The sequence below is a fragment of the Fluviicola sp. genome, from assembly GCF_029266855.1.
GTDB lineage: Bacteria > Bacteroidota > Bacteroidia > Flavobacteriales_D > Crocinitomicaceae > Fluviicola.
On record NZ_JAQSWB010000009.1, the window covers coordinates 57,672 to 173,014 of the forward strand.

General features: G+C 41.1%; 106 protein-coding genes and 1 tRNA gene (2 of these 107 cut by a window edge). 68 read left to right on the forward strand and 39 right to left on the reverse strand.

Going from position 1 to position 115,343, the window contains the following annotated elements:
• From K0S23_RS16390 to K0S23_RS16405, 4 genes are all read left to right on the forward strand, one after another.
• A protein-coding gene (locus tag K0S23_RS16390; protein WP_300359714.1) for a PKD domain-containing protein crosses the window boundary here: on the forward strand, window positions 1-299 show its end. 1,741 nt of this gene lie to the left of the window's left edge; only the last 299 of its 2,040 coding nucleotides appear in the window; its start codon lies beyond the left edge, outside the window; it ends in the stop codon at window positions 297-299.
• 42 nt (window positions 300-341) lie between these two features.
• Window positions 342-860 (forward strand): ATP-binding protein, encoded by a 519-nt coding sequence (locus K0S23_RS16395; RefSeq protein WP_300359717.1) that lies wholly within the window; start codon window positions 342-344, stop codon window positions 858-860.
• Between the two features lie 90 nt (window positions 861-950).
• Window positions 951-2,528 (forward strand): FAD-dependent oxidoreductase, encoded by a 1,578-nt coding sequence (locus tag K0S23_RS16400; RefSeq protein ID WP_300359720.1) that lies wholly within the window; start codon window positions 951-953, stop codon window positions 2,526-2,528.
• A gap of 57 nt (window positions 2,529-2,585) precedes the next feature.
• A complete protein-coding gene (locus tag K0S23_RS16405; protein ID WP_300359723.1) occupies window positions 2,586-3,212 on the forward strand; it encodes a bifunctional 2-polyprenyl-6-hydroxyphenol methylase/3-demethylubiquinol 3-O-methyltransferase UbiG in 627 nt (208 codons plus the stop codon).
• Between the two features lie 2 nt (window positions 3,213-3,214).
• Here the strand turns inward: K0S23_RS16405 and K0S23_RS16410 are convergent, their stop codons facing one another.
• On the reverse strand, window positions 3,215-3,871 hold the full coding sequence (locus K0S23_RS16410) for a DUF6629 family protein (RefSeq protein ID WP_300359724.1): 657 nt from the start codon (window positions 3,869-3,871) through the stop codon (window positions 3,215-3,217).
• Window positions 3,872-4,068: 197 nt separating this feature from the next.
• Here K0S23_RS16410 and K0S23_RS16415 point away from each other — a divergent pair, with 197 nt between their 5' ends.
• On the forward strand, window positions 4,069-5,490 hold the full coding sequence (locus K0S23_RS16415) for a gliding motility-associated C-terminal domain-containing protein (RefSeq protein ID WP_300359725.1): 1,422 nt from the start codon (window positions 4,069-4,071) through the stop codon (window positions 5,488-5,490).
• 19 nt (window positions 5,491-5,509) lie between these two features.
• Here K0S23_RS16415 and K0S23_RS16420 read toward each other — a convergent pair whose 3' ends face one another.
• The gene (locus K0S23_RS16420) at window positions 5,510-6,346 is read right to left on the reverse strand and encodes an alpha/beta hydrolase (RefSeq protein WP_300359728.1); all 837 of its coding nucleotides are present in this window, start codon (window positions 6,344-6,346) and stop codon (window positions 5,510-5,512) included.
• Between the two features lie 198 nt (window positions 6,347-6,544).
• Between K0S23_RS16420 and K0S23_RS16425 the strand changes: the two genes are divergently transcribed.
• The 3 genes from K0S23_RS16425 to K0S23_RS16435 all read left to right on the forward strand — a co-directional run bounded on the left by K0S23_RS16425 (window position 6,545) and on the right by K0S23_RS16435 (window position 9,693).
• Complete coding sequence (locus K0S23_RS16425; protein ID WP_300359731.1) at window positions 6,545-7,924, forward strand: T9SS type A sorting domain-containing protein; 1,380 nt, start codon at window positions 6,545-6,547, stop codon at window positions 7,922-7,924.
• Window positions 7,925-8,421: 497 nt separating this feature from the next.
• Window positions 8,422-8,727: a hypothetical protein gene (locus K0S23_RS16430; protein ID WP_300359733.1), complete on the forward strand. Its 306-nt coding sequence runs from the start codon at window positions 8,422-8,424 to the stop codon at window positions 8,725-8,727.
• Between the two features lie 99 nt (window positions 8,728-8,826).
• Window positions 8,827-9,693: a hypothetical protein gene (locus tag K0S23_RS16435; RefSeq protein ID WP_300359736.1), complete on the forward strand. Its 867-nt coding sequence runs from the start codon at window positions 8,827-8,829 to the stop codon at window positions 9,691-9,693.
• 73 nt (window positions 9,694-9,766) lie between these two features.
• Here the strand turns inward: K0S23_RS16435 and K0S23_RS16440 are convergent, their stop codons facing one another.
• Entirely contained in the window at window positions 9,767-10,183 is a 417-nt protein-coding gene (locus K0S23_RS16440; RefSeq protein ID WP_300359739.1) for a hypothetical protein, read from the reverse strand.
• 452 nt (window positions 10,184-10,635) lie between these two features.
• On the opposite strand from K0S23_RS16440, the gene K0S23_RS16445 reads away from it, so the two are divergent.
• From K0S23_RS16445 to K0S23_RS16470, 6 genes are all read left to right on the forward strand, one after another.
• Window positions 10,636-12,501, forward strand: a complete 1,866-nt coding sequence (locus tag K0S23_RS16445) for a hypothetical protein (protein ID WP_300359742.1) — start codon at window positions 10,636-10,638, stop codon at window positions 12,499-12,501.
• A 182-nt stretch (window positions 12,502-12,683) separates the two neighbouring features.
• The gene (locus K0S23_RS16450) at window positions 12,684-13,967 is read left to right on the forward strand and encodes a C1 family peptidase (protein ID WP_300359745.1); all 1,284 of its coding nucleotides are present in this window, start codon (window positions 12,684-12,686) and stop codon (window positions 13,965-13,967) included.
• Between the two features lie 264 nt (window positions 13,968-14,231).
• The gene (locus tag K0S23_RS16455; protein ID WP_300359747.1) at window positions 14,232-15,341 is read left to right on the forward strand and encodes a VWA domain-containing protein; all 1,110 of its coding nucleotides are present in this window, start codon (window positions 14,232-14,234) and stop codon (window positions 15,339-15,341) included.
• Window positions 15,342-15,391: 50 nt separating this feature from the next.
• Window positions 15,392-16,855: a magnesium chelatase gene (locus K0S23_RS16460; protein ID WP_300359750.1), complete on the forward strand. Its 1,464-nt coding sequence runs from the start codon at window positions 15,392-15,394 to the stop codon at window positions 16,853-16,855.
• Between the two features lie 341 nt (window positions 16,856-17,196).
• Window positions 17,197-17,607 (forward strand): gliding motility-associated C-terminal domain-containing protein, encoded by a 411-nt coding sequence (locus tag K0S23_RS16465; protein ID WP_300359752.1) that lies wholly within the window; start codon window positions 17,197-17,199, stop codon window positions 17,605-17,607.
• Window positions 17,604-18,542 carry a PorP/SprF family type IX secretion system membrane protein gene (locus tag K0S23_RS16470; RefSeq protein ID WP_300359755.1) on the forward strand — a complete coding sequence of 313 codons (939 nt, stop codon included), beginning with the start codon at window positions 17,604-17,606 and terminating at the stop codon, window positions 18,540-18,542. The genes K0S23_RS16465 and K0S23_RS16470 overlap by 4 nt, the downstream gene beginning before the upstream one ends.
• A gap of 57 nt (window positions 18,543-18,599) precedes the next feature.
• On the opposite strand, the gene K0S23_RS16475 is transcribed toward K0S23_RS16470, so the two are convergent.
• The 3 genes from K0S23_RS16475 to K0S23_RS16485 form a co-directional block, all read right to left on the reverse strand.
• Entirely contained in the window at window positions 18,600-18,821 is a 222-nt protein-coding gene (locus K0S23_RS16475) for a GxxExxY protein (protein WP_300359758.1), read from the reverse strand.
• Window positions 18,799-19,008 (reverse strand): GxxExxY protein, encoded by a 210-nt coding sequence (locus K0S23_RS16480; protein ID WP_300359761.1) that lies wholly within the window; start codon window positions 19,006-19,008, stop codon window positions 18,799-18,801. The genes K0S23_RS16475 and K0S23_RS16480 overlap by 23 nt, the downstream gene beginning before the upstream one ends.
• Window positions 19,009-19,164: 156 nt before the next feature.
• Complete coding sequence (locus tag K0S23_RS16485; RefSeq protein WP_300359762.1) at window positions 19,165-19,923, reverse strand: DUF475 domain-containing protein; 759 nt, start codon at window positions 19,921-19,923, stop codon at window positions 19,165-19,167.
• A gap of 190 nt (window positions 19,924-20,113) precedes the next feature.
• Between K0S23_RS16485 and uvrB the strand changes: the two genes are divergently transcribed.
• From uvrB to K0S23_RS16545, 12 genes are all read left to right on the forward strand, one after another.
• Window positions 20,114-22,144 carry an excinuclease ABC subunit UvrB gene (uvrB, locus tag K0S23_RS16490; protein ID WP_300359763.1) on the forward strand — a complete coding sequence of 677 codons (2,031 nt, stop codon included), beginning with the start codon at window positions 20,114-20,116 and terminating at the stop codon, window positions 22,142-22,144.
• A gap of 124 nt (window positions 22,145-22,268) precedes the next feature.
• The gene (locus K0S23_RS16495; RefSeq protein ID WP_300359765.1) at window positions 22,269-22,649 is read left to right on the forward strand and encodes a hypothetical protein; all 381 of its coding nucleotides are present in this window, start codon (window positions 22,269-22,271) and stop codon (window positions 22,647-22,649) included.
• A gap of 119 nt (window positions 22,650-22,768) precedes the next feature.
• On the forward strand, window positions 22,769-23,080 hold the full coding sequence (locus K0S23_RS16500; RefSeq protein WP_300359767.1) for a DUF3817 domain-containing protein: 312 nt from the start codon (window positions 22,769-22,771) through the stop codon (window positions 23,078-23,080).
• Between the two features lie 22 nt (window positions 23,081-23,102).
• Window positions 23,103-23,831: a 2-phosphosulfolactate phosphatase gene (locus K0S23_RS16505; RefSeq protein ID WP_300359769.1), complete on the forward strand. Its 729-nt coding sequence runs from the start codon at window positions 23,103-23,105 to the stop codon at window positions 23,829-23,831.
• On the forward strand, window positions 23,800-24,831 hold the full coding sequence (locus K0S23_RS16510) for a zinc dependent phospholipase C family protein (RefSeq protein WP_300359770.1): 1,032 nt from the start codon (window positions 23,800-23,802) through the stop codon (window positions 24,829-24,831). The genes K0S23_RS16505 and K0S23_RS16510 overlap by 32 nt, the downstream gene beginning before the upstream one ends.
• 44 nt (window positions 24,832-24,875) lie before the next feature.
• Window positions 24,876-25,382, forward strand: coding sequence for an FKBP-type peptidyl-prolyl cis-trans isomerase (locus tag K0S23_RS16515; protein ID WP_300359772.1), 507 nt, complete (start codon window positions 24,876-24,878; stop codon window positions 25,380-25,382).
• A gap of 64 nt (window positions 25,383-25,446) precedes the next feature.
• Window positions 25,447-26,136, forward strand: coding sequence for a porin family protein (locus K0S23_RS16520; RefSeq protein ID WP_300359774.1), 690 nt, complete (start codon window positions 25,447-25,449; stop codon window positions 26,134-26,136).
• Window positions 26,137-26,149: 13 nt separating this feature from the next.
• A complete protein-coding gene (locus K0S23_RS16525; protein WP_300359776.1) occupies window positions 26,150-27,520 on the forward strand; it encodes a porin family protein in 1,371 nt (456 codons plus the stop codon).
• A gap of 21 nt (window positions 27,521-27,541) precedes the next feature.
• Window positions 27,542-28,225: an alpha/beta hydrolase gene (locus K0S23_RS16530; protein WP_300359777.1), complete on the forward strand. Its 684-nt coding sequence runs from the start codon at window positions 27,542-27,544 to the stop codon at window positions 28,223-28,225.
• A 195-nt stretch (window positions 28,226-28,420) separates the two neighbouring features.
• Window positions 28,421-29,197: an ATP-binding cassette domain-containing protein gene (locus tag K0S23_RS16535; protein WP_300359779.1), complete on the forward strand. Its 777-nt coding sequence runs from the start codon at window positions 28,421-28,423 to the stop codon at window positions 29,195-29,197.
• Complete coding sequence (locus K0S23_RS16540) at window positions 29,194-30,384, forward strand: ABC transporter permease (RefSeq protein ID WP_300359780.1); 1,191 nt, start codon at window positions 29,194-29,196, stop codon at window positions 30,382-30,384. Before K0S23_RS16535 ends, K0S23_RS16540 begins: the two co-directional genes overlap by 4 nt.
• Before the next feature lie 178 nt (window positions 30,385-30,562).
• Window positions 30,563-32,341 carry an AAA domain-containing protein gene (locus K0S23_RS16545; protein WP_300359782.1) on the forward strand — a complete coding sequence of 593 codons (1,779 nt, stop codon included), beginning with the start codon at window positions 30,563-30,565 and terminating at the stop codon, window positions 32,339-32,341.
• 141 nt (window positions 32,342-32,482) lie between these two features.
• Here K0S23_RS16545 and K0S23_RS16550 read toward each other — a convergent pair whose 3' ends face one another.
• On the reverse strand, window positions 32,483-33,700 hold the full coding sequence (locus K0S23_RS16550) for a sensor histidine kinase (protein WP_300359783.1): 1,218 nt from the start codon (window positions 33,698-33,700) through the stop codon (window positions 32,483-32,485).
• Between the two features lie 98 nt (window positions 33,701-33,798).
• On the opposite strand from K0S23_RS16550, the gene K0S23_RS16555 reads away from it, so the two are divergent.
• Complete coding sequence (locus tag K0S23_RS16555; RefSeq protein WP_300359784.1) at window positions 33,799-34,497, forward strand: hypothetical protein; 699 nt, start codon at window positions 33,799-33,801, stop codon at window positions 34,495-34,497.
• Window positions 34,498-34,585: 88 nt separating this feature from the next.
• Here the strand turns inward: K0S23_RS16555 and K0S23_RS16560 are convergent, their stop codons facing one another.
• The 3 genes from K0S23_RS16560 to K0S23_RS16570 form a co-directional block, all read right to left on the reverse strand.
• Window positions 34,586-35,812, reverse strand: coding sequence for an alanine dehydrogenase (locus K0S23_RS16560; protein ID WP_300359786.1), 1,227 nt, complete (start codon window positions 35,810-35,812; stop codon window positions 34,586-34,588).
• A gap of 170 nt (window positions 35,813-35,982) precedes the next feature.
• Window positions 35,983-36,399: a tRNA (adenosine(37)-N6)-threonylcarbamoyltransferase complex ATPase subunit type 1 TsaE gene (gene tsaE / locus K0S23_RS16565; RefSeq protein ID WP_300359787.1), complete on the reverse strand. Its 417-nt coding sequence runs from the start codon at window positions 36,397-36,399 to the stop codon at window positions 35,983-35,985.
• Window positions 36,396-37,937 carry a bifunctional response regulator/alkaline phosphatase family protein gene (locus K0S23_RS16570; protein ID WP_300359788.1) on the reverse strand — a complete coding sequence of 514 codons (1,542 nt, stop codon included), beginning with the start codon at window positions 37,935-37,937 and terminating at the stop codon, window positions 36,396-36,398. Before K0S23_RS16570 ends, tsaE begins: the two co-directional genes overlap by 4 nt.
• A 20-nt stretch (window positions 37,938-37,957) precedes the next feature.
• Between K0S23_RS16570 and K0S23_RS16575 the strand changes: the two genes are divergently transcribed.
• Both K0S23_RS16575 and K0S23_RS16580 read left to right on the forward strand, forming a co-directional pair.
• The gene (locus tag K0S23_RS16575) at window positions 37,958-39,244 is read left to right on the forward strand and encodes an HD domain-containing protein (RefSeq protein WP_300359790.1); all 1,287 of its coding nucleotides are present in this window, start codon (window positions 37,958-37,960) and stop codon (window positions 39,242-39,244) included.
• Between the two features lie 137 nt (window positions 39,245-39,381).
• Window positions 39,382-39,921: an SRPBCC family protein gene (locus K0S23_RS16580; protein WP_300359791.1), complete on the forward strand. Its 540-nt coding sequence runs from the start codon at window positions 39,382-39,384 to the stop codon at window positions 39,919-39,921.
• Between the two features lie 236 nt (window positions 39,922-40,157).
• On the opposite strand, the gene K0S23_RS16585 is transcribed toward K0S23_RS16580, so the two are convergent.
• Both K0S23_RS16585 and K0S23_RS16590 read right to left on the reverse strand, forming a co-directional pair.
• Window positions 40,158-40,421, reverse strand: coding sequence for a hypothetical protein (locus tag K0S23_RS16585; RefSeq protein WP_300359792.1), 264 nt, complete (start codon window positions 40,419-40,421; stop codon window positions 40,158-40,160).
• Window positions 40,422-40,919: 498 nt separating this feature from the next.
• The gene (locus K0S23_RS16590) at window positions 40,920-42,665 is read right to left on the reverse strand and encodes a T9SS type A sorting domain-containing protein (protein WP_300359794.1); all 1,746 of its coding nucleotides are present in this window, start codon (window positions 42,663-42,665) and stop codon (window positions 40,920-40,922) included.
• 956 nt (window positions 42,666-43,621) lie between these two features.
• Here K0S23_RS16590 and K0S23_RS16595 point away from each other — a divergent pair.
• The 4 genes from K0S23_RS16595 (at window position 43,622) to K0S23_RS16610 (ending at window position 46,540) form a co-directional block, all read left to right on the forward strand.
• A complete protein-coding gene (locus tag K0S23_RS16595) occupies window positions 43,622-43,813 on the forward strand; it encodes a cold-shock protein (RefSeq protein WP_300359795.1) in 192 nt (63 codons plus the stop codon).
• A 466-nt stretch (window positions 43,814-44,279) separates the two neighbouring features.
• Entirely contained in the window at window positions 44,280-45,203 is a 924-nt protein-coding gene (locus tag K0S23_RS16600) for a DUF2262 domain-containing protein (protein WP_300359796.1), read from the forward strand.
• Window positions 45,204-45,284: 81 nt separating this feature from the next.
• Window positions 45,285-45,914 (forward strand): hypothetical protein, encoded by a 630-nt coding sequence (locus K0S23_RS16605; RefSeq protein ID WP_300359797.1) that lies wholly within the window; start codon window positions 45,285-45,287, stop codon window positions 45,912-45,914.
• Between the two features lie 50 nt (window positions 45,915-45,964).
• Complete coding sequence (locus tag K0S23_RS16610) at window positions 45,965-46,540, forward strand: hypothetical protein (protein ID WP_300359798.1); 576 nt, start codon at window positions 45,965-45,967, stop codon at window positions 46,538-46,540.
• A 25-nt stretch (window positions 46,541-46,565) separates the two neighbouring features.
• On the opposite strand, the gene K0S23_RS16615 is transcribed toward K0S23_RS16610, so the two are convergent.
• Both K0S23_RS16615 and K0S23_RS16620 read right to left on the reverse strand, forming a co-directional pair.
• On the reverse strand, window positions 46,566-48,035 hold the full coding sequence (locus K0S23_RS16615; protein WP_300359799.1) for a T9SS type A sorting domain-containing protein: 1,470 nt from the start codon (window positions 48,033-48,035) through the stop codon (window positions 46,566-46,568).
• Between the two features lie 25 nt (window positions 48,036-48,060).
• Entirely contained in the window at window positions 48,061-48,516 is a 456-nt protein-coding gene (locus tag K0S23_RS16620; protein ID WP_300359801.1) for a hypothetical protein, read from the reverse strand.
• 327 nt (window positions 48,517-48,843) lie between these two features.
• On the opposite strand from K0S23_RS16620, the gene K0S23_RS16625 reads away from it, so the two are divergent.
• From K0S23_RS16625 to K0S23_RS16665, 9 genes are all read left to right on the forward strand, one after another.
• The gene (locus K0S23_RS16625; RefSeq protein WP_300359802.1) at window positions 48,844-49,440 is read left to right on the forward strand and encodes a hypothetical protein; all 597 of its coding nucleotides are present in this window, start codon (window positions 48,844-48,846) and stop codon (window positions 49,438-49,440) included.
• A gap of 45 nt (window positions 49,441-49,485) precedes the next feature.
• Window positions 49,486-50,019, forward strand: a complete 534-nt coding sequence (locus K0S23_RS16630) for a hypothetical protein (RefSeq protein ID WP_300359803.1) — start codon at window positions 49,486-49,488, stop codon at window positions 50,017-50,019.
• A 166-nt stretch (window positions 50,020-50,185) separates the two neighbouring features.
• Window positions 50,186-50,548 (forward strand): DUF4180 domain-containing protein, encoded by a 363-nt coding sequence (locus tag K0S23_RS16635; protein WP_300359804.1) that lies wholly within the window; start codon window positions 50,186-50,188, stop codon window positions 50,546-50,548.
• 44 nt (window positions 50,549-50,592) lie between these two features.
• A complete protein-coding gene (locus K0S23_RS16640) occupies window positions 50,593-51,135 on the forward strand; it encodes a hypothetical protein (protein WP_300359805.1) in 543 nt (180 codons plus the stop codon).
• 12 nt (window positions 51,136-51,147) lie between these two features.
• Window positions 51,148-51,741 (forward strand): hypothetical protein, encoded by a 594-nt coding sequence (locus K0S23_RS16645; RefSeq protein ID WP_300359806.1) that lies wholly within the window; start codon window positions 51,148-51,150, stop codon window positions 51,739-51,741.
• 276 nt (window positions 51,742-52,017) lie between these two features.
• Entirely contained in the window at window positions 52,018-52,266 is a 249-nt protein-coding gene (locus K0S23_RS16650; RefSeq protein WP_300359808.1) for a hypothetical protein, read from the forward strand.
• Window positions 52,267-52,490: 224 nt separating this feature from the next.
• Window positions 52,491-54,305, forward strand: coding sequence for a serine hydrolase (locus K0S23_RS16655; RefSeq protein WP_300359809.1), 1,815 nt, complete (start codon window positions 52,491-52,493; stop codon window positions 54,303-54,305).
• A gap of 3 nt (window positions 54,306-54,308) precedes the next feature.
• The gene (locus K0S23_RS16660) at window positions 54,309-55,088 is read left to right on the forward strand and encodes a hypothetical protein (RefSeq protein WP_300359810.1); all 780 of its coding nucleotides are present in this window, start codon (window positions 54,309-54,311) and stop codon (window positions 55,086-55,088) included.
• A 112-nt stretch (window positions 55,089-55,200) separates the two neighbouring features.
• Entirely contained in the window at window positions 55,201-56,004 is an 804-nt protein-coding gene (locus K0S23_RS16665) for a DUF3050 domain-containing protein (protein WP_300359811.1), read from the forward strand.
• Between the two features lie 57 nt (window positions 56,005-56,061).
• Here the strand turns inward: K0S23_RS16665 and K0S23_RS16670 are convergent, their stop codons facing one another.
• From K0S23_RS16670 to bioB, 9 genes are all read right to left on the reverse strand, one after another.
• Window positions 56,062-58,641 (reverse strand): WG repeat-containing protein, encoded by a 2,580-nt coding sequence (locus K0S23_RS16670; protein ID WP_300359812.1) that lies wholly within the window; start codon window positions 58,639-58,641, stop codon window positions 56,062-56,064.
• A 103-nt stretch (window positions 58,642-58,744) separates the two neighbouring features.
• Window positions 58,745-59,200 carry a hypothetical protein gene (locus K0S23_RS16675; RefSeq protein WP_300359813.1) on the reverse strand — a complete coding sequence of 152 codons (456 nt, stop codon included), beginning with the start codon at window positions 59,198-59,200 and terminating at the stop codon, window positions 58,745-58,747.
• A gap of 249 nt (window positions 59,201-59,449) precedes the next feature.
• On the reverse strand, window positions 59,450-62,503 hold the full coding sequence (locus tag K0S23_RS16680) for an efflux RND transporter permease subunit (protein WP_300359814.1): 3,054 nt from the start codon (window positions 62,501-62,503) through the stop codon (window positions 59,450-59,452).
• Between the two features lie 10 nt (window positions 62,504-62,513).
• On the reverse strand, window positions 62,514-63,557 hold the full coding sequence (locus tag K0S23_RS16685; protein ID WP_300359815.1) for an efflux RND transporter periplasmic adaptor subunit: 1,044 nt from the start codon (window positions 63,555-63,557) through the stop codon (window positions 62,514-62,516).
• Between the two features lie 11 nt (window positions 63,558-63,568).
• A complete protein-coding gene (locus K0S23_RS16690) occupies window positions 63,569-64,918 on the reverse strand; it encodes a TolC family protein (RefSeq protein WP_300359816.1) in 1,350 nt (449 codons plus the stop codon).
• A gap of 48 nt (window positions 64,919-64,966) precedes the next feature.
• Window positions 64,967-65,584, reverse strand: a complete 618-nt coding sequence (locus K0S23_RS16695; RefSeq protein WP_300359818.1) for a TetR/AcrR family transcriptional regulator — start codon at window positions 65,582-65,584, stop codon at window positions 64,967-64,969.
• 246 nt (window positions 65,585-65,830) lie between these two features.
• Window positions 65,831-66,475, reverse strand: coding sequence for a hypothetical protein (locus K0S23_RS16700; protein ID WP_300359819.1), 645 nt, complete (start codon window positions 66,473-66,475; stop codon window positions 65,831-65,833).
• Window positions 66,476-66,614: 139 nt separating this feature from the next.
• Window positions 66,615-67,676, reverse strand: coding sequence for an 8-amino-7-oxononanoate synthase (locus K0S23_RS16705; protein WP_300359821.1), 1,062 nt, complete (start codon window positions 67,674-67,676; stop codon window positions 66,615-66,617).
• Between the two features lie 3 nt (window positions 67,677-67,679).
• Window positions 67,680-68,774, reverse strand: coding sequence for a biotin synthase BioB (gene bioB, locus K0S23_RS16710; RefSeq protein WP_300359822.1), 1,095 nt, complete (start codon window positions 68,772-68,774; stop codon window positions 67,680-67,682).
• A 110-nt stretch (window positions 68,775-68,884) separates the two neighbouring features.
• Between bioB and K0S23_RS16715 the strand changes: the two genes are divergently transcribed.
• Window positions 68,885-69,379, forward strand: coding sequence for a GNAT family N-acetyltransferase (locus K0S23_RS16715; protein ID WP_300359824.1), 495 nt, complete (start codon window positions 68,885-68,887; stop codon window positions 69,377-69,379).
• A 75-nt stretch (window positions 69,380-69,454) separates the two neighbouring features.
• Here the strand turns inward: K0S23_RS16715 and ispF are convergent, their stop codons facing one another.
• Genes ispF through porU form a run of 3 tightly spaced genes read right to left on the reverse strand, consistent with a single transcriptional unit; the run spans window position 69,455 to window position 75,153 of the window.
• Window positions 69,455-69,937 (reverse strand): 2-C-methyl-D-erythritol 2,4-cyclodiphosphate synthase, encoded by a 483-nt coding sequence (gene ispF / locus K0S23_RS16720; RefSeq protein WP_300359826.1) that lies wholly within the window; start codon window positions 69,935-69,937, stop codon window positions 69,455-69,457.
• A complete protein-coding gene (porV, locus tag K0S23_RS16725; RefSeq protein WP_300359828.1) occupies window positions 69,937-71,205 on the reverse strand; it encodes a type IX secretion system outer membrane channel protein PorV in 1,269 nt (422 codons plus the stop codon). The genes ispF and porV overlap by 1 nt, the downstream gene beginning before the upstream one ends.
• A 60-nt stretch (window positions 71,206-71,265) precedes the next feature.
• Entirely contained in the window at window positions 71,266-75,153 is a 3,888-nt protein-coding gene (gene porU, locus K0S23_RS16730) for a type IX secretion system sortase PorU (protein WP_300359830.1), read from the reverse strand.
• A 155-nt stretch (window positions 75,154-75,308) separates the two neighbouring features.
• Between porU and K0S23_RS16735 the strand changes: the two genes are divergently transcribed.
• From K0S23_RS16735 to murF, 3 genes are all read left to right on the forward strand, one after another.
• Window positions 75,309-76,274 (forward strand): type IX secretion system membrane protein PorP/SprF, encoded by a 966-nt coding sequence (locus K0S23_RS16735; protein ID WP_300359832.1) that lies wholly within the window; start codon window positions 75,309-75,311, stop codon window positions 76,272-76,274.
• Between the two features lie 61 nt (window positions 76,275-76,335).
• Window positions 76,336-78,369, forward strand: a complete 2,034-nt coding sequence (locus K0S23_RS16740; RefSeq protein ID WP_300359834.1) for an SUMF1/EgtB/PvdO family nonheme iron enzyme — start codon at window positions 76,336-76,338, stop codon at window positions 78,367-78,369.
• Between the two features lie 65 nt (window positions 78,370-78,434).
• Entirely contained in the window at window positions 78,435-79,718 is a 1,284-nt protein-coding gene (gene murF / locus K0S23_RS16745; RefSeq protein WP_300359836.1) for a UDP-N-acetylmuramoyl-tripeptide--D-alanyl-D-alanine ligase, read from the forward strand.
• A 165-nt stretch (window positions 79,719-79,883) separates the two neighbouring features.
• Here murF and K0S23_RS16750 read toward each other — a convergent pair whose 3' ends face one another.
• Window positions 79,884-81,026 carry an acyl-CoA dehydrogenase gene (locus tag K0S23_RS16750; protein WP_300359837.1) on the reverse strand — a complete coding sequence of 381 codons (1,143 nt, stop codon included), beginning with the start codon at window positions 81,024-81,026 and terminating at the stop codon, window positions 79,884-79,886.
• Window positions 81,027-81,096: 70 nt separating this feature from the next.
• Between K0S23_RS16750 and K0S23_RS16755 the strand changes: the two genes are divergently transcribed.
• The 13 genes from K0S23_RS16755 to K0S23_RS16815 all read left to right on the forward strand — a co-directional run bounded on the left by K0S23_RS16755 (window position 81,097) and on the right by K0S23_RS16815 (window position 92,995).
• Window positions 81,097-82,167: an anhydro-N-acetylmuramic acid kinase gene (locus tag K0S23_RS16755; RefSeq protein WP_300359839.1), complete on the forward strand. Its 1,071-nt coding sequence runs from the start codon at window positions 81,097-81,099 to the stop codon at window positions 82,165-82,167.
• A 114-nt stretch (window positions 82,168-82,281) separates the two neighbouring features.
• Window positions 82,282-83,511 (forward strand): Glu/Leu/Phe/Val dehydrogenase dimerization domain-containing protein, encoded by a 1,230-nt coding sequence (locus tag K0S23_RS16760; RefSeq protein ID WP_300359841.1) that lies wholly within the window; start codon window positions 82,282-82,284, stop codon window positions 83,509-83,511.
• Window positions 83,512-83,812: 301 nt separating this feature from the next.
• A complete protein-coding gene (locus tag K0S23_RS16765; protein ID WP_300359843.1) occupies window positions 83,813-84,550 on the forward strand; it encodes a MotA/TolQ/ExbB proton channel family protein in 738 nt (245 codons plus the stop codon).
• A complete protein-coding gene (locus K0S23_RS16770) occupies window positions 84,541-84,936 on the forward strand; it encodes a biopolymer transporter ExbD (RefSeq protein WP_300359845.1) in 396 nt (131 codons plus the stop codon). The genes K0S23_RS16765 and K0S23_RS16770 overlap by 10 nt, the downstream gene beginning before the upstream one ends.
• A gap of 19 nt (window positions 84,937-84,955) precedes the next feature.
• Window positions 84,956-85,705 carry a hypothetical protein gene (locus K0S23_RS16775; protein ID WP_300359846.1) on the forward strand — a complete coding sequence of 250 codons (750 nt, stop codon included), beginning with the start codon at window positions 84,956-84,958 and terminating at the stop codon, window positions 85,703-85,705.
• A gap of 63 nt (window positions 85,706-85,768) precedes the next feature.
• The gene (locus K0S23_RS16780) at window positions 85,769-86,539 is read left to right on the forward strand and encodes a hypothetical protein (RefSeq protein WP_300359848.1); all 771 of its coding nucleotides are present in this window, start codon (window positions 85,769-85,771) and stop codon (window positions 86,537-86,539) included.
• Between the two features lie 75 nt (window positions 86,540-86,614).
• Window positions 86,615-87,553, forward strand: coding sequence for a hypothetical protein (locus K0S23_RS16785; protein WP_300359850.1), 939 nt, complete (start codon window positions 86,615-86,617; stop codon window positions 87,551-87,553).
• Between the two features lie 4 nt (window positions 87,554-87,557).
• Window positions 87,558-88,802, forward strand: coding sequence for a folylpolyglutamate synthase/dihydrofolate synthase family protein (locus K0S23_RS16790; RefSeq protein ID WP_300359852.1), 1,245 nt, complete (start codon window positions 87,558-87,560; stop codon window positions 88,800-88,802).
• Window positions 88,803-88,860: 58 nt separating this feature from the next.
• A tRNA-Val gene (locus K0S23_RS16795) sits at window positions 88,861-88,935 on the forward strand.
• Between the two features lie 54 nt (window positions 88,936-88,989).
• Window positions 88,990-89,148: a GIY-YIG nuclease family protein gene (locus K0S23_RS16800; RefSeq protein ID WP_300359854.1), complete on the forward strand. Its 159-nt coding sequence runs from the start codon at window positions 88,990-88,992 to the stop codon at window positions 89,146-89,148.
• A 220-nt stretch (window positions 89,149-89,368) separates the two neighbouring features.
• Window positions 89,369-91,609, forward strand: a complete 2,241-nt coding sequence (locus K0S23_RS16805) for a nitric-oxide reductase large subunit (protein WP_300359856.1) — start codon at window positions 89,369-89,371, stop codon at window positions 91,607-91,609.
• Window positions 91,610-91,804: 195 nt separating this feature from the next.
• A complete protein-coding gene (locus K0S23_RS16810) occupies window positions 91,805-92,230 on the forward strand; it encodes a hypothetical protein (protein ID WP_300359857.1) in 426 nt (141 codons plus the stop codon).
• A gap of 30 nt (window positions 92,231-92,260) precedes the next feature.
• Entirely contained in the window at window positions 92,261-92,995 is a 735-nt protein-coding gene (locus tag K0S23_RS16815) for an NAD(P)H-dependent oxidoreductase (protein ID WP_300359858.1), read from the forward strand.
• A gap of 409 nt (window positions 92,996-93,404) precedes the next feature.
• Here K0S23_RS16815 and K0S23_RS16820 read toward each other — a convergent pair whose 3' ends face one another.
• From K0S23_RS16820 to K0S23_RS16830, 3 genes are all read right to left on the reverse strand, one after another.
• Window positions 93,405-93,836 carry a MarR family transcriptional regulator gene (locus K0S23_RS16820; protein WP_300359859.1) on the reverse strand — a complete coding sequence of 144 codons (432 nt, stop codon included), beginning with the start codon at window positions 93,834-93,836 and terminating at the stop codon, window positions 93,405-93,407.
• 53 nt (window positions 93,837-93,889) lie between these two features.
• Window positions 93,890-94,231: an AraC family transcriptional regulator gene (locus K0S23_RS16825; RefSeq protein WP_300359861.1), complete on the reverse strand. Its 342-nt coding sequence runs from the start codon at window positions 94,229-94,231 to the stop codon at window positions 93,890-93,892.
• A gap of 469 nt (window positions 94,232-94,700) precedes the next feature.
• Window positions 94,701-95,969, reverse strand: a complete 1,269-nt coding sequence (locus K0S23_RS16830; protein ID WP_300359862.1) for a TCR/Tet family MFS transporter — start codon at window positions 95,967-95,969, stop codon at window positions 94,701-94,703.
• 192 nt (window positions 95,970-96,161) lie between these two features.
• Between K0S23_RS16830 and mnmD the strand changes: the two genes are divergently transcribed.
• Window positions 96,162-96,824, forward strand: coding sequence for a tRNA (5-methylaminomethyl-2-thiouridine)(34)-methyltransferase MnmD (mnmD, locus tag K0S23_RS16835; RefSeq protein ID WP_300359864.1), 663 nt, complete (start codon window positions 96,162-96,164; stop codon window positions 96,822-96,824).
• Between the two features lie 67 nt (window positions 96,825-96,891).
• A complete protein-coding gene (gene tpx, locus K0S23_RS16840) occupies window positions 96,892-97,389 on the forward strand; it encodes a thiol peroxidase (protein WP_300359865.1) in 498 nt (165 codons plus the stop codon).
• A 65-nt stretch (window positions 97,390-97,454) separates the two neighbouring features.
• On the opposite strand, the gene K0S23_RS16845 is transcribed toward tpx, so the two are convergent.
• Entirely contained in the window at window positions 97,455-99,902 is a 2,448-nt protein-coding gene (locus K0S23_RS16845) for a TonB-dependent receptor (RefSeq protein WP_300359867.1), read from the reverse strand.
• Between the two features lie 258 nt (window positions 99,903-100,160).
• On the opposite strand from K0S23_RS16845, the gene K0S23_RS16850 reads away from it, so the two are divergent.
• The 5 genes from K0S23_RS16850 to K0S23_RS16870 all read left to right on the forward strand — a co-directional run bounded on the left by K0S23_RS16850 (window position 100,161) and on the right by K0S23_RS16870 (window position 104,050).
• The gene (locus K0S23_RS16850; RefSeq protein ID WP_300359868.1) at window positions 100,161-100,493 is read left to right on the forward strand and encodes an ArsR family transcriptional regulator; all 333 of its coding nucleotides are present in this window, start codon (window positions 100,161-100,163) and stop codon (window positions 100,491-100,493) included.
• A gap of 65 nt (window positions 100,494-100,558) precedes the next feature.
• The gene (locus K0S23_RS16855; RefSeq protein ID WP_300359869.1) at window positions 100,559-102,094 is read left to right on the forward strand and encodes a YifB family Mg chelatase-like AAA ATPase; all 1,536 of its coding nucleotides are present in this window, start codon (window positions 100,559-100,561) and stop codon (window positions 102,092-102,094) included.
• A 152-nt stretch (window positions 102,095-102,246) separates the two neighbouring features.
• Entirely contained in the window at window positions 102,247-102,786 is a 540-nt protein-coding gene (locus tag K0S23_RS16860; protein WP_300359871.1) for a Crp/Fnr family transcriptional regulator, read from the forward strand.
• A 62-nt stretch (window positions 102,787-102,848) separates the two neighbouring features.
• A complete protein-coding gene (locus K0S23_RS16865; protein WP_300359872.1) occupies window positions 102,849-103,598 on the forward strand; it encodes an SDR family NAD(P)-dependent oxidoreductase in 750 nt (249 codons plus the stop codon).
• A gap of 53 nt (window positions 103,599-103,651) precedes the next feature.
• Window positions 103,652-104,050 carry an isoprenylcysteine carboxylmethyltransferase family protein gene (locus K0S23_RS16870; protein ID WP_300359911.1) on the forward strand — a complete coding sequence of 133 codons (399 nt, stop codon included), beginning with the start codon at window positions 103,652-103,654 and terminating at the stop codon, window positions 104,048-104,050.
• A gap of 34 nt (window positions 104,051-104,084) precedes the next feature.
• On the opposite strand, the gene K0S23_RS16875 is transcribed toward K0S23_RS16870, so the two are convergent.
• The 5 genes from K0S23_RS16875 to K0S23_RS16895 form a co-directional block, all read right to left on the reverse strand.
• A complete protein-coding gene (locus tag K0S23_RS16875; RefSeq protein WP_300359873.1) occupies window positions 104,085-106,262 on the reverse strand; it encodes a S8 family peptidase in 2,178 nt (725 codons plus the stop codon).
• Window positions 106,263-106,402: 140 nt separating this feature from the next.
• Window positions 106,403-107,107, reverse strand: a complete 705-nt coding sequence (locus K0S23_RS16880; RefSeq protein WP_300359875.1) for an ABC transporter ATP-binding protein — start codon at window positions 107,105-107,107, stop codon at window positions 106,403-106,405.
• Window positions 107,100-108,077, reverse strand: a complete 978-nt coding sequence (locus K0S23_RS16885; protein ID WP_300359877.1) for an iron ABC transporter permease — start codon at window positions 108,075-108,077, stop codon at window positions 107,100-107,102. Before K0S23_RS16885 ends, K0S23_RS16880 begins: the two co-directional genes overlap by 8 nt.
• 3 nt (window positions 108,078-108,080) lie before the next feature.
• Window positions 108,081-109,175 carry an ABC transporter substrate-binding protein gene (locus K0S23_RS16890; RefSeq protein ID WP_300359878.1) on the reverse strand — a complete coding sequence of 365 codons (1,095 nt, stop codon included), beginning with the start codon at window positions 109,173-109,175 and terminating at the stop codon, window positions 108,081-108,083.
• The gene (locus K0S23_RS16895; protein WP_300359879.1) at window positions 109,172-109,876 is read right to left on the reverse strand and encodes an FMN-binding negative transcriptional regulator; all 705 of its coding nucleotides are present in this window, start codon (window positions 109,874-109,876) and stop codon (window positions 109,172-109,174) included. The genes K0S23_RS16890 and K0S23_RS16895 overlap by 4 nt, the downstream gene beginning before the upstream one ends.
• Here K0S23_RS16895 and K0S23_RS16900 point away from each other — a divergent pair.
• The gene (locus tag K0S23_RS16900; RefSeq protein WP_300359880.1) at window positions 109,875-111,098 is read left to right on the forward strand and encodes a DEAD/DEAH box helicase; all 1,224 of its coding nucleotides are present in this window, start codon (window positions 109,875-109,877) and stop codon (window positions 111,096-111,098) included. The two genes, K0S23_RS16895 and K0S23_RS16900, sit on opposite strands and share 2 nt — an antisense overlap.
• Before the next feature lie 98 nt (window positions 111,099-111,196).
• On the opposite strand, the gene K0S23_RS16905 is transcribed toward K0S23_RS16900, so the two are convergent.
• The 3 genes from K0S23_RS16905 to sppA form a co-directional block, all read right to left on the reverse strand.
• Window positions 111,197-111,613 (reverse strand): hypothetical protein, encoded by a 417-nt coding sequence (locus tag K0S23_RS16905; RefSeq protein ID WP_300359882.1) that lies wholly within the window; start codon window positions 111,611-111,613, stop codon window positions 111,197-111,199.
• A 246-nt stretch (window positions 111,614-111,859) separates the two neighbouring features.
• A complete protein-coding gene (murB, locus tag K0S23_RS16910) occupies window positions 111,860-112,882 on the reverse strand; it encodes a UDP-N-acetylmuramate dehydrogenase (RefSeq protein ID WP_300359884.1) in 1,023 nt (340 codons plus the stop codon).
• An 80-nt stretch (window positions 112,883-112,962) separates the two neighbouring features.
• Window positions 112,963-114,684: a signal peptide peptidase SppA gene (gene sppA / locus K0S23_RS16915; RefSeq protein WP_300359885.1), complete on the reverse strand. Its 1,722-nt coding sequence runs from the start codon at window positions 114,682-114,684 to the stop codon at window positions 112,963-112,965.
• A 158-nt stretch (window positions 114,685-114,842) separates the two neighbouring features.
• Here sppA and folK point away from each other — a divergent pair, with 158 nt between their 5' ends.
• Window positions 114,843-115,343: the 5' portion of a 2-amino-4-hydroxy-6-hydroxymethyldihydropteridine diphosphokinase gene (gene folK, locus K0S23_RS16920; protein ID WP_300359886.1), read on the forward strand. 36 nt of this gene lie beyond the right edge of the window; the window shows 501 of its 537 coding nt (coding positions 1-501); its start codon is at window positions 114,843-114,845; the stop codon falls past the right edge of the window.

A 115,343-nucleotide genomic window follows, 5' to 3' on the forward strand; every position in this document is an offset into this window, starting at 1 on the left:
AAAAGATGACGGTATTTAAGCCAAGTGATCTTGTCTATGTTCCAAATACATTTACACCGGATGGGAACGAACTGAATGCTATTTTCAAACCGATCGATTACTTTGGAGTTGTCAATGGATTCAGCATTTACGACCGTTGGGGCGAACAGATTTGGTCAGGAAAATCAGCTATGGATGGATGGGACGGAACTATTCAGGGCAAACAAGCTCTTCCGGGAGTTTACACATGGGTGATTACAATAGCAAATACGGGTATTGCATCCAAAGAAATTCAAGGACATGTGACATTGGTGCGATAGGCTGGTGTGTTTCGTTTACTTCATTTTGGGTATCTTCACACTATGAAAATCGCATTTACAGGTGCTCATTGTGTCGGAAAGACAACGCTGGCAGAAAAACTGCAGACAACTTTACCGGACTATCTCTTTATCCCGGAACCTTATGTCGAACTTGAAGAAGAAGGGCATATCTTTTCTGAAACACCCGGAGCGGAAGATTTTTCAGTCCAGCTTGAGTATGCGATCGAACGAATTTGCATCGATGAGCCGGATGTTATTTTTGACAGAAGTCCGCTCGATCTGCTAGCCTATCTCTATGTGACAGGCGGTGCCAAAGCTTCACAAAACTTCTACATGAAAGTACGCGAAGCCATGACAGAAATCGATCTGCTGGTATTTGTCCCGGTTGAAAAACCAGATCTGATAGACTGCCCGCAAAGTGAGTTCCCGGAATTGAGACAACAGGTCAATGAATTACTCCACGAATGGATCAGCGATTTTGACCTGGAGACGGTGGATGTTCGCGGAACTCTGGCCGAACGCGAAGAACAAATCATCCGTAAAATCTTAGAACTGGAATAAGTGTACAGCCACTCTCTTAAATAATCCTAATTCATTTTATCCTCATTTTGATTTTCCTTAACTTCCTGTACAACTGTAAATAGGAAGTGTATGGAGCGCAAGGATCAAATTTTCGATGATGAACAGACTTCCGGGAGCAACACGTCTATCTGGATGCTGAAAACCCCGGTTAAATCATTCAACACACTTTCCCGCCCGATGGAAACGGATGTCCTGATCGTTGGCGGCGGAGTAGCAGGTTTAATGACAGCATACGAACTCCTTACGAATGGAAAACGTGTTATCCTGGTTGAAGACGGAGAGATCGGCAGCGGTGAAACTCATCGTACTTCTGCCCACCTCACCTACTCGCTTGACACACAATATTCCGACCTGGAATCGCGCTTCGGAGAAGAAGAGGCAAAACTGATCGGTGATGCACACAAAACCGCAATCGATTGGATAGAAGAACTTGTAAAACGCGAAAAGATCGCTTGTCATTTCAAACGGGTTGACGGCTTCCTCTTCCCGCATCCCACGGACAAGGAAGATGTGATCGAAAAGGAATTTGAGGTCACAAACCGTTTTGGTTTTGAAACAAGCATACATGAAATCATTCCGGGTTTTCTAAAAGGGAATAACAAGCGCTGCCTTCTGTTTCCCCAGCAGGCACAATTCAACATACTACTTTTTTTACTCGCTTTAGCAGATATCGTTGAACAGAAAGGCGGACAAATTTTCACCCGCTCGAAAGCAAAAAAATTCACGGAGAATAGCGTAGAAGTAAACGGGTTTACTGTGAATGCAAAACACATTGTGCTCGCAACAAACACTCCGATTGCGGGTCCCTTGATCACTCATACCAAACAATGGCCATACCGGACCTATGCTATTGCTGCGGAAATTCCGAAAGGAAGTGTCGAATATGCACTTTGGTGGGATACCGGCGACCAGGATGCTCCATGGGTTCAAAAACCCTATCATTACGTCCGGATCGAAGAAGGGGACGGAGATGTGGATTATTTAATTGTCGGTGGAGAGGACTACAAGACCGGCCAGGAAGACCGGGAAAATATTCCTGCGGAAATACGTTATAAAAATCTCGAAATGTGGGCAAAAGACCATTTTCCTAATATCTCAGGCATTGCTGCCAAATGGTCGGGACAAGTCATTAACACGGTAGACGGATGTGGTTTTATCGGGAAGAATCCGGGGAGCGAAACAACTTACATCATCACAGGTGATTCCGGTAACGGAATTACAAACGCAGCGATCGGGGCGCAGTTAATTACAGATCTGATTCTTGGAAAAGAAAATAAATGGGCGGAAGTTTTTGATCCTTCCCGCAGTGTATTTAAACATGCTCCAGGTGATTACCTGAAAGAAGTTGGGAACATGATCCGGCAGTATACGGATTGGCTCATGCCCGGAGACCAGAAAACAATCGAAGAGCTAAAACCCGGTGAGGGTGCAGTATTGCGTGAAGGATTAAAGAAAATAGCAGTTTTCAGGGATGAACAGGATAAACTTCACATCTGCAGTGCCGTTTGCCCGCATCTGGGCGCGATCGTTCAGTGGAATGCAGATGAAAAGACATTTGATTGTCCGGCACACGGCTCGCGTTTCAGTGCTTTGGGAAAAGTGATTAACGGTCCGTCGAATGGTGACTTGGGTGAAAAGGACGAATAATCATTGAATTCAGGTAGTAATTTAAACCATTTGGCATCCCGGATGTCTTAAAATACGATGAAAGATTCAGCAAACGAAAAAACGGAGTTCTGGGAAGCCAGTTTTATTGAAAAGCAGGAAATGTGGGGTCTCGACCCTGCCAATTCTACCGCAATAACAACAGATATCTTTGTCCAAAACGCAGTAAAGAAGGTATTGATCCCAGGAATTGGTTATGGTCGAAATGCACGGCCCTTCCTGGAAAGCGGAATGTCTGTTACCGGGATTGAGATTTCGGAAACGGCTATTGAACTGCTGAAGAAACATTATGGAACGCAGATAAATGTCTATCATGGTTCTGTAACGGATATGCCGTTTGATGAGCTTCAGTATGACGGGATTTTTTGTTATGCCCTGATCCATTTGCTTCATGCCCGCGAAAGAGAAAAACTGATCCGGGACTGCTACAATCAACTACCGGAAAACGGGTGCATGATTTTTACTGCGATCTCAAAAGAAGCTTCGACTTATGGAACCGGGAAACTGATCGGAAAAGACCGCTACGAACAGTTTGGAGGGGTCAATATATTCTTTTACGACCACGAATCAATTAGAGCAGAATTCGGAGCATTCGGATTGGTCGATATCCGGGAAGTAATGGAGAACCAGCCGATGTTTTTGGTTACATGCAGGAAAACCAGCTGAAATCAATCCGGAAGTTCAGGTGTCCGCTTAATCTCCCGCATAATAGCAATCACCAAAACACTTTGTACGGCTGCAAAAAAGCACCACACAGATACCAGGTAAGCTTCGAAGAACACCTGTGTTACCACAAGAGAAACCACATTGGCCACAGCCAAAGCTATCGCCCGTTTCCGGGTAGAAAAGAAGGGCGCAATCACAATGGCAGCAATGTACAAGACACCAGTTACTATCTGCAGAACTGTCGTTGTGCCTATTCTGTAGGAAATATGACAGCCATCGATCTGTGCAATTGCAGGAGAAAAAATCAGTCGGCAAGTAAGCAGAATTGAAACTGCAATACCGGCGAAAAGAAAATACCGGATAATTTTCCGGCGTTCGGGCAAGCGTTCAATTCCCAGGTATCCAAGCGGAATCCAAAAGGGCCATATGATCTGGGCAAAAATAAGAAATGCATATTTGGCGAAAGTATGCCACACGGAAAAACCGGTATCCGATAACGAAAGCCAAACAAAACCCTCACATACCTGCTGAATGGCGAACAGTAAAGGCATGGAGGCAAATATCAGATGGGCGGGTTTGCGGACCTGGCTAATGGAAGCCACACCTGCTATCGTCAGAACTCCTCCTGCAATAAAACTTGCGCTTGCTGAAAAACACATACTCTTTGAATTAAGTGATTTACTATACGACCAACAACGCACCAACCCTTACATCATTCCGGTAATAGATAGAAGAAATATACACTTAATCACAGGATAAATACCGCTTTGATATTTTTAATAATTGGTTAAAGAACATAATCTCCAACCATTCAAAACAAATTGTATCTATAGACCAATACAATAAGACTATTCAAATGAAAAGCTATTCCTTGGCACTTCTCTTTTTTTTATTTCTGCTAAAAGGCCTTGGGCAAAACATTCCGGAAATTAACCATTGGTTTTTTGGTGATCACGCAGCCTTGGATTTTAGTTCCGGTGTTCCGGTTTCAGTTCAAAACTCTCAATTAAATACAATGGAGGGAACCAGCAGTATTTCAGACAGTGTCGGTAATTTGCTGTTTTATACTGATGGGATTACAGTTTGGAACAGACTCCATGGAATGATGCCAAATGGCCAAAATTTAATGGGACATCCCTCTACATCACAGTCTGCATTAATAGTTCAAAGGCCTTGCTATCCGAATCGTTATTATATTTTCACGGCTCCGGCTGGTGGCTCTAATAAACTATATTATTCTGAAGTAGACCTGGCACTTAATAGTGGTTTAGGAGCTGTAACAGCTGTTAAAAACATTCCCTTAGGAACAACTCTAATTTCTGAAAAACTAGCTGTTGTCTGGCATACGGATGAACAACGTTTATGGCTCATTTGTCAGGAACCCTGGTTGACCAATCGATTTTTCGCCTACTTAATTTCATCAAGCGGAGTTGATTCCATTCCTGTTGAAAGTATTGCTGGAATTAATGAAAACGTCGGCGTTGGATACTTAAAAGCAAATCCGAAAGGAGATATTCTTGTTTCATGTAATTTTAAAAGTTCAAACATCCTTTCTTTTAACCGTACTACAGGAACAGTTTCAGATAAATTCGTAATCCCAAGAGATAGTGTTCCAATAAATAATCTAATTGGTGCCGATCTGTTTTATGGGGCAGAGTTTTCTCCCAATGGAAACCTTTTGTATTTGACAACACTTGACACCAACATCTATCAATTTGATCTTACACAGCTTACAGCATTAGATGTCATTGAATCCATGGTAATAATAGGTAGTATTTTTCCTACATTAGAGACCAATGCCTCTGCTCTACAAATTGGCCCGGACGGAAAAATATATGTTGCTAAAACCGGGACATCTTCATTGGCCCGAATTGAAAATCCGGACGCCATCGGTATATCTTGTGGATTTACAGAAAATGCAGTTCAGTTGTCCGGAGGTTGCGCATCAGGACTTCCCTCTTTCCAAATGTGCTACCGTTATAATTTCGATGAATGTCCATATATTCCTCCCACTCCGATACCAGAGGTATCTCTAGAAATACCAAACATTATTACACCTAATAGTGATGGCTTAAATGATGTGTTCCTGATAAAAAACATGTCTTTGGGTCAAGTTTCACTAACCATAGCAAACCGCTGGGGAAATACAATCTTCTTTTCCGATGCATATATGAACGACTGGAACGGAGAAGCATACTCAGATGGAGTTTACTTCTACCATATCTATGATTCGAAGAATCAAAAAACACATACCGGATTCCTGGAAATAATCCGGTGAAACTGGAAAAATAATTATCCTATTTAAACCTCACCGCTTCACCTTTAAACGGCTGTGAGATCCAATTCCCAACAATCGAATTGAATAAATCCGGATTCAATGTTGGAAAACGGTGTACTTCTCCGGGTGAAATACTCAGGCTTGAAAAGCGGATATTCCGGTAGATCCAAAACGTATGTTCCTCCTTGATCACATCCCGGTCGCAGGACATAACCAGTACCGGAATCGAAATTTTCTTTAAATCTTCGGCAGTAATATGCGGTTGAAATTCCATCATGCGGTATTTCTGCTGTTCCAATTTCCAGTTTTTTGTAGAATCCCCTTTTGCCAGCATTTCTTCGGCTTTCACACGGTCAGAATGGATTCCATTTGCAGTTTCAGGATATAGACCATCCGGCTCGGCATTTGCTCCATAAGACACTAATTGTTTCATCGTTCCCGGATAATAAATCGCCATTAATAAACCAATGATCGCTCCATCACTCTTCCCGATCACAGTTACGTTTTCCAGTTTCAATTCTGTTAGTAATTTTGCTAAATCACTTGCCTGCTGAATGTAGGTCAGAGAATCCGTCCCAAGCTCTGATTGACCGCGTCCACGACAATCCACCGCAACAACCTGGTACTTCTTTGAAAAATGAGCGATCTGCGACGACCAGCCTTTAATCCCGGTACCATTTCCATGGATCAACAGAATGGGTTCTCCTGTTCCATAGATCTCATAATACAAATTCACACCATTAATACGCAGAAATTTCCCCACAGCTTTATTGGAACCATACGGAACAGGATCCGGTTGGGAAAATCCCAAAAAAGAAATTAAAACCAGGGCAACAAGGGCAACGAATTGTTTCATGAAAAGTGAATTTAGTTCGGGATAACTATCCGGATAAAAATAGCTGAATTATTTCATTTTTAATGGAAAATATAGCTACGGAATAAACGGAACTTAACTCCTATACCAGATTAAATCTGATCCTAAAACCGATCCTCACCAACGCTTTTACTAACTTTAACGTTCAGTAGAAAACTGTATTCAATCAAAGCTAAATTCATGAAACTTGTCTTATCTATCCTCCTAATCGCATACACTTTTGCAGCTAGAGCACAATTCGGTACCGGTATTAACATAACTCCCCCTTCAGAAATTAATAATGCCTGGGCAGTTGCTGTTGCGGATCTGGATGATGACGGAGATAAAGATGTATTATCAGCATCGGAAACTGAAGGACACATTGCCTGCTATGAGAACATGGGGAACTTCACATTTGGTCCGAGACAGGTTATTTCAGATTCTGCTTCTGTAGCTCATAAAGTACATGGGAGTGATCTGGATGGGGATGGAGATCTGGATGTTTTATCAGCCTCAATGGACAAAATTGCTTGGTATGAGAATACAGGGAATTTCACGTTTGGTGTACAGCAAATTATTACTCAAGCAGTTGAATCAGCTCAGGATGTAACCACTGCAGATTTGGATAATGATGCTGATCCCGATGTCTTGGTTGCATCATTTGGAGATGATCGTATTACCTGGTATGAAAACCTTGGAAATGGAACATTTGGTCCGCAACAGGTATTTGATTTTTCAATGTTCTATGAACCAACGGCTGTATTTGTAACAGATTTGGATGCAGACGGAAAAGATGATGTTCTCGGAGCATTCCGTGATGGGATAGCCTGGTGTAAAGGTCATGGTAATGGAACATTCGATTATCGTTCGGAGATCATTGCTGAATGGGCCGAAAACAATGATGTATTTGCTTGTGATCTGGACGGTGATGGGCTTTCGGATGTGATTTCCGCAGGAAGGATGTCGGAAAAAATTAGCTGGCACAAAAATCTGGGCAGTGGAGTTTTCGGACCGCAGCAAACAATCATCCAATATGGAAACCCGAAAGCTGTGTATGCTGCTGATTTTGACAACGATGGAGATAACGATCTTTTGTCGACATATTATTCACTCGGTGAGCGTGTTCAGTGGCACGAAAACCAAGGTGACGGTAATTTTGAAGCACCTGTCCAGATCTCCGGCCCAATAAGCATGTTATCCGGTCGGGATGTAATTGCCGCTGACATGAATAATGACGGTTATACGGATGTACTGTCTGCCGCTAAAGCATCCGATGAAGAACTGGCTTGTTATCCAAATCTATTTGCTTTTGCCGGCCTAGCGGAAAGTAATTCAATTAATAGTTCGATTTACCCAAATCCTGCAAATGATCTTCTCCATATCGACTGGAATACTTCAGCAGAAAACGCTGTTAATATTACGATCTACGCAATTACAGGAGAAAAGGTCCGTGAATTGAATGACTTAATTTCAAATACTTATACCTTGAATATTTCCACTCTCGAGAAAGGTGCATACCTCGTCACTTTAATTGGTCGGGAAACTGACTTTCCATCCGTTCATTCCTTCATGAAAAATTAAATCTCCATTTATTGAGCGGAGCCTGGAGATCATGCATTATTCCGACATTCCGGAAAACTGCCCTGGTACAAGCTGCATTTATTGCCACCGGATGAAGCCATTCGCAAAACCCGGGAAAATTCCCCATCGAATTTCTAGATTCCCTGGAAAAATATACACTTGACCTACTTGCTATATTTGAAGCAGAAAAGTGGTGCCTGGCATATGTCTACCAGGTGAAAGATTATGACGGGAATATTTATTATGGATTCCTTGGAGCCAGGAAATTGACAAGCTGACAGTTGAATTTTGGGCTTGTGAGTAAGTTAACTAATATGTTAACAAGGTATTGATATAAAAACAGGTTAACCAACCCTTACAGCACAAAGTCAAAAAAACTGATATACAAACATTTAACACCATGTTGTAAACCATTTTATTAATTCGTTCACAAAAAAAAATCACCTGCCGATTTATGGAATCCCCTTCAATCCATTATCTCTATAAAAACAGTCCTTATGAAATCAATTCTGTATTCCATTCTTTTTCTCCTTACTGCAACTCATTCAGCTGCCCAGGCTCCTGATACCTCAAGCAATCTGTCCTCCCGGGATTCAGTTTATTTTTATATTGATGGAGTTAAAATAAGGTCTTGCAGAGGTAATCGTTTAAGCCTTGGTTCGGAAGATGTGCAAATTATGACAGGTGGACTTCCGGGAACTTATGGAGATCTAAATAGTTCTATTATTCGGATAAATGTTACCCCTTTACCAAAAACTTCCGTTCGAAGTTGTGACAAAGAACAAAATATGGCGAGGGAATAAACCTTCGGAAAGAATCAAAATGAGATTAGTTAGCGAATCCATGCAACTTAGAGGCAATATATTTCATCTGCATTAAGACTATTAAATTATACACTAAGCATGTTGCCAAATATCGGAATCGAAGCCAACCAACAAAAAGAGATCCACCTAAAATTGAAATCCTTCTTCCAAAATAGTAAGCTGGATTTTATGGAACAGTTGAAAGCTTATTACAACTATCAATTGGAACTTGTAGAGAAGCATGGACGCGAAGGCTTGATGGTCTTCCTGGATACGGAAACGCAGGTTTATGTGGACGGCGAGAATAACCGGAGCCTGGAGATCATGCATTATTCCGATGTTCCAGAAAGCTGTCCCTGGTACAAGCTGCATTTATTGCCGCGGGATGAAGCTATTCGCAAAACCTGGGAAAAATTCCCAATCGAATTTGTTGATTCCCTGGAAAAATACACACTTGACCTGTTTGCTATATTTGAAGCAGAAAAGTGGTACTTGGCATATGCCTATCAGGTGAAAGATTATGACGGGAATGTTTATTATCAATTCCTGGGAGGCAGGGAACCGAATTCGGACGCAAAACTGCCGAAGGACTTAATGAAGGCCGGATGGAAAATGCCGGAAGATCTAAAGGAACTGTACTCCGTTCACGGAAATTTCGGGAATCTGAAAGGCGCTTTAAGGAACCAGCTTTCACATTGCATCGCAGCTGCTGAGAAATTGGAAACATCTTTAACTTTCCTCGAAGACAAGATCGAAGAATGGGAATTGGACTACAGTTTTTTCGACCTTCTGCCTTTTTGGGAAGATGATGCTGGGAATTGTCAGAATTTCTACAAACCAGAAGCGATTGAAAATTCTTACGCAACGGTCGATTGGGACCACGAGACCAAAGAAGTTTCAGGTTATAGTACCTTGGCGGAGTTCATCGATTACCAATTTGGGCGCACATTAAGAGAAGATCACTAATTTAATTACGAATTCTTAGTTCCGAATGCGAATGAAATAAAAGTACCTAAACTTGTGAATTCGTAATTCGTAATTATAAATACCGCGCCTCGATTCCCTTTGCTTGGAATTCACTTACCATTTTTTGCTCCCGGTCGTAAAGCAAGATTACTTTTTTGAGATTGGGAAGCAATTTCACATCTTCTGTTGAGGTAATGTTGAACTCGTCTCCTACTCCATCCCAATAAGGGATGACCTGGTGATAAGCTTTGTGGTAATTTTGGTCGATAATCTCTACCTGATCCAGTAATTCCTGTGGAATATCCAGGTCTTTAAAGAATTTCTTCACTCCAGGTGCAGCTTTTGAAGGATGCTTCGCATTGTCAATTTTGCGCCATTTTTCAGGACCAACAAACGACTTGACGTCAAAAGCGGGCTGTAGCAGTTTTTTGCTGTACATCAGTTCCTGGATCACAGCCAATTTAAAATTGAAATCTTTGAATTTCGGCATCTTTAATCAATTAATCACGGATGCAAATTACGAATTATTTCACTCAATATTTTGACCGACAACAATCTTAATTAATTCAAAAGCACTAATTTGGTATCAGCATGATCATTTCAATTCTCATACCACTCGTTTCTTTGCTTTGTCCTTTCCTGATCTTTTTGGATTACCACAAAAGAAGTAATATCCATCTTGCAATTAGTTATGTCATTGTCTTTTTCGGACTTGTTTTTTTACTCTCAAAAGTCATTTACTATTATGGAATGTTTCTGGCCTTATCCGCACCGATTCTGATATTGATAATGTGTATAATTAAAAAGAAACACTGATAATCAATCTGTTAAGCCATGAAATTAACAGGTAAAAATACCTGTTTTTTGTTCTTTTTACTTATAAAAATGCTGAAATCGGATTTAAAAAGCTATTTTCGCATCGAATTTTAAAAATCACTATTTATGATTAGAGTACTACACTTACCAATTCTTGCGTTTACATTTTTTATTGGTCTCAAAGCTTATGCACAGCCCTGTTCCGTTGTTCTCAGCGCCTCAGATTCGCTGGTATGTTCCGGAGACGGAATAACCCTTAACGCCCTTGCTAACGGACCGGACATTCAGCTAATGGCCTCCAATACAGCTGGAAACAACCACCGTGGTAACATGTTCGACATCGTCGCAACAAATGCAGTTACCATTATGTCATTCGACGCTTTTCCAATGGGAAATACTACCATTGAGATTTATTACAAAGTTGGTACCTGGAACGGGTTTGCCAATACACCTTCTGCCTGGACATTCGTTGGCTCTGCTCCAGTGACTTATACAGGTGGATTCTCAGCCGTACCGGTAGATGTGAACATCACTATTCCCGCCGGACAAACTTATGCATTCTATGTAACTTCGAACACTTCCGCAGTTAGCTTGAACTATTCGAATGGTACGAATGTGGGCAACGTTTACAGCAGTGATGCAAACATTACTTTCCTGGAAGGGGGCGGTATGGAATATCCGTTCACACAAAATACAGGTGCCGTTTATCAGCCACGTGTATGGAACGGGAATATTCATTATGCATTGGCTAACCAACCGGGAACTACCATTACCTGGGGTACCGGAGAAACAACTGAATCCATTTCGGCAGCACCAACTTCTACAACAACCTATACTGTTTCAGCAAACGTTACGGGATGTCCGGCAACATTTGATACATTGGACGTAGCTGTTTCCATTCCTGTGGTAACGGCACATGCACCTCTTATAGTTTGTGCTGAAGATAGCGTTGTGCTTTACGGTACAGGTGCCGAAAGCTATACCTGGGACAATGGTGTAACTGATAGCCTTGCTTTCGAGGCAATGGCCACAACAACTTATATTGTAACCGGTACTGATTCCGTCGGATGTATAGAAAACGACACGATCACTGTAACCGTAAATCAGCTTCCGAACGTGAGTGCCGGTGCAGATTTCGCTGTTTGTGAAGGTAATGACATTACACTTACAGGTCAAGGGGCGGATACATACAGCTGGAATAACAGTGTTACGAATAACACACCGTTCGAACCCGCCAATACAGCTACATACATCCTAACAGGAACAGATGCTAACGGATGTATTAAGAAAGATACGATCACGGTAACCGTTAATCAAACTCCAATTGTTTCGGCCGGACCGGATTTGGATCTTTGCCAGGGCATCCCGCATGTATTCTCAGGAAACGGTGCTCAAACATATACCTGGAACAACGGGGCAATTGATGGTACGCCAATCATCCCTGTAAACGGAACATACATCGTTACCGGAACTGATGCTAACGGATGTTTCGCAAGCGACCAGATGACAGTTACCATTCACAATGTCATGTCTTCCATTTTTGCATCAGGAGGAATCTTAACTGCAGGTACTCTTGTAGACATGACTGCTCAGTGGGTAAACTGCTCCGATATGTCCGTAATCCCGGGTGAAACAGATGTAATTTTTGAACCTGCACATGGGGGAAGCTACGCGATAATCATCCAGGACAATGTATTCGGTTGTATCGATACTTCGAACTGTGTACAGGTTGATTTTGCTGCAATTAATGAAATGCAGGCAGATGAATTAAGCGTTTATCCAATCCCGACAAACGGCAAGATTACAATCGTTTCACAAGGTGCGGTAATTGAGCGCCTGGAACTGATCGACCTGCTTGGAAAAGTATTGGAAACAGCTGAGCCAAACACGCTTCAGACAGAACTGGATCTTTCGGCTTATGAATCAAACACCTTCTTTCTACGCACTTATCGTGCAGGTCAAATGACCTTGCTGAAGGTAGTGAAGAACTGATAAAAGATACGTTCAGGTTGACAACTCATAAATTGTCAACACCCAACAAATCCCGGTAAGTACTTGCTTGCCGGGATTTGTTTTTTTAATAAATCAAAACATTGATTATTAGAAATTTATCCTGTCCTGATTTCACATCTTGATTAATTTATATCTTTAGTTTAAAATTTAATCTACTATTCATGAAACACAAAGATCTGATTTTTGCACTAGTTCTTTTTATTACCCCACTCTCTTTTTCCCAAAATTACGGGATGGGCGGTATCCCGATGAATGAAAGCGATTACAGGAGTATTCCGCTTGCTTCTACTGCCGGAATGGGCGATATCCCTTCGTATAAAGATTTATCCTCCTGGTTTCCTTTACCCGGACATCAAGGGGGGCAGGGTTCATGCGTAGCCTGGGCTGTAGGTTATGGTTTGAAAAGCTATCAGGAAGCTGTTGAAAGCCGAATAAAGCCTGTAAGTTCAGATCGGATTTTCAGTCCGTCTTACTTGTATAATCAGGTCAAAATAAGTGGCTGTGCGGAAGGTGCATATCTTTGGAAAGCACTTGATTTTCTAAAAACAACAGGTATCACAAACTTAAACGAGTTTCCTTACGACCAATACGATTGTTTCAGAATACCCGGTGATAATTTAAAATTCAGTGCGAACAGAAATAGAATTGCCGATTACAGAACCGTGGATTTTAAAAATGCCATGAGTGTGAAAAGTCAAATCGCATCAAATTTCCCTGTTCCGTTCCTGATGGAGGTAGATGAAGGATTTTATAAATTACCGTATGGACAGGTTTATAACATCCCTTCCGGCAAAATACTGGGACATCATGCGATGGTAGTTGTCGGTTATGATGATAACAGAAACGCCTTTAAAGTTTTGAATTCGTGGGGTACAGACTGGTCAACTGGAGGATATGGCTGGATTTCATACTCCATATTTGCACAAAAAGTTGTCGAAGCATATTCGGTTCAGGACATTGTAATTTCGAATACAACCGAAGAGCTTCCATTAGATTTGCCAACTCCTCCTCAAATTACCAATGCGAATATGACTGTAATTATGTCGCAGCCAATCATTACTCATGATATTTGGGGAGTGTCGCCTACAGGGAATGCACTTGGAATGAAAATCAATGTACCCGGAACAATCTTCAATGCTCAAAATTCTCAGGGACAATTAATTGTTCGGTTCTACATGCCAGATGGAAATCCTTTAATTGCAAACATACAGGAATTCAGTTATAGAGACTTATATGGTCTTTGCGCAGCAGGAACCCAAGCACTGCCTATTTTAAATAATCAGGCGGAACTGGGAGCAATTGATTTGTTCATTCCTTATTATGCATTAAATCTTATTCCAACTAACGGAACCCGTATATATGACTTAGCTGCCGTGGCTTCATTCTACATTAACAATTACGAAAAAGGAAGATCTCAATTCACACCCTTCCAGGTAAGGTTTTAGAGTCATTCAAAAGACACAAAGCATGATAAGTTAATCATGCTTTGTATTTCGTACTGGTTTTATATCCTTTATTCTTAGTGATTGATCAAAAAAACAGAAGGAATTCAAGCTATTATTTAACGAATTTTAAGGACCCTGTTTTCCGAAGGATTGGATTTATTCGCTTACCTTTATTCGCTCAAAATACAGACTTCATTCAATACTCATTTGACCGAATATTTTCATCCAACTCACGGTCAATCAACAACTAAAACAAACAACACCATGCGCAAAGGATTTGTATTCACACCCTATTCTGCCCCCGAGCAATCGCCTTTTGAGCGGCTCTTCGAGATTTTCAAGGAATTGATCACTCATACTTCAGGTGATTTTGACGAAGCCATCGACTGGCTCCGCGTACTTGACAAGGAATACGAACTCACCACCGCCGAATACACCATTGATGATTTCATTGAAGACCTCCGGAAAAAGAATTTCATCCGGGATAAAGCAGGTACAGAAGGAAGCGGCGGAGCAGAAATTACTGCTAAAATGGAACGCGCAATCCGTCAGCATGCATTGGAGCAGATCTTCGGGAACTTAAAGAAAAGTGGTCTTGGAAATCACCGCACCAAACACAGCGGAAACGGCGATGAACAAACCGGCGATTACCGGCAGTTCAGTTTCGGAGACGGATTGGAAAAGATTTCCATGACAGAAAGCCTGCGGAATGCACAGATCAACAATGGAGCGGGTGAATTCCAGCTCCACGAGCGCGACCTGGTTGTAGAAGAAAGTTTCTACAAAGCACAAATGAGTACGGTTTTAATGATCGATATCAGCCACAGTATGATTTTATACGGTGAGGACCGTATTACTCCAGCTAAAAAAGTAGCCATGGCTTTGGCAGAACTGATCAAAACCCGTTATCCGAAAGACACACTCGACATTTTAGTATTTGGCGATGATGCCTGGGCAATTGAAGCAAAGGAACTTCCTTATCTGCAGGTTGGCCCCTATCATACCAATACAGTTGCCGGACTGGAATTAGCCATGGATTTATTACGCAGAAAACGGAATACCAATAAGCAGATCTTTATGATCACGGATGGAAAACCAAGCTGTGTTATCGAGCCAGACGGTTCGTACTATATGAACTCGAACGGATTGGACAAATACATTGTGGACAAGTGTTACACAACCGCACAGCAGGCACGGAAACTCCACATTCCGATCACTACTTTCATGATTGCACAAGATCCGTATTTACAGCAATTTATTCAACAATTCACTGCTGCAAACCAGGGAAAAGCATTTTACACCGGGATCCAGGGTCTGGGACAAATGATCTTTGAAGATTACCAGACAAACCGGATTAAACGGATCAGAGGATGACTTCGACTCAGTCCTCAACAAATTAAAAATTACAGACACAAACAAAACGTATGAAATCAATTACAACATTGGGCGAATTAAAGGCCTCAGGATACCAGACAAAAAGCGTTAAAGAAGAATTACGCACGAATTTAATGGCAGCATTGAAATCCGGCAAACAAACCTTCGAAGGCATTCACGGTTACGAAAATACGGTTATCCCCGAACTGGAACGCGCAATCTTAGCGAAACACAATATCAACTTACTGGGATTACGCGGTCAGGCAAAAACCCGGCTTGCCCGTTTGATGGTAAACTTGCTGGACGAATGGATGCCTATCGTTCAGGGTTCTGAAGTAAATGATGATCCCTTGGCTCCGCTTTCGCGCTATGCAAAAGATCTGATAACCGAAAAAGGAGATGAAACACCGGTTTCGTGGGTACACCGTGAAGAACGTTTCGCTGAAAAGCTGGCTACTCCTGACGTAACCATTGCCGACCTCATCGGAGATGTGGATCCGATCAAGGCTGCCAATATGAAATTGTCTTATGCAGACGAACGTGTGATCCATTTCGGTATGATTCCGCGGGCAAACCGCTGTATTTTCGTGATCAATGAATTACCGGATCTGCAGGCAAGAATCCAGGTAGCACTCTTCAATATCTTACAGGAAGGTGATATTCAAATCCGCGGTTTCCAATTGCGGTTTCCATTAGATATACAATTTGTCTTTACTGCAAACCCGGAGGATTACACCAACCGTGGAAGCATTGTAACACCACTAAAAGACCGCATCGGCTCCCAAATTTTGACACATTACCCGGAAACAATCCAGGTTGCCAGGATGATCACCGAACAGGAAGCAAAACTCGAAGGCGATCAAAAGGAAAACATTTCAGTTCCCGGCCTGGCTATGGACCTGATCGAACAAATAGGATTCGAAGCACGCGACAGTGAGTACATCGACGTGAAAAGTGGCGTGAGTGCACGCATGAGTATTTCAGCCTTTGAAAATTTAGTGAGCACTGCCGAATTGCGCGGTTTGAAAAGCAAGAACCCTAAGACCAGCGTTCGACTGGCAGATTTTTCAGGAATTATTCCTGCACTGACAGGTAAAATGGAGTTGGTTTACGAAGGCGAACAGGAAGGAAGTACTTATGTTGCAGAGCAGTTGATCGGAAGAGCTGTAAAAACACTCTTTGAAAGTTATTTCCCGAAAGTAGAAAAACTGGAAAAACCGGGAGAGAGCGGACCCTACCAGGAGATCGTTGACTGGTTCTTTGAGCAGGATGAGTTTGTCCTTTCCGAAGATGCCGATGACAAAACCTATTATGCTCAGTTGGATTCCATCGCGCCTTTGGAAGCACTGATCCAAAAATACCAGCCAAAAGTTCTTGCTGCTGAAAAGCATTTTCTGAAAGAATTTGTTTTATGGGGATTAGTAGAAAGTAAAAAACTGAGCAAATCGCAAATGAATAACAACACGACTTTCAGTGATCAGTTCAGTTCTTACGTGCGAGGTGGTTTGAACTAAAGACACAAAACTAACAACATAGAAGGGATTCGCATAACGAATCCCTTCTTTACATTTAGATGTTTTTAGTTAGAATTGATTCGAATTTTATTATTGTAAGAATTTTCTTTATTCCAGTCTTAATAACACAGGATTAGTACACTGCGTTGGTGGGCAACATAAAACAGGTGCATTTCTTCTGCTCCTTCTTTAGATCCCATCTTCTATTGATTCAGTAATCTCTTCCGGATTAAAAATATCCCTGAACCAATTGTTCTATCAATCAACTCAAAAATATTATCGTTCTTTTTTAGGCATAATGCTTTAAAATGCTGACTTTTGTGAAAGAAAAACTTATCCGAATGATCCGATTCCTATTTTTAGTTCCACTATTCATCCTTTCTCTTGGTTTCATGGAGAAAAAGAAAACTAATTTCACTGTTGAAAGCGCACAGGTATCCACTCACGAATTTGATGATACATTGAAGATAAACGACCTGGTATTCGCAGATTTCTTTTCTCCGAATGGCGATGGATACAATGATCAGTTTATTATCCTGAACGTACAAAATTATCCTAGAAATTATTTAAAAGTCTTTAACCGCTGGGGAGAAACGGTCTATTATGCATCTCCTTATATGAACGGATGGGACGGAAAAAACAATCAATCAAATCCGATGCTCGGAGAAGAATGCTCAACGGGCGTTTACTATTTTGAGTTTAATGATGGAACAGGAAATAAAGCATCCGGAAAAATAACATTGAAACGATGAGAAAAATTTATTCACTTTTGGTGTTATTGGCTTTCACGTTCACTTCCAATGCACAATTAAGAAGTTTGTACAATCAGTACATGCTGAACCAGGCAGTATTCAATCCTGGATACATGGATATTACCACCCGCTATAGTGCCACACTTCATTTCAAAAAGCAATGGATGACCGTTCCTGAAACTCCGATGACTTTTACGGCAAACGGTCATTACCACATTACTCAAAACCACGGGGTCGGAGCTATTGCTATCAGTGATTTTGCTGCGGGTGTTAATTCTTTGGAAATCGGCGCACTTTATAATTATCACATTTGGCTGGGAGAAAAAACGGCGCTTGGTTTAGGTGTGAAAGTTGGATATCAGCAGCGTTCACTGCAAACAGATTACATTTACTTCAGTGAAAAAGAGCCGACTTTGGACAACCGGGTTTCACGTGGAGTGAACTTGGGACTTGGTTTATCGATTCAATCCGAGAACTTTGATTTCGGGGTTTCCATGCCTAGTATTTTCGATAATGCACTGGCTGATCCGTCGAATATTTACACGACCACTTACAACCATTTTTACTCCCATATCGGGTACAAAATCCGCTTTAATGACAATGTGATCCTCTACCCTACAGCGATGGCCAGAATGGTGAAAGGTTCCAAGCTGAACATGTCTTTTGACGGACATTTCCTCTTCGGTCAGTTCGTCTGGGTGGGCGGTGGTTATCAGTCCGACAATTCCGTAACGGGGAGTCTGGGTTTTTTCCTGGAGAAAGGCTTACGCATTGTTTATACTTATCAAACGAGTACGTTTACACCGCATAAGGCTTTGGAACATTCACATGAAATCACCTTAAACTTTGCCCGAACGATCGATGATCTGCCTTTTGCGAAAAGAAAGTTTATCACTAGAAAAGGAGGACAGTTCCGTAAGAAGCAGAAGTGGTAAAAACACTTACAATCCTTGTGTTTAGGTATGAACCATATAGGCGCATAGGTCACATAGTTATTCTTGAAGGTTTTGATAAAGTTTATTGACAAGAGTTTTCTGATCTTCCCGAAAAATATTCAAACAATTGAAGTTAATTACAACACCCTTTGGCGAATCTAAGAGTTTCATATATGTTAACAATTGTGCCTCGAATATTGGTTCAATTGCTTTTGCAGCTTTAAGTTCTACAACTACAGAATCCGCTACATATAAATCACATCGTAATACTGTTTCCAATTGTTCTCCATCGTAATTTTACTGGAACAGTCATTTCTGTCTTGAATGGAATATTTCTATTTTTTAATTCGATCTTCATGCATTCATGATAAATACTTTCTAACAGACCTGGTCCCAATTGATTATGAACCTCTATAGCAGCTCCGATTATATCATAAGTAAGTTGGTCTAAATAAGATTTTGTCATATTGTTAGGAATAATGATTCTCTAATTAATATAACAAAAATTCATGACATACTTATCTATGTGTCTTACCTACCCATGCGGTTAGTAGAAAATACTATACACATAGAAAAAACTATGTGACCTATGTACCTATGTGGTTAAAATAACAAGCTGAGATTACTTTTTCTTCTTAGCCCGGAAGAAAATGATCGGAACGATAAAGATCGCAAGCGTTAACCCTGAAATGAACAAGTCAAACTGTTCCGATTCGATCCATTTTGTTGAAGGAACGAGATGAACGAGCAAGGCCAGGCACAATTTGATTCCAAGAATTCCAATCACCAGGAAGGCCGAATTTTCCAGGAAGGGATACTTCTCCATCAAAATCACGAAATACTTCGCCACATAGCGCATCGCCAAAATTCCAATGAATACCCCGATACAGATTAGGATGATATTGTCTGAGTATGCTACAACTGCGAAGATATTGTCAATTGAAAATACGATATCCATAAATTCAACAGCTAAAACTGTCGACCAGAAAACTCCGATCACTCCAACAGTTCCCCGATAAATAAAACTTTTTTTGGTCTCCTCTACCTCATCATCAATCTCCTGCTGGACACTTTTCGCCGCGAAATGCTTTATTGCCATGTAGATCAGGTAGGCACCGCCGATCGGTTTGAACCACCAGATGCTTAAAATGGATTTCACCATGATCAAAGCGAGTCCCCGGAATATATACGCTCCAAGAATCCCGTATTTCAACGCTTTTTCCTGCTGTTCCTTTGGAAGACCTTTCACCATGGTTGCAAGCACTGCTGCATTGTCGAATGACAGAATAATTTCAAGAAGTAAAATCCCCAGAATCAATAAAATGGCATTGACCGGGTGCTCTGTCATTAGTGCTGCAAACTCATTGAATTGTTTCATCATAGGACCTTGAATAATCTTGATTTCTGTTTTTCGACGAAATGCAAAGATACTTTATAATTCAAAAGTCAAAATGCAAAAGTCAAAAGAAAGTGGAAACCCTTTAATTGAGAAACAACTTTTTATTGTGAAGATTGACTTCAAACCTTCTCAATCCTCCATTTTGAATTTTGAATTAATTATATTTGTTATTATGGATTTCCAACTCACTTCTGAATTTAAACCAACCGGTGATCAGCCTGTTGCAATTGAACAATTGGTCAGCGGAATTCGCCAGGGTCATTTTGCCCAAACCCTGCTGGGAGTAACCGGCAGCGGGAAAACATTTACCATGGCCAATGTGATCCAGCAGGTGGAAAAACCTACTTTGATCTTATCGCATAACAAAACACTTGCCGCACAGCTTTACGGAGAATTCAAGCAATTTTTCCCGAATAACGCGGTAGAATATTTCGTGAGTTACTACGATTATTATCAGCCGGAAGCATATTTGCCGGTAACGGATACTTACATCGAAAAGGATTTGCAGATCAATGATGAAATTGAAAAACTGAGGCTGTCCGCCACTTCTGCCCTGCTTTCAGGCCGGAGGGATGTGATTGTGATTGCCTCTGTGAGCTGCATTTATGGTATCGGTAATCCGAACGAGTTTGCAAATTCGATCATCCCGATCCGGATCGGGCAGTCGTTTCCAAGAAATAAGTTCCTGCTTCGCCTGGTAGAAAACCTGTATTCCAGAACGGAAGCCGAATTTAAACGCGGAACCTTCCGTGTAAAAGGAGATACGATCGATATTAACCTGGCCTATGCCGATTATGCCTTACGAGTAGAATTCTGGGGAGATGAGATTGAACGTATCCGGACAATTGATCCGGAAAACAATTCCGAAATAGAGGTATTCCAGGAAATTAATATTTACCCGGCAAACATTTTCGTTTCCAGCCCGGCAACTACCCGGAGAGCCATTGACCAGATCGGTGAAGACATGGTGATCCAGGTTGAGAACTTCAGGCGGGAAGGAAAACTGCTTGAGGCGAAACGTCTGGAGGAACGCACTTCTTACGATATGGAAATGATGCGGGAATTGGGTTACTGTTCGGGGATCGAGAATTATTCGCGCTACTTCGATCAGCGTGCACCCGGTACACGGCCTTTCTGTTTATTGGATTACTTCCCGGATGATTACCTGATGATCGTCGATGAAAGTCACGTGACCATGCCTCAGATCCGCGCCATGTATGGTGGTGATCGTGCACGAAAGATCAACCTGGTGGAATATGGTTTCCGTATCCAGGCAGCCATGGACAACCGTCCTTTGATGTTTGACGAATTTCAATCGCTGATCAATCAAATCGTATATGTTTCCGCTACACCGGCAGATTTTGAATTGGAACAATCCGAAGGTATTGTGGTGGAACAGCTGATTCGCCCGACCGGCTTGCTGGACCCAATCATTGAAGTCCGCCCGAGTTTGAATCAAATTGACGACCTCATTGAAGAGATGCAGGTCCGGATTGAAAAGGATGAACGCACACTGGTAACAACTCTAACCAAACGAATGGCAGAGGAATTACAGAAATACCTGGACAAATTGGGAATCGCCTGCCGCTACATTCACTCGGACATCGATACGATCGAACGGGTTGAGATCTTGCGCCAGCTGCGCTTGGGTGAATTTGATGTATTGATCGGAGTAAACTTATTGCGTGAGGGCCTCGACCTTCCGGAAGTCAGCCTGGTAGCTATTATTGATGCCGACAAAGAAGGTTTTCTCCGCAACGAACGGTCCCTTGTACAAACAGTAGGTCGTGCGGCACGTAACGTAAATGGACGCGTGATCATGTATGCGGATAAAATGACGGATTCCATGGCACGAACGATTTCCGAAACGGAACGCAGAAGAGCCATGCAGATTGCCTACAACGAAGAACACGGCCTGGTTCCTACCGCATTGAATAAATCCAAAGAAGTGATCCTGAAATCTACCAAAGTGGCTGACGGTGATCCGGATACACGTGCACAGAAAGCAAGTTATACACCTTATGAGCCCGGAACGGGATTATTTGCAGCTGAACCAAAGGTGAACTACAAAGATCCGGAAGAATTGGAAAAAGCGATCGTTGCGAAACGCAAACAAATGGAGAAGGCTGCTAAAGATCTCGACTTCATTGAGGCTGCACGCTTAAGGGACGAGTTATTTGAACTACAGGCCCGTAAAAAGTAAATTTATTTAAAGAACATGATAGGATAAAAAGACTTAAGATGAAAGACTAGAGACTTTAGACAGAATCCTGTCTTTTGTCTTACGTCTTCAGTCTTTTATATCTAATACAAGTAAAATCCAAAAAATGAAAAAAACAATCCTGTTTGCTACCGTGTGCCTCCTCTTGCTTGCCTGCAACAAACCATTGGTGAAATACAATTCCGACTTTGAAGGAACCTGGTACAGTGAAACCCAATACAACCCGACCATGCAAAAATTTGTCGGTGATGAATTAACATTCTCCGGTAAGGATGGAACATACCAGGTAGACTGCGCAGATACCTGTGGCACAAACCTATGCGACTGTACCGGAAAACTAACCGGAAAAGCAGAGATCAACCAGCAGCGAACCATTATCCGCCTGAATTCCCAAACTCCGCGCACTTTTAGCCTGGATGCAGAACCTTACGAACAAGGAGGTTCGTGGTTCATGGAGATTGACGGGAAAACGTACAAGAAACAATAATGGTCTATTGAAGACAAAATGGGTGTACGGACGCGAAGCATCGCGTCCTATACTACAAATTTTTCGGCCAACCGTACCACCACTTCCTCTCCAATGACTAAATTTGCCACCAAAAAAATATGAACTTCAAATCTGCTTTGGGTGCATTGCGCATCGTTGGGTTTTTGGAAGGGATTTCCTTTCTTTCGTTTTTGATCACCATGCCTTTGAAATACATGATGGACATCACTGCTCCCAATAAAATTGTGGGAATGGGTCACGGAATCCTTTTCATTGCCTATGTATTTTTAGTATTCTGGGCATCTACCGAAACCAAGTGGGATACCAAAACCAAATTCTGGGCTTACCTGGCTTCTTTGCTTCCGTTCGGGACCTTCGTTGCAGATGCCAAGATCTTCAAACCGACACAGGAATCACTGAAATCCATCTGATTTTAGTACCTTCGCCCTGATTATGGATACAAGAAAGCTAGTCGAAGTTTGCTATACTCCCGGTGAGTACGCTTATTTTAAGGGTGAATTTGAAATTGTGGTAGTGATCGATGTGCTCAGAGCAACTTCTGCTATTTGTGCTGCATTCGACAATGGAATTGCATCCATTATCCCCGTTCCTACGGTAGAAGAAGCCTGGGAATACAAACAAAAAGGCTTCCTGGCAGGTGCTGAACGAAAAGGACAAATCGTAGAAGGTTTCGACTTTGGAAACTCCCCTTTTTCTTACATGAAAGAAGAATTCAAAGGCCAGGAGGTTGTTCTGACAACTACGAACGGAACCAAATCACTGGATGTGGCAAAAGATGCTGAAATTGTGGTGGTGGGTTCTTTCCTGAACCTGAACTATTTGAATGCCTGGCTGGAAAAGCAGGACAAGAATATTTTATGCCTTTGTTCGGGATGGCAGGATAAATTCAACCTGGAAGATACGATCTGCGCCGGGGCTATTTGCGATCACCTGATCAATACCGGAAACTTTACCTCTGTAGAAGATTCTTCCATCGCTGCAAAATACCTATATCTTTCAGCGAAAGACAATTATCTCGGATTTTTAAAGTCAAGTTCGCACAGGAGACGATTAAAAAACTTAAATTTGAATGAAGACATCAAGTATTGTTTGACGCCAAATCAAACAGACGTGATTCCAATTTTAAGAAATGGCAAACTGGTCAACATTTCGGAGAACTAACTTTATTCTGCTATTTTCCCTGCTCATTTCGGGTTTGGGAAACACTTCTCCGCTACCCTATAATACACTGGCACATTCCAATCTTTGGGGTTTTTTCGGCCACAAACGAATCAACCGCGTGGCAACTTTTACACTGCCCCCGGAAATGTTCGGTTTTTTCAAGGAAAACATTGAGTTCATTACGGAACATGCCGTAGACCCGGATAAAAGACGCTATGGAGTGGATGGTGAAGCCCAGCGGCATTATATCGATATTGATCATTACGCAGTAAACGGACAAGATCCCTTCGAAGCTGTTCCGAAAAAATGGAGCGAAGCAGTTGCCAAATTCACCGAAGACACCTTGCAGGCTTATGGAATCGTACCCTGGCATATCCTGGTGATGAAAAACCGTCTTCAAAAAGCTTTTGAATCAAAAAATATCGACCTGATCCTGAAAAATGCAGCAGAGATCGGCCATTATATCGGTGATGCACATGTTCCTTTGCATACTACGGAGAATTACAATGGTCAGTTGACTGGTCAGCGCGGAATTCATGGTTTATGGGAAAGTCGCATTGTTGAGATTAATGCGGAAGAATACGATTACTTCGTCGGAAAAGGAAAATACATTCCCAATGTCCTGGATTTTGCCTGGGAAGCGGTCAAAGCATCCAATGCTGCAGTAGATTCGGTCCTTACGATCGAAAAAGAATTGACGGCTGAATTTCCGAGCGATCAGAAATACACTTATGAAACCCGCGGGAATGTGGTGATTCAAACCTATTCCAAAGCCTTTTGCGACGAGTACCAAAAGCGCATGAACGGAATGGTGGAACGACGTATGCGCCAGGCAATTATCGCTGTAGGTTCTATTTGGTACACGGCCTGGGTGGATGCCGGTCAGCCGGATTTAGCAAAATTAACAAATAAGCCCCCTTCTGCCGAACTCCTGAAAGAACTGCAGGAATTGGATGATTTGTATCAGCATTCCGACCATAAAGGAACAATTTGTGATTAGTTTGCACGAATTTACATTACCTTTATTCCCAAATTATTGAAAATATGACAGTAGACACGAACACGGTGGTTTCCTTGCATTACAAGTTGACCAATCACAAAACTGGTGAACAAATTGAGGAAACATCGGAAAACCAGCCGATGGAATTTTTATATGGAATTGAGCGCATCATTCCTTTATTCGAAGAAAATATCCACGGTTTAAAAGCTGGTGATACTTTCGAATTTTCAATTCCATCTGCACAGGCTTACGGTGACAAAAATGATGATCACGTAGCACTTATTCCGATCTCTGTATTCTTTGACGAAACAGGTAAAGTAGACGAAACACAGATTAAAGTAGGCGCGGTTTTACCTATGACAGATAACGAAGGAAATCATTTGAGAGGAACGATCCTTGACATTAAGGACGATACGGTTACTATGGATTTCAATCACCCGCTTGCAGGAACGGATTTGTTCTTCAAAGGAACGATTTTAGCTGTCAGAGCAGCAACCCAGGAAGAAATTTCACACGGTCACTCACACGGTGAGCACGGACATCACCATTAATAAATAAAACGCCGGACAATAAACCCGGCGTTTTTCGTTTTATATCCCTCAGAACTAAACTAACATGAAAACCATTTTAATCATTCTCTCATTTATTTCGATCGGAAGCATGACTTCCCTTCGCGCGCAGAACAGCATGTTTGATCTTGGCCTGGAAGGCGGACCGAACCTGAGTACTGTACTGATAAACAGCACCTTGTTTAATTTCGACCCGGAACCCGCCATTTTTGGCTCGGGAGGATTCATTTTTCAATACAACTGTAAAAACTTTCTTTCCTTCAAAACAGGAGTATCCTATCAGCGAAAAGGATTTCAGTTAAAGGATATCTTATTTACAGATGCTAACGGGAACCAAATTGGAACGGGAGAAATAAGCTCACGACTGGACTATTTGACTTTCCCTATTTTGGTGAAAGCCAGTTTTGGAAAAAAAGTCCAGTTCTTTGTCAATGCAGGTCCATATGCCGGCTTTCTTTTGGCAAAAACGGATCGAACAACATTAAACACTTCCGAGAGCGAACAAGTCTTCAAAGACCACAGCCTAAACGGCTTAAATCGCTGGGATTTCGGGATTGCCGGAGGAATCGGGATAGCCATTCCAATCAGAACATATTGGGTGATTTCCGCAGAAGTACGTAACTATTCCGGAATCTTAGACATTGCTACCAGCAGTAATACACAATGGCGCACAAATACAACCGACCTACGTATTGGTGTAGCATACAAATTAGGCTTTTATAAGGATGAAGAATAGATAACTGCCAACCATGAATCAAGGATTAAAAGCGATAACATTATTAGTAGTTTTCACGGCAAATTTCGCACAGGCTCAAAAAAACAAAATTGAACTGGGAATTGAAGGCGGGCCCAGTATTACCAACTTGCGCGGCCCAAAAAGCACGTACAAATACGAACCTATTGTTTTGAGTTCTGCCGGATTTTCATTCCAGTATCATTTCTCGAAGTTCATTTCTCTCCTTACAGGACTGAATTATGAAGCTAAAGGTTATACTTCAACAGTAAAGCATGAGCCTTGGTATATTGATACGACTTATCAAGTCGGTTTTTCTGCACGCTTTGATTACCTGACTCTACCACTGACGGTGCGTCTTACTTTCGGTGAAAAAGTAAAATTCTTCTTCCATGCGGGGGCATACATGGGAATTCTTCTGCAAAAGCATGACAAAACAACCGGAGATCAGTCTAATTTCGATCCTTATTATTTAAAAGATGAAGCTACCAATTACCGCAATTTTGACTTCGGAGTATCCGGAGGGATTGGAATTGGAGTTCCAATAAAAGAACGCTGGACACTTTCATTGGAAGCAAAAGGAAATTACGGCTTAACAGACATTCGAAAACGTTCTTCAGGATTGTATCACAACCAAGGATTGGCATCCACCTATTCCACAAGCCTTTTACTTGGAATTAGTTACTGGATCAATCCTTCTGATTCGGATGATTCTCACTCGAAACACGACAACCGTTATGAATTCGGAATAGAAGGTGGTGCCAATATTTCACCTTTTATTGAAAACAAACCTTATCGGAACAATGATCTCAATTATTCAACTATTCAAATCAGATATGGAAGCTCGGTTGGACTTAGCTTTCAATGGAATACGCGTAAACGTTTCTCTCTGAGAACAGGAATCATGTTTCAGCAAAATAATTATTCGTTCAAGACTCGTTATAGTGATGCCGGAACAGGAATAGTTGGTTCAGGTAAGGGCAGTCATCAGTATGAATATTTAACTCTACCGGTACTAGCACGTTTCTCGTATGGTCAGAAAGCTCATTTCTTTTTCAATACGGGCTTATTTGTGGGTGTTTCAACGAAACAAAAGGAATCTGCGGAAGGAACAATGTATTATCCGTATGCTGGAGGAACAACAACAGACTACAAAAGCACTTCTAATAGCATCCCTGATTTTCAACCCATTGATTTCGGTTTAATTGGAGGTCTTGGAATAGAAGTTCCCATCAAAAAGAAATGGAATGTTTCATTAGAAATCCGCGACAACTTCGGGTTGATTAATGCCATTAACCAAAATTATTATTCGCGTACAGTACGAACCCACTCATTGAACCTTCTTTTTGGGATATCCTACAAATTGGGCTTTCGGGAAACAAAGTAAGGAATTCATTATCTTTTCAGCATGGAAAAACCTGCTTGCTATATATTCTCAGGGTTAGGTGCAGACGAACGGGTATTCGATCAAATTGATTTTGGTGTCTTCACTCCTGTATTCATTCCATGGGAACCCTTAAGCTACAGAAACCAGACACTTGAATCTTATGTAAAACAATTAAGCAGGCATGTCAAAACCCCGGATCCCATTCTTATCGGGATTTCCTTCGGAGGAATAATCGCCCAGGAAATGAGCTCTTTATTCGGGAATTGCCCGGTTCTTATTTTATCCAGCGTTAAAATGCGATCCGAACTTCCGTTTTCAATGCGATTCAGCGGCGTGATCGGTCTGCATAAACTTATACCGATGAAACGGGTTTTAGGAAACAAATCTATCAATCACTGGCTTTTCGGGACGCAAACAGATCAAGAAAGAAAAACCCTGGATCAGATCCTGGCAGATTCGGATCCTGTTTTCACCAAATGGGCCATTCACCAGGTGGCTAACTGGGAAAGAACTGAAAAAATCCCGGCAAAAGTGCTTCATATTCATGGGGAAGCAGACAGAATCTTCCCAATCAGAAAGGTCACTCCCGACTATATTATCCCGGGAGGAACTCACTTCATGACCGTTTCCGAACATGAAGAAGTAAGTAAAGTGATTCAAGAAGCATTGAGAAGACTTCATTATTCTCTCCCCTTGAGGGTCTGACCACTCTGACGAGTATCAGACTCCGTCATGAGGAGACTAAGAGGGGGGGCATTCCTCCCTTTCAAAGAGGGAATAGGAAATATCGCACCAAGTTAAACCTCAAATTAAACCTTTCATCCTAAAAAATCACTTTCATCCCGTATTAACTGGTATTCCTTCCGACAACTTATTAATTTAGTACCATAATCTCACTCTATGATTCAAATTTCGCATCTCAGTAAATCCTTTACCTTAAACAGGCAACAAAAGAAAGAATTGGGGACCACCCAGAATTCCGTGCTTGCCGTTGACGATATTAGCTTCGAATGCCTTCCGGGAAGGGTTCATGCTCTGCTTGGTCCCAACGGAGCCGGAAAGACAACCACACTGCGGATGCTGTCCACGATCTTTAAGCCCACTAAGGGAACAATCCTTATTGACAATGTGGATGCGGTAAAAGATCCGCAGGAAGCACGAAAGCACATCGGGTTTTTAACAGGTTCCGCCGGACTTTATGCACGGCTGACACCTAATGAACTGATCTCTTATTTTGGTGAATTATACGGCGTTCCGAAAAATGACATTGAAATGCGCAAAAAGAAATTGTATGACCTGCTCGACATGCATGATTTCCAAAACAAACGGATTGGGAAACTGAGCACCGGAATGAAGCAGAAAGTTTCTATTTGCAGAACCATGATCCATGATCCGCAGGTAGTCATATTTGATGAACCTACAAGTGGGCTGGATGTCATTACAGCCGAAAACATCATCCAGCTGATCCGCGATTGCAAGAACCAGGGGAAGACCGTTATTTTTTCCAGTCACATCATGGGAGAAGTGGATCTTTTGTGTGATGATATCACAATCATTCATAAAGGCAAAGTTTTGTATAACGACACCATGGAAGCGTTCAGAGCACAGCAGCAAGCTCCGAACCTTACAGCAGAATTTATTCGAATTGTTAACGACCAAAAAACCGAACTGGCATGATTTTCACCGTATTTAAAAAAGAATTGCGCGATACTTTACGCGATCGCAGAACGATTATGATGATGATCGTTATCCCAACATTGGTGTTCCCACTGATCATGAGCGTTTTTATGTCTGTTTCGGAAAGCTTCCAGAAAGAAGCGGCAGAGAAAAAGGTGAAGATCGGTTTGGTAAGCAACCAGGTGGGAAGCCTGGAAGCAGATTTACTTAAGGTTCCAGAAACACTTGGAAAAAGAGAGTTTATCCCGTTTACTGATACCCTTTCCCTTGTCCGTGCCATTCGGGCCGATTCTATTCAGGTAGGAATTTATGTTCCGAACAATGCCGAACAGCTTAAAGAAGCAATGAAACCTATTTCCGTAACTGTTTTTCACGATGGAACGGATCTGGGAATGAAAGAACGGGCAGACGCTTACCTGACATATATCCAGGAAAACTGGAAAAAAGAACGCTATGCCGAATTGAAAATCGACGAAGCGAAAATCACTCCCTTCATCCTGGCACATTCCAATGTAGCTTCCAGCAAAGAAATGATCGGGAAATTGGCAGGCGGTTTTCTGCCCTACCTGTTCATAGCTTTCGGATTTATGGGCTGTATGTTCCCTGCAATCGACTTGTTTACCGGTGAAAAAGAACGTTCAACGATCGAAACCCTGTTAACTACTCCTGTTCCGCGTTGGAAAATTCTTTTCGGGAAAATGGGTGTTGTAGTGCTTTCCGGTTTGTTGGCGGCAACCTTTAATTTACTTGGAATTTATTTGTCAATAGAAGTATTCAACATGGTAAAAGATCCGGTTGTGCTCCAGGCGATCAAAGACATTCTTTCACCGACCTTCATTATCATGCTTTATGCCCTGCTTTGTCCTTTGATCATTTTCTTCGCTGGAATCATGATCCCGATTGCCGTGCGGGCAAAAAGTTTCAAAGAAGCACAGAGTATTATTTCTCCGCTCAACTTATTGATCATTTTACCTGCCATGGTCGGATTTTTCCCCGGTGTGGAACTGAACGAGGTAACTGCATTAATCCCGGTTGTAAACATTGTTTTGGCAACAAAAGAACTGATTGCGGGAACTCTTGAATGGCACCTGGTAGCAATGGCCTTCGGAGTGATGGTCCTATTGGCAGTGATTGCAATCCTGCTTTCTTACCGCAAATTCGAAAACGAGAATAATGTTATTTCGTAACGAGTGAAGTAATTTAGATTTCCCACGGAGGAACACAGAGGAACATGAAAGTTCATTATTTTATTAAATCTTGAAGATTGAATTATGTATTTTTTTCTTCTGTGTCCATCCGTGCACGTCCGTGGGAAATAAAGTTAGGTTAAGAGTTAAGCTTATATTCGCAAGCTAAAAACAGATCATGCAGTCGATACACCCTCATTTGGAACAAGCGGTCAAAGAAGAAATTTCCCATTCGCAGTACCTCGCGGCAGAAAACTTAAAAATTTCTCCGAATGAATTGCGAAAACAGGGATTGAGCGTGTTTCCCTGTGAGATTGCAGATATCCGCAGTGGAATCGATGGTGATTTCTACCAGCTGGAAACTTCTTTTGTCATTAACAATACTTTTTTCAAAAGAGGTGCTGCTGTTTTGCTATATCTTGAAAATAAAAGCTACAAAGCGCGGATCGTTGAATTGAATGCGTATTCCCTCCTTTTATTTTGTAAAGAAGAAATTGACGGAAATATACGTGAAAACTCAGTACGTGTAGATTTCACTCCGGACGACCGGACATTGGAATGCATGCAGTTCGGACTGCGTTTCCTGAAAGAACAGAAACACCTGCAAGAGATTGAAAGCAGTCTTCAGGAGAAAAAAGAAAACCATGCATTCGTTCACGAAACACTTAATCCTTCCCAGCAGGCAGCCGCCGGTGCTATTTTAAATAATGAGTTGAGTGCCGTAATCCAGGGTCCTCCCGGAACCGGAAAAACTCATACGCTTGCTGTTGCTATAGAAGAATTGGTCAAACGCGGAAAAAAAGTGCTTATTACTGCACCAAGTAATACCGCCGTCGATAACCTGTGTAAAAAGATTATCGACTCGGCTGTTTCTTTGCTTCGCGTTGGGAATAACGAGAAAGTTGCCCCGGAGATAATCCCTTATACCATTGATGCATACCTGGATTCCGGGAAGGCTGCACAATACAGTCAGAGTTTAAAAAAACAAATTCAGAAAGCAGAACAGGTAGCAAACCGCCACATCCGGAATTACACCAAAGAAGCTGCGGATGAACGTCGAACGGCCCGGAAGGACTTGCGCGAACTGCAAAAAGAGATCCGTAAACTGGCTCATGATTCGGAACAACAGCTGATAGATACGAGTTCGGTCATTGCAGGAACACCTGTAGGTTTGTTCAATCAGCTCTCCAAAAACCACACTTTTGATGTAGTGATCATGGATGAAGCGGGGCAAGCTTTAGCACCGTTGACCTGGCTCGTAGCAAGTTTTGCTAAAAAACTGGTACTCTGCGGCGACCCACAGCAATTACCGCCTGTTGTTCTAAGTAATAAAGCCGTAGAATTGGGTTTGAACAAAAGTTTACTTGAAACAGTCAGCGAAATCCTGGCACCGGTCTTATTAAACGAGCAGTACCGCATGTCGCCGGAAATTGTTTCAGTGATCAATCCTTATTTCTATCACAACCTGCTTCAAACTGCCGCAGGGATTCCAGCCGGTCAGATCCAGTTTATTGACATGGCCGGATTTGGAAACGGGGAAACTCAAAATGAAATGACCGGAAGTTTTGAAAATTGGGACGAAATAAAAGTAATCGGTAAACTGATCGAATCGGAATCTCTTGATCCGGAACGAACCGTCATCCTTGCCCCCTATTCCGCCCAAATTGCACGCTTGCAAAAAGAACTCGGAAGTGAATGGAAAGTTTCCACTATTGATGCCATCCAGGGACAGGAAGAAGAAAATATCGTAGTCAGCCTGACGCGTTCAAATCCCGAAGGCATCATTGGCTTTTTAAAAGATTACCGCAGAACGAATGTGGCTATTTCCAGGGCAAAAAGAGCCTGTTACATCATTGGTGACAGCGCAACTTTGGGAAATGATCCTTTTTATTCGGAATTGATCCATGAAATTGAACAGAACGGGGTTTATCGGAGCGCTTGGGAATTCGATATCTAATTACGAATTAGAGTATTGCCTCAATGATTAATTGACGATAAACGGAAACTAACCAAATTGAGAAATGGGGTATTTAATAAATTACTTTATTCGTAATTCGTATCCCGATAGCTATCGGGAAGTAATTCGTAATTCTAAAAATTAAACGTGTAAGTGCGTATTCACTGAATAATCAATGATTTTGATCTGAAAATTTGCGCCGGAAGTTTTGACTGTATTCTTACCGATGATAAAACTTGCATCAATTTGTTCGCATAAGGAGCGGATCAGCTCAAATCCAAGCGTGGAATGACTATTTTCTCTATCGGGTTTAATTCCCGGTCCATTATCGGATACGTCAATCTGAAGGGAATTTCCACGTAGGGAAACATGTATGGTAACGATTAACTTTTGTTCGGGAACAACAGCATGCTTATACGAATTCGTGATCAACTCATTCATAATTAACCCGATTGGAACGGCTTTGGAGATTGGCAGGATCAATTCATTCGAATCTACTTCCAGTACCACATCTGCATCACCACCAAATGCATGTTCTACATTCCTGATAAGTTCCACCAAATAATCCATCATGTTCAAATTCCCGACCTTGGATCCGGAATACATTTGCTGATGAACCAAGGCCATGGAATAAACCCTTCCCCTGCAATCTTCCAGGGCATCAATCACTTCCTGCGAATTCGAATTATTCTTTTTGATGTTAATTAAACTGGTAACTATGTTCAGGTTATTTTTCACCCGGTGATATAACTCTGCCAAAAGAAGCCGCTTCTCTTGAATCACCTGCTTAATCTGCTCTTCCTGTTTGATATTTAACCAGGTGATCACCATGATCTGCATTAATCCGCAAAAGTATGCAAACAGTCCGTTAAACACTTTCAGCGTAGCCATCAATTCCGGATCTACTGTTGTCGGATAATAGTCCGATCCAAATACAACCAGGAAACCGATTGTAAGAAAATAAACCACAGACCAGGCGATCAGATGTCCAAATAACTCTTTTCTGCCATAAATCTGGACAATCGAAAGTGTTAAAGGAAAAAAATACATCATCACATTACTTTCCAGTTGCATATACAAGGCTGCAACTCCCAAAAGATAAACACCGATTCCAAAAAAAAGGTAAGATCCGAGGATAAATTTTCCCCGATAACTCAATAAAACTACACCCGCAGCAAGACCCAGAGCAATGAAAAAATGGATGTTTAAGGACTGAAAACCAATGAGATTAAACACAATCAGTGAAGCAACAATATTGAAAGAACCAATCAGATTTAGGAAATTGACCTTTCGAACTAAATCCTTCTCCCATACATGGGTTGTCTCAGGCCATTTTAGTCCTAATTTGTTGCTTATCACCCGTTTCAGTTTTGGCTAAGATACCAACATTTTTCAAAAAAATTGCGGGATATTCAGATAAGCTATATACATTTGGGGCAAATTAACAGACTCGATTCATGCCAATTCAAAAGACTTTACTGCACGCAGTCTTGCTTCTTACATTTTTGTTTGTCACCAATTCCGCTGATGCTCAACCATATGTTTTAGGAAACCGGAAACCTTATTCGTGGATGATCGGTGTAAGCTGGACAGCTGTTGAAGATGACGGTCGTGGTTTATGTCAGCCTTTTGATGTGGCACAGTCCTGGAATTACGAATATTTCCCAACCAGGCTCTTTGTTGACAAATACTTTAAATACGGATTGAGCGCAGAATTTTCAGGCGCATTTGTTACTTACCGTGCCGGAAAACTGATCAATGATTCCATCAATCGCTCCGGTGTCTTTCTATCTCTTGATCTGAATTGCAAATACAGCTTTTACCCTTTAATTACTCCACGCTGGATCGATCCTTATGTTTCGTTGGGAATTGGAATGACACAACGCACTCCAATGCCAGGTGTGAGCAGCTTAACCGGAAATGTTGGTCTGGGAGTAAACCTGTTCTTTTTTCGTGGTTTAGGTTTCCAGATACAAACATCGGGGAAATTCGCATTTACGGGTGGTACTTTGGCAGGCGGGAGTTATCTACAGCACAATGTCGGCCTGGTTTACAAATTCAATTCGGGTAACCGCGGAAAAGAAAACTTCAACAAGAAGCGCTACAAGTGGACGAACAAGAAGGTGAAATACAAAGGAAATAAACGCGGAGGATAGTTAATTAATTATCAATGGTTTAGTTAATAATCATTAAGAATGATCTAAGCATATACTTCTTGATAATTAGTTCATTGATAATTGCTAATTACCCTTTCAAGCCCATCATAAGCAAGTCAATGTCCTTGTATTTCAGATCGAAAACCCGGCCCAGTACTTCACTTACGAGAATCCCTTTATAAATATATACTCCTGAGCGGAATCCATGGTCGTTGCGGATCAGATCCAGGCAACCACCCGATTCTCCCATATCCATTAAGATCGGGGAGAAAATGTTGGATAAAGCAAAAGATGCAGTTCTGGGAACACGCGAAGCAATGTTCGGAACACAGTAATGAACGACTCCGTGTTTAGCAAACGTCGGATTGTTATGATTGGTTACCCGCGAAGTTGCAAAACATCCTCCCTGGTCGATACTCACATCAACGATAACAGAACCTTCTTTCATGTTCTCTACCATTTCTTCTGAGACTACACATGGTGTACGGCCCAAAGGCGAGCGAATAGCGCCGATAACAACATCGGCACGCATAATAGATTTTGCCAATACTTTCGGCTGTAAAACGGAGGTATAGATCCGTGAACCCAAATCGTTCTGTAAACGGCGCAAACGGGATAAACTGTTATCGAAAACTTTCACTGAAGCTCCCAAACCAAGCGCCGCACGGGTAGCAAATTCGCCTACCGTTCCAGCTCCAAGCACAACAACTTCTGTGGGCTGAACACCTGCAATTCCTCCGAGCATGATTCCTTTTCCTTCGTTGAAGGAGGATAATAACTCGCCGGCGATCAAAATGGAAGTTGTGCCCGCAATCTCACCCATGGTCCGGACAACGGGAAATACTCCCTGTTCGTCGCGGATATAATCCCACGCAATGGCGGTTACTTTCTTTTCAATTAATTTCTGGAGAATGCTTTTGGGCTGAATGCTCAATTGCAATGCCGAGATCAGGGTTTGATTTCCTTTCATCAGGTCAACTTCTTCCTCCGAAGCCGGTGTGACCTTCAGAATAATATCGCATTCAAAGATTTCTCGGTTTGACGGACAAAGCTCTGCTCCTGCTTCGGAATATTCGCGGTCACTGAACTTACTCGACTCACCTGCTCCTCTTTCTACACGTACCTCGTGTCCGTTTGCAACTAAAAATGAAACCGCCTCCGGTACCAGGGCAACCCTGCGCTCCTGGAAACTTAACTCTTTTGGAATCCCAATGACTAATCGGCCCTTTTTCTTAGCAATCTCGAGCATTTCTTCCATTGGAAGAATATTGCCCTCTTTCAAAAGTTGTTTGAGTAATTCCGGGTCCTTTACCATAGTCTGAGTCCAATTTTAGCCAAACGAAGATACGAAAAATATGGATATGAGAGTTGGTGAGAAGAGCTTGGTTTCAGAAATTTTCAGTTAGGAAATTCCCGAATGTAAAACTTCGCAATTTCCCAAAAACCCAATGTCCCAATATTGGGACAAGCCTGTATATAAAGCAATTAAAAAATAGAAATCAACCTATCCCCATCCAAACCAATCTTAATTCTCACCTTCACCACATCATCCGGCAATAATGGCTCAACGATCTCCGCCCATTCCACGAAACAATAAGCTCCCGAATAAAGCAGCTCCTCTACCCCGGCATCCATTGCCTCTTCCAGGGAATTTAAGCGATAAACATCAAAATGCATCACTTCTCCAAAATAAGCCGATTCATAAGAATTCACCAGGGAATAAGTGGGGGAGCCTTCCGGTGATTCGATCCCCATGGCGCGCAAAATTGCAGAAATAAGTGTCGTTTTGCCCGAACCCATTTCTGCATAAAATGCCACTACTTTCCTGTTTCCGATGTATTCCAGCAATTCTTTTGCTACAAAAGGAATATCATCTAAACTATGTGCTATCAGTTCTTTCACTTCGACTGCAAAATTACAAAGGGAATTAACAATTCCTCCATTGAAATTCCTCCATGCTGGAAAGTGTCGTTGTAATAGTTCACAAAGTGATTGTAATTATTGGGGTAGACGAAATAATCCTGCTCTCTGGTAAATACAAATTCAGCAGATAAGCTCGATTTTGGAAGTCCTACCTTATCCGGATGCTTGATCGTAAATACTTCTTTATCCTTGTAGCTCAGGTTTCGTCCGGTTTTGTAACGCAAATTGGTATTCGTACTGCGGTCTCCGACGATCTTCACCGGGTTGGTAACGCGAACCGTTCCATGATCTGTTGTGATTACGACCTTCCCTCCTTTTTCAGCAATTTTCTTAAACATTTCCTGTAAGGGAGAATGCTCGAACCAGGAAAGTGTCAGGGAACGATAAGCGGCTTCATCAGCTGCCAGTTCTTTGATCATATCCATTTCAGTGCGCGCATGAGAAAGCATATCCACGAAGTTGTATACGATCGCATTCAACTGATTATCCCACAAAGTATGAAACTGATCTACCAGTTTTTTCCCCGCCTCGAGGTTTGTGATCTTGTGGTACGACCATTTCACGTTCTTGCCGTTTCGTTTGAGGTTTCCTTCCAGGAAAGTGGCTTCGTGCATGTTCTTGCCGCCTTCATCTTCTTCGTTCAGCCATTGCTTCGGGAAACGCTTTTCAATTTCCGATGGCATCAATCCGGCAAACAGGGCATTACGCGCATAATGTGTTGCGGTTGGGAGAATCGAATAAACAATTTCTTCCTTTTCAATCGTGAAAAAATTAGAAAGGATTGGTTTCAAAACCTGCCACTGATCGTAACGTAAATTGTCGATCACCATCAGGAAGATTTTCTCATCCAATAAAGGAAATACATGGTCCTTCAATAAATGATGAACCATATCGGGTGCTTCTTCCTGTCCGTTAAACCAATCTTCGTAGTTATTTTCAACAAAACGGCAGAACAGGTCGTTCGCTTCTTTTCGCTGTGCATTCAGGATCTCAAGCATTCCCTGGTCTTCAATTCCCTTGAATTCCAAATCCCAGTAAGTCAGTTTTTTGAAAACATCCTTCCATTCTTCAGCATCCAAACGACCATTGAGCTGCATGCCCAACTGGCGGAATTCCTGCTGGTAATTCGAGTTTGTTTTTTGAGAAACCAGTTTCCGGTGATCTAGGTTCTTCTTTAAACACAGGAGTAATTGGTTCGGATTGACCGGTTTAATGAGGTAATCGGCGATTTTACTGCCGATCGCTTCTTCCATAATGGATTCCTCTTCGCTTTTCGTGATCATAACGATCGGGGTCATTGGAGTAATCTCCTTGATCCGGGCTAATGTTTCTAATCCGGAAATACCTGGCATATTCTCATCAAGAAAGACAATATCGTAATTGTTTTCCTGACATTTTTCGACAGCTTCACTACCGTTGTTAATGAGTTCTACACTGTATCCTTTTGCTTCCAAAAAGAGTACATGCGGTTTTAGAAACTCCATTTCGTCATCTGCCCACAGAATCTTTGCTTGCATATCCTAAAGATTAATTAGCTTTGATATTAGATTTATATAAAGGTATTCAATTGCGCACAAACACACATCGAAATAATAAAAAGAAAATCATCAACGACCCCGTTTATGGTTTTATTTCAATTCCCGACGAATTTATTTTCGATTTGGTGGAGCATCCTTTCTTTCAGAGACTTAGAAGAATCAAGCAATTGGGAATGACACACCTGGTTTATCCGGGAGCTCTCCACACGCGTTTTCATCATGCTATCGGGGCTATGCACCTGATGGCGCAGGCCGTTGCCGTGATTCGCAGAAAAGGTCATGAAATTACTATTGAAGAAGAACGTTCTGTTTTGGTTGCTATCCTGCTTCACGATATCGGGCACGGTCCTTTTAGTCATGCGCTGGAATTCGATATTGTTAAGAATGTCAGTCACGAACAGATTTCCTATTATTTCATCCAGGCTCTGAAACGCGATTTCCCTGAAAATTCAGACGACCTGGAACGGGCGCTGATGATCTTCGCCAATAAATATCACAAAACGTTTCTTTATCAGTTGGTTTCAAGTCAGTTAGATATGGACCGGCTCGATTACCTGACACGCGACAGTTTTTTCACAGGTGTTTCGGAAGGAATCGTGGGTACTGAACGGATCATCGAAATGCTGAATGTATATAATGACCAGTTGGTAATCGACGAAAAAGGTATTTACAGCATTGAAAAGTTTCTGGTGGCACGACGTGTGATGTATTGGCAGGTTTACCTCCATAAAACGGTGGTTTCCGGTGAATTCATGCTGATTAATATTTTACGTAGGGCAAAGAAACTGATCCGTGACGGTGAAACCTTATTCGGAAGTCCGGCCTTGTTGTTTTTTATGAGTCGCGATATTCAAAAAGTGGATTTCGAAACAGACCCGGAAATCTTGAAAACCTTCGCCCAGTTGGACGATTTTGATGTGATGGGAGCTGTAAAAGTGTGGCAAAACCATACCGATAAAGTCTTGTCGATCCTTTCAAGGAACCTGGTTGACCGCAATTTGCATAAGGTGGAAATAGCCAAAGAACCTTTCAGTCCGGACCGTATTTTAATGGAAAAGGAATTGGTTCGCACCCAGTATCAGCTCAACGACGAAGAGATCACTTATTTCGTTTATTCCGAATTGCTTTCAAACAATGCCTACAGTCAGGTGAAACAAACCATTAATTTACTAATGAAAGACGGTCAAACGATCGATGTCTCGAAGGCTTCGGACAACCTGAATATTTCTGCCCTGGCACAACCTGTGGAAAAGTACTGTTTGTGTTACCCGGTTATTAGACACTGAGAGGATTTTAAGATTTTAGGATTCTAAGACCTCAGGACTTGATTCTACATAACTGCACTATTTTCTGTCTTAAAGTCCTAATATCTTGATGCTTAATATCCCAAAAAATCGTTTATTTATACTAAAATTTTAAGCTTATGATGATAGTTTGGATTATTCTTGGTTCTCTCGGCGGATTGATCGCCCTGATACTGATTATCGCTGCTCTCAGCAAAAAGAACTTCGCGGTAGAGCGCGCAACGGTTGTAAACAAACCGATTGCTGAAACCTTTGATTTTTTGAGCTCACTGGAAACCCAGGACAGATGGAGCAAATGGGCACAACTTGATCCCCAGATGAAGAAATCCTACATTGGTACGGACAAAACCGTTGGGTTTATTTCCAAATGGGAAAGTCAGCACAAACAAGTTGGTGAAGGTGAACAGGAAATCAAAAAGCTGGTTCCGAATCAGCGTATCGAAACTGAACTGCGTTTCATGAAACCGATGAAAAGTATTGCAAATGCTTATTTCACACTTACTGAAGTGGATGAAAATCAAACCAGGGTTGCCTGGGGCTTCACCAGCAAAACTCCATGGCCTTTCAATGCCTTCATGCTGTTCTTCAACATGGAGAATGCGGTTGGAAAAGATTTCGAAGAAGGATTGGCGAATATGAAACGAATGATCGAAGCTTAGGAAGACATCAGGATTTTAAGACTTTATGATATTAGGACTAGATTTTTCAAAACAAGGAAATAATTCAGTCCTAATATCTTAACATCCTATTGTCTTAAATATCCTCTAAGTTCTTTTAATAGTAACCTTCCGTATTGAAACCCCATTTTTAGCAACTTCTGCAAAGTAGGTGAATGGGATGTTTTTATATATTATTTTCTTCTGGGTTCAATTTTCACGACCATTTTGTGCAGAGATTAATCCAGAAAACTCACCGGCAGTGCTGCAATGATTTCATCTGATCTTTTTTTGACCAATTCAAAAAATGCTGTTATCTCTTCATCAGAGAGGTCGTCGATGAAATGCTCCTGGAAATGTTCATTCAGGCGCTGGCTCATTTGGTACTTAATGGCATATACCAACTCCGCCAGTCGTTCCTTGTCCGCAGAATTGTAATCCACCTCGTTTAATTTCTTGCTGAGGTTGGTTAAATACGATTCTAAAAGCTGTTCTTTTGTCATACGGAAAGTTACGAAAAATCAAAAAAAGATTTTATACCTATTTACTCTGGTGATCACACAAAAAATCCCAACTCTTCCCACTGACACACAGATATGGAGGCGCTTACTAGCGGGAATTATGTACTTAAAACAGGTAGCGCCAAAAAGTAATCTAAGAATATTGAACTTTAGGAGATTGCTTTTTGATAAGACAACTATTCAAACCTTTGCGTTCTTTCACTCTTAGCGGTTAAACAAGGCGTAATTTATAACCGCAGAGAAGCAAAGAGCGCAAATATTTAGAACTTATCTGCGTAAAACACATAACTGCGCGTTTCAGATCCTGATCTGCCACTTTTGACTTAAAACATCGAAAAAGATATTTTTCACGAGCGGCTTAGAATGGCACAATTAAAAAGGATGTTTTGCATACTTTTTCAGCCTTGGCAAGAGGCCGCGTAGCGGGTGAAGACGAAATAGCGACAAACGTTAGTGCGAAAGCTGTAAGGTAAGTATGAATTATTGCTTAAGTAGCATCTTCTGCAACTTCACTCCATCCTTACTTATCTCCACAAAATAAACCCCTTTCTGCAAATCATCCAGCGGGATCACCACTTGGTTCTTATCCGAAAAATCAATCTGCTGTATTTGGACCACTTCCCCTGAAACACTTAGAATTCTCAGGTTAAGTCTTCCCAATCCGAGGTTATTTTCACAGCTAAGCATGATGCTTTCATTTGCCGGGTTAGGGAAAAGTGTGAAATCCGTTCCTGCAAACAATTCCTCTACGGATGTGGTATTTGAAAAAATGGTGGCCGTAACCGTTGCCGAACAACCGTTTTGATCAGTGATCACACAAGTATATGTTCCTGCACACAGGTTGCTTGCAGTAGAAGTCGTTTGATTCTGAGGATCGTTCCACTGATACGAATAAGGAGCCTCACCTCCGGAAGCAACGGCAAAAGTCTGCCCGTTGCATGTTCCCTCATCCAATCCGGGAAAAGTACTTGCAGTTAAGGGATCATTGGATGCTACTTCAAAACAAACCACATCCGAAAGCCCATTGTTGTCTGTTACCGTAACGCAATAGCTCCCGGCCGGTAAATTACTCGCAGTAGCTGTTGTTTGTGAACCGGCATTTGCACTCCATTGATACGAATACGGAGCCTGGCCCAGGTTAGGATTCACCGTTACACTTGTACCGCCTGTCTGACAAGCTCCTCCTGTCATACTCAGTGTCAGGTTCAATCCGTTAGTTGTTGGGATCGTTGCAGTTACATCCAGTTTCACCGGTAAGTGATCAGAAGAATAGTATAGTGCCCGCACCACTGAATCCGGATACTGGGAATTGCTTCCTGCCAGGATGCTTTGATTGTAATGGCTTCCGTCGTTCCCGATGGCTTTGTAAGACGAAGGAGTGTATTGCAAAAGGTTTGCCCCGTTTAGCACATTCTGCGATACGAGGATGTGGTCAAAACGATCATCCAAACCACCCGTTACTCCGCAATCCGTGGAACCGCTTGCCCGTGGAGATTGGGTATGTATCCCGGCGAATGAAGAGTTGTTCGTCCAGTTTCCGGGCATATTGATCGGATCCTTCAGGAAATTACTTCCGCCGCTTACCAAATTCTGGTAACCAACTTCCGTACTGCGATAGGTATTCAAATCACCGCATACAAACATATGCCGGCCCTGGGGTCTTCCGTCAAGGACAGTTCGCAATAAAGCTGTTTGAGCCGCGCGATCACTCTGGTCTGCACTGGCACTTCCGGCCTTCAGGTGACACATAAATACTTCGATGAAGCAGGTATCATGATGCTGTGGCAAAGTATTGTCGTTGAGGTACAAAATGTAATGGTCAATATCGCGGATACCCGTTGGAATACTGCGTTGCTCCTTCAGTGTCAGTTTCCCCGAATGGTAGAATAGCATATTCTGCAAATCTCCGCCATTGGAGTTCTGAACGAAATTCGCCCGCTGGTAATGTGTAGTTCCGAAAACATTCAGCGCTCGTGTCAGTACACTGTCGCAGCCGGCTTCTGTCTGGATCTCGCAACCCACGAAAATATCCGGTTGGAGATACCGCATGATCTTACGTAGGGAATCTGCCCGGTTGGGAAGGTTGACATTCCCGGCACCGCAATCATTCCTTCCGTTGGGGAAGTTCAGTAAGTTGTAGGAAACCACGCGAAGCGGAACCGTTTGTGCAACAACAGATGAGGAAATTCCCAACACGATCAAAAGAGCAAACAAAGCATATTTCATGGCACAAAATTACAACGGAAAAGCGCTGGAAACCAATATAAAATGCAGGAAGTTCAGGTAAATCGGTTTAGTTTATAAATTTCACCACAAAGGCGCGGAGGACGCAAAGAAGAGGCTTAACGTGTGTTGTGTGCAGAGATGGTATCAATTTCCCCCTTTGGAGGGGGACCAAGGTCTGATGACTCTGATGAGTATCAGACTCCGTCAGAGGGGAGGAAAAATCACGGATGATCAGGATCCTTGGAAACAAATTAATATTCCCAAAAGCTAGCGCGAGTATCATACTCATGCTGATTTGTTCCCACACTGCTTATATAAAGCATAGATACAGCGTCTTTTGTATTGATTTTTAACATTTCAACCTTCATGACAAAAATTAATACAACCAGTCCAAATCTAAATTTGGCGATTAGGTGAACAAGATCGGGAACCTGTGCAGTAAATGACAGTAAATTTTCTCATATTGTTTGAGGAGGAACGACGAGTTTATGAGAAAATCTGTCATAACCTGCTAACAGGTCGATTGGTTTACCCACGCCTAGACCTTTTTGGCTCCACCTTTTTGTGGCAATGACAAAAAGGTGGAAATTATGCTCATGGTTTTTATCATAAATCCTCGTGTTCCCGATAGCTATCGGGATCGTGTCCTTTGTGCAAAACTATAAATCACGAGGCACATAAAGAACCCTAAGCGATCTAAAACTGGCGATTAGGTATTCCTGCACCCGTTTCTTAGCAAGCTCATTTTCAATATTAAAGAAGATTAATTAGGAATACCGGAAATTAATGTTACCTTTGAGACCATTCAATAGAAGATTGTTATCTCAATCAGACTGTAAAGTCAATTTACACTCCAATTAATTTAAACATTTTCCTTAAAAAAATCCGCGCGAAGTGCGTGCGGACCAGAATGATTATAATGGTTCCAAAAGAAAACGGAACACAAAACAACGAATATGAATAAAGGAACAGTAAAATTCTTCAACGACGCAAAAGGCTTCGGATTTATTAAAGGTGAAGATCAACAAGATATTTTTGTACATGCTACAGGTTTGAACGACGAGATCCGTGAAAATGACAGTGTTACTTATGATACTGAAAACGGAAGAAACGGTTTGAATGCTGTCAATGTATCATTGGCTAACTAAGCAAACATATTTTCTGAAAAAGGCTGTCTATTTTAGGCAGCCTTTTCTTTTGCCCTAAAAATCGAAATTTAAACCTACCTACTCACAATCCATCACCTCTATTTTCTCCCGACGATCACCGTACTGTAGGCTCTGGCTCACTCGATCCGAAGCGATCATTTGTTTGATCTGCTTTGGTCAAGACGGAAAAGCCGAAGGACATAACGTAGATAAAGCATAGTTAAAGCATAGATACCCCACATCGAGATGTAGCGACTGTAAAGTCTGCTACTGTCACCCTGAGACGTAGCGACTGTAAAGTCTGCTACTGTCTCCTTTTACACTGCGAAACTTTAGTGCTGAAAGCCCTGACCAAAGCGTCAGGGTTGAAAGCCTTGACCGTAGCGTCAATGGAAGTAGTTTTTAACATACCAGGCTCTAGAAGGTGGAAAATATTCCTTATCTTTTATCTATCAAATAGTCACTTATGACAAACGGATGGGAATTTGAGAACTTGCAACAAGTATTGACCGATGCGCGTAACGGCGACAATTCACAATTGGAGGAATTGCTGGGAAATTATCCCTGTGCCACGGTGAACGAGAGCCTCACCAAACTTTTGATCCTGCGGAAATTTCGTGTAAAGCGCACTAATTTCATGTCACAGCCTATGGTTTCCATTGCCCCTCCCGATAACGACCAGGATTTCCAGTGGGGAATTACGATCATCACTACACCGGAAGACGGTGAAACCGAATACTCGGTCTATATCCCCAATAAATATCACTACACCGGGCTTGACTTGCAGGACGACGAAGTCACCATACTGGCAGAAGAAGTCAAGGTAAAGACCAATATCCGCGAACTGCACAAAAAACTGCGGGAATTCCACCCCATGTTTGACCAGACTGACCTGGAACGCGCTTTCGCAAGTCTGAATAACGAAAAGTCACAGCCGCATAAAGTTTCCGAATCTGTAAAGATCGAACCCGTCATTGAAAACGAGTTCCTGGGAACACTCACCTACGACGAAAAATACAGGCAATACGAAAACAACGGCACTTCGAAGTACTTCCCCTTTGATCTGTCGGTCTACAACGAGGAACCGGGGCATTTTGCTTCCCTGTTGGCCTACGTGGAATCTAAGATGAGAGCAGAGTTCTACAAACAGCACCTGCTCGACATGGAACCCGAAATGATTCAACTGAAGAACGAAAGCTGGCTCGGTGAAGACGAAGAACTGATTGACCCGGAACAGTTCAGGAAACTGATAGCCATTGAAGGCATTGTCTTTTACAGCGACAAATCCTGCACCATTTATTGCAACGACGGGGAATTGTTCGGAGAACACCTCATCGAGATCTCGGTGGATGCGAACGGGAATTATCAGAGCGTTACCTTGGCTGGTTAAATCGGGTGAAAATCAAGCAGACCAAGGAAAGATTTTCTATGGCAGAGCTACTTCAATTCTCTTCTTTAGTATATTTGATCAATGAACCGGACGAACTATTTATTTCTTATAATCATCGTTTGCTCCCTGCATTCCTGCGGTTTCATCCACTTCATGGGCACCTCGGAACCTGCAGATGAATCGCCCGGAGAGGTCGCGGCCTATTTAAAAAAGAAGCATCTGGATTTTGCAGATCATTCCCTCTTCTTCGAGGATTCTTTGCGAAACCTGTTTTCTACCCCGTTTTATGCGATCGACACTTACAAACTGGCAAGGAATACTCCGCAATCCCTGATGCAACTCCGTATTTATGATCGATCCGGAAAACTCGTGAATGCCTACACACAATGCTACGGACCTTTCAGGCGCCGGAATATCATCAAAACAAAAGAATTCCAATTCTGGCAATTTCCTACCAATTTCAATCTCCGGTTCTCCGATGAACCTTCCTTATGGGCAGTTTCCAACTTGGAAAAAGAACAGATTCGTCAGGCCGCACTGCAACACGACTATACTTTTGTAGTGTACTGGAATATCTGGTCGAACCATTACTCGAAAGTGATGCTTAAGGCAGTAAAGAAATACCTCAAACGCTATGAATCCGAGAACTTCAAAATCCAGGTGGTTTTGGTCAATACGGGAATTAATCCGCTTAATAAACCGCCAAGCTGACAAAGAACCGAAGAAATATTCCTTAACTTAGACCAAGACAAAATAAGCCTATGCATTTCAAACTTCTTCCGATCCTGTTCATTGCGATCAGTATCTTTTCCTGTACCCCAAATGAATCGGACGCAGAAACCAAAGCGGCTGAGCGTGCAGAATTATTAAAAGATCCCGAAGGTGTCAAACAAACGAAACCCGACCTGTTTGCTTCTGTTCCTTTCAAACAACTCCCTGTTGTGGACACTACCAATTTTGACAATTTCAACGGAGAGCATAAACTTTCCAAAGATCTGATCTCCAAATTGCATTTAAAAAGCCTGGGAGCGGATTATGAAACACTTCACACCCGTTATCGCCTGGCACTTTCAACGGATATTGATTTGGTTGTTATTACCGTAACATCAGAGACTGAAATGAAAACTTACCTGGTCTCACATACCAAACAAGACTACAAGGTCATTGATAAAGTTCTGATCTCCTATGACGAAATTGCAGAATCCATGTCGCGGAGCGAAGGCCGGATCGGGGCAGACGAAGTAGTCGTTACATCTTACAGCGATTGGGGAGAAGAACCAAGTGTTGAACTAAAAAAATACCGCATCGAAAAATCCGGAAAATTCATTCAGAAATAAGCGACAATAAAAACAAGTGCATTCGTTATTCTACAACGAGTACCGATGAACTGGATTCTCCCATGACATTCACACTTCGCAAAAAGTAAGTTCCGGGACTCATCGAACGACAATCTACATTGACACCTCCTTCAACTGAACTAAAAGGAACCACCTGTACCCTGCCAATATTGTCGACAAGTTCAACAGAACTAATTTTCACATGTCCGTTTTCCCCCACGAAAGCATAAGCTTTGGTTGGATTCGGAGAAATAAAGTGTTCATTTGCTAAAGAGACTTTCACTGATAGAACGGAACTTAAAACAGATTGACCATTGTGATCCACTTGTTTTAAGCGATAATAGTTGATTCCCTTATCGGGTGACAGGTCTGTATAACTGTAATTATGAGGATCAGAACTTGTTCCGGCACCTTCCAGCAAACCGAGCGTTTCCCAAATCAATCCGTCCTGTGAGCGCTGCACTGCAAAATAATCATTGTTGGTTTCGGACTCGGTTGTCCAGCTTAAACGAACTTCTCCGCCTGAACTAACTGCATCCCATGCGCTAAATCCGACAGGCATAACAATGGAACAATTGGTGGTTGCTGTTCCTCCTGCATTGTTCAAAGTAATCGTTTGTACAGTATTTGCATAATTGGTCACTAAAAGTACATATACTTGTCCGGAAACCACACCGGCCAAATTCACCTGCTCTATCGCTGAAGTGGAATACGAACAATCGAGTGGTGCACCATAAGAGTTGCATGCCCCTGTTCCGGTGGCAACATTAGCAAAAGGTCCCCAAATAGCAAAATCCACATCTGAACCGGCTGTAATATCAACGATCAAAGTTCCTCCTGAAGAGATTTCCAGGTAATACCAACTTGGGTTCGGGGATGTAGACAAACATCCGTAAGCATTGCCGGGATTAACCGTACTGGCATCGCTTCCCCCGGTATTCGCAGTAAAACTAATCGGTGATCCGGAACAAATCGGTGTTTGAACAGTACACGTAGTATTTCCCGCCGGCGGTGCCAACTGGGAAACACAGATATCGAACGTTCCTCCGGTCGTTCCTCCATACTCCCAAAAACGAATCAGGTAGGTTGCACCGGGAGTTAAACCTGAAGCACTGATCTCGGGCATTAATCCGGAAACATCATCACTACAGTCTATTTCTGTCCAGGATCCGCAACTTCCGGAATAGAGAGACATTACACCATCACTAATAGATCCTGCCTGGGTTAGAATATTAACAGAACCGGAAGCAGGAGCTGTAAACTGATACCAAACATCCAGTCCCATGGAACCACATAAAGGAGTTCCTCCATTTGCGGCATTGGTCTGTGAAGTAGCTCCTGTTGTCGTCCCCGAAGTAAAAGAACAACTTGCTCCAACCGAAAGAGACGGAGCTGATACTGAACCGCTTGTGCATGGGGTATTGGATTGTCCGTAAGTAAATCCCACAAAAAAAAGAATGTGAAAGGATAGTACAAGTAATTTCCTTGTCTTCATAGTAGTAGTTTTTGAATCTGTTAGTTTAGTGCCCGTAGTTCGTTATATCCTCGACGGTTAAATATTCCCCGATTAAAATCATGGCTTCAAGTGAGACATACAGGCTCTTTCGCTCTTCTGTCATTGCCTGGAATTCGGATTGTTTGATCAGTTTAACATCCGGATGATATACAAGCCAGTTTTTTATGATTTGAGCATCTCCATCTGTGGAAATAGTGTGCGGGGAAGTTTCACCCGCTTTTTCGAGCTGCTCATATGCCATTAAGTCATCAAAGGTCAGTTTCTCCTTATATATTACAACCTGGTTTTTTAACCTGGATTTGAAATCTGAACTGAGCTGACCGTAGTTTTTCTCGGAAAAGATGTGGACAGAAGGATGAGTAGAAACCCAACTGATAATTCTAGGATCTTGTTGCCCAATCACCTTACTATAAGTAATTTGAAGACAAAATATGCTTGCGAGTAGTAGACCTTTTTTCATACGAAAAAGTGTAAATTAATAGTAGTAGTCAAATTTGTATATAAAATTCACATTTGAAACTCCTGCATGAATATTCTTGACCATCTTCTTATCAAACCATATCCTCAAATTATTTTTTAATTTTTTAAGCGAAAACTTAATTATTTTTTAAAAAAAACAACTAATTATTAACAAATCCTTTATATGATAAATTGTTGTTCCTGATCTAATTTATTCCATCGTAAGATTTCAATAAGACAAGAAGCTAATTATTTAAGCGAAGGTTCCCCACTGTTAATTTTAAATAATGAACTCGGTTTTTACTGAAAAGTCTATTAATTTAATTCCATGCAAAAAGAACTTCATCCATGGAATTGGTTTGCCCCGGAGAACAGTCGGGTGTTAATTGTCGGAACCTTTCCCCCGACAAAACGCAACTGGTCATTCGATTTCTTTTATCCGAATAAGAACAATTTTTTCTGGAAAGTAATTGCACAAATCGCCGGAACGGAACTGGAATACCTGGCCGGAGATCTGGCAGTGGAAGAGCGGAAAAATCTCCTGCAGAAACTGCAGGTCGCTGTTACAGACATGGGGCAGCACATAGTACGCAATAATAGCAGTTCACTCGACGAGAACCTGAGCGTGGTGGAATTTATGAACATCTTTCAAATCCTGGATGAAAACCCAACGATCAGGAAGATCATTTTCACCAGCAGTTCGGGGAAAGAAAGTGCCGCACGCTGGTTTATTCGTTTTTTGGCAAGCCACGAGATCAAACACCGCTTCCCAACCGGAAAGAGACCGATCAAAAGTGCAATTGACTACAAGGGAAGAACAATTGAATTAGTTGTTTTGTACTCCACCTCTCCCCGTGCCGCCAACCGGATCACCATGGAACGTTTGGTAGAGCTATACAAAAATGAGATACTTTTGTTAAGTTGATAAGTCTCGCGCTGATCTCGCAGATGATGAAAAAACTTTAACTGCATGAAAAAACTCAAAGAACGAATCTTAGGCCTTTCCCTGATAATATCCCTATGTCTGGCGTTCCTGGGATATTTAATGATCCGTGGCGCTTTGAACAACTTGGATAATTACGTGAGTTATTTCATGCTGGGACTCGGAATAGCACTCATCCTATTATTCGGCATCATTCTCCTATTCGCTATTCGTTATTCTAAAAAAAAGCAACTGAAGCAAAAGGAAGAAAAACTGAAGATCATTCACTACGGAACAAAATTCACGATTGATCTTGATTCCGTAAAAATCAAAAGCAATAAATGGGATAGCTCACACTTTATTGAAAACCAGGTTTACGATATAGAAATGAAAGAAAAGCATCTCCAAACGGTCCTTGAGTTTGAGATCGAATTAAACGGTCAGAAAAAACAGTTTCATTGGCCTTGTGAGCTAGATCCCAAAAGCCTCGAAATGTATTTTGCCATCCAAAAAGAAACAAATCTCTATCTTGATCCGGCAAATAGCGAGCATTTTTATTTGGATCTGAGTTTTATTAAATAATACGTGCAAAATTTAAACTGATAACATCTGCGAAATCCGCGGAATCTGCGGGCTTTATTTCCACGTAGATTTTATAGATTACGCAGATTCATATTTTGAATACACTTATTTTATTTGACAAAAACGCAGAGCTTTTACACATATCTTTACCGTAAAAAATTAAACCATGCATATCGAATCACATACTATAAACAGCATTCAAATTGCAGAAATCACTTCGGATGAATATCTCATTGAAAAAGAAGAAGACGGGCTCGACTTGCTCGGAAATCTCTATTACCAGGGTTTCGACCGCATCATCGTTTATGAAAAGAACATCATTCCTGCTTTCTTCGACCTGAAGAACGGAATGGCCGGAGAGATCCTGCAAAAGTTTTCTAATTACCGTGTCCGGCTGGCGATTGTGGGAGATTTTTCTGCTTACACAAGCAAAAGTATTACGGACTTCATCTATGAAAGCAACCAGGGAAAACAGATCAACTTTTTGGAGTCATTGGAAGAAGCGCTGGAGAAATTATCAAGGAGTTAATTCTCGAATTAAAAATGGAAAAATTTCAAATTGAAATAAGTAATATGAGAGTTTGGGAAAGAAAACGCATAGACATTTTAATCTTGATGTTATATGTTTTATTGTTTTCTGCAGGAATGCACATTAATTCGACTCTTAAAAATAGGAAGCACAGTCACATGGAGTTGACAGATCGTTTACTCGATCCTTTCTCTTTCTGCCTGTGCTTATTCATCAGTATCCTGATCATGTCTCCTTTCACTTTTTATTACAAAAAAGTTCCTCGAAAGCTCGTTATTAATCCGGAGGAAAGACATTTGCAAATACTCAAAAAGCGCAATTCCAAACCACTGAATTTTGATTTGGATAGAATAACCTACTATTCCGAATCTCATTTCTTCTTTACAACACTAGAGATCTATAGTGAATTCACCTCATCTCGTGGAGTGGTCATGAACAAGCGTTTCACGGGAATTGTTGTTCCTTCCTTTGGCTTTTCATGGAATAAAAAAATTATCCGCCAAATTACGAATACATTCAAAGAACAGAATGTTCAAATTGAAAAGAACCCGGATAAAATAGGTATTTGGGAACAAATTTATAACTAAACTTTTTCATTCGTGACTAAGCAATGGATTTCCAGCAATAAAAAGAAAGATTCAGTTTTCATTTTTCAGGATTTGCTTTATTACGGAGAATTGGAATCTCTGAAAGACAATGAAATCCTAGACCAACATGAAACTTTAGATAAACTTGCGTCTATTCCACTCTCTTATTTGAAATCCTTGGAGATTAACCATTCGAAAAAAACTACCACACTTGCTTATGGCAAAAAAGAAGATTTGACCGTTTTGATCCGATGGGAAAATTCGGCTTTTATTAAAGAGTTTACCGATTTCATATTAAAACGATTCCCTAATTCAAGAACACTGCCGAAAGAACAAAAACAAAGTTTGAACTCTAAAAAACCGGCAATTGCTATGCTCGTAATCCCAATAATCTATTTCATTGTACTGGCAACAGGAACAAACAGATCAAGTTATCATTCTTCGAATGCAGGAGGAGAAGCCATTACTGCTTTAATGCAAGCAATCGCATCTATGGGAAATTTTACAGTAACGGTACTGTTTAGCATATTGTTCATCATCGCCTTAAGGTCTTTTTTTAAGGCTCGGAATGAAAGTTCTCACTTGACGATCATTCAATTGCAATAAATTTAACGTACCTTAGGTTAAGAAACATATAAAACTATTTCTGAAACATAATAAGCTATTCAAGGTATGTTCAAATCTTATTTAATATCCCTTATTTATTGCAGTACGGCACTAATTTTAGGAGTCCTTGCTTTATTTGAAGAATCAGAAACCCTGGATATCGTTCTTCAGAACTTTTATCTAGTGCTCCCGAAAAAAATCGTCTGGCTGATCCTGTGTTTCCTGTTTTTATTTTTCGCGGGCGTTTCCCTGACCTTCCAACTCTTCCGGAAACCGATGAACAAGTATCTTTTTTTAATTCATTTCATCTTCACAATTCTCGGCCTGATGGTAATCCATTTTGCCGTTCAGCAGGAAGCTCCCCAAACAGCGTATAATGCCATGGACGATTCACTTCCTAAGTCCGGTCCGGTCAACTGGTTAGAATGGGTAAATCTTGCATCCTACGGATTAATCGGTGCACAAATTGTTTTTGGTATCAATATTTTGCTTTCGATCCTTTGGTACAGGAAGAAGGCGGTGTAGGTACGTAATATTCAAATTTTTCCACTGGTTAAGCAAGCAAAATTTCTAGCCGGTGAGTACGGTAATTCTGCCTGCTAACCTCCATACCCCAATCTGCTAAGACTGATGGAACCCGAAATGACACCGCCGGAATACACCTGGAACCGGCGATGGAAAAAGTAGCATGACAAATAGTTATTCCGTACAAGTTTCTTACATTTACTTTCATTAAAATTAAACAGATAATGAAACACATCCTTACCCTTTTACTGGCGGCATCGTCCGTTTTTACTGCTGTTTCCCAATCCAAAGAAAAGAAGCCCGACTATAACAAACGCCTGAGCGGAATTGAGAAAGAACTTGAAAAAGTACTGGCTGACCAAAAAGTGGCCGGTTATTCGGTTGCAATCGTTTACAAAGACAAAATCATCTTCTCAAAAGGGTTCGGCTACCGTGACCTGGAAAACAAAAAACCGGTAACACCGACCACCCTGTTTGCCATCGGATCTTCCTCCAAGGCATTCACATCAGCTATGCTGGGTCAGCTTGAGAAGGACGGTAAATTGAAACTGGATGATTTGGCCGTTACACATTTACCCAAGCTGGCTTTCAAGTATGATTACATGAATACCGGGATTACGATTCGTGATATGATGTGCCACCGGACAGGGCTTGCCCGCTTCGATTATTCCTGGTACATGTTCAACACCAGTAATCGCGATAGTTTGATCCAGCGTGTGAAATTCATGGAGCCAAACGTTAAGCTGCGTCAAAAATGGCAATACAATAACTTCATGTTCCTGGCTCAGGGAATGATCACCGAGAAGATCACAGGAAAAACCTGGGAAGACAATATAAAAGAACGCTTCTTTGTCCCCCTGAAAATGATACATAGTAATACCGATATTTTCACTATGCAAAAAGATGCGGATGCTTCATTGCCTTATACCCTGGACGAAAAATTTGCCATCAAAAAAATTCCTTACTATCACATCAACGGAATGGGACCTGCAGGAAGTATTAATTCCTGTGCCAACGACATGGGAAATTGGGTTTCTACCTGGATTATGGGCGGAAAATTCAATGGAACCGAGATCATCCCACCTTCTTACGTCAGGGAAGCAGAGAGTGCTCAAATGGTGGTTTCAGGCGGACTGCCCGGAAGTCATAGCGATATCCAATTCAGTAATTATGGTTTAGGATGGTTCCTGAAATCTTATCGCGGACATTATTTAGTGGAACACGGTGGAAATATAGACGGGTTCTCTGCAAGCGTAGGTTTTTATCCTTCCGATTCCATCGGGATTGTAGTATTAACCAATCAAAACGGATCCGCAGTACCGTCCATTGTTCGCAACCTGGTCTCAGATAAATTATTTGCATTGGAACCGATTCCATGGAATGCAGATGCAAAGAAAGAACTGGACGAAGCAATGAAATCGGCATTAAAAACGGAGAAAAAGGGAGATACTATACAGGTTAAAAACACACAGCCTTCCCACCCATTGGCAGATTATGCAGGATTATACGGGAACCCGGCCTTTTCGGAATTTACCATTACCCTGAAAAATGATACACTCTTCACCTTCATTGCCGGAGAGAGAACCTGGCTGAAACATTATCATTACGATGTATTTGAATTTAAATCGGTAGATAAGAAGGAGGATTCCGAGGATTCGGCTGATGATCGTTTCCTGATCAATTTCGGAACTGCAAGCAACGGAAAAATAGAAAGTCTTTCCATGGATATGGGCGAACCGGATAAGGAAACCATTTTTACGCGTCAGGCTATCAAGGTAAATTTATCCGGTAACGAATTAAACATGTATACCGGTGATTACGAGCTGGAGGGTCAAACCATCAAAATCTACCTCAAAGGGGAAACATTGATGTTGCTCGTACCCGGACAAACCGATTACGAAACGATCCCCGTAGGAAATCATACCTTTAACCTGGTCATTGCAAAAGGTTACAGCATCAAGTTTACCGTTGAAGAAGGGAAATCAAAAGCAGTTACTTTCATTCAGCCCAATGGAAACTTTACTGCAAAACGCAAGTAAAACATGTATAAAACTATTTTCATAGCATTCATCTCCCTGTGCGGGAATCACCCGGTTTCTGCACAGAGAAACGACCTCGGGCAAAAAGAACAGGAACTCATCCTGATACACAAGAAACTTACCGGTGCAAGATCCGGGGAGTTTGATTCGCTTAATTACTACAGCGATCTGTTCACTGAAAAGTTGCAAAACCTGCTTTCCTCGGACAAAAAAACACTCAAGTATTCCTTCAAAGCACTAACAGAAGCCCACATTTGCTATGTGAAAACTTCCAAAGACGGCACGTTCCGAATTTACAGCTGGGATTCCCAATTAGGTGGGACAATGCATTTTTTCAATGTAATCTATCAGTACCGGAATGGTAAGACGATGAAAACTCAATCTATGGAGTTGGGTGAAGGTGATCCGGCCTGGTATTGCTCCGATCTGTTCACTTTGAAAACTAAAAAAACGACTTACTACCTGGCTGTTATTAACGGAATCTATTCATCAAAAGATGTCAGTCAATCGATCAAAGCATTTGAACTCAACAACGCAGGTGTCAATGACAGTGTTCTTTTAATGAAAACGCCGGAAGGCATGAAAAATTCTCTCGATCTTGCCTATGACTTTTTCAGTGTTTACGAACAGCCCGAAAGACCGATTCCCGTAATCACATACGATTCGAAGAAAAAGATCATTACTGTTTCCACCACGAATGACAAAGGAGAAATTGTACCCGGAAGTAAATCCTATCGTTTCAACGGAATTTATTTTGAATTGAGTCAGGTAAAAACTCAGTAGCACTCCATTCATTTTTCCTTATTTTCAAATTAAATAAGAAAAAACTCGGCTTTTGATTTGGATCTGAAAAAGCGAACTAATTAGAAATTGAAACTAATTTTAAAATTAATTTATGACTCCAGAAATTAAAAAAATCCAGTCAAGCCTTGAAAAAGTGCGTGAAGAAGTGGTTCATCATCCGAGCTATCAAGCCATTCAATCCATTGAGGACATCCGCATTTTTATGGAACACCATATATATGCCGTTTGGGATTTTATGTCGCTTTTAAAAGCACTCCAAAATCAATTGACTTGTACGCAAGTTCCCTGGTTTCCTGTTGGCTCTGCAGAAGTCCGCTACCTCATCAACGAAATTGTCTGCGGAGAAGAATCCGACCTGGCCTCGGAGGAAGATGTGAAAAAAGGTGATGGAATTCGTAAAAGTCATTTCGAATTATACCTGGAAGCAATGGAGCAAACAGGTGCTTCACGCCTTGGAATCGATGCTTTGTTCAGTCAAATTCAACAAGGGAAATCTGTGGAAGAAGCAATTGAACTGGTTTTGATCCCTGAATCTGCCAAACATTTTTTACGTTTTACTTTTGAAGTCATTGCGACTAAAAAACCGCATCTGATAGCTGCAGTATTCACTTTCGGAAGAGAAGACCTGATCCCGAATATGTTCCACAGTATTGTCAGTGATCTGAATGCAAAATTCCCTACTCAACTGGCAAGCTTCAAATTCTATTTGGACCGCCACATTGAAGTTGACGGAGATCATCACGGACATTTAGCCTTACAAATGGTAAGTGAATTGTGTGGAAATGATCCTGTAAAATGGAAAGAAGCAGAAGAGTACTCGATCAAATCACTTGAAATGCGTAAACAGTTATGGGACGGAGTTTTTGATAAAATGAAAGAACAGCAAATGGCATAAAGACAAGTAACTCCTCTCCTGCCTGATTAGCCGTGAAGGTTTAACTGTTACACCTTATTATTGAGTAAAAACTGTTTTATTCTTTTTGGAAAGAGAATAGGAATAAGTAATCCCGCTAACACTGCTCATTATAGTACCATCTTCCATGAAAACTACATTCGTTAGCGCATCGGGATAAAGCAGTTTTCCTTTTGAATCCAGGATATAGAGTTTTCCATCTTTCACCAGAAGCGGCTTTTCACTCAGGTAATCCGTGATAGCTCCCTCCTTTTGAACCACCGAACCATCCATCAGATTTCTCACTTCAAATCCGTTCTGTTTTTTGACAAAGCCCATTTCATCCACAACGAAATCACAGGGAAGTGTTTGCAACAGTGTTGACTGATCCGGAACCTTTCCTTCAAAAAATTCGATATTGTACCATTTATCTGCTTTTTTCGCCCGAAGAATAAAAACACTTGACAAAGAAGATCCAATCATCAGTTCATCAAAAACCGGTTTTATTTTTTCATCCAAATTGTAATCATATACTCCGTATTTCCCACCCTTATTGACAACAAATGCGGACTCCGAAATGGATTGCACCCAATCGTATACCGGTGGAATTTCTTTTCGCAGGTTCAGACTCAGGATCCCATGGAAGTTCCCGCTGGTGGAATAACACACCTCATCGTAATCCCTGTAAGGAAATACTTCGTGAATTCCATCCGTTTTCACGGATTCAAATGACAATAGATCATACTTAAACGGGAACAAGGTATCGTTGAAAGGAGTAAGTATTCCCCACTTCTTTCCTTTATTTTGTACCAGGTAATTTCCGTTCCATGCAGGAAGCATTTCGCGGTACACAAATGGGATCGCGCTATCTATTTTATCTTCGAACTCAGAATACACTTTCGCACCTTTCAGACCGCCGTTCTTTGAGATCATGCGTTCCGGATTGGTTGAATAAAAAAACCGCCCTTTTGAATCTATATAATGCTTTTCATCTTCACTCAACCGGTAAATTAATGCAAAGTCCTCCATGAGTCTGAAGCGTTCCGGCACTTGTTGATCGGGCTTAAAAACATTTCCCCAAATGACCTCAGCTGCTCCCCAAAGATCTCCCGATTTGTATTCGATCAATGTACTATGCATACTGTTTTGAAAAAGTGTATCCGCATTCAGATCAAGCACTTTCCCATTCCAGGAAATAAAGCCCAGTTTTCCATAAGCATTCTGAAACACTGTGAACGGGATCAGGAGAATCGGAACGGTTTTCGTTATACTATCTGTAGAATAGGGATAATAATTTCCAAATTCATCCACAAAGCCATGCGATAGATCCGCATCGTATTCATCCACATTTTGTGTGTTTATTCCTGTATAATTGAAACTTCCGAATGTTTTATTGATCTCCACTCTTTCCTTGAAAACAGAATCTCCTATCAGCTCACATAACATATAGAAAGGATCCCCTTCTTTTCGGAGTGCATAAAACTGATCAGTAACAGGATAGATATCCTGGTATACAAACGACGAACCTTTTTCGGCTGTTGAGATACGATAAGCCATTTTCCCCCATTCATTCATATAAACCCATACAACTGGTCCCGAAGCACTTTTCCCTTTTCTTACAAAAGTGACACCTTGTTCCCAATTCGAAACCAACTGCTGATTTCTCAGGTCGTAAATAGCCATTTGCGAAGTATCTCCATTATTCCTCGTCACATAGACAAACTCCTCATAGATTGTTTCGACGTAATAAAGTAATTCATACTCTTCGGGATCAGTATATACAACTCTTCTTTCCGGGATAATAACACTATGAAAAGTATCGATTGCAGTATTAAACCGATTGAAAAGAATGCTTTCCTCACCTGTAGAACAAATTTTCCATTCCATAAATTCAGAGATCGATTCGTACGGCAAATAATCAATCCGGAATCCGCTCTTCATAAAAGCCAGTTTATTATTGCATCTTAGTGAAAACTCATCCAGTTCGGCATTGTATGAAACCTCAGTAAAAACAGAATCTGTAATCAATGTTCCGTCTGCTTTTGCCAAATAAAGAACCGGTTCACCATAAAGCAAAAAACCTTCTGATTCCGGGCTGTAGAAGTATTCGCTTTTATCCAGAACTAAAATATAATTCACTAAACTGGAATCATTCAACCAATATTGAAAAGAAGAAACAGCTTCGATACCGCTATATTCCATCGGGAGAATGATCGTTCCTTTTTGATCAATGATCCCGGCTTTCTCTTCTTTCCGAATAATGACCCAACCTTTTGCAGAAAGTATATCCGTCATTTGAAGTCCGGTATCCAAATCGCCTGCAATGAGCTTACTTCCAAGGTACAGATCGATTCTTCCGCTTTCATTCCGCGCTTCGAAATAAGAACCGATTTGCGAGATTTCTGTGTAATTCGTCGGGATGATCTCATTCGATCCTTTCGGCAAATAACCCTGGAATTCACTGTCGTATAAACGAATTCCATCCGGTTCAATTTTCAGATCGGTATACTTTGGTTCCACGATCAGTGTTCCGCTTTTATACTTCAATCCGACTTTCCCGTTTACCGAAAAGCGTATTGAATCCTGGGCGAAACCATTGAAACATAAGAAGAGTAGAATAATGCAGTAGCTTGTTTTCATCGATTTTCTTTGAACGAAGGTACACAAGCAGATCCGGATGGCAATAGGCCATTTGCACTATTTCCCGGAGAATGAAAAAGTTGGATGTACAAATGCGGCCTGCTCAAGGAAAAGCTGTTATTGTAAACTGCTCCTTTACAGCTGCCCGTTTTATCATTTCGTTTTTCTTATAAATCAACAAATGAGCTTGCTGATTACGCACGACAGTAAACCTGTTTTCCGGAAGACCATAACAACGAGTTAAACCGGAGGACGTACTGTAATCTCTCGGACTATTCGTGTTCCAGCCGTAGCTTACAATGCAATTGTTTTTTTGACCGAAAGCCTGTGAGTGAAAATCATCCGGGTATAAAACCACACTTGAGCTACCGGAAGAAATGTAAACCAGGGAATCAAAATCCGAAGGAGTGAGTTTATCCGAAAGGGTGAAAATGACATCTGTTCCACTGGAACAACATTGCCCCGCCGCCCAATCGTGACTTAAAACCGTTGCCAGGGTATCCTGTGAAAATCCGTTTGCGGTAAACACACATGAAAAAATGATAAGTATTGATCTCATAATTCTTGAGTACAATCAAATAACAATGAGGTTCAAAATCATAAAGGCTATCATCTTATTAATTTAAACAGCTTTTTATCTCCCGCAGAGGGCGCAGATTACGCAGAAATAAAAAACCAAAAGGTGGCTTTCCGTTTCACATGTTATTCAAATAAGATTTTGAATGTATGTTTCATACATTTGATCGTAATAAATAGAAATCATTTTTCCGCGTTCCTCTGCGGTATCTGCGGGCAATCTTTTACATCTCTACTGCTTTTTCACTTCCACTTTTGGCGGGATCAAACGGTAAACGATTGGTGTTACAACACGTGATAACAAGGTTGAACTGATCAATCCGCCGATCAACACGATGGCCAAAGGTGAAATTAATGGGTTGGTTGAAATGGCTATCGGGATCAAACCTCCGATCGCGGTGAGCGATGTAAGCACGATCGGTAAGAAACGTACTTCGCCGGCTTCACGGATCGCTTCATCCAAACTTCTTCCCTCTTCCCTTAGCTGATTGGTAAAATCGACCAGCAAAATGGAATTCTTGACCTCAATACCGGCCAGGGCGATCAATCCGATTACCGCTACGAACGACAGCGAATTTCCGGTCATCCATAACGCAATCACAGCTCCCACAATTCCAAGGGGAATTACCGACAATACGATCAGGGTACTTTTAAAGGTTTTGAAAAGCAGGATCAATACGGCAACGAACAGGAAAACAGTAATGGTGATGATGGTATTGAATCCGCCAAATGATTCGTTGCGCGATTCGTATTCACCTCCCATAACATACGAATAACCATTCGGAAGTTTCTTCTTCTCCATTTTTGCAATCACCTCACTGATCAGGTTATCGACCAAGACTCCCTTTTGAGCAAATGCGCTCACGGAAACAGTACGCACCTTATTAAAATGATTGATGAACAAGGGAGAACTTTCGAGCTGTAAACTTGCAATTTGTGAAAGCAAAATTGCCTGACCCTGCTGGTTGTTGATATATAGCTGATTGAAGACATCCAAAGTTGCCCGTTCGCCTTTATGCGTTGTTAACAGCATGGAGAATTCATCGTTATTTTTGTCCGAAAACGTTCCCAGGTCAACTCCAGCGATCGCCAAACGAACCGTTTTATCGATATCCACTGTATTTACTCCCAAAGCCCGTGCTTTTTCTTTCGAGATCACCAGTTTGAAATCGGATTTCAGGTTGCTCACCGGGTTGTTTATATACATCGTTCCCGGGATTTCCTTCAATAAATTCTCCACTTCCTGGCTCAATTTCCGCAAAGTATCCAGGTTGTCCCCGGAAAGACGAACTTCCACAGGAGCCACCATTGGCGGACCTTGTTCAAAGTTCTTTACCTCGATCTTAGCTCCGGGATATTCATTGAAAACCGTTCTTAAACGATCCGCAATCTCCTGTTTCTTATCGACACCCGTATGTTTTTCCAACTGAACAAAGATCTGGGCGAAATCACTCCGCTCATTTTCCTGGACCACATTGTAATATACCGGAGGATTTCCCTTTCCAATATTTGCAGCATAATATTCCACTTCCGGAACTTTACTCAATTCCTTCTCTACATATTTCGTGATCTCGTTCGTACGATTCAGATTCGTCTGCAAAGGCGCTGAAACATTCACCATGAACTGTGGTTTTTCGGATGCAGGGAATAAACTGAACCCGATTACAGGGAACAATGCCAGTGAACCGATGAAGATCGCCAATGCTACTGTCAGTGTAATCAATGGTCTTTTCAAAGCCTTATCCAACAATACAGAATAGGTGCCCGAAATGGCTTTTTGAAGTGCTCTCAAGAAGATATTCCCGTTGTGTTGTCCCTCGTGTTGTTTCAACAAACGGCTCGACAGGAAAGGAATGATCGTAAGTGAAACGAGCATGGAAGCCAATACACTTGCGATAACTGCCATTGGCAGACTGCGGATAAAATCCCCGGCCACTTCCGGCAGGAATACCAAAGGTAAAAAGGCAATGATCAGAGTCACGGTACAACCCACCACCGAAAGTCCGATTTGCTGCGTTGCCATAAGTGTTGCATCCATGCGTGAATATCCTTCCCGCAGCCAGCGTTCGATATTTTCAACCACCACAATACTATCGTCGACCAAAAGTCCCAGCGCCACAACCAAACCAACGATACTCAGCTGATTGATGTTATATCCCATCACATTCAGGAGAACCAAGCCGATGGCAAGTGAAAGTGGAATGGAGATCATTACCACCAAAGCAGCCCTTCCGCCCAGAGGAAGCAAAGTGATCGCAACCAGGAGAATTGCAATCAGGAAATCGATTCCCAAACCTCCCAAACGGGCATTCACGTTGTCTCCCTGGTCAAAATGATTCACCATATCAATATTGGAAGGAATATGCGGATCGAATGCATCCAACACTGTTTGGTATTTCTTCTGAGTCTCCGAAATATTAAATCCTTCTTTTTGAGCTGCAGTAACAAATACACAGCGATGCCCATTCAGGCGGGTGATATGTTTTGTTTCGGAAAAATCATAGTAGACATCTGCCACATCCTTTAGCGGAATGGTTTTCCCTTCTGAAGCATAAATAATGGTATTGGCAATTTCTTCCAGGGAAATATAATTCCCACTTGTTTTGACGTTTAATGACTTTGTCCCTACATCAATACTTCCACCCGGGATATTCGCTATCTCACTTTGCAGAGTTCCGACAACCGCATTCAAAGGAAGGTGAAGCTGAGCCAGCTTATCCGTTCTCAAATCAATGCGAACTTGTTCATCGGATAAACCATGAATTTTCACATTCTTCAATTCCGGAAGCTTTTCCAGTTCTTCCTGCAGATCTTCAGCCACCCGTTTCAATGATTTCCGGGATGCATTTTCACTGATGAGGGCAGTTTGGATAACATTCACATCGGAAGCCACCAATTTCTTTACTTCGATACTCAAAATCTCGTCCGGAAGATCGGAACGCATTCCGTTCACTTCCCGTGTCAGCTCCTGGAACTTCTCATTCACATCCGATTCGTATTTGTATTCCACCTGCATGATCGCCACACCATCTTTGATCTGTGTTTTGATGCGCTTGATGTTTTCCAAACTGTAAATCTGTTTTTCCAGCGGTTTCACAACCAACTCTTCCATATCCGAAGGACTTGTTCCGGGATACACTACGATCACCGGGAACATAGGGGAATTCGTCGCCGGATCCTCGCTCCGTGGCATGGTCAAAAGCGTATTCACCCCCAAAGCGATCGCCATGATGAACAACACCAGGGTAAACTGGTAGTTGCGTACTGCGTATGTTGCTATTTTCATCTTGCTTGCCTTATTTTGATGAGATGCTCGAATTTTCGTTCAAATAAGGTCCGCCTGAAACGATCACATATTTGTATCCTTCCAAACCTTCCGATATTTCTACCACATTCTGGTTCAGGTTTTCGATCTTAACAGGTACTTTTTTCACCGTTTTTTTGTCATTCGAAATGAATACAAATCCATCGTCTGCGTTTCCATCCAATAAAGCTTCGTAAGGAATTTTCCAGTTCTCGGAGGTTTCGGAAAGCCGGATTTTTGCTTTACCAAACACCCCGCTTGCCAATCCTTGCGGTAACTTCCCTTCTAACTCCAATTCCACTGTAAACGTTCCGCTAAAGGGATCAATACTTTCCGATTTACGGGAAACTTTCGCTTTCAATGTCCTGTTTTTAAACACATCCGCTTCGATTTCCGCTTCATCACCGATATGAATCTGGCTCCACTGGCGATCACTCACTCCGACTTTCAGTTTAAAGGAACTTGATCCCGCACCATTGGTTTGAAAGACCGGCGTTCCACTGCTCACCAATTGTCCCTGATTCGCCATTTTCCGCAGGATAAATCCGTTTGAAACAGCTCTTATTTCAGCATATTTCAAATTAAACAGGGCCGATTGTAATTGTTCCTCTGCTACATCACAAGCTGTCTGGGCATTTTGCAACTGCTCTAAAGTTGCAAAGCCTTCTTTCTGTAAATTTTTCGCACGTTCCAGGTCGCGTTTTGATTTTTCGAGACCCAGTTTTGCCTGGCTAACCGTTGCTTTTACCAATGTAAGGTCCAAAGTCGCCAGCAATTGCCCTTTTCGAACTTTATCTCCTTCTTTGACATACAATTTTTGGATAATTCCCCCTGAAAGGAATGATAAATACGTTTCATCATCCGTTGTGAATTGTCCGGAAACGTGAATCTCTTCGTTTGAGTTCATTGCCTGAATAGGCTCCAACTTTACGGGAATCACTTCAGTCTTCGGAATTTCATTCGTTGTCTTTTCCTTCGAACCGCACGAAGCAAGAAAAAAGGAAAGAACAAGTGCCGGTATTACTAATTTTTTCATAATCGAATAGTTTATTGATTGAATTTCAATGGATATGTTGCTGCTGCGCGCTCAAGTTCAGCTAAAGAACTTAAGTAGTTTTGATATTGAATAAGGACAAACAATTCAGCATTGGTCACTTGATTGGAGGCATCAATGAATTCCAGCTGATTGGTTAATCCTTCTCTGTTTGCACCCGAAACCAGGGCGAAATATTCTTTGGAAGCTTCTAACTGCACCTGTGCTGTTTCCCAATTTTCTTTTGCATTGACCACATTACGCAATGACTGGGTTCGTTGTAATTCCAGTTGCTGTGAGATCTGATCTAACTGGATTTTTGCACTTTCAAGTTCGTATTTCGTTTGTTTGATCTGTTGCTGATTGCGCGAACCATTGTAAATCGGGATAGAAGCAGAAATACCGAACATATAGTAAGCCGACTTCCTGCTCACTTCCCAGTTGGTACCTTGCGAACCCAAGTCCAGGAATGCGTTGACCTTCGGAACCCAGTAATTCTTATTCATTTTCAAAACTGATTCCTGAACCCCGATAGATTGATTGATCAATTGAATTTCTTCCCGTTCCTGCTTCATCTCCAGTTGTGGATTACTTCCCGAAACCTCTTCCAAAATAATTTCCGAATCCAGGGATCTGTTGATCAGGAAATTGAAATAGGCCCGTGCGTTCGTTAATTGATTTTTCGCAGTAGAAATAGAAGTATTCATCTTCATTAATTCTGTTTGCGCCTTCAAAAGATTCACTTTCAAACCTTTTCCCTGTTTTATAAGCGCCTCATTCAATGCTACATTTTGCTCCAGTACTTTTTTATTTGTTTCGTAAACAGAAACCGATTTGGAAGCCATGATCACATTGTAATAAGCCACCTTGATATTCTTAACCAATTCCCTTGCATATACCTGCATATCCAGGTTGCTCAATTCCACTTTTTGTTCCTGGATCCGTTTATTTGCATAAATATCCGTGTTTAACAAGGGTACTGAAGTACGGATATAGGTATCGTAGAAATTGGTTGGCAGGAAGTTGATCTGCTGGTTCTGAATTTGCGGAAAGGCATTCGTTCCCGTCATTTGATTTAATGTCGTATACACAGGATTCAGCATATCTCCGATCGGAAGATCAGCATAACGCCCACCTTCTGCCGTTGTGTAGGAAGCATTAAAATTTACGGAAGGTAAAAAATTGCTTTTCGCCGTATTTAACGTTAAAAGCGCTTTTTCCAATTGAATCGAACGTTGTTTGAGAACCAAATTGGAATCCAGCCCCTGCTGAATGTATTTTTCCAATGCTCCCTGCGACCAGGAGTAAGCATGCATAAACAAACTTGCCGAAATCGCAATTAGAAGAGTTATTTTTTGCTTCATATAATCATTGTTATTTAACTGAACAGTGTTAAGTAATTAATAAAAAAATTATTTCTTGAAGGAATCCATCATACGAATGAATTCATCAAAGCCTAAATCAACGATTTTTTCACTCTTTTCAGGATCTAAAACCTTGCAACGTCCCCTGTCATATAAATTACACATTCCATGCATCGTTGCCCAAACCAGATAAGCTCCGGTCTCAGCATCCGTAAAAGGCAAATAACCTCCGTCCATGCATTGCTGAATGGTTGCTTTCAGTCCGTCGAATGCAGAAGCACCTTCCTTCCAAAGCTCATCGTCCTCCAAATTATTCATGGGGGATTTCTGTACAAACATCAAATCGTAATAATCCGGGTAGTCTGTTGCGAACTGGATATAGATTCGCCCCATTGCTTTCAGCCGTTCATACGGATTCTCCACCGAGTAAAGCACCTCCAATTTGCTTCCCAACAGTTGAAATCCTTCCGAATGAAGTGCAAAAAGAATTGCGTCCTTATCCTTGAAATATAAATAAATCGTTGTGGGGCTGTATTCAATTCGCTGGGCAATCGAACGAATGGAAGTCTGGTCAAAACCTTTTTCCAAAAAAACCTCACGAGCAGCTGTGAGAATGCTTTTTTGCAAGAGTTCTTTTTCCCGTTCCTTACGTTCGTTAATTCCCATTTTTAAATATTGACGGTACAAATATACTTAACACCGTTAAGTTTCCAAATTTTATTTCAAAAAAATGATTTTTTTTTCCAGCAAATCTTCATAGCTCCTTCGATACATCCCGCTCAAATCAGTTCGAGCATCCCAACTTTTCGTCGGGATGCATCGAGAACAATTGAGCGGGAGACTCGAAGTGACTATGAACCTGCGTTCATTATATAAAAGGTAGTAGCTTGGATAGTGGAAGTGAAAATCCGGTTATGGAGCAATGTAATAAGCACTTAGCCTGGATCGTTTTTTGGAACACAATGCCTGAAATTGTGAAATATATGCTGTTTCAATCCCTGTGCATCCTAATCCGGAAACATAGTAATTATATAAGCGTACCGAAAGATCACCACATGAATTGACAGGAGTTCCATCGACCATAGAAACTTCGGTATAGGTAGTGCTTGCAAGTTTACTTCCGAAAGCAGTATTGATTGTTTGTTTTTCGCCTATGTAGTTATTCTGATGAATATATCCATCGTTGTGGGCACTAACGAGCATCGGGTTGCTGACATAAGAATAAGAGATCTTTCCGTTTGTATTGACTACATATCCGCTTGAATCCCGCATGTAGTATTCAATCGGTGAATTCCATTGCGTTCCCTTATAGTGCTGAAAGATCTTTCCATTGATGGTGGAATCTCCCACTATACGAATGGTATCTTTCCAGGCAGGGATCAGCGTTTCATTTCCGGTAGAATCAACCTCATACCAGTCATAAACCCAATAGGAGCCGGTTGTACTGATATGTGCGTATGAAGGATTAGAAGGTTGTGGTTCGGCTGGTTCTATTTTATCTTTTTTGCAGGATAAAACTGCCAGACTTAGGATTGTTAAGGCAAGTATCTTTTTCATAAATAATTTTTTCTTGAAAACGCTGATGCGGGAATGATATTGCACATACAATAATTTACCGGGACTTGCGTTTTAAAATAAAAAACCCTGAAAATCAATACTTTAAAAGCATAAATTTTACAATTAAATCTTTACATCCTCAATTTAACATCGAAATCAACTGATCAATCTCTTCTTTCGTATTGAATGCATGAATACAAATGCGCAAACGTTGGGACCCCATTGGAACAGTTGGCGGTAAAATAGCTTTCACTGCGAATCCTGCCTCCTGAAGTTGCTGTGCTTTTAACTTGCACCTATTCAAATCTGAAAACTCAATGATCTGAATGGGGGAATTTTCCGAGCTAAGCTGGGATTTCATTTTACCTGAGAAACAGGCAATATTCTCTTGCAATTGCTTACGGAGATCTTCTGTTTTACTCAATTCAAGCTGGTGGAGTATGTGGGTGTAAATTCCTTCTGGAAGAGCCGTTGTATAAATAAATGATCGTGCAAAATTGATCAGGAATTCCCGTACCTCATCCGAACAACAAACAACAGCTCCATGTGCTCCGTAAGCTTTTCCAAAAGTAAATACTCGAATAAAAACTGAGTCTACAACACCTAATTCCTGGCACAAACCTTTTCCTTCCACTCCAAAAACACCTCCGGAATGAGCTTCATCAACGATCAGTAAAGCATTATACTCTTTACACAGCTGACTTATCTCAAGCAAAGGAGCCAAATCACCATCCATGCTGTAAAGGGATTCTACAGCCACAAAAACAGTTCCTTCCGCCTTCTGTAATTTTTTCTTCAAATCAGAAACGTCGTTGTGCCGGAAGGAAAATGAGCTTGCAAAACTCAGGCGAATTCCATCCCGGACAGAAGCATGCACATATTCATCGTAAAGGATGGTATCTCCTTTTTGAGGAAGAGAAGAGAACAAACCGAGGTTCGCATCATATCCCGAATTAAAGATCAATGCTGCTTCGGATTGAAAATGTGCAGCAACTTGTCTTTCCACTTCTTCAACCACTTCCGAATTTCCCGAGATAAGCCTGGATCCGGTACTTCCCTTCACATCAACTACCTGGGGAAGCCTGGCCAATCCCAAATAATCGTTCGACCAGAAATCTACGTGTTTATCAAACGACAAAAGGGAGCGCAAACTCCCCTTCTCTTTCCTATCTTGTAAATTTCGTTGAAATTTCAAATCCATATTTTAAGAAACCGTCACTTTTCGAGGTGAAAACCCAGCGGATGCAATTTTAGCTTCTGCCAATTCTTTCGCGCGCTGAGCCTCTTTTTCTTTTCTTGCTTCGATTATCGGATCTGGTTTTGAAACAGGTTTCTCACCGTCTGCAAATGCTTCCTTCGGGATCAATCCCAAAATCTGGAACATTTCCTTATCCTCGTTAAATTCCGGGTTTGGAGTTGTCAATAGTTTATCTCCTGCGAAAATAGATCCTGCTCCGGCCATGAAACACAAAGCCTGACCTTCCATGGTCATTTTTGTTCTGCCTGCCGATAAACGAACCGTGGCTTCCGGGAATGCGATGCGGGTTGTTGCAACCATGCGGATCATTTCCCATTGTTCGATTGGTTTCTGATCTTCCAAAGGTGTTCCTTCCACAGCAACCAATGCGTTGATCGGAATAGATTCGGGCGGATTTTCCATTTCCATGTAGCTCAATAACAAACCAACACGGTCTTCAATTGCTTCTCCCATCCCGATAATTCCACCGGAACAAACTGTAATTCCGGCTTTTCGTGCATTGTCAATCGTATTCAAACGATCTTCGTATTCACGAGTGGAAATAACATCGCCGTAAAACTCTTTGGATGAATCCAGGTTATGATTGTATGCAAACAAACCGGCATTTTTCAAACGCTTCGCCTGATCTTCATTCATCATTCCAAGCGTACAGCAAACTTCCATATCCAGGTCATTCACTGCCTGAACCATTTCAATTACATTGTCAAAATCCTTGTTGTCCCGAACTTCTCTCCAGGCTGCTCCCATACACAAACGGGAAGAACCGTTTGCTTTTGCATTTTTTGCCTGCTCAATTACAGAGTCAACCGTCATTAATTTGTGTGCCTCAACATCTGTATGATAACGTGCCGCCTGCGGACAGTATCCGCAATCCTCAGGGCAACCACCAGTTTTGATACTCAACAGGGAAGACATCTGAACTTCTCTTGGATTATGAAATTGACGATGTACAGTTGCTGCTTCGAAAACAAGTTCCAACAAAGGTTTGTTGTACAATTCCAATAAACTTTCTTTCGTATTGTATGCGGGGTTTACTTTCATGTCTGATTCTTATGACGACAAATATACAAAGTCTGCCGAAGGTGGGAGGCACTTGGCTTTTGAAATTATGAACAGGAAACAATTATCTTTATACGTACAAATATTCATTGATGAATCAATTTCAAACAAATATCAGACTGTACAACCCTTCCGACAGAGATGCCTGTATGAACGCATTCAAATCAAATGTTCCAAAATATTTCACATTGGAAGAGGTCGATGAATTCGAGCGTTTTTTAACGAAACTAGCAGATCCGGAAGCTATTGACAATCCACCTTACTATGTTATGGAGTTGGATGACAAGCTTATTGGTTGTGGAGGATTCGGTAAAAAGGATGGAATTGACGGTACAGCTTGCATTACATTCGTGTGGGGATTGGTGAGTGATGAACACCACAAAAAAGGTTATGGCGAACAGCTTTTAAAATTCCGGCTTACTGAAATCAAATCGCTGTTTCCAAACAGGCAAGTGATCCTGGACACCACCCAGTTCTCCTTTTCATTCTTTGAAAAGTACGGATTTAAAACAGTGAAAATAACCGAGAATTCTTATGGTGAAGGAATGCACCGCTATGATATGGTTTTGGGGACATCTGGACTTTAGGATTTTAAGATGTCAGGACTTCAAATTGTCCTACTTAGTATAAATAAAGTCCTAATATCCTGATGTCATAAAATCTTAAAATCCTTTCGAAACCAAACAAACGGCATAAGCCTTAACCGCCTCACCGACTCCAAAAGAATCTACCTTTTCGTGAGTAGTCGCTTTGATGGAAACCCGGTCAATTTCAACTCCCAGTAGTTCAGCCAGGATTTTTTGCATTTCGGGAATGTGCGGATTGACCTTCGGTTTTTCCAGGATAACGGTTGCATCGATATTGACTACTGAGAATTCTTTCCCCCTGATCAAAGTCATGACATTCTTTAAGAGAATCTTGGAATCAATTCCTTTATACTGCGGATCGGTATCTGAGAAATGGAAACCAATATCTCTGAGGTTCAAAGCACCTAACAAAGCATCGCAAATCGCATGAATCAGAACATCTGCATCAGAATGTCCGACGGCACCAAATGAAGAAGGGAGTTTTAAACCTCCCAACCAAAATTCGCGTCCTTCTTCCAAACGGTGAACATCAACTCCGAAACCGATTCGAATATCCATTATTCAGGTTTATCCTTCTCGTCATTTACACGGTCACCTAATGTGAAACGAAGTGTAAATCGCATTGTATTTGCCAGTGGATTATTTCTTTTCATTGCAGCCAAATAGGAAAAATCGAAACAAAAAATATTGTATTTGAATCCAACACCCATCGTGAAAAACTGACGGCCTCCTTTGGAAATGTTTTCGTAGAAATAACCTGCGCGAACTGCAAAAATGTCGTTGTACCAGTATTCCAATCCGGAACCGATCATGATCTCACGCATTTCTTCTCCGAATTTAGAACCTTTCTTCACTTTGTATGATCCATCTTCATTTTGAATCGGATCACCGTTTGAATCTTCTTCAACTCTTCCCGGAGCATCATAAAATGATTGAATCATCCCGGCAATAACACCCACGTCATTATTTTTTCCAGAAATCAACGTTTGCTCGCCGTCAATATTCGCATAAATCGGTGGAGTAGGAACCAACAATTTGGAAACGTCCACACTTACTGTCAAACTATTGTATTTATCAATTTTTGCTGTGTAGGCATTCCCGATTTTCAAAGCTGCAGGTAAAAAATCTCTTCGTGCATTTGCAGAATACGCGACCTTGTTACCAATATTTGTAATAGTCACTCCTAAAGAGTAAATACCATTTACTTTAAACCAGTCAATATCTTCAGTTCTGTAGGCATACGAGATATCTGCAATCCCTGCAACGGCTGCTTTTGTTTCGGTTCCCGCAGTAACCAAACCACCAGTCAAATTCGAGTAAGCAAATTTTCCATTGATCCCAATACTGTGCTTATCCGCCAATTTAAAAGCGTAAGCCAATGTCACTTCGAACTCGTTCGGTTTAAATTCACGAATGTAATTTCCGCCTGCGTCGGTAAAAGTAATCTCTCCCAAACTAAAATAGCGTAAAGCACCACCGATAACGTGTCTTGTTCCTACTCTTGTATAACCTGAAAGGTAAGAAAGGTGCATATCGTTTGTCAATTGTCTCAACCACGGAGTATAACTCACTCCAATTTCTGATTTTGACTCAGCGAAATTAAGCATTGCTGTATTCCACATGATCGAGGAAGAGTTTCCGCTTAAGGCAGTTCCGGCATCCCCCATTGCCCCGGATCTTGAATCGGGATTGATCCCCAAGAAAGGCAAGGCAGTGGTAATGGTATTCAATTGAATATCGTTTTGAGTCACCCCTTGTCCACCCTGCTGAGCGAATGACAGATAACTAACAAAAAGAGTAAAAATCAGTATTTTATGTGATAACATGAATCTATTTCAGTTTTAATTGTGACAAAAATACGCAAAACTAGGACTTTTATTGTGCAACTATCTTAAAAGAACCAATTTTTCCATCTTTTGGGCCTTCTTCCCGTCCGGCATGGTAACTTTCAGTTGGTAAACATAAACTCCTTTAGCCAGCTGATCTCCGAAATCATCTTTTCCATCCCAGGAGATACCTTCCACTCTAAAGCCGTTTGTAGGCACCAGTTGATTAATTGTTTTTACAAGTCTTCCGGAAACCGTATAAATATTGATTTGAGTTTCAAGCGATGAACACGATTGGTTATGCTCATACATAAACGTAGTATGCGTTGTAAACGGATTCGGGTAATTCAGCACGTGATCCAATTCTACTTCCTGGTTTTCGGTTACGGTAAATTCCAGGCGAACAGTACTTGAATTGTTGTTTACATCCCAGATCTTGACATCCAGGGTATGCGGCCCAACTGCCAAATTACGCAGGGTGTATTGAAGTTTCCCGTTCTGATAACTGTCCAGGTTTGATTTATAATATTCATTCAGCACTATCGGACTTCCCGTGTTTCCATCCAAAACAGCAGTTATATCATGCCCGATACCATTTCCAACAGTATTAATACCGAATTCGTCGTAAGCCTCAACAACCAATAAAGGATTTGAACTGGCGATACTTCCGTTTACAAATGAATCGTCGTTCAGATAAATTTTCAATTCCGGACCTGCATTATCTACCGGAGGATTCGGATTAATACCTCCGACAACGAAAGTACTGTCCCAACCATCTGCATCCACGATTTTATTATCTGCATAATAGCTAATCTTCCCTCTTCCGTAATTGAAATCAATATCCTTCGGAACTACGAATTCAAACTTGAAATCCCCATTCGTAACAGTTGCCCGTCCTTTGTACAAGGCATTCTTCTGTGTTCTAAATGTGATTACAGGTGAACCGTCCGGATTAGAAGGCCCTATCGGATCATTTGCAAGGGTCTGAACCTTTTTAGGTTTATCAAAAATAGTAGGAGCCAAAACCCCGTTAAAGGTAGTCAGCTTGTTTCCTAAATTATCTTCCAAATGCCCTACAACATGCATTTTCGTAAGAGCCCGAACAGTATCTGCCCCGTTTGAAATAGCGATATGATTGATGGAATCCGTTACAACCCTCCACTTAGGCAGACAAATTCTCAATGCCGGATCACCGATCAGGTTAAAGCACCTTCTGTTGTCTGAACCACCGGAAGTATTCTTGGTTCTTCTCATAATCTCTCCGAAAGGAAGTGGATCATAATTGGCATCTCTTTCGATAACGTGAGTAAATAAACTTTCAACCACCAAAGTATTAATTGAAATATACACCGATCTGGTTGTGGTCATTAAAGAAATTGAACCTCCTTTCGGATTCAGGGAAATCAACTCCCCGATCGATTCCCTGGAAGGATCGTCAAACTTTGTAAATTCACAGGTAGCAGTAACAAACAACCCCATGCGATTCAGGTTTGTCCAGGTATTTACCTGCGGAATGGTAATGATTCGCTCCTCTGCAGCTCCAACTTCACCGCCATGACCAATATAATTGGTAATCAAACTACCTCTTGCCACACGATCAGTAATTGCATTCAGCACTTCCGGATAGCGATGACCTCCTGTAGTGGAAACTTGTGTGTAAGCATCGGAATAAATTTTCTCGCAATTCATTTCATTAGCGTCAGACTGAACCTGGTTGAATGCCGGCTCAGCGTCCGTCGTAATAAAAATCCCACCTTCCTCATCATCCGCGATATTAGTATACACCTGTCTCCAGTCGCCGAACATAGTGGCCGTTTCCCCGATACAACAGCTGTTCGGATCATCTGAAATAATCGGCGAGTTCATTCCATTCTTCATGTAATGCTCAATTTTATCCACCTGGGTTTGAGCATGCGTTGCATTCGAAATAAGCAGACGTCCTACTCCAATATCCATTAAGTCCAGTCCGCTGATTGATTCGTTATTATCCATGAATCCGAAATAATCATCCGTTACTAATGCAAAAATGTGGTTTTCGGAATTCAAATATTCATAAGTCGGGATCATATAATTATTTCCAGCCACACGATTTTTAGGGTCGTAAGTAGCATCACCGAACAGGCAAAGATATTTGGGCTGCAAAGCAGTATTTCCATTTGCCCGCTCATAAAACATTTTCACAAATCTCCTGATCGCAGTTACATCCTGATTTCCTGAAGAAAATTCATTGTATACCTGCTCAATATCAACCACGACAGTCGACAAACCATTCGCCTGATGCAGACTCCCCAAACGCACCGCCTGGTTGATAAATTGTTTCGGGCTTATAATAATATAGTCATACTGATCAAGTGCATGTAAATCCTGGTTATCAACTTGCTTTACGAATGTTGGTTGGGAAAAAACACCTTCATTAAAAACCAGGAATTCTCTAAGTGTGTCCGTAGCTTGTTTGAAAGAGAAGATTCCCCCGGAAAGATTCCCCTCAATGACTTGAGGATTTGTCTTGGAACTTACATCCCATACCTTGTGAGTAGCTGTCATACCCGAAACGGTAAATAAGCTCACATTCCCGACTCCTACAGAATTCACATCCCGGAACAACATTGAGTTTCCAAAGAATACAAGATTTCTTCTGCCTACTATCTGAATAAAATCCAAATATGCTTTTACCGAAGCATTTACCCGATTGAATGTAAAACTGAATTCAATTGGAGAAGAAACCGGATTGATGCTAAAACTTGCGTTATTCCGGACATAATCGGCCCCAACCGTACTTAATGACAGGTTATTAACCTGGCTTCCATTATAACTCACCTGAAAGTTATTGCCAAGCGCACTTCCATTATTCGCAACCGCATATTCGACCTGAACAGGAGTCCCCGGATCTACATTCGGAACTGAGAACTTAAAAACCTGGGTCAAGGTAGCGTCAAATTGTTCACCATACCAGCGTTGTCCGCCCTGTACCAAATTAACAGCTTCATTTTCATGAATATCATAATAAGTATAAGAACTTACAGTTTGGGTTGAAGGCAAAGGTGATTCAGGCAAACTTTGAATCCGGAGAGGCAGATCAGCTGCATCTATATGAATGAAATAAGTATTTACCGCACTGTAAATGTGCATGTTCCTGTCAAAATTGGTTCCGCTACCGTGATCCCATCGGTTGGGACCTGCACCAAAAAACAAAAAATATTCATTCTCATCAAAGGTCGTATCCGAATTGCCAACAAATTGTATTGAATTCTTTCTAAGATCATCGTGATAAGGATCACTGTTCAATTCCGAAAGCCGCCCGTCTGCATTCCCATATAAATTAATGGTTTTCGGGTCCAGGTTTTCGATATCTACTCCCATACTTTCAAAAAACGCCCTGTTCATTTGAAAGATCCCATCATTTGCAACAGTAATTTTGTACCAGGCTCCGCTGTTAAGTACTGAGTTTGCAGCATAACTCTTCAATTGGTTTACCGGTGAAGAAACTCCGGCAGGAATTAACCGCAATTTATAAGAAGTTATTTTTTGGTATCCTGAAGGAGTTTGTATATAAGGCAGACATTTTGAAGTCAGATAACTTTCATTCCTGGCTTTAGAAACTTTTGCTTCTATTTGTGCCGAAGCCGGAATCTGCACCTTAATAAAATTCAGATAATTCGTTTCTACAGCGCTTACTCCTTCGGTCTTTACATCAATAATTGCTATCTGATAATTGCCCGGTTTATACTTTTGCTGAAATGAATGAATCGGAAGCTGATTTTCAAAATCCTCTCCATTAACAAAAGGAACCATTATCTGCGCGCCGTTAATTGTCAATTCTTTTGGTTGTAACCATTGAATTTCAACAGAAACATCCTGAGCAACAGACGAATGCCCTACAAGGAGCAAAATAATGAGTTTGTAAAATGTGTTAAAATTGTAACTTGCTTGTGTTTTGTCGTTTTTCATAGTACAAAATTCGAAAACTAGATGAATGTTCAATCAAACGTATGAATTCTTTTTTTATTTTTGTGTTTCGGCGATTTAGTTGTAACCATTGTATTTTTTTTTCGTAACATTGGCGAACCAATGCTACAAATTAGCTTGAAAATATTCTTAACCGAATGAGAAATATTAAACTATTAGTGTTTGTTGGATGCTTCTTTGGCTCGTGTCAATTATACGCACAAGACCCAACCTTTACACAGTTTTACGCAAACCCCTTGTACCTGAACCCTGCTTTTGCCGGATCTCATGGATGTGCACGTTTTTCTATGAATTACCGTAACGAATGGCCTAGTCTTTCAGGGAATTATGTTACCTACAGTGCATCTTATGATCAATACTTCAAAAACATTTCGGGGGGGATTGGAGTTTTAGCTACTCATGACCAACAGGGTCAGGGTACGATTAACACATCTATGTTAGGCTTGATTTACTCTTACCACTTAAAAGTAAACCGAAAGTTTGCAATGCTTTTTGGAGTTCGCGCAGCCTGGTACCAGAAATTCCTGGATTGGGATAAATTGACTTTCGGAGATATGATAGATCCGAGAAGAGGTTTTATCTATCAAACCGGTGACTTGAGAAGAGGAGGTTCAAGAGGATTCTTTGATGCTTCCGCAGGATTTGTCGGGTATTCGAAACATTTCTTTTTTGGAGGAGCAGTCCATCACTTAAATATGCCGAATGAATCCGTTATTATCGGGAACTCACCGATGCCTATGCGATTTACAGGACATATGGGCGCTGAAATTCCTTTGGGTGGTAAATCCAAATACAACAATACGACTTCCATTATGCCGAATGTGATATACCAATACCAACAAGGTTTCCAGGAAATCAATATCGGTACATATATTAAATACGGTGCATTTAATGCTGGTGCCTGGTTTAGAAACAGAGATGCATTCATCCTTACAATCGGGGTGACTACTCCTTCTTTCCGAATCGGCTATAGCTATGATGTTACAGTTTCAAGATTAAACAATGGTGTTTCAGGTGGTTCACATGAAGTTTCATTAGGTATCTATACCAAGTGTAAAGGTCCTGTTAAAACGTTCAAAACAATCTCTTGTCCATCATTCTAACTATTTTTTGTAACCTTTTGTTGATAATCCGTTTATAAACTTAACTTTGGTGTCCCAAAAAATGAAAAAACAAACCAAGCATATGAAAATGTTGCGTTTATTTATCTTAGCGGTTGCAGGTGTTGCAATAGCTTCGTGTAGTCGAGATTCCTCCTCATCAACAGGATGGGATTACAACAATGTACAGCATGGAGGCTTTCAAAAAGTTCCTTTTGTAGATCAGGAAACTGGTCCGGGACTGATTCTGGTCGAAGGTGGTACATTTACAATGGGTATGGTCGAACAAGATGTTATGTTTGATTATAACAACCGTCCTGCCCGTGTTACTGTCTCATCCTTTTACATGGATCAAACAGAGGTAACGAATTTCCATTGGTTGGAATACTTATACTGGATCAGAAGATCTTATGAAAAGTACAACATGGTTTATCGAAACGCATTACCTGATACGCTTGCATGGAGAAGTCCACTGGCATTCATGGATAAATATGTAGATTACTATTTACGTCACCCTGCGTACAGAGATTATCCTGTTGTCGGAGTATCCTGGTTACAGGCAACTGACTTTTGTAAATGGCGTACAGACCGTGTGAATGAGTATATCTTAATCCGCGAAGGTGTTCTTGGATGGGATATTGATGCCGCAGATGCAGAAACATTCAATACGGATGCTTATTTAGTAGGTCAATTCGAGCAAGACGAAGAGCTTGGCGGAAGAAAATTAAAAGATACTGATCCAACCAATAGAGATGGTAAAAAATTAGGTGAGCGCATTGTTCGTATGGAAGATGGAATTCTTCTTCCAAGATACCGCCTCCCAACTGAAGCTGAATGGGAATATGCAGCACTTGGATTAATCGGGAATCTTTCTGAAGGTACCGAGGTAATCACTGAGCGTCGTCAATATCCTTGGAATGGTCACTTTGTTCGTCAGGACAATAAAGAATTTACAGGTGCTATCCGTGCCAACTTCGTAAGAGGTAAAGGAGATTACATGGGGGTTGCCGGTCGTTTGAATGATGGTGCCGATGTAACAGCTCCGGTTGAATCCTTCTGGCCGAATGACTATGGTTTATACCACATGGCTGGTAACGTTTCCGAGTGGGTAATGGATGTTTACCGTCCGCTTTCTTCTGAGGATTTCGATGAGTTCCGTCCTTTCCGTGGAAATGTTTTCCAAACGAAAGTATTGAATAACGACGGAGTGGTTGAGCAAAAAGATCAACAAGTAATGTACGATGTACATGGTATGAAGGAATACCTGAATGCTTTTGAACGTGTACGCTACCAACGTGTATCAGCAGCAAATCACGACCCGAACGATACTATTATCCCGGGTGGAACACAAATGCATAATAAAGCTGAATTCCGCACAAAGCGTGGAGTTGCGCCAGATCCTTACTATGTTTCTCACGGGAAAAAGAAAGATTCTGTAGAATTGGCATTAATTGCACGAATCAATGAAGTGTTGGACAGAGCAATTATCGATAAAAATGAAAAATACGATATCGAAGCTTCTTCATTAGTACAGGATGAGATCTTTGAAGGGATTTTTGCAGAAAGCACAAGACAGGGTCGTGATGAAGAATATTCTTTCGAAATCATTCCTATGCTTCGTGAAGGATTCAATCAGTTCATCATCGGTACACCGGGTAAATTAAAATACCGCAACGTAACTGAAGAGGAAAACATCGGACGTTTGAATTACCGCAAAGATGATTACATCGATTATTTAGACGGTGATATTGAAAGTTCAATTTACTATGATAACGATGATCGCAAGAATGGAATCAACGAAGCAACTCGTGATCCGCATCTGATCATGTACCAAAATGAGTATGAAACTTACGATTTAAATGGTACACCAATCAAACCGGAAGACAGAACGTCTTGGCCAACAACTTTAATCTCTGATAAATCAAGAGTTTACAAGGGTGGTTCTTGGAGAGATCGTGCATACTGGTTGAACGCAGGTTCCAGAAGATACCTGGATGAAGCACAATCAACTTGTACTATCGGATTCCGTTGTGCGATGGATCGTATCGGAAGTCCTGTAGGTCACAACTACGGTAAAAAGAAAAAGAAGAAAAAATAATAGTTAAATATTAATAGAAAAACCGGCATCCGATATTTATCGAGTGTCGGTTTTTTTTATGACACATGGAAGCAATATATACCTTATTTCAAACAAGCAGCGGGATAGAAACCGACACACGCAAAATTCAAAAAGGTTCGTTATTCTTTTGTTTGAAGGGCGCCAATTTCGATGGAAACACCTTTGCTGAAGAAGCAATCAGATTGGGAGCTATAGCTGCAGTTATTGATAATCCCAACTACCAAATCGAAGGGAAAACAATTTTGGTAGCGGATGTTTTACTAACTCTTCAGGACCTTGCAAGACATCATAGGAACCAGTTTCAGATACCAGTCATAGGTATTACCGGAAGTAACGGGAAAACAACTTCCAAGGAACTCATTTCAGCGGTATTGGAAACACAGCTTAATGTTCATTACACGAAGGGAAATTTGAATAATCACATTGGCGTTCCTCTGACTTTACTGCAGCTTAATGAAAAACACGAAATTGCCGTTATTGAGATGGGTGCCAACAAACCGGGAGATATTAAAGAATTAGCTGAAATAGCGTTACCGACACACGGAATTATCACCAATATAGGCAGGGCACATCTGGAAGGATTTAAATCATTGGAAGGAGTTATAAAGACCAAAACGGAACTATTTGATTTCATCGCTCAAAATAGGGGGCATCTATTTGCCAATAAGCAAGATGAAATAATCATTAATAAGCTCCCTTCCAACACACAAAATCATTTTTACAATGATGATTCTGAATTGGGAGGTTCACTTTTAAAACTCACTCCCCTGGTTGAAATGGAATGGTTTGAACCAAACTACTCAAGTCCAGCTATTCAAACGAACCTGGTTGGAGAATATAATTTCATCAATTTCCTCGCTGCCATTCGGATCGGAAGGTTCTTTGGCATCAGTCCCGAGAATTGCAATAAAGCGATTTCTGAATATCAGCCCACAAACAATCGTTCCCAGGTTACTAAAACCGAAAGAAATACCTTGATCGTTGATTGCTATAATGCAAATCCGACAAGCATGCGCTCTGCCCTATCCAGTTTTGCTAAAATCGACAACCATGCAAAGATTTTTATACTTGGAGATATGCGGGAAATGGGAGATGATGCTCCGATGGTCCATGAAGAAGTTATTCAGCAAACAATTGATCTTCGGTTAAGCGGATTTTTCATTGGTGAAGAATTTTTGAAGTTCAAAGGAATGCATCCCAATGCCATTTTCTTGAAGTCTACAGATCCATTGATTGAGCATTTCACCAATAATCCGCCATCCGATCTACTGATCTTATTGAAAGGATCGAGAGGGATTTCGTTGGAGAAGGTGATTCCTTATTTGTAGAGATCCCGTTTTAGCATTTATGTGATTTCATAGTCCTTCGGTTGCAAGTTCGCGATATCGCGAACAGCCCTTGGAGGAAAAGGGATACCGTTAAAAAAATCCACGATTTTTAGCACAAAAAAAAGGCATTCAAATTGAATGCCTTCCATTTCCATACTGATGGGATTAATCAGCCAATATATTTCTTGAAATAACGATCTTTTGTACTTCGGAAGTTCCTTCGTAGATCTGAGTAATCTTCGCATCACGCATCAAACGCTCAACATGGTACTCTTTTACATATCCGTAACCTCCGTGGATCTGAACAGCTTCTACTGTTTGTTCCATTGCAACTTTAGAAGCATATAACTTCGCCATTGCAGAAGATTGATCAAAGTTTCTTCCTGCATCCTTATCAGCAGCAGCGCGGTAAACCAACAAACGGGCAGCTTCAATTTCCGTAGCCATGTCTGCAATTTTAAACGCGATTGCCTGGTGCTTATAAATCTCTTTTCCAAATGCTTTGCGTTCTTTCGAATAAGCAGTAGCCAACTCAAAAGCACCTGCAGCAATACCCAAAGCCTGAGCAGCAATACCGATACGTCCTCCCGAAAGAGTTTTCATCGCGAATTTGAAACCGAATCCATCTTCACCGATACGGTTAGCCTTTGGAACTTTTACGTCCTGGAACATCAATGTATGTGTATCACTTCCGCGAATACCTAATTTATCTTCTTTCGCTCCTACAATGAAACCTTCCATTCCACGTTCAACGATCAATGCATTGATACCTCTGTGACCAAGCTCAGCATTTGTTTGAGCAATTACAATATAAGTGGAAGCAGTTGAACCATTCGTGATCCAGTTCTTTGTTCCATTTAACAAGTAATAGTCTCCCATGTCAATAGCCGTTGTACGTTGAGAAGTTGCATCGGATCCGGCTTCCGGTTCAGATAAACAAAATGCGCCGATCTTTTCACCTTTAGCAAGCGGAGTAAGGAACTTTACTTTTTGCTCTTCGCTTCCAAACTTTTCCAATCCCCAGCAAACAAGAGAATTATTTACTGACATACAAACTGAAGATGAAGCATCCACTTTAGAAATTTCTTCCATCGCAAGTACGTAAGACATAGTGTCCATACCTCCACCTCCGTATTTCGGGTCAACCATCATTCCTAAGAATCCAAGTTCACCAAGTTGTTTCATTTCTTCAACAGGAAATTTTTGATCTCTATCCCGATCTATTACCCCAGGTTTTAAAACGTTTTGAGCGAAATCACGTGCAGCTTCTTTTACCGCTTTTTGTTCTTCTGTCAATTCGAAATTCATCTGTATCGCAGTTTATTTTATATTTGTTCAGGAGACAAATGTACCTATAAAAACTTAATTTTCGTCTTTTATGAATTCATTCAAAATAATCGGCTTAATGTCAGGTACTTCGCTGGACGGGGTCGATATAACTTATGCCACATACACGAAGGTTTCTGATAAGAATTGGGAGTTTAAAATTCACGCGTCTCACACCTTCCAATTCCCTGAGATCCTGCTTTCCAGCATGCACGAAGCCAGCAAATTATCAGGATCACAACTGGCAACTTTAGACCATGATCTGGGAGACTTTTTCTCTTCTTGCATCAATCAATTTATTGAAGAAAGCAAGATTTCAAAAGAAGAAGTGGATGCTGTTGCTTCACATGGTCAGACGGTATTTCATCAACCTGCACGAGGTTTTACAACTCAGATCGGAAATCCTGCAGTAATCGCTGTAAAAACGGGAATCCGAACAATTGGCGACTTCAGGACAAAAGACGTGTTGTACCAAGGTCAAGGAGCACCTTTGGTTCCAATCGGTGATCAATATTTGTTCGGATCAAAAGCAGATGGTTTTATCAACATCGGTGGTTTTGCAAATATCAGTTTTGAAGAAAAAGGCGTTGTTCGTGCATACGACATTTGTCCGGCGAATCTTCCTATGAATAAATTGGCACGGTCAAAAAAACTGGAGTACGATAAGAACGGCGATTTGGCAAGAGCGGGAGAATTAAATTATTTCCTGCTGGATCTATTGAATAGTTTGGATTATTACCGCGAGGAAGGACCTAAATCACTGGGTACCGAATGGCTGGAGCAATACTTCTACCCTTTACTGAAATTTGATAAAGACATTGAAAACAACCTTGCTACAGTTGTGGAACACATCGCTATTCAAATTGGAGAGATTTGCACCAAAAATGAACTCAAGCGCGTCATGATTACCGGCGGCGGAGCAAAAAACACCTTTTTAATTGAACGTTTAAAACGTTATTATACCGGGGAAATCATTTCTGTGGACAACGAACTGATTGACTATAAGGAAGCCTTAATCTTTGGATTATTGGGTGCTCTGAACCTGAACAATGAACCAAATTGCCTCTCCAGTGTTACAGGTGCTGTTAAAAATGTAATTGGCGGAGTGCATCATTTGCCATAGGAATCCGGTTTACAGCAAAGATTACCGGGAGATTTCATCCTTTCGCATGCTGAAAGAGCAATAATTCCTTACTTTTGCTGCTCAATATTTGAATGATTCAACGAATTAGTTAACATGAAAGATTTACTTCACAAGTTTGAAAATAAGCGCCCGGAAATTGTTTTCGAGTGGAAAGATGCTGAAACTGAAGCAGAAGGATGGGTAGTTATTAACTCTTTACGAGGCGGTGCAGCCGGAGGAGGTACCCGCATGCGAGTTGGCCTTGACAAACGTGAAGTAGAAAGTCTTGCAAAAACGATGGAAGTGAAATTCACCGTTGCCGGACCTCCCATTGGCGGAGCTAAGTCAGGAATCAACTTCGACCCGAAAGATCCACGCAAAGAAGGTGTTTTGAGACGCTGGTACGCAGCTGTCACTCCACTTTTGAAGCATTATTACGGAACCGGAGGGGATTTGAACGTAGATGAAATTCACGAAGTCATTCCAATTACCGAAGATTGTGGTATCTGGCATCCGCAGGAAGGTGTTTTTAATGGACATTTCCAGCCTCGTGAAGCTCAAAAGATCAACCGTATCGGTCAATTGAGACAAGGAGTTTTGAAAGTGATTGAAGATATCCAATACAGTCCGAGCGTAGAAAAGAAATATGTTGTAGCTGACATGATCACCGGATACGGTGTTGCTCAGTCGGTAGCACATTATTATGATATTTGGGGCGGTGACTTAAAAGGGAAAAAAGTCATAGTTCAGGGTTGGGGGAATGTCGCTTCAGCAGGAGCATATTACCTGGCTCAATCAGGAGCTAAAATTGTCGGTATCATCGACCGTGTAGGAGGTTTAATCAACGAGAACGGATTCTCCCTGGAAGAGATCAAGCAATTGTTCCTCACAAAAAACGGGAACGAAATCATTCATCCCGAATTGAAATCATTCGAAGAGATCAATGCAAAGATCTGGGACATACAAGCAGACGTATTTATCCCTTGTGCAGCTTCCCGACTAATTACACAAGAACAAGTGGAGCGAATGATCAAAGGAGGTGTTCAGGTAATCGCTGCAGGAGCGAATGTTCCGTTTGCAGATAAAGAAATTTTCTTCGGACCGATTGCTGATTATGCAGACAATCACATTTCAGTTATTCCCGATTTTATTTCCAATTGCGGAATGGCTCGCGTTTTCGCTTACTTAATGAGTAACGATCTGAATGTGTTAACAGATCAGGGAATTTTTGAAGACACCAGTAAAATTATCGGTGATGCTTTAAGAAAAGCCCATGCAAAGAATCCATCAAAAACCGGAATTGCAAAAGCTGCATTTGAAATCGCCTTGAATCAGCTGGTATAATACTATTAACAAAAGGGACCCGAAGAATTTCTTGAAACGAGCGATTCTTCGGGATAAATTCCCGGAAATTCACATAGATTGGGCTTCCAGAAACTTGCACCGAATTTATCAATTTGATGCTTATTACTTATCCAATTGTAACCAATTCCTCATCCACGAATTATTAAAAGTATACACGCGAATCGCAAAACTCCAATCCCTATAAACAAAATACTGTGAATATCTCTTTACGTAAAGGGAAAATCATCCGTTAATGGGGCGTATTTTTGGAAATTGATTCATGTATTCATTTATAAACCAGATGAGAAAAGCAGCAATATTTACAATTTTATTTTTAGCAACTCCACTGTTGAGTTTGGCGCAAGTCGTTACGGAAAAGGGTGCAGAAGCTGAAAAGGTAGTGAAAGCAGGTGAAAAGATTACAGCACTGGAGTTCGTAATGAAGGGTGGTGTTTTCATTATTCCGATCATCATTTTGTTGTTTTACACCCTGTATGTGATTATTGAGCGTTACCGCTACATCAAACGCATGTCTGTGTACAATTCCAATTTATTGAATGACATTCGAATGAACCTGGAAAAAGGAAATATCCAGGATGCATTAAATCAGGTACAACGCGACCAAAGCGCTTATGGTTCTGTAGTTGCGGAAGGAATCCAAACGATTGGAAGACCTGTTTCCGAAATCGAATCGAACATGGAGAAAGTTGCCAATATCGAAATCGGTAAAATGGAAAAAGGAATGGGTGTACTGGGATTGATTGCAGGTATCGCACCAACTTTCGGATTCATCGGTACCATTGCTGGGGTAATTAAGATCTTCTACAATATTTCCATTTCGGAAAACGTGAGTATCGGAAATATTTCAGGAGGTCTCTATGAAAAGATGATCAGTTCAGGAGCTGGTTTAACTGTTGGTATTATTGCTTATTCGGCTTATCACATTCTGAATGCGATGATTGATAGTTATACTTTGAAAATCCAGTCAACGAACTTAGGGTTTATTAATATCATTCAACGTCCAGGAAAATGGCAATAAAACGCAAAAAACGCTTTCATGCAGGAGTCGAATCCTCTTCCATGAGCGACATCATGTTCTTTTTGCTCTTGTTCTTTTTGATTATCTCAACATTGGCAAATCCGAACGTGATCAAAGTTCCGCTTCCGGATGCAAAAGAAACGGACAATAAAGTGGGATCTCACCTGACTTTGACGGTTACGAGTGAAAAACGCTATTACCTCGACAAAGAAGAAGTAAGCGCCGAAAACCTGGAAGTACGATTATTGCAGGAAACAAAATTGCGAAAAGATGAAACCGTAGTGCTTCGTCCTGCGTATGACTTAGATGTTCAGGAATTGATAGACTTATTGCAGCTTGGATTGAAACATCAATTGAAGTTTGTAATTGCTACCAAAGCCGGGTAATGAGTTAAAATCGAGAAATATGGCCATTCGTGTTGAAACAGAACAAACTTACCGGATCAAGGATCGCAAGATTGCCGGGATCATTGCATTATCTGTTCTTGCATTGTCATTAGTTATTCTCTGTTTTATCGGATACCGTATTTCAACGTCTTCGCTTCCGTCACAAATTGAATCTGAAGAAACGACCTTCATTCCATTTGACCCTCAAATTTTAGAGCGTGGTAACGGAGGCAGCAAATCAGGTACTCCTGCTAAAGCAAAACAAGCGGAAACAACTTCTCCTCAGATGAAGCAAATCCTGACTGAAAACAGCAGTAATACGCATGTAAAATCAGGGAGTTCGGATATTACGAACACCAACACTCCGACTAATAATGCTTCCTCAGCCCGGCATATCAGTGATAATCCATTCGCAACGGGTGGAATCAATGGCGGAAACAGTTTCGGCAACCGTACTATCGGCGATGATCAGGTGAAGGATAACAGTGATTTCAAATCCGGAGAAAACATCAAACGTTACCTGGTTGCGAAACCAAGCACAAATACACTCCAATCGGATGAGAATTGTAAAATCGTCTTATCCGTTTTAGTTGATCCGAATGGAAATATCATTGGAAATCCCGGGTTTGTAAAAGGTGGTTCTACAACCAACAATACAACATTAATAAATCAGGTTATCAGTATGGTGAAGAGCCAGGCGCAATTCAATAAGTTAAATATTTCAAAGAATATGCGGGAAGCGATTACTATTCGTATTACCGCAAGCTAATTTTCATTAAATTCATTTTAAAATAATTACTGCCAAACAGGTTAGCTAATTAAACTCAGGAATATGGAAGAATTTGGTTTAGAAACAGAAAAAGTTTACGAAATAAAAGATCGTAAAGTTGCAGGAATCATTGCGCTATCTGCCTTTGTTTTATTGCTGACTATCCTTCATTTTCTTGGATACCGCATTCCCACTCCCCCACTTCCGGAACAATTGCTGTACAAGGATATGGAAATGGAACTAATTCCACTTGATCCTGCTATTTTGGAAGAAGGAACAGGTGGTGGCGGATCCGGAACACCGGCAAAGGTAGAGCAGGCAGATCAAACTCCTCCGCAAATGGAACAGGTCCTGACAACCAAAAGCAGCAGTACGCATGTGAAGTCGGGAAATTCCAATATGACGAACACAAATACTCCCAACAATAATCCGCCGAGCGGACAAAACGTCAGCGACAATCCATTTGGAACAGGTGGGAGCGGAGGCGGAGACGGTCGTGGAAACGGTCACGGTATCGGGAATGATAATGGAGATGGTGAAGGTGATGGAAGCGGACCGGGTTCAGGTGGAAATCCAAAGCGCTTTTTGGTAGAGAAACCAAATACCAGTAATCTCCAGTCTGATGAAAACTGCGTTATTGTTTTATCCGTTTTGATTGATCCGAACGGAAATATTATCGGGAAACCGACCTTCATAAAGAACGGTTCCAATACGAATGATATGACTTTGATTAACCAGGTTATTAATATCGTAAAGAATCAGGCACGATTCAACAAAGTTGCTACCACAAAGAACATGAAGGATGCGATTGTCATTCGAATTAGTGCAAACTAGTTTCGTTAAAAGTCGTTTAAAAAATAATTTCTTCATTTTTTACTTGTAGATTTAAAGTGGTTTACAAAGAGGTTTATGTTATTCGTATATATTCTATTTATACTCATTATTATTTTTTCACTCTACCAGTATGTAGACAACAGTGAATGGGAAGAATTTCACGCGAAAAATTTCAAAACGATTTTCCAGCATAAGAATAAACGATATGGTGCTTATCATATCAGGAACCGGCAACCGGTCATTATGATGTACGTTCTCCTTGGAGCCGTTTTACTGGGAATTGCTGCAGTTTACACCAAAACCATTGTAAACAACTACGAAGGATTAAATTCAATGACTTTCAGTGATGTTTCAGACACTACTCAGTTCACGCTGAACGATGAGAATATGGTGGAAACTCCTCCAGCCCAATTTAATTATCAGGGAGACAATGGCGACGGACTTCCGGAATCAAAAGATGGAGGCGAAAAGGCAGAAGACAGACCTGAAACAACCGAATCTTCATCCAAACCACAACCGGAACCCGTTAAACCGAAAACACCCGAAGAAGACGTATACGATTTTGAAGCAAAGCAGTTCGAAATGACAGGCGGAGCTGCTGAAAGGGAGAGGATCCAGAAAGAAATGGAAAAGCGCAAAAAAGAGCGTGAAGAAAAGAAAAGACAACAGCAAAAACAAGAAGGCGGACAAGGTGGAAACGTCGGGACTAACTCAAGTGTGCAGGGGAAAACGCTTGCAGAATGGAATATGAACGGCCGAAAGCCTCACCAGAACAACCCTGATTACATTAAAATTCCAGGTTATATGTGCGGAAGAGGTGTAAACGAAAAGATTGTTGTAAAGGTGAAAGTGAATTCAAACGGAGACGTTTACTGGGCACAATCCCAGGCTCCTGAAAATGCAAATCCCTGCTGTGTAGAGCAAGCCATGAATTACGCAAAAAAATCGCGTTTCGAGTATGCTGCAACGCCGATTCAGGAAGGAACTATTACGTATTATTTCAAGTCACAATAATTCCATGAATTATTCCGAAACCATCGATTGGTTGTTTCAGCAATTCCCGGCTTATCATAACCTGGGCGCGCAAGCCTATAATCCCGGATTAAAGAATATCGAAGAACTTAGCTCATTTTTCGGAAACCCGGAGAAAGAATTGCGTTTCATTCATGTGGGCGGAACAAATGGAAAAGGTTCTGTTTCCAACATGCTGGCATCCATTCTTACTGAAAGCGGTGAAAAGGTTGGATTGTTCACCTCTCCTCACCTTTTTGATTTTACAGAGCGAATCCGGATCAATGGATCACCTGTCGATCAACAATTTGTAATTGAATTTTGCGAAAAAGTAAGAAATCACACCTGGAGTATTGAGCCTTCCTTCTTTGAAATTACCTGGATGATGGCCTTGGACTTCTTTCATCAGAATAAGTGTTCTATTGTTATCGCTGAAGTTGGTTTAGGAGGACGATTAGATGCTACAAATATTATTCAACCGATTATTTCAGTGATCACCAATATCGGTCTCGATCACGTAAATATTTTGGGAGAGACCCGGGCAGAGATCGCATATGAAAAAGCCGGGATCATCAAAAAAGACACTCCTGTTGTTTTGGGTGAAACTGACGCTGAAACATTCCCTGTTTTTGAAGCAATCGCCAAAGAGAAAAACTCTGAAATAATTATTCCTGACGGAGATGGATATTTACCCGAGGGAATTATTGGTTACCAGGTCGGGAATTACCGCATAGTTTCCGCTGTTTGTGACTACCTGGAAAAACACCACTTTGCCTGCGATCAGATAATCCGGGAAAAAGGAATCCGGAACCTCAAAAAAAACACCGGGTTCTTCGGGAGAATGGAAGTTATTTCAAGAGAACCCTTAACGATCGTTGATTGCGCACACAACGCAGAAGGAATCCATGCATTATTCAATTCGGTTAAAAAGCTAAATAAAGGAGCACTTCATTGTATCTACGGAACCAGTTCTGATAAAGATTTGAATGCAATCCTGGATGAATTTCCATCGGAAGCATCCTTCTATTTCACGACTTTCTCCAATCCCAGAAGCACTAGCCTGGAAGATTTGAAAGAAAAAGTGGGTGACCGGATAGAAAAAAAACAATTTTTTAATTCTCCGGTAAAAGCATTGTCAAAAGCGCAAGAATCTGCAAACAAAGCCGATACGGTTTTAATTTTCGGTTCCTTCTTTTTGGTTCATGATTTTTTTGAGTTTTTTTTTCAAAAAGGCCTTGCAGAAAAGAAATAATGGCTTATATTTGCACTCGCGTTTGAGGAACAACGGTAACTTAAAAAACGCAAAGTATGGGGGATTAGCTCAGTTGGTTCAGAGCGCCTGCCTTACAAGCAGGATGTCGGCGGTTCGAATCCGTCATTCCCCACGAAAGCCTTGCAATTTTGCAAGGCTTTTTTTTATTTGTAGAAACCCACTATTCATGTTCTACTCTTATATCCTCTATTCTAAGTCAACTGATTTATTTTACAAAGGCTCAACACAAAACATCCAGGAACGGCTAAAAAAGCATAATGGAAAGCTTGTATTGAAGCACTCAACCGGTAATCCGGAATTTCCCGGTGCACGTAAAGTTTCCTGAAATAAATCAGGTATTTCCGAATTATAGTACCTACCTTACTAAAAACGGTTCGACAATGAAAAGCACATCACCGCAATTCACCAATCAGGTGTTACAGATGTTGCAGCAATCAGGTCGGACATGAAATCTGATTTGGAAAAAAGTATAAACACAGCATTTTTCCAGTCACCAAAAGCATCCGGGTAGCGCCGAATTCATCATCCTTTAAAATCATAGCCTTATGAGCCAGGAAAGAAAATTATGGATCGCATTTATCCTGATCACAACGGTATCGTTGGGAGTTCTCGGATATTATGGACACGAAATTTACCAAAAAGCACCTCCATTGCCAAAAAGTATTGTCACAACTAAAGGACAGGTGATCTTCAGGGGACAGGATATTAAAGACGGACAAAATGTCTGGCAAAGTATGGGGGGACAGGAAGTCGGGTCTGTTTGGGGACATGGTGCATACCTTGCACCTGATTGGACAGCGGACTGGCTGCATCGCGAAGCTATCTTTATTTTGAATCGCTGGTCCCAGTCGGAATACGGGATACCATATGAAACCCTGGCAAGTGAAAAACAGGCAGGATTGGAAAGACGGCTTCAACTTGAACTTCGCAAAAACACGTATAATCCTGAAACCGGGAACATAACCGTCACACCAGTACGCGCCGAAGCTATTGAATATTTGAATGGCTACTACACCGGACTGTTTATGGAGAATCCTGAGTTGGACGAACTCCGGAACAATTATGCCATTCCTAAAAACGCTATAAAAGATTCAACACGTATGCGTCAAATGTGTGGATTTTTCTTTTGGGCAACCTGGGCTTGCGTAACCGAGCGTCCCGGTAGTGAAATCACCTACACGCATAATTGGCCCTCCGAAAAGTTGGTTGGGAATAAACCAACAGGAAATCTGCTGATCTGGACAGGCGTTAGTATAATCCTACTTTTGATAGGAGTTGGCGGCATGGTTTTTTATCATGCCCGATTACGTGAGGACTCAAAGCCGGAAATGCCGGTTGAAGATCCACTGATGCGACAGATACTAACACCTTCAATGTTGGCGATTAAAAAATACGTGTGGGTTATAAGTATCCTAATACTGATCCAGGTTACGGCTGGAGTAGTCACCGCGCATTACGGGGTTGAAGGCGATGCTTTCTATGGGTTTGATCTTGCTGGTACACTTCCCTACGCAATTAGCAGGACCTGGCACGTCCAGCTAGGTATTTTATGGATTGCCACTGCATGGCTTGCAACCGGTCTTTATATTGCGCCCTCGGTCGCAGGAAAAGATCCGAAATTTCAAAAACTTGGGGTGAATTTCCTTTTTATTTGCATACTGATTATTGTTTTGGGATCTATGGCAGGTCAATGGATGGGAGTCATGCAGAAACTCGGACTTGAAACCAATTTTTGGTTTGGTCATCAAGGCTACGAATATGTAGACCTTGGAAGATTCTGGCAGATTTTTCTTTGTGTCGGATTATTTATCTGGCTTGCGCTGATGTTTAGACCTCTGATTCCTGTAATCAGGAGTAAAACTGCAGAAAAAGGATTACTGACAATGTTTTTGGTCGCATCAGCGGCAATTGCATTATTTTATGTCGCTGGATTAATGTGGGGCCGCCAAACAAATCTTGCCATCGCAGAGTATTGGAGATGGTGGGTCGTTCACCTTTGGGTAGAAGGATTCTTTGAAGTTTTTGCCACAGTCGTATCTTCGTTCCTGTTCGTAAGATTGGGGTTATTGCGTACAAAAACGGCAACAATTACTGTGATCCTCTCAACTGTTATCTTTCTTTCAGGCGGAATTCTCGGAACATTCCACCATTTGTATTTCAGCGGAACACCAACAGCAATTATGGCTATCGGAGCAACATTCAGTGCCCTGGAAGTAGTACCGTTGGTATTGATTGGATATGAAGCCTATCAAAATTACAAGCTAAGCAAAGCAACGAAATGGCTGGCCGATTATAAATGGCCGATTTACTGCCTTGTTGCAGTCGCATTCTGGAATTTCTTCGGTGCCGGAATCTTAGGATTTATTATTAATCCACCCCTTGCATTGTATTATATTCAGGGTTTGAATACAACTTCGGCACATGCCCACGGCGCCTTGTTTGGAGTTTACGGAATGCTTGGCCTCGGCCTGATCTTATTTATGCTTCGAAGCATGTACCGGACTCAGAAATGGAATAACAAGTTAATCGGCTTCGCATTTTGGTCAATCAATATAGGTCTGATGCTGATGCTTGTACTGAGTTTGCTGCCAATGGGAATCTTGCAGTCTATTGCGAGTGTCAATGAAGGGATGTGGTACGCACGCTCAGCCGAGTTCATTAAAGGTCCCGGGATGGATAATATAAAATGGTTACGTGTCATTGGAGATAGCATTTTTGCAGTTGGGCTATTTGCTTTTGTCTGGTTTGTTTTTACGCTAAAACGAAAACCACCTTTGGAACCATGAATACTTATTCATAGTTCAAGCTTAGTCCGTTCTTCCCCACAAAAAGTTCAGATGAAAATCTGGACTTTTTGTGCCTAATAATTTTACTCGCCGACATTCTGCTAACAATAATAGTTTGCAGTTCCGTAATTAAGCCTGAATTTTATCCCTCGAAAAAAAGCGGTAACTTAATCTCTTGCAATAAAACAATCAAATATGAAGACATCCCTCTTTCAAAATGTAATGAGGATCCTCCTTGGAACATTTATGTTATTCGCAGGTATTGCTCATTTAACCTTTCAACGAACAGAATTCCTGGCGCAAGTTCCCCACTGGCTTCCTGATAACCCGGGTTTTAAGGACTTTGTTGTAGTCTCTTCCGGAGTTGTGGAAATCATTTTGGGATTAGCTATGATCTTTTGGGTAAAACAAAAAGTGAAAGTTGGGATAGCCTTAGCCATTTTCTATGTACTCGTTTTCCCGGGAAACATATCACAATACACCAATGGAATTGACGCTTTCGGATTAGATACCGACCTGAAACGGCTGATCCGGTTATTTTTCCAACCTGTATTGATCTTATGGGCTCTCTGGTCAACCGGGGCATTCAAGAAAAAAACAGCCTGGGAAAAGGCAAAATAAAGAAGTCACAGTCAGATAAACAAAGGACCTATGAAAAACCCGGATTTTAGTAATTTGAAAGCAGTTTATGTTAACTGTACACTTAAAAAATCGCCTGAAACCAGTCATACAGATTTATTGATGGAGGTTTCAAAACAAATCATGACCAAAGAAGGTGTTACAGTCGATTCCATTCGATTGGTTGATCATCAGGTAGCAAACGGAGTATATCCTGATATGACGGAACACAATTGGGACCAGGATGAATGGCCGGAATTATTCAAACGGATCATAGAGGCTGATATCTTAATTGCAGGCACACCGATCTGGCTTGGGGAGAAATCTTCGATAGCCCAAAAGTTGATTGAAAGGCTTTACGCAATGAGTGGTTTAATGAACGACAAAGGGCAATATTTGTTTTATGGTAAAGCAGGAGGATGTGTTATTACCGGGAACGAGGACGGCGTAAAACATTGTGCAATGGGAATCCTGTATTCTTTGCAGCATATCGGGTATTCCATTCCACCCCAGGCTGATTGCGGCTGGATTGGAGAAATTGGGCCTGGTCCAAGTTATGGCGACAAAGAATGGAATGGAAAAAAGCTGGATAATCCGGTTGGTTTTGACAGCAACTTCGCTAATCGGAACACTACATTTATGACTTACAATTTACTTCATTTAGCCTCCATGTTGAAAGCCAATAAGGGATATCCAAGTTATGGAAACTCAAGGCGTGATTGGGATAATGGCGAACGCTGGGAATTTGAAAACCCGGAATACCGGTGAACAATCAGCCGCGGCTGAGAGAATGAGAAGCAGAACGAGAGAGGAATCCCGCTTCGAGGGTTCGAAGTTTGAACTACTACCATTGACGCTACGGTCAAGGTTTTCAACACTGACGCTTTGGTCAGGGCTTTCAGCGCTCTTTCGAGCTTCGAATGCGAAACCTACTTCGCTCTTTCGAGCTTCGTAGTTTGAAAATGAAACACTGCTTCACTGAAGTTTCGCAGTGTAAAAGGTGGGGTATCTATACTTAATCCATACTTGAAAGTCGGAGTATCCCTACTTGATCTATACTTGATGTTGCAGGAATTACTTCCCACAGAAGAACCCGAAAATGAGAGCAAAATTCTCCCTAAACAAAAAACACCAGCCAAATCGCTTCGCCGGTGTTTCAAATTAAAAAGAAGTAAATCTATTTCTTGCAATTACTTGCGATCTGGGTCATCACCTTCGTGGTGATCTGCATTTCTTCCTGCGTCAATCCGCTTAATGCCGTAGCACGGTTGTCGGGGATCACTTCATCCATGGCATCCATGGCGTCCAATGCTTTCTGGGTAACCAAAATATCCATTTTCCTGCGATCTGCTTTATTGATCTTGCGCTTCAGGTATTTTGATTCCACCAGCAGGTTAATCATTCTGTTTACAGAGGCTGCGTCCTTAAACACCAATTCCGAAATTTCGTTTTGCTGGATCCCCGGATTTTCAATCAAACATTTAATGACCAGCCATTGGTCAATTGTAATTTGATGCCCCAAAGACCTTAACCGAGCTTGCGCAAATTGCCGATAAGTTCTAATAGCTCTGTCGATCTTATAAAAAATAATCGAATCTAGTTTTTCCACTTGTAAAATGTTGTTGTAGTACATGATAAATTGAGTTATAGTAATAACGTCATTTACTCACTCCAAGTTGCATTCCGTGGACAAAATCCGTGAATTCTTTTAAATGCCTTGCTAAATGAGGCAAGATCTGCATATCCGAAAATTGAGCTTATTTCTGTCCAGGTATAAGAATCCTCAATATGTAACTTTCTGGCTTTCTCCATTTTAAGATTGCGGAAGTAACTTGCAGGACCGATGCCCATGTGTGCTTTAAAACTTTTATTCAGTTTGGAGACTGAAAATCCAATCATCCGGGCATGGTTTGCCACATCGAAATTTTCATGCGGATGCTCGTTCATGTAAGTAATTAACTTCTCAATTGCCTTACAGTCTTCTGGATGCAAAATCTTATTCATAGTCAATGGATTACCTAAACAAAGGTAATAATTGATACATCAATTAATAAATCATAATCACTTTATATTACCACTTGTCATTGAATCTGAACCGCTTACAAATTCGGGTAAAAACAGACAACAAAAAACCAAACAAAAAGGATGATTTTTGGAGAAACAATTAAATATAAAGGATATGATACGATGGTTTTCACATCAAACAAGCATTATCGATCTTTTCGCAATTTTCGGTAAAAAATAACTCAAGATATTTCTTCACAGAAAGGTCCCGTTTAGTTTTAACCCATGAAGAAAACGTTGTTTAATCAGGGTACATGGAGATATAGAGTACGGTTAGGTAATATAAGTTTGAATGCTTCAGCATTTAACAAAGCAAAACGAACGGAATACCTGCCTGATGAAGAAAACCAGCTGTATAGCTGAGTAAATTAAAGAGAAGAAGCCCCCCTTTCTAGCTAGAGGGGCTTTTTTAGCTTTCCATAGATTCTTCCATTTTTTCATCCAGAAGTGCTTCATTTGCCTTAAATGCAATCTTGCTGAATACATAGCGCAAAAGAATCAGGGCAATAAGAGCCAAAGCTCCTGCTACGAAGAAAGGTGTCCCGTAAAAGATTGAATTTTTTTCTGCCAAAGGAACAGACTTATAAAAAATCCAGATCATGAACATCGGACCGACAATTTCTGCCAAACTCATTAATGAAGTAAAAATACCTTGTAATTCTCCCTGTTCATTACTCTTTACTTCACCCGAAACCAATGAGCGAATGCTTGGATCCACAATTCCTGAAAATGCATAAGGCAAAATAATCACATACATCATCCAGCCATAAGGAACCAAACCGATTCCAAGTGTTACCAGGCTCAGGATCACCAAGCCTAATGTTGCTGCTCCCTTCTCTCCCATTTTCTTAACGATCCATCCGGCCATTGCTCCCTGGACAACTCCAAAGCAAACACCAACTACCGCAAGTGAAATTCCAACATCGCGAATTTCCCACCCAAAACGCGCAATGGTGTAATAATTCCAAACGGAATGCACCGCCATGTTTGAGAGCAAAACGATGAATGTAACCACAAACAATCCCCTGTACTTCGGAAAATGAACGATTTGTTTGATCGCACCAATGGGGTTTGCGCGCTTGATCTCAAATTTTCTTCTATCGCCCGGAGGCAATGATTCTTTCAAAAAGATTAAACCATAAATGAAATTTGCCAAAGACAAAAATGCCGCTACCATAAAAGGAACGCGTAATCCGAATTCGGATGCAACTCCACCGATTGCGGGGCCTATAATAAATCCGATTCCAAACGCAGCTCCGATCAACCCGAAATTCCGGGCTCTGTTATCATCTGTAGAAATATCCGCAATATAAGCAGCCGCAGTAGTGAAACTCGCTCCAAACATCCCCGAAACAGCTCTACCAACTATTAGCCAGGCTAAACTCGGAGCAAAAAACATGAAAACATAGTCCAGGCCTAAACCCAAAAGTGACATTAAGATAATGGGCCTGCGGCCATAACGATCACTTAAATTCCCGATCAGCGGTGAAAACAAAAACTGCATTGCCGCATAGGTAATCAACACAGGTATTGAATACTTGGAAGATTCTGTAATCGACAAATGGGTTGCATCAGCAATCAAACTTGGAAGGGAAGGGATGATAATCCCCAACCCGATAGAATCGATACAAATCGTAATTAAAATAAAAATTAAGCCTTGGGTCTGTTTTTCACTCATGCCACAAAATTAAGGATTCATTTTCTTTATGGGAAATCTGAATTTTAATTTTAGGTAAAATGTACCTTATAAATTATGAATGTCCCAATTATCAATTATCAATTATCAATTATGAATGTCTCAATTAACAAGAATAGAATGCTCTTCCTGATAATTCATAATTGATAATTCATAAATAGCTAGCTTTGCAACATGAAACGTGAATTGGTAAAAACTGCGGATGGCTCAACAACTATCTATCTTCCTGAGTGGAATGAACATTATCACTCCAGTCATGGCGCATTGCAGGAAGCACAGCATGTTTTCATCAAGCATGGATTGAATCCGAAACCGGGTGATTACTTAACGATCTTCGAAATGGGTTTCGGAACAGGTTTAAATGCACTGCTGACTTATTTCGCTTCTGAAAAACGAAATCAATACGTTCACTACATTGGTTTGGAAGCCTTTCCGCCAAGCCCCGAAGAAATTGAGGGAATGAATTATACTTCGTTCACAAACGATGAGGAAGCAGCAGAAGTATTCAAGAAGATGCACCAGGTGGATTGGAATGTAGCCCGCGAGATCTCGGAGCATTTTGTATTGGAAAAAGTCCAAAAACAGATCCAGGACCTGGAATTGGGAAAGGAAACAATCGATTTATGTTATTACGATGCCTTTGGTCCGAGAGTTCAACCGGAATTATGGAGTCCCGAAATCTTCCGAAAAATATACGATTGGTTAAGCCCCGGCGGGGTTTTGGTGACTTACTGCGCAAAAGGACAGGTTAAGCGCGATTTAAAGTCCGTAGGATTTGAAGTAAGCACTCTTCCCGGTCCTCCCGGAAAACGGGAAATGACTAAGGCAATCAAATAATTTCCGCCGCGGCAAACCGAAATCCCCAATTAAGAATTACTTTTAGATAGTAAAAAAAACACACAAAATGGCAAACGTAACTTTAGGAGGAAATCCTCTACACACAAGCGGTGAATTACCTGCAAAAGGATCTCACGCAGCAGACTTTTCCCTGGTAAATTCAGACTTAGGAACTACCTCACTTGACAACTTCAAAGGTAAAAAACTGATTTTAAACATCTTTCCGAGTATTGATACCGGCACATGTGCGACTTCGGTTCGGGAATTCAATAAAAAGGCTTCTTCCCTGGAGAATACAACTGTTCTATGCATTTCACGCGATTTACCTTTCGCTCAAAAACGCTTCTGCGGGGCTGAAGGTATTGAGAACGTGGTAACACTTTCTGATTTCAGAGACGGTGAATTCGGAAAAAACTACGGTTTGGAGTTATTGGATGGCCCTTTAAAAGGTTTACATGCAAGATCTGTAGTTGTTTTGGATGAAAATCACAACGTGGTGTACACCGAATTGGTGCCGGAAATTAAAGATGAACCGAACTACGAAAAAGCTTTAGCGGCTTTATAAAAACATACACATTCCGGAATCCCGTTTTTGCGCAAGCAGAGCGGGATTTTGTATTTCCGGAAAATCTATTCTCCGCCTACATTCGGTAAATTCAAACCTTCCGAATCGTTCTTTTCTATCCTCCCGAATGAATAAGAAAGTTTGAACCAGATAATGCGCGTGTCTTGTTTTGAATAGCTGTTCATGTGAATATTCGGAAAGGAAACACGGGCATTGCTTTGATCCGTATTAAAAATATCTTCAAATGAGATGGAAGTTTTCCATTTTTTATCCTGGAACTCCCTGCTTAGGATCACATCAAATCCGGAACGGTTTCTCACAAATTCATAGATCTGATAATTTCCTTTGCTTGTGATATAATAGTCGATATTCATTCGGATCTTCCACGGCAAAATAAATTGTGAATAGACACCCAATGTCCACATGCCTTTATTCCGATTCACATAATTGTAGCCGGCAATACTTGTTTTCGTAAATGAGCTATAGATATATAAAAAGGACATTTTTTCCACGTCAACCGGCTCATCCATAAACTTCAATCCTTTGGTAAACAACACGAAAGGAACAGGAAGAGCAAAAAAGTAGTTAAGTGAATTCACATTGCTGTACGTGCGGAAAGTCTGAATCGTTTGCACTGAATTGGGTTCAACTACCACCTCGTTCAGATTCAAAAATTGAGAATGTGTAAAATTGACGGATAACTGTGCGTAATCAAAGAAAGTGATTTTGAACTGTGCGTTGTCATAAAAATTGGGTTTCAGCTGCGTATTTCCGCTCGAAGAAGTAAATTGGTCGTAATATCCCGAATTATTAGGATCGAACTGTGAAAAGTTTGGAATCCCGATTTTCCGGGAATAGGTACCAATAACATTCACCAGCGAATTCATACGGTAAATGGCGTTAAAGGAGGGAAATAAATTGAAATAATTATTCGCGGCGGAAGCAGAAACATTGGAATTCCGGTTTAATCCGAAATTTTCTGCCCGCAAGCCCGCTCCGATAGAGACCTTCTTCCCCAGCTTCTTTTTTAAATCAACGTAAGCGGCAATGTTGTCTTCCTGGTAATCAAAATCTATAACTGAGGTATAAAATGGATTCTCAAAAATGTCGGAAGAGGAATTATTCAAATTGTATGAGCCGGTATTATCAACATGCATCAAGCTATATTTCACTCCCGTATTCAAATAGAATTTGATTTTCTCGAAAGGAATTTCAGCATCTGCTCTCATATAAAAGCGGTTGATGTTCATAAAGTAATCCAAAATACTGTAATCTTCGTCTGCAGAAACCCGTTGGATATTGCTTCTTTTTGATGTATTCCGGTAGTTGGAATAAAATGCGGTTACATTCAGCACTCGTTTTAATGTATCAAATTCCTGCCGAAACTTGAGAATTCCTTCATTTCCTATTCCGTAGTTGCGGGAATTATAATCCGTTTGAAGTTCCACGGCAGGTACAATGGATTGGCTTCCCGTAAGAGAAGTCCCCTTAATGCGGTTATCGCCGAAAGATCCGTTATAGTTTAGGATCAAAGTGGAACGTTTTGACAAATTCAATGTCACGGAAGGTTTAAAATAATAGTAGCTGTTCAGGGTTTGCTCCTTTCTGTCCGAATTTAAACCGATCGTGGGACTGAATGAGTTAAACACCCGTTCAGAAGTATCTCTGCTCGACCGTTCGTTGTATGAATACCCGGCCTGAAACTGCCAGCTCCATTTGGACTGCCTTCCGCTCATTACAATCGAAGGAGAAATTTTCTGATTTTGATTCAACCCATAATTCAAAGTAACGGTTCCCGACAACCACTTGGTCGCTTTTCCAATGCTATTGATGTTGATCACCGCACCGCTCACGTTGGCATCAAAAGATGCACCGGGATTGGAAATAATCTCAATCGTTTCCACCGAATTTGCCGGTAAACTTTTCAGGAGGTTCATCAGATCATCTGTTGACAAACTGCTCGGAACTCCTTCAAAATAAACGGTTGCCAACTGCCCACCGATAGCAAAACCACCTCCCGGATAAGGCATAACTCCCGGAATTTTCAAAATGGCGTCGTATATACTGCTGATCGATAACACCGGATTATCTTTCACAATTAAAGTCGTTTTATCCGCTTCGATCTCGATAAACTTGCGTTGTACACCGGTGATCGTTACCTCATCCAAATTGGAAACCGGTTCTTTCAATGCGAACGGCCCCAGCTCAATCGTGTCTGCTGTAGACGACTTAATTTCAAAACTTAATAAGATCGGCTGATACAGTTGTGTCTGAATCGTAAAAGAATAAATTCCGTCAACCTTAGGGATTTCAATAATTTGCTGACAGGCTGAAAACGCTTCTTTTTTCAAAATACTGTCTTTCCCGTCAATTTTTGCAGAGATAATCAGTTGCTTTGAGACATCTTCACACGGAATATCTTTTCCAGTCAGGGAAAACCGGATCCACTGAGATTGCCCGTATAGACCAACCGAAAGAAAAAGGCAACAGATAAGTCCGAAAATTCGAATCATGGAATTAAGATCAGTTTTGAATGATGTAAAAATAATACTAATGCTTTTAGGGAAAGTGACTTTTGGATGGGTGGTTACAATTAAGGATGTGGAATTCCATAAGGAAATTCATTTAGTGAGAATTCGCGTTTTAACGAACCGGAAAAACATCCTTTATTTAAAAAAGACTAGAATTCTAGTTTTAACGAACCAGAAAAAATAAAAAATCCCTTGCATTCAAATCATATTTTTCTCTAACTTATATAAGAAAGATAAATTATGCCTGCAAAAAGAAATTATGGATTAGCTGTAGATCGCACGCCAACTACACTTTTGGGAAGAGCTATTTCTCATGAAATCAGAATTGAGATATTGGATATTCTATTAAGAGAGAAGAATATAAAAAGTCTCGATCTTTCTAAAAAATTCAAGACTACCAAATCAACCATTCATCATCATCTTGAAATGCTAAAAGCAGCAGATTTAGTCCTTTTGGAGTATCGGGTTCACTATTACGAGCTTTTGATCCCAAAACCAAGAAGGAAATTGGTAAAAGAGTTGGTCAACTTAGATCATTTACTAAGATTAAAAACAAATCATTTTTTAGATTAATTTTTAATCAATCTATTGTTTTAAATCAACTTTCTGCATAACTTAAAGTAAAAAACGAAACATTTATGCTGGTAAGAACATTTGGAAGTGCGGTATTTGGTATTGATGCAACAACTATTACAATTGAAGTAAACATTGCAAACGGAGTTAATTTCACGCTGGTAGGTCTGCCCGACAAAGCAGTTCAGGAAAGCCATCAGCGAATTAAAGCTGCACTAAAAAACAATAACCTCAATTATCCCGGAAAAGAAATAACAGTCAACATGGCCCCTGCCGATATCCGGAAAGAAGGATCGACTTTTGATTTGGCCATTGGAATCGGAATCCTGGCTGCTTCGGAGCAAATTTCTTCCGTAAAATTGGAAGACTACATGTTGCTGGGTGAATTGTCTTTGGATGGGACACTTCAGATCATCAAAGGAGTTTTACCAATCGTCATGCAGGCTAAAAAAGATGGATTCAAGGGAATCATTCTTCCCAAACAAAATGAATCCGAAGCTGCAATCGTTGAAGGCATTGACGTTTACGGAATGGAAAACATGCAGGAAGTCATTGATTTCTTAAACAATACCCGGCCATTTGTTCCTGCCAGTTTTAACATCGAAGAAGAATTCAAGCGTCAGTTCCATGAAAACGAAGTGGATTTCAGGGATGTAAAAGGTCAAAGTGCGATCAAAAGAGCATTCGAAATTGCAGCGGCGGGCGGACACAATGTAATTTTGATAGGGCCGCCCGGAGCAGGAAAATCCATGCTTGCCAAACGCTTACCGACGATCCTTCCCCCGATGAGCATCGACGAATCACTGGAAACGACAAAAATTCATTCGGTAGCCGGGAAAATCGGGAAAAATACCGGTTTGGTAACTCAGCGACCTTTCCGCAAACCTCATCATACCATCTCAGATGTAGCGCTTGTGGGCGGAGGTTCTTATCCGCAACCCGGAGAAATTTCACTTGCGCACAACGGAGTTCTGTTTTTAGACGAGCTACCCGAATACAAACGACAAGTTCTGGAAGTAATGCGGCAACCTCTGGAAGACCGGACAGTGACAGTTTCCCGCGCGCGCTTCTCCGTTGATTATCCTGCCGGTTTTATGTTGGTTGCTGCCATGAATCCTTGTCCGTGCGGCTACTACAACCATCCCGAAAAAGAATGCGTCTGTGCACCCGGAACTGTTCAGCGTTATTTGAACAAAATATCCGGACCGCTTTTAGACCGGATCGACCTGCATGTGGAAGTTACTCCCGTTTCTTTTGACGACCTGGCGTTCAATGCACCGACCGAGACCAGTGCTGAGATCCGGGAACGCGTCATTCAGGCTCGATTGGTCCAGCTCAACCGTTACCAAGGTTCTCAAACTCATTGCAATGCCATGATGCAGCGCAAAGAACTGACCGAATTTTGCGAAATCTCCCCGGAAAGCAAACAATTGCTGAAGCATGCAATGGATCGTTTAGGACTTTCTGCCAGAGCTTATGACCGCATTCTAAAAGTTGCACGGACAATTGCAGATCTCAACGGATCGAATGGTATTGAAACCGACCATCTGTCGGAAGCCATTCAATTACGAACCCTTGACCGGGAGAATTGGGCAGGATAAAATACGGATTGCGACGAGCATTACTTTGTAATTCCAGTAAAAAATCAGAAATAACTCTATAGTTTTGAATAATTAAAAACCGTGTTTGCTATTCATATTGAAGTAACTTAAACTTACAAAAAAATGCAAACCGTGTCAGTAACGCAGAAAAAATGGACAATCTAAGCGCACTAATTTCTGAATTGGCAACATTCGGAGTTGAAAAAAGCTATATCCCAAACCAAATTTTTATTCATGAAGGACAAACACCTCGTAAATTTGCCATCGTAAAATCAGGGTTGTTCAGGTATTACTATGTAACGAGTGAAGGTAAAGAGTACACCAAAGGATTTATGCCTGAGAACAATATTATCGGCTCTTATTCAGCAATGATTACTGGCTCACCGTCATCTTTTATTATAGAAGCTCTGGAAGAGTCTACCGTTATAGAAATCACATATAATCAATGGATAAAGTTAAGGAACGAAAACAATCATTGGGATAAGTTGCTTATTGCCATTCTTGAGAAAGGTTACACCACAAAAGAAAAAAGAGAAAGGGATTTGTTGCTCCTGAATGCCGAAACCCGTTATTTGAATTTTTTGAAAGAGTATCCTAATTTAGATAATAGAGTAACCCTGACCTTAATCGCTTCCTTTTTGGGTATTCAGCCCGAATCGTTAAGCCGAATCAGAAAAAATCTATCCACCTAACCTACATCAATTTTCAACCTATCTCCTTTCGCTAGTTTTGCCATATAAGTGAATCAACAATTATGAATTTATCTGGTAACACAATTTTGATTACAGGCGGAAGTTCCGGCATAGGACTCGAATTATGCAAACAACTTGTACATAAAAAGAATACCGTAATTATTTGCGGTCGCTCACTGGAAAAACTCCAGGAAGCCAAATCTCAGTTCCCTGAAGTTGAAATCATTCAATGTGATTTGGCAGATAAAAAGCAATGTGAAGAATTAATTCATCGGGTAAAAAGCAACTATTCCAAAATCAATGTTTTGATTAACAATGCAGCCATCGTAAACAAAATAGATTTTATCGGAACCGAGAATGCTTTGGAAATGGCTGAAAATGAAATCGCCATCAACTTCCTCGCCCCTTTGAACCTGATAAAAGAGCTTTACACCACTTTGCAACAAAATCTCCATCCGAATATCATCACTATTACAACCGGCTTGGTTTACACCCCAAGAACTGATTACCCTTTTTATTGTGGCACGAAAGCAGCTTTACATTCATTTACCCAAGTTTTACGCAAGCAAACAGAGAATGACAAGGTAAAAATTACCGAAGTTTTATTCCCATCCGTTAGCACACCCTGGCATAAAGGCAATCCCCCCAAAATGGCAATTTCACCCGAAAAAGCAGTATCTCAAATGTTGAAGGGATTGGAGAAGGAAAAAGCTGAAATTAAAGTGGGAAAAGTGAAATTGTTATATATAATATCCCGATTTGCTCCGGGATTTGCTTTTAAAAAGGTCAATAGCATTCAAAACGAACAGTAAGCACAATGAGAAAACTATTGCCTCCAAACCTATTCCTGATTTGCTTTTGTATTATGGTTGTTTTGAATTATTTAATTCCTTTTGCATCAATAACATTCTACCCACTAAATCTTTCAGGGTTTGGGTTAATCATTATCGGCTTAAGCATGGCATTTAGGATAAGTAAACTTTTCAGGATGTTCAACACTGAAATACACACTTTTAAAACACCCCAAAAGCTGGTTACCCATGGACTTTTCAAATACAGTCGAAATCCGATTTATCTGGGCTTTGTAATTGCCTTATTCGGAGTATGGATTCTTTTATCAGGAAACTTATTTTCCCTATTTGGTGTTATGTTCTTTTTCCTGATTGCAAATTTCGGGTATATACCTTACGAAGAAAAACAGATGGAGACAATATTCGGACAGGAATATTTGGCTTACAAAAATAAAGTAAGGCGCTGGATTTAGACCTGGAAAACTGGGCCGGATAGTATTGAGAATGCTAGTCTTTAACGAAACTCAAAGTAAGCATTTCAGTATCTGTTTGAATTTTCAGGAAATACATTCCGTTCTTAAGCTCAGAAATATCAATTGTATTTTCAACTAAACGAGGTTTAATAATTTTCCCATCAAGAGATAAAATCGACAAAACCGACAAGGGTTGATCAGTTGTGTTTAAAATCCGCAAAACGCTTGATGCCGGATTCGGGTAAAGCACAAAAGGAGCCGGTCTTGTGTTTTTATCCACCGAAAGTGTATTTAAAGCCAGTTGAACTGCAGCATAAGCATTGATTTTCCCCATCCCCCATTTGGTGTCTCCCGGAGCAACTATGTTACCGGTATAATTGTCCAATCGGGCGGTGGTTTTAATGATGTTTTTTACCTGCTGACTCGACAAATTCGGATTTGCATCCAGTATCAGGGAAACAATACCTGCAACACATGGTGTAGCCATTGATGTTCCCGAAAATCGTGCAAAATCGTAATTCTTGTTATTGAAGGCTATTGTAGCAATAGCCGTATATACCGCATCGGTATAGGAAGAGATTGACGAAGCAACACTTACACCCGGAGCAGCAATATCGGGCTTCATCGTTTCATTATGTAATGGTCCTATACTCGTAAATGATGCCGGTGCTCCCCCGATCGTATTCCCCGAACCGCTAACATAACTCGAAGCATATGCAGCAACAGTTATCACACTATTCGTACAACCCGGTTCCCCTATTGCATAGAACGAGTCGCCGCTGATCCCGTTTGTTCCGTAGGCAGTGAAAGTTTGACCGAAATTCCCTGCCCCGTTGGTTAATTCGGGAAGGTTCCAATAATGAACGGTTCCATCAATTGCCGAGCCGGTAAGTACAATTCTGTTACTCGTATTCAAAGAACGAATGCGAATTTGCATCCCGGGTTTCCCATTAAGCGGATTAGCCGTTTCTGAAGAAATAGTAAAAACAATCGTGTCGTTTCCGGTAACCAGAATGGAGTCTAAATATCCGGTAGTTGATGTAGAATAATAGGGACTTGTAACCAGCAATGTTCCGAGGTTATTGTACACAGAGATCTTATTGGAAAAATTATGCCCCTGCTCCCCCCATGCCGTGATACATTCTCCCCACATATTCGGATTGGCCGCATACGAATAAAAACCGACCAGTGAGGTAAATAAGTTATTGTTAAAGGTTTTCTTGATATGAAAATTCGTTCCATTGTTGTTTCCTGCAGCACCGACAAATACAACATGATTCGTTTCGCTCAGTTCATCTATCGCCTCGGAAAGTAATGAGAATCCATCCAGGCTTCCCATTTGATTGTAATAAACTCCCCAGCTCATATTTACAACCAATCGTTTTCCGGCAGCTTCGGCTTTATCCTTCATCCACACAAATGCGTCAATTGCAGAGGCCTGATCTATGTAGAATGAGGTAAACAAATATTGAGATTCAAAGCCAAATCCACGGTAAACTGATCCGGCACCGCTTCCTCCGGCTATACCTGCAACGTGAGATCCGTGAGTATGGTAGCTATAAATGTTTGACGTATCTGATCCTGCAGCAGCTAATTCTGTCGGAGTATCATACTCCACACCATAATTTTGACCAACAGGAAGATTTCCGGTTTGTTTATATTGGTCCCAGGCTGCATAAATTCTCGAATGCGTCAGTAAGGTGTCGTAAAACATCGGATGCCCATAATCAAATCCCCAATCCGTAACACCGATCAAAATATCTTTTCCTGTAAAAGCACCTGGTAAATTGATTCCCCTTTGGACGCTGTCTGCTCTTGTATCCCTTACCGCCTTATCAAGCTGGGGGATAATTTTACCCGGAACCTCCAGGTAGGAATAAAACTGCGAGAAATCGATGTTATATAATCTTTCCAGAGGTACTTTCATCGTAGTGATTTTCCCCACTGAACTACCTATAAGAATGTTATTTTCCGGTATGATATTCCAATCGCAATTCGAAAGCCGTTTACCATAAAGCGAAACATACCAGATTCCGGAGATCTTATAAACGGGAAATGCATCTTCCACCTCTTTAGTAACCCCAATCTCGTTCTTGAAGGTTTTCGAATAGCGAATCAATTTATCCCAGCGCACCTGGTTACCTGCACTTTGATTTTGAGCGAATAAAAAAGCGGTTGTAAAAACAAATGCAAGTAGTAATAAGTGCTTCATAATTTTCAAGTTAGACTCTCGTGTTCGGTAATGGTAGAGATTGTACAAAGATAAAACTTTGGACAGTGAAAGCTAATTATTAAAGTGGCTTTCTATCGGAACCATCCAATTGAGGAATACGGACCGGGAAATTGAACAGCTTAAAGTCCGAATGCTTTTTGCACGAGTTTATCATGAAGAATTGTTTCATAAGATTCCAGGATCTTAGCTCCTTTTTCAATGATTAGGATCCGTGAACAGTACTCAATACAAAAATCAATGTCGTGCGACGCGATAATGACGAGACGATCGCTTTCTTTGGCAATCTTTCCAAGCAAAGACATCACTTCCTTTTTTGTCGGATAATCCAAAAAGGCTGTCGGTTCATCCAATAAGATGATCGGGGTTTCCTGGATCAATGCTTTTGCAATTCCTACTCGCTGGCGTTCGCCGTCACTTAAGGTTGAGGTTGATTGATCCAATAAAGATTCCAGGTGAAGCGTTTGGACGTATTTTTGAACGATCAATTTGTCTTCCGGGGATAAACGACCCGTGAAATTAGTGTAGGAATGTCGACCTAATTCTAAGTACTCTCTTACTTTCAGGTAATCAAACCCTAAAAAGTGGTTATCAACCAAAGTAATCATACGAGCGCGCTCAACCAGTTTTAAATCGTTCCAGTTTCTCGCTTCAACACTTACTTTTCCATTCGGGAATTTACCCTGGATCAGTGAATCCATGAGAGTAGATTTCCCGGATCCATTTGCTCCTATCAAAGCTACAAACTCGCCACGCTGGAGTTCCAATAATGGAATTTCATACAAAAGCTGATCGTGCCCTATCCTGCAATTTTCGAACTTAAGCATTCCGGATATTTTTTAGTAACAGAAATAGCACGATCGGTGCTCCAAGCAAAGCAGTCAAACTATTGATCGGTAAAACCATGATCGGTTCAAAAATTCGGATCAGCAGAACACATAATACCATCACACTTGCTCCAACCAAGCCAGAAGCCAAAAGCAGATGGCCATGCTGAGCAGTTTTATAGAACATACGCACCAGATTGGGAACGATCAATCCCACAAACCCGATCGGGCCGCAAAAAGCAGTTACCAGTCCGGCCAATAATGAAACAACAAAAATTACTTTCCAGCGTGTTTGCTTGACCTTCACTCCCAAAATAGCTGCCGGTTTTTCTCCTAGGATCAATGCATTCAGTGGTTTGGTCAATAAAAATGCCAGGCCGATTCCGATTAAAAAAAGCAGTGTAATGAATGGGATCTGGTCGATATCAACTTGTTGTAAAGAACCCATTCCCCAAACCGAGAAGGCTTTCACACTATTCGCATCGGCTTTCATTAAAATGATATTCGTGATAGCCGAAACAAAGGTCCCAAGCATCATTCCCACCAAAAGCAATGAAACCATAGACCGGATCCTTGTTGCGATCAATAAGATCAACAAACCGAAGATCAAAGCACCGATAGTTGCTGAAATGGTTATTCCCAAATCCAGTATGTCCAATCCCAGAACGGAACTTCCCATAATTGTGAGGGCAACCATCAAATGTGAACCTGCAGTGAGTCCCAGAATGGAAGGTCCGGCAAGCGGATTATTCAAAGTAGTCTGTAATAATAAGCCGGCAATTGAAAGTGCGAATCCTGCAATGATTGCAATAAACACTTCCGGAATCCGGTATATGAGAAATAACTGCCACGCTTGTTCATCTGTAGTATTCATAAATGAAAACCAGGGATCATCTCCATGTGGAAAACCGATCGCAACCAAAGTGATCACAATAAACAGTGCAAATGACAGGATGTGTTTTTTCCACATATCTTACTTCAACTGTTTGTAAAAATGTAATTCTGCCCGTGTATCGCCTTTTGCAATGTGCATGAAATCTTCTAAAAGCCAATGTGGATTTACCGGGCTATATTCCCAAAAATAATTAGGGTCGTGCATATAGCTGTAAACTTTCCCTTCCTTCACGGTGTGGAAATATTTAAACTTGGAATTCAACTCGAAAAGCTTATTCAGGCTTGGAGCTTCTGCATTGATCCAGACATCGCAAACCTGGTCATCTCTAAAAATCTGCTCAAAGCTCGGACTAACACTTGCGGTTCCGACTGTGTTTTTATAGAGATAATCGAAGCCGCCATCTTTCATAATTCCGGCCATGAATGAGCCACCTGCAGGAGCATACCAAATATCCCCAACCAAACTACCGCAAATTACCTTCTTCTTGTTTTGAATATTTTTCGCCTCATCCTTAATCTTCAGATACGATTCGGCTACTTTATTGAAATATGCTTCTGCTTCCTTGTCCTTACCAACCAGCGCTCCGAAAACTTTAATCCACTCAGCCTTTCCAAGCGGGTGTTTTTCTTCCCAATCGTAATTCGCCAGGCAAACCACATTCAATTGCGCAAATTTATCCTCGTTGGGAAACGGCTGACCGAAACCGCTAAATATAATCAGCGGAATTTTTGCTTTCAAAACAGCTTCCGGTGTTAAACCCGTTTCATAACTGGCTGTCAGCACCCTTCCTTCGTTGATTCCTTTTAGCACCCGCTTATTCGAAATGTATTGTTTTTCGGTTGTTGCCTTAACAACATCCACACTGCCTATCGCGCTCAGCATCCCTACAAAAGAAGTTGAAAGTGCAGCCATACTTTTAACCGGAACTTCGATGATTTTAACTCCCGACGGACGTTTCATTTTAGAGTTGCGGGGAAAAAGTGCGTAACGGCTTTCAATTTTCAAGCTTTTAGGATTTTTCACGACCAGTTCTTTGTACCCTGTTTTTTGTTCAAGAGAAACCAATCTTGCATATTGAAAACCTTTGGTTTTATCCTTATCTGTTTCAGTCTTTTTTGAGGAACAGGAAACCAGGAGGATAAAAAGTGATAAAATCAGTACTGAATTTTTCATTTGATGGGGCATTTGGATTGTTTCATTGCTTCAGCAAGCTGCTGATCACTGGAAGTTCTTGTATTCAGATCATCGATGATTCTCGTGAAATCAACTTCATTTCTGTTTTGAGACAGTTTAAAAGCTGCTTCTACTTGTTGGATCTCAATCCGGAAACCGACAATTTCCTGCATATAGGCAGCAATTAAATCTGTCGGCCATTGAGTCATTTGAACTTTATTTTCGCGGTTCGCTTCAAACGAGTCTACCAGGCAACTCAAATGTTTTTTTAATTCCTGCGGAGTTAAACGAACGATTCTGCCTGAAACGTGAACAGCTTCATAATTGTACGTTGGAACATTGACATGTGTATAAACCGAGGAAGAAATATATCCATGGGCTCCCAAAACGATCATTTTCCCCTGGTTTACCTCCGAAATTGCAGAAATGATAGGGTTTTCCTTCGCTACGTGAAACTCAAGATAATTCCCGGAAGCTTCAAATTCACAGGTAAATGGAATGTGAACAAGAGCAGGAATTCCATCCGAACCGTTTACAGCCAAAGAACCAAAGGGATGCTGTTCTAAAAATGTTAGAATCAACTCCCGATCTTTCAGCTCAAAGTCCTTTGGAATATACATAAAGCAAATATACCATTTCGGAATCAACTGCCCGGTTATGGAATGAGATAATTGAACTAACTTTGTAAAAAACTGTTTCATGTTATTTTCAGATTATCCCATCTCCAAAGAAATTAAAGCTCAATTGGAAGTTTTAGGTTTTAAAAGACCTACTGACATTCAATTCAAAGCCATATCACCCATTCTAAACGGAGAGGATGTTTTTGGTATCGCACAAACCGGAACAGGAAAGACTGCCGCTTTTGCTATTCCGATCATTCATAAACTAAGCAGTTCGAAAGCAAGGTCTAAAAGTCCCAGATGTATTGTCATGGCTCCTACCAGAGAACTTGCCGAACAAATCAAACAGGCATTCGAAAGTATTGCAGTAGGTTCTGATATTCGGATTACAGCAATTTTGGGAGGCTTGGAGCAAGACAAACAAATCCAGGAACTGAAAAGAGGAACGGATGTCATTGTTGCAACTCCCGGACGTGTTTTCGATTTGCGTTCCCAGGGACATCTTTCGCTTGATTCAATTCAATTCCTGGTTCTTGACGAAGCTGACCGAATGCTTGAGTTGGGTTTTGCCCATGACATGAAAGCAATCCATAAACTTTCTCCTCAACGAAATCGTCAGACCTTATTTTTCTCTGCCACAATTGATAAAAAAATCAAGGCTTTAGCTTATGATTTGGTTAGAGATGCCATACGCATCCAAATTTCCCCGAAAGATCCGGTTGCGAAAAATATCGAACACGGATATATTAAGGTCGAAATGGATGATAAACGTTTTTTCCTGGAGAATATAATCAAGGAATATGAGACCTTAAAATACATTGTTTTTGTTCGAACCAAAGTACGCTGCGAACGTGTTGTTGCTGCAATGGAGCGGGTCGGAATTCATTCCGAAGCACTTCATGGCGATGTGGAACAAAAAGAACGGTTTAAGGTCCTCGAGCGGTTTAAAGCTGGAGAAAACACCGTTCTGATCACAACAGATGTTGCGGCACGGGGAATCGACATTCAAGGCGTGGATTACGTGATCAATTACGATCTTCCCGACCAGCCGGAACAATATGTCCATCGGATCGGACGAACCGGCCGCGGGGAAAACAAAGGTCAGGCGCTTTCCTTTTGCAGTAAGGATGAGGAGAAAACCCTGGAAGAAATCGAATTGTATTTGGGGTACGACATTGAAGAAATTGTAATCACAAAAGGCGATTACTCGGCGATTCTTAAAGACACGGAAGATCTTACCTACGATTGGAAAAAACTCCTGGATGAGGCAAATGATGAAGACGGTACAAAAGACACCTGGTAGCACAGAGTTCAAAAGGTTTAATTGAAATCCTCCTGAGCTTTTACAAAACAAAAAAAGACTGTCCTTTCAGACAGTCCTTCTTTCACTTACGCTATATGTTAATTAGAAGAAACTATGTCGTATTGAATATCAATTTGAGTAAGCTGTGCATCCATTTCATTCCAGGAATATAATTCTACATAAAGCCCGGTAGTTGAATCAAAAACTGTTACCCGGCGATCTTTTTGACGATATGATTCATAAGATTTCGCGTCGAATAATTGTCTTTGAGAACGAAGAACCATTTGATTGTCGGCAAAACGGTAAGATTGTGCCATTACATAATTCAATTTCGCCAGCTTACGGGTATCCTTTTCCAATTCGACGCGTTGCTCTGTTGAAAAATTCGCCTGGATCAATCGCTGAGTAACCGGCGCGCAATCGGCGAATTTTTGAACAAGAGTAACGGTGTTAGTTTGAGAGAATCCTACGAAGCTTATACAAAGAAAAGCTAAAATGGTAAGTGTAGTTTTCATAGCAGTGTGTTTTAAGATGATCTCAATAATGATTTTCATTATTAACTATCTAAAAGCTATGAAATATTAAAGTAAGAATCAAATCTGTGCGAATCCTAACAATTCAACTCAACGAAACAAACCGCATATTTACTGATACTCGCAGAATATCAGCCAAAACACGTAATTCATCACAAACCTTGTTTCAGTCATTATGCAGGCATAAATATTCGTTCAAAAACCTGTTCTGCTCATTTAAGCAGGCTTTTAAAAAATATTTACTTCCCGCTCCAGGCTTACTCCGAATTTGGACTCAATATCAGCAATAATCAGAGCAGATAAATCGTAGATTTCTTGTCCGCTTGCGCCTCCGTAATTAACCAAAACCAAAGCCTGCTTCTCATGAACGCCACAGTTTCCTATACGCTTGCCTTTCCATCCTGCTTTTTCAATGAGCCAGCCGGCCGCCAGTTTCTCTTCCCCCTGCTCCTGAGGATAGTGAGGTACATCCGGATAATTCTTCAGAATTTGTTCGAAAACTGACTTTGAAACAACCGGGTTTTTGAAAAAACTCCCAGCATTGCCAAGTACTTTCGGATCCGGAAGTTTGCTTCTTCGAATATTCATTACTGCCTGACTTACTGCTTCGACCGTAATTTCATTGACACCTAATTTCTCGATTTCAGATTGAATAGCTCCGTAAGTCGTATTAATCTTTGGATTTTTGGATAACTTGTATGAAACGGAAACGATCACATACTGATTTTTCAATGCCCTTTTGAAAACACTTTCACGGTAACCGAACTGACACTGCTCTTTATTAAAAGTATGGATTTCTGCAGAATCAATATGAAGGGCTTCCAATGAAACAAACGTATCCTTAAGTTCAGCTCCGTAAGCCCCGATATTTTGCATAGGGCTCGCACCCACACTTCCGGGAATCAGACTCAGGTTCTCTACTCCACCCCAACCTTTTTCCACAGTATATCTCACAAAAGAATGCCATTCAACTCCGGAACCAACCTTCAAAACAACACTTGTTTCAGTCTCATTGATAATTTCAATCCCTGAAATTTCATTTTTAAGCACAAAAAAAGGCAAATCCTGTGTGAGCAAAATATTGCTTCCTCCGCCAAGAACAAATAAGGGAGTTTCTATCCCCACCTTCGAAAGTCTGTTCTGCAATAAATCCTTTAATTCATCAACGGATTTGAAACGTCCGAAGGCCTTTGCTTTAACATCAATTCCAAAGGTATTGTATGGCTTTAAAGAAATGTTGTGTTCAATCATGGTGCAAAAGTAAGGAATTATAAAAACAGTAGGGGCGAATAATTATTCGCCCCTACTGTCTAATTTTATAGAATCAATTCTTAATGCAAATCAATCTCGTATGGCATTCTCATTTGAATCCCGCTGTATGATTCCAGTTTCATCAATCGTTTTGTCAGGTCATCAATTACTTTCGGAATTGCGTTTTGTTTGACCTTCAATGATTCCTGGTCCTCCTGAGACAACTGCTCCAAAAGATCTTCAAACGGAACTTCTTTTACTTTTGGATAGTATTGCACCTTCGCTTCTTTGATTTTAGCTTCTTTGACTGCAAAAGCCAGGGCATCATTCATTCCGCCAAGTTTGTCAACCAAGCCAATTTTTAAAGCATCGGCACCTGTCCAAACCCGGCCGCGGGCAATTGTTTGAACCTGGCCTGTCGTCAATCCCCTGCCATCTGCTACACGTTTTTTAAATTGTGTATAGATCTGATCAACTTCCGTCTGGATCAAACTCATTTCTTCCGCAGTCAGCTTTCTATTCGTCGACAACACACTGTGCTTATTTGTTTGAACGCGATCAAAGGTCAATCCCAGTTTATTCTCCAGGAAAGCACCTGTATACGGAATCACCCCGAAAACACCTATCGAACCGGTAATTGTTGTTGGTTCGGCAAAAATCGTTGAAGCAGGCGTTGAAATATAATAACCACCTGAAGCGGCAACATCCCCCATTGAAACGATCACTTTCTTTTTCTTGGTTGTCAACGACACCTCTCTCCAAATCTCCTCAGATGCCAAAGCACTTCCTCCAGGACTATTTACGCGGAAAACAACTACTTTGATATCATCATCATTTCGAACCTCTCTGAAATATTTACAGATCTTCGTGGAGGTCATTTCATCCCCGTCGACTGTTATGGCACCTTCCGCAACGATTACCGCCACATTTGCGGTTGAAGTTTCATTGCTGAATGCCAATTGTTTATTCTTAAATCCTTTCGTTGCATATTCTTCGAAAGTCATGATATCTTTCAAATCCTTCAATTTGGCTTTTTTCAGAATAATTTGCTCTACTTCATCACGGTATTTCGAAGCATCAATCAGTTTCAGTCTCACTGCATCATCCACACGCTGAATTTTTGCATTTTCGGCAATATCATTTAATTCGGCAACCGTTACTTTACGATCAGCAGCTATCTGAGAGCGGACATCCGACCAGATAGAAGACATGTAACGCTGGGTCTGCAACCTGCTGGAATCACTCATATCCGTTCTGAAATAAGGTTCTACCGCACTTTTAAAATCGTTGTTCGAACCACGGATCACCTGCATTTCAATACCCAACTTATCAAAAGTATTTTTGAAGAATGTCAATTCCCCTCCAAGACCGATGAATTCCATTGCCGAAGTGGAGAAACCATATACTTCATCAGAAACAGAACTAATGTAATACTGCTTTTGAGTAATTACTTCACCATTCAAATAGGCAATCAAAAATTTTCCTGATTTTTTGAAATCCTTCAAAGCATTCCGGATTTCCATCGCAGTAGCATAGCCGCATCGGACATTCCCTAATTCCAGGTAAATACCCTTTACATGCTTATCTTCTTTCGCTTTTTCCAAACCAGTTAAAATATCCGCCAGACCGGTTGATTTATCCATTGAAAAATTGGAAGGGTTCAGAGTAGAAGAACTCCTTTCACCGATCGAACCGCTGAGCGTCATGTGTAAAACACTCGGATCTTTTCCCTCAGGTTCATCACCGAGCATTGATCCGAAAATGATCAGCCAAAAAATCCACCCGAAAACGGACAAAATCATAGAGGCTATTAATGATGGCCAAAATATGCGCCAAAAAGAAACTTTAACTGTAGACATAGACATAACTTTGAAACAAATATACACTCAAAAAAAAAGTCATTTCATCTTTAATGATGTAAGTTATCTTTACTCCATCAAAAGGACTAATATTGATTTGAATGGTAAGTCAAAAGAAAAGCAACTTTAAGGAGTTAATATATATTGGTGTCGGAACAAATCTGGGGGATCGGCTCGGGAACATTCGGCATGCTATCGAGGAACTCAATCAATTTGACATTCAAATTATTCGCACGGCATCCGTCTACGAAACACCTGCCTGGGGCTTTGAATCAGACGATTTGTTTTTAAACACCGTCTTTGAGTGCTCAAGCCCAATAAAACCAATGGATTGTTTAAAAGCCACCCAATTTGTGGAAAAAAAAATAGGAAGAAAAAAGACTTTAAAAGAAGGATATGAATCCCGTATTATCGACTTGGATATCCTGCTGTTTAAAGATCAACAAATCTACTTGCCTGAGTTAACAATTCCACACACCTATATTACTGAAAGACAGTTTGTAATCACGCCCATGCACGAGTTGACGGATTCCTTTTTCTTTGATTCACTCAACAGTAATTTTGAGGAACTAAAAAACAAATTTAAAAATTCCGATTTTCCA

What these genes read in the sequence shown, in the direction of transcription:
- K0S23_RS16395 (WP_300359717.1), top strand. Translation starts at nt 342, where the DNA reads ATGAAAATCGCATTTACAGGTGCTCATTGTGTCGGAAAGACAACGCTG.
- K0S23_RS16400 (WP_300359720.1), top strand. Translation starts at nt 951, where the DNA reads ATGGAGCGCAAGGATCAAATTTTCGATGATGAACAGACTTCCGGGAGC.
- K0S23_RS16405 (WP_300359723.1), top strand. Translation starts at nt 2,586, where the DNA reads ATGAAAGATTCAGCAAACGAAAAAACGGAGTTCTGGGAAGCCAGTTTT.
- K0S23_RS16410 (WP_300359724.1), bottom strand. Translation starts at nt 3,871, where the DNA reads ATGTGTTTTTCAGCAAGCGCAAGTTTTATTGCAGGAGGAGTTCTGACG.
- K0S23_RS16415 (WP_300359725.1), top strand. Translation starts at nt 4,069, where the DNA reads ATGAAAAGCTATTCCTTGGCACTTCTCTTTTTTTTATTTCTGCTAAAA.
- K0S23_RS16420 (WP_300359728.1), bottom strand. Translation starts at nt 6,346, where the DNA reads ATGAAACAATTCGTTGCCCTTGTTGCCCTGGTTTTAATTTCTTTTTTG.
- K0S23_RS16425 (WP_300359731.1), top strand. Translation starts at nt 6,545, where the DNA reads ATGAAACTTGTCTTATCTATCCTCCTAATCGCATACACTTTTGCAGCT.
- K0S23_RS16430 (WP_300359733.1), top strand. Translation starts at nt 8,422, where the DNA reads ATGAAATCAATTCTGTATTCCATTCTTTTTCTCCTTACTGCAACTCAT.
- K0S23_RS16435 (WP_300359736.1), top strand. Translation starts at nt 8,827, where the DNA reads ATGTTGCCAAATATCGGAATCGAAGCCAACCAACAAAAAGAGATCCAC.
- K0S23_RS16440 (WP_300359739.1), bottom strand. Translation starts at nt 10,183, where the DNA reads ATGCCGAAATTCAAAGATTTCAATTTTAAATTGGCTGTGATCCAGGAA.
- K0S23_RS16445 (WP_300359742.1), top strand. Translation starts at nt 10,636, where the DNA reads ATGATTAGAGTACTACACTTACCAATTCTTGCGTTTACATTTTTTATT.
- K0S23_RS16450 (WP_300359745.1), top strand. Translation starts at nt 12,684, where the DNA reads ATGAAACACAAAGATCTGATTTTTGCACTAGTTCTTTTTATTACCCCA.
- K0S23_RS16455 (WP_300359747.1), top strand. Translation starts at nt 14,232, where the DNA reads ATGCGCAAAGGATTTGTATTCACACCCTATTCTGCCCCCGAGCAATCG.
- K0S23_RS16460 (WP_300359750.1), top strand. Translation starts at nt 15,392, where the DNA reads ATGAAATCAATTACAACATTGGGCGAATTAAAGGCCTCAGGATACCAG.
- K0S23_RS16465 (WP_300359752.1), top strand. Translation starts at nt 17,197, where the DNA reads ATGATCCGATTCCTATTTTTAGTTCCACTATTCATCCTTTCTCTTGGT.
- K0S23_RS16470 (WP_300359755.1), top strand. Translation starts at nt 17,604, where the DNA reads ATGAGAAAAATTTATTCACTTTTGGTGTTATTGGCTTTCACGTTCACT.
- K0S23_RS16480 (WP_300359761.1), bottom strand. Translation starts at nt 19,008, where the DNA reads ATGACAAAATCTTATTTAGACCAACTTACTTATGATATAATCGGAGCT.
- K0S23_RS16485 (WP_300359762.1), bottom strand. Translation starts at nt 19,923, where the DNA reads ATGATGAAACAATTCAATGAGTTTGCAGCACTAATGACAGAGCACCCG.
- uvrB (WP_300359763.1), top strand. Translation starts at nt 20,114, where the DNA reads ATGGATTTCCAACTCACTTCTGAATTTAAACCAACCGGTGATCAGCCT.
- K0S23_RS16495 (WP_300359765.1), top strand. Translation starts at nt 22,269, where the DNA reads ATGAAAAAAACAATCCTGTTTGCTACCGTGTGCCTCCTCTTGCTTGCC.
- K0S23_RS16500 (WP_300359767.1), top strand. Translation starts at nt 22,769, where the DNA reads ATGAACTTCAAATCTGCTTTGGGTGCATTGCGCATCGTTGGGTTTTTG.
- K0S23_RS16505 (WP_300359769.1), top strand. Translation starts at nt 23,103, where the DNA reads ATGGATACAAGAAAGCTAGTCGAAGTTTGCTATACTCCCGGTGAGTAC.
- K0S23_RS16510 (WP_300359770.1), top strand. Translation starts at nt 23,800, where the DNA reads ATGGCAAACTGGTCAACATTTCGGAGAACTAACTTTATTCTGCTATTT.
- K0S23_RS16515 (WP_300359772.1), top strand. Translation starts at nt 24,876, where the DNA reads ATGACAGTAGACACGAACACGGTGGTTTCCTTGCATTACAAGTTGACC.
- K0S23_RS16520 (WP_300359774.1), top strand. Translation starts at nt 25,447, where the DNA reads ATGAAAACCATTTTAATCATTCTCTCATTTATTTCGATCGGAAGCATG.
- K0S23_RS16525 (WP_300359776.1), top strand. Translation starts at nt 26,150, where the DNA reads ATGAATCAAGGATTAAAAGCGATAACATTATTAGTAGTTTTCACGGCA.
- K0S23_RS16530 (WP_300359777.1), top strand. Translation starts at nt 27,542, where the DNA reads ATGGAAAAACCTGCTTGCTATATATTCTCAGGGTTAGGTGCAGACGAA.
- K0S23_RS16535 (WP_300359779.1), top strand. Translation starts at nt 28,421, where the DNA reads ATGATTCAAATTTCGCATCTCAGTAAATCCTTTACCTTAAACAGGCAA.
- K0S23_RS16540 (WP_300359780.1), top strand. Translation starts at nt 29,194, where the DNA reads ATGATTTTCACCGTATTTAAAAAAGAATTGCGCGATACTTTACGCGAT.
- K0S23_RS16545 (WP_300359782.1), top strand. Translation starts at nt 30,563, where the DNA reads ATGCAGTCGATACACCCTCATTTGGAACAAGCGGTCAAAGAAGAAATT.
- K0S23_RS16555 (WP_300359784.1), top strand. Translation starts at nt 33,799, where the DNA reads ATGCCAATTCAAAAGACTTTACTGCACGCAGTCTTGCTTCTTACATTT.
- K0S23_RS16560 (WP_300359786.1), bottom strand. Translation starts at nt 35,812, where the DNA reads ATGGTAAAGGACCCGGAATTACTCAAACAACTTTTGAAAGAGGGCAAT.
- K0S23_RS16570 (WP_300359788.1), bottom strand. Translation starts at nt 37,937, where the DNA reads ATGCAAGCAAAGATTCTGTGGGCAGATGACGAAATGGAGTTTCTAAAA.
- K0S23_RS16580 (WP_300359791.1), top strand. Translation starts at nt 39,382, where the DNA reads ATGATGATAGTTTGGATTATTCTTGGTTCTCTCGGCGGATTGATCGCC.
- K0S23_RS16585 (WP_300359792.1), bottom strand. Translation starts at nt 40,421, where the DNA reads ATGACAAAAGAACAGCTTTTAGAATCGTATTTAACCAACCTCAGCAAG.
- K0S23_RS16590 (WP_300359794.1), bottom strand. Translation starts at nt 42,665, where the DNA reads ATGAAATATGCTTTGTTTGCTCTTTTGATCGTGTTGGGAATTTCCTCA.
- K0S23_RS16595 (WP_300359795.1), top strand. Translation starts at nt 43,622, where the DNA reads ATGAATAAAGGAACAGTAAAATTCTTCAACGACGCAAAAGGCTTCGGA.
- K0S23_RS16600 (WP_300359796.1), top strand. Translation starts at nt 44,280, where the DNA reads ATGACAAACGGATGGGAATTTGAGAACTTGCAACAAGTATTGACCGAT.
- K0S23_RS16605 (WP_300359797.1), top strand. Translation starts at nt 45,285, where the DNA reads ATGAACCGGACGAACTATTTATTTCTTATAATCATCGTTTGCTCCCTG.
- K0S23_RS16610 (WP_300359798.1), top strand. Translation starts at nt 45,965, where the DNA reads ATGCATTTCAAACTTCTTCCGATCCTGTTCATTGCGATCAGTATCTTT.
- K0S23_RS16615 (WP_300359799.1), bottom strand. Translation starts at nt 48,035, where the DNA reads ATGAAGACAAGGAAATTACTTGTACTATCCTTTCACATTCTTTTTTTT.
- K0S23_RS16620 (WP_300359801.1), bottom strand. Translation starts at nt 48,516, where the DNA reads ATGAAAAAAGGTCTACTACTCGCAAGCATATTTTGTCTTCAAATTACT.
- K0S23_RS16625 (WP_300359802.1), top strand. Translation starts at nt 48,844, where the DNA reads ATGCAAAAAGAACTTCATCCATGGAATTGGTTTGCCCCGGAGAACAGT.
- K0S23_RS16630 (WP_300359803.1), top strand. Translation starts at nt 49,486, where the DNA reads ATGAAAAAACTCAAAGAACGAATCTTAGGCCTTTCCCTGATAATATCC.
- K0S23_RS16635 (WP_300359804.1), top strand. Translation starts at nt 50,186, where the DNA reads ATGCATATCGAATCACATACTATAAACAGCATTCAAATTGCAGAAATC.
- K0S23_RS16640 (WP_300359805.1), top strand. Translation starts at nt 50,593, where the DNA reads ATGAGAGTTTGGGAAAGAAAACGCATAGACATTTTAATCTTGATGTTA.
- K0S23_RS16650 (WP_300359808.1), top strand. Translation starts at nt 52,018, where the DNA reads ATGAACAAGTATCTTTTTTTAATTCATTTCATCTTCACAATTCTCGGC.
- K0S23_RS16655 (WP_300359809.1), top strand. Translation starts at nt 52,491, where the DNA reads ATGAAACACATCCTTACCCTTTTACTGGCGGCATCGTCCGTTTTTACT.
- K0S23_RS16660 (WP_300359810.1), top strand. Translation starts at nt 54,309, where the DNA reads ATGTATAAAACTATTTTCATAGCATTCATCTCCCTGTGCGGGAATCAC.
- K0S23_RS16665 (WP_300359811.1), top strand. Translation starts at nt 55,201, where the DNA reads ATGACTCCAGAAATTAAAAAAATCCAGTCAAGCCTTGAAAAAGTGCGT.
- K0S23_RS16670 (WP_300359812.1), bottom strand. Translation starts at nt 58,641, where the DNA reads ATGAAAACAAGCTACTGCATTATTCTACTCTTCTTATGTTTCAATGGT.
- K0S23_RS16675 (WP_300359813.1), bottom strand. Translation starts at nt 59,200, where the DNA reads ATGAGATCAATACTTATCATTTTTTCATGTGTGTTTACCGCAAACGGA.
- K0S23_RS16680 (WP_300359814.1), bottom strand. Translation starts at nt 62,503, where the DNA reads ATGAAAATAGCAACATACGCAGTACGCAACTACCAGTTTACCCTGGTG.
- K0S23_RS16685 (WP_300359815.1), bottom strand. Translation starts at nt 63,557, where the DNA reads ATGAAAAAATTAGTAATACCGGCACTTGTTCTTTCCTTTTTTCTTGCT.
- K0S23_RS16690 (WP_300359816.1), bottom strand. Translation starts at nt 64,918, where the DNA reads ATGAAGCAAAAAATAACTCTTCTAATTGCGATTTCGGCAAGTTTGTTT.
- K0S23_RS16695 (WP_300359818.1), bottom strand. Translation starts at nt 65,584, where the DNA reads ATGGGAATTAACGAACGTAAGGAACGGGAAAAAGAACTCTTGCAAAAA.
- K0S23_RS16700 (WP_300359819.1), bottom strand. Translation starts at nt 66,475, where the DNA reads ATGAAAAAGATACTTGCCTTAACAATCCTAAGTCTGGCAGTTTTATCC.
- K0S23_RS16705 (WP_300359821.1), bottom strand. Translation starts at nt 67,676, where the DNA reads ATGGATTTGAAATTTCAACGAAATTTACAAGATAGGAAAGAGAAGGGG.
- bioB (WP_300359822.1), bottom strand. Translation starts at nt 68,774, where the DNA reads ATGAAAGTAAACCCCGCATACAATACGAAAGAAAGTTTATTGGAATTG.
- K0S23_RS16715 (WP_300359824.1), top strand. Translation starts at nt 68,885, where the DNA reads ATGAATCAATTTCAAACAAATATCAGACTGTACAACCCTTCCGACAGA.
- ispF (WP_300359826.1), bottom strand. Translation starts at nt 69,937, where the DNA reads ATGGATATTCGAATCGGTTTCGGAGTTGATGTTCACCGTTTGGAAGAA.
- porV (WP_300359828.1), bottom strand. Translation starts at nt 71,205, where the DNA reads ATGTTATCACATAAAATACTGATTTTTACTCTTTTTGTTAGTTATCTG.
- porU (WP_300359830.1), bottom strand. Translation starts at nt 75,153, where the DNA reads ATGAAAAACGACAAAACACAAGCAAGTTACAATTTTAACACATTTTAC.
- K0S23_RS16735 (WP_300359832.1), top strand. Translation starts at nt 75,309, where the DNA reads ATGAGAAATATTAAACTATTAGTGTTTGTTGGATGCTTCTTTGGCTCG.
- K0S23_RS16740 (WP_300359834.1), top strand. Translation starts at nt 76,336, where the DNA reads ATGAAAAAACAAACCAAGCATATGAAAATGTTGCGTTTATTTATCTTA.
- murF (WP_300359836.1), top strand. Translation starts at nt 78,435, where the DNA reads ATGGAAGCAATATATACCTTATTTCAAACAAGCAGCGGGATAGAAACC.
- K0S23_RS16750 (WP_300359837.1), bottom strand. Translation starts at nt 81,026, where the DNA reads ATGAATTTCGAATTGACAGAAGAACAAAAAGCGGTAAAAGAAGCTGCA.
- K0S23_RS16755 (WP_300359839.1), top strand. Translation starts at nt 81,097, where the DNA reads ATGAATTCATTCAAAATAATCGGCTTAATGTCAGGTACTTCGCTGGAC.
- K0S23_RS16760 (WP_300359841.1), top strand. Translation starts at nt 82,282, where the DNA reads ATGAAAGATTTACTTCACAAGTTTGAAAATAAGCGCCCGGAAATTGTT.
- K0S23_RS16765 (WP_300359843.1), top strand. Translation starts at nt 83,813, where the DNA reads ATGAGAAAAGCAGCAATATTTACAATTTTATTTTTAGCAACTCCACTG.
- K0S23_RS16770 (WP_300359845.1), top strand. Translation starts at nt 84,541, where the DNA reads ATGGCAATAAAACGCAAAAAACGCTTTCATGCAGGAGTCGAATCCTCT.
- K0S23_RS16775 (WP_300359846.1), top strand. Translation starts at nt 84,956, where the DNA reads ATGGCCATTCGTGTTGAAACAGAACAAACTTACCGGATCAAGGATCGC.
- K0S23_RS16780 (WP_300359848.1), top strand. Translation starts at nt 85,769, where the DNA reads ATGGAAGAATTTGGTTTAGAAACAGAAAAAGTTTACGAAATAAAAGAT.
- K0S23_RS16785 (WP_300359850.1), top strand. Translation starts at nt 86,615, where the DNA reads ATGTTATTCGTATATATTCTATTTATACTCATTATTATTTTTTCACTC.
- K0S23_RS16790 (WP_300359852.1), top strand. Translation starts at nt 87,558, where the DNA reads ATGAATTATTCCGAAACCATCGATTGGTTGTTTCAGCAATTCCCGGCT.
- K0S23_RS16800 (WP_300359854.1), top strand. Translation starts at nt 88,990, where the DNA reads ATGTTCTACTCTTATATCCTCTATTCTAAGTCAACTGATTTATTTTAC.
- K0S23_RS16805 (WP_300359856.1), top strand. Translation starts at nt 89,369, where the DNA reads ATGAGCCAGGAAAGAAAATTATGGATCGCATTTATCCTGATCACAACG.
- K0S23_RS16810 (WP_300359857.1), top strand. Translation starts at nt 91,805, where the DNA reads ATGAAGACATCCCTCTTTCAAAATGTAATGAGGATCCTCCTTGGAACA.
- K0S23_RS16815 (WP_300359858.1), top strand. Translation starts at nt 92,261, where the DNA reads ATGAAAAACCCGGATTTTAGTAATTTGAAAGCAGTTTATGTTAACTGT.
- K0S23_RS16825 (WP_300359861.1), bottom strand. Translation starts at nt 94,231, where the DNA reads ATGAATAAGATTTTGCATCCAGAAGACTGTAAGGCAATTGAGAAGTTA.
- K0S23_RS16830 (WP_300359862.1), bottom strand. Translation starts at nt 95,969, where the DNA reads ATGAGTGAAAAACAGACCCAAGGCTTAATTTTTATTTTAATTACGATT.
- mnmD (WP_300359864.1), top strand. Translation starts at nt 96,162, where the DNA reads ATGAAACGTGAATTGGTAAAAACTGCGGATGGCTCAACAACTATCTAT.
- tpx (WP_300359865.1), top strand. Translation starts at nt 96,892, where the DNA reads ATGGCAAACGTAACTTTAGGAGGAAATCCTCTACACACAAGCGGTGAA.
- K0S23_RS16845 (WP_300359867.1), bottom strand. Translation starts at nt 99,902, where the DNA reads ATGATTCGAATTTTCGGACTTATCTGTTGCCTTTTTCTTTCGGTTGGT.
- K0S23_RS16850 (WP_300359868.1), top strand. Translation starts at nt 100,161, where the DNA reads ATGCCTGCAAAAAGAAATTATGGATTAGCTGTAGATCGCACGCCAACT.
- K0S23_RS16855 (WP_300359869.1), top strand. Translation starts at nt 100,559, where the DNA reads ATGCTGGTAAGAACATTTGGAAGTGCGGTATTTGGTATTGATGCAACA.
- K0S23_RS16860 (WP_300359871.1), top strand. Translation starts at nt 102,247, where the DNA reads ATGGACAATCTAAGCGCACTAATTTCTGAATTGGCAACATTCGGAGTT.
- K0S23_RS16865 (WP_300359872.1), top strand. Translation starts at nt 102,849, where the DNA reads ATGAATTTATCTGGTAACACAATTTTGATTACAGGCGGAAGTTCCGGC.
- K0S23_RS16870 (WP_300359911.1), top strand. Translation starts at nt 103,652, where the DNA reads ATGGTTGTTTTGAATTATTTAATTCCTTTTGCATCAATAACATTCTAC.
- K0S23_RS16875 (WP_300359873.1), bottom strand. Translation starts at nt 106,262, where the DNA reads ATGAAGCACTTATTACTACTTGCATTTGTTTTTACAACCGCTTTTTTA.
- K0S23_RS16880 (WP_300359875.1), bottom strand. Translation starts at nt 107,107, where the DNA reads ATGCTTAAGTTCGAAAATTGCAGGATAGGGCACGATCAGCTTTTGTAT.
- K0S23_RS16885 (WP_300359877.1), bottom strand. Translation starts at nt 108,077, where the DNA reads ATGTGGAAAAAACACATCCTGTCATTTGCACTGTTTATTGTGATCACT.
- K0S23_RS16890 (WP_300359878.1), bottom strand. Translation starts at nt 109,175, where the DNA reads ATGAAAAATTCAGTACTGATTTTATCACTTTTTATCCTCCTGGTTTCC.
- K0S23_RS16900 (WP_300359880.1), top strand. Translation starts at nt 109,875, where the DNA reads ATGTTATTTTCAGATTATCCCATCTCCAAAGAAATTAAAGCTCAATTG.
- K0S23_RS16895 (WP_300359879.1), bottom strand. Translation starts at nt 109,876, where the DNA reads ATGAAACAGTTTTTTACAAAGTTAGTTCAATTATCTCATTCCATAACC.
- K0S23_RS16905 (WP_300359882.1), bottom strand. Translation starts at nt 111,613, where the DNA reads ATGAAAACTACACTTACCATTTTAGCTTTTCTTTGTATAAGCTTCGTA.
- murB (WP_300359884.1), bottom strand. Translation starts at nt 112,882, where the DNA reads ATGATTGAACACAACATTTCTTTAAAGCCATACAATACCTTTGGAATT.
- sppA (WP_300359885.1), bottom strand. Translation starts at nt 114,684, where the DNA reads ATGATTTTGTCCGTTTTCGGGTGGATTTTTTGGCTGATCATTTTCGGA.